Below are 115,343 nucleotides of genomic sequence, written 5' to 3'. Positions count from 1 at the left end.
CAACCGGATCAGCCGGGGGCCGGCCGGGACGTCCGCGTCCAGGTAGACGCGCACCTCGCCGGTGGCGATGTCGTCGGCCGCATTGAGCGCCGCCGGCTTGGACGGCATGGCGATCTCGGCGACGCGGACACCGAACGAGCGGGCCACCTCGGCCGTGCGGTCGGTGCACCCGTTGGCGGCGACGATGATTTCAAGATCAGTGTCCCCCGTCAATGCGGACAAAGCGGTTCCGATGCCCGCCTCCTCATTGAATGCGGGCACTATGACGCTGATTCGCACGACCCGAGCCTTCCGCCCCGGACAGGGCCGGAACAACCGGTCGAATGGACGAGGCTTTATCGCAAAGTCGACACCCGAGGCGACCATTCGTGCCCTTGTCCACTGTGGTGGCATCGGTAGCGTCCAGGAGGTGAAGGCGTCTCAGGAGAGCCCGGAAACACCTGTTGCACAAGGGAAAACTGTGAAGGTGGGGAGTGTCCAGTTTGATCCGTTGACCGAGCAAGAAGTGGTGAATCGGGTGCTGGCCGAGCTGTCGGCCGGCGCCGGCGGGCAGATCATCACGCCGAATGTGGACATTCTGCATCGAGCCATGCGCGATGCGGAGGCACGCCGCCATATCACGTCCTCGACAATTACGGTCGCCGATGGGAAACCGCTGATCTGGGCTAGCAAGATCGCCGGAAATCCGCTACCCGCACGCGTACCCGGATCTGATTTGATCTGGAGTCTGTCGGCCGCGATGGCCGGCGCCGGCCGGTCGGTGTATCTGCTCGGCGGCGAGCCCGGCACCGCGCAGCAGGCCGAGGAGGTGCTGCGCGAGCGGCACCCCGATCTCAAGCTCGCCGGGCACCTCAGCCCGCCGTTCGGCTTCGACACCCGCGCGAGCGAGTACGACGCGGTCTGCGACGAGGTCGCCGGGAGCGACCCGGATCTGGTGTTCGTCGGGTTCGGCTTCCCGAAACAGGAACGCGTCATCGCCCGGCTGCGCCCACGCCTGCCACAGACCTGGTTCATGGGCTGCGGCGCCGCGATCGGCTTCGTCGCCGGGGTGCACTCCCGGGCTCCCGGCTGGATGCAGGAACGCGGCCTGGAATGGCTGCACCGGCTGGCGCTGGAACCACGCCGCCTGATGCGGCGGTATCTGGTCGACGACGCCCCGTTCGCGATGCGCCTGCTCGCCGCCAGCGCCAGGCAGCGCCTGCGGGGTGGTGCCCGATGAGCGAGCTTGCGAGCGAATCCATGGGCTCAGTCATCAGCTCGTCGCGGCGCCGGAGCGCAGCGGAGGTGGCGCGATGAGCCGGCCGGACGTCTCCGTCGTCATCGTCTCCTACAACACCCGTGAGCTCACCCTGCGCTGCCTGGGCCAGTTGCTCGACAGTCGCACCGCCGACGTGAGCTTCGACGTCACGGTCGTCGACAACGCCTCGTCCGACGGCTCCGCCGACGCCATCGCGCAGGCTTTCAGCGAGGTACGGCTGATCCGGCTGACCGAGAACGTCGGCTGGGGCCGGGGCGTCAACCGCGGCGCGGTGGCCAGCAGCGGCGAGTATCTGCTGTTGCTCAACCCGGACACCGCCCCGGTCGGGCACCCGGTCGCCGAGCTGTTCCGGTTCGCCCGGCAGCACCCGCGGCACCGCATCTACACCGGCCGCACCCTGCACGCCGACGGCACCGACGACATGTACTGCTGCTGGGGCCTGCCCAGTCTGCGCGGCTATCTCGGCTTCGCCACCGGCCTGTCGACGCTGTTCCCGGGCAGCCGGCTCACCAACCCGGAGGGTCTGCCCGGTTACGACCGGCGCAGCGTCCGGGAGGTGCCCGCCGTCTCCGGTTGCAGCATGCTGATCGAGCGGGAGCTGTTCCACCGGCTGGAGGGCTTCGACCCGCAGTTCTTCCTGTACAGCGACGACATCGACCTGTGCGCGCGGGCGGCGGGACTCGGCGCCCGGCCGGTCGTGGTGCCGGACGCCGCGGTCATCCATGTGGGCGGGGCGTCGTCGAGCTCGGAGGGCCAGCGGATCCGGATCCTGCGGGGCAAGGCGACGTACGTACGCCGCCACTGGTCCCGTCCCCGTGCCGGGATTGCGCTCGCATTGCTCCAGGCCGGGGTGGGTCTGCGCGCGGCCGGCAAGGCCGTGCTGGGCCGGGACCGGTCGCGCGGGGTCGACTGGGCGGCGGTCTGGAGCGATCGGCACACCTGGGCTGCCGGCTGGCCGGCGGTGGAGGAGCCGCGGCCGCCGCACAGCGCCCTCGACGCAGTCCCCACATCCTGATTCGCGGGAGCGCGCAAGGCGCGCTCCCGCTTCTCAGTACGCTCCCGAGCTGCGCACGACCGCATTGACGGTACGAGCGAGGATCGCCAGATCCATTGCCAGCGACCAGTTCTCCACGTAGGTCAGGTCGAGCCGGATCGACTCCTCCCACGACAGGTCGGAGCGCCCCGACACCTGCCACAGCCCGGTCAGCCCCGGCTTGACCACCAGCCGCCGCAGCATGTCCGCCGGATAGCCGGCCACCTCGCGGGCCAGCGGCGGCCGCGGCCCGACCAGCGACATGTCGCCCTTGAGCACGTTGACCAGCTGGGGCAGCTCGTCCAGGGAGAACCGGCGCAACCACTGCCCCACCGGGGTCACCCGCGGGTCCGCCCGCATCTTGAAGAGCTCGCCGTCGGTGTCGTTGAGGTTGCGCAACTCCTGAAGGCGCGCCTCGGCGTTGACCACCATCGTGCGGAACTTGTAGAGCTTGAACGGCCGGCCGTCCTTGCCGACCCGCTCCTGCGTGAAGATCGCCGGTCCGCGGCCGCCGGGGCCGAACATCACCAGCCCCGCCACCACGGCGAGCACCGGCGCGCTCAGCATCAGCAGGATCAGCGCACCCACCCGGTCGAAGATCGCTTTCACGATGCGGGCGCTGCCCTTGAGGCGAGGGTGCTCGACGTGCAGCATCGGCAGGCCGTCGACCGGGCGGATGGTGGTGCGGTCACCGGCCACGTCGATCAGTGTGCTGGCCACGATCAGGTCGATCTCGTCGCGCTCCAGCTGCCAGGCGAGGCGCCGCAGGGCCGCGCCGTCGATCTCCGGGCAGGACAGCACGACGACGGTGTCCGCCCCGGCGCGGGTGACCGCGGACGCGATCCCGTCGAAGGTCCCGTAGACCGGTGGCAGTCCGGGTCGCAGCCGCGTGCGGTCCGGACCGGCCGGCAGGCAGGCGCCGATCACGCCGAGGCCGTGATAGCGCTCGCGGCGCAGCCGGCGGGTCATGTCGACGACGGCGCGCGCGTGCCCGACCAGGATGACGCGGTGCAACCGGTCGCCGCGGGCCCACTGCCGGTGCAGCCGCTGCCGGTACGCATACCGCGCGCCGAGGTCGGCGAGGACCGCCAGCGGCATGGCGATCAGCACATAGCCGCGGGCCAGGCGCAGGTCGAGAGCGAAGGAGACGATGGCGATGAGGGCGGTCAGCGCCAATCCGGAGCGGAACACCCGCGCGTATTCGTCGGTGCCGACGAAGAGGTGCCGTGGCTCGTACGCCCGGTTGACGGCGAGGCACGCTGTCCAGGCGATCGGGAAGAGGATCGTGAGCCACACGTAGTCCCGCATGAACGGCTCGGCGCCGGTGGAGCCGAATCGCAGGATCAGGGCGCTCACCGCGGCCAGCAGGCCGACGGCCAGGTCGATCAGATAGAGGTTCCGTGCGTACCGGCTGGTCCATCCGGCCCGGGTCTCGCCGGCCCGGGCCTGCGCCCGGAGTTGTAACGCCTGTTCGGCAAGATCGAGGGTGGCGGCCGATTCGATGGTCTGCACGTCGTTGCCCCCGTCATCGACTGCGGTCAACCTTGATCCGCTTTTACCGGTATACCGGGACATGCCAGCAGGACCGGACAAAGTGGATTGCTCCCGGAGAGTCGTCCCACGGGCCACACTGGACAGACTGTCCAACTCCGACCACTCAGCGCTACACCTTTCCGTTTGTTAGGAATGGCGATTCGGAGGATGGGGAAAGCGAAAAAGGTGCAAGCTGTCCAGATCGGACCAACCAGATTCTCGGCGTGCATCGCCGCACACCGTGGCGGAACCGCTGCCCGCCTTACTACACACGGCGACGCAGGGTCAATCGGCCGACGGGGACGATTGAATGTAATCAATCAGACTGCAGCTATCGGGTAGACGAAAGGGTGGGTCGCCCCACCCTTTCGGCAACAGATGATCTAGCTCCGCTGAGATTCAACATAGGCGCAACAATCGTCGAACCGGGGCAACAAACCGACAGCCTGGGCCTCCGCCAGGGTCGGCGCCTCGGCATCCTTGCCCGACAGCAACGGATCGCCCGCCGGCCAGTCGATCCCCAGCGCCGGGTCCAGCGGATGAACCCCGTGCTCATGCCCCGGCCGGTACCCCGACGAGCACAGATAGGCCACCGTCGCCCCCTCGGTCAGCGCGCAGAACCCGTGCCCCAGCCCCTCCGCCAGATACACCGCCCGCCGCTCCTGATCATCGAGCCGGACCGCCTCCCACGCGCCGAACGTCGGCGACCCCACCCGGATGTCCACCACCACGTCCAGCACCGCGCCGGACACGCAGGTCACATACTTGGCCTGGCCGGGCGGCACGTCGGCGAAGTGGATGCCGCGCACCACGCCCCGCGCCGAAGTGGACAGGTTGGCCTGGGCCAGGTCGAACCGGTGGCCGAGCACCTCGGCCAGAGCGTCGAACCGGAACCACTCCAGGAACGTGCCCCGCGCGTCGCCGTGCTGCACCGGCGTGACCTCGTAGGCGCCCTCGATCGTCAACGGCCTGATCTTCACCGGACACCATCCTCCTCGAGCAGCCCCACCAGATATCGGCCGTAGCCGCTCTTCAGCAACGGTTCGGCCAGTTCACGCATCTGATCGTCGGAGATGAAGCCGAGCCGCCAGGCCGCCTCCTCGACGCACCCGATCTTCAGGCCCTGCCGTTCCTCGATCACCCGGACGTACTCCGAGGCCTGCACCATCGACTGGAACGTGCCGGTGTCCAGCCACACCGTGCCCCGGTCCAGCACGGTCACGTCGAGGCGGCCCTGCCTGCGGTACTCCTCGTTGACCGCGGTGATCTCGAGCTCGCCGCGGGCGCTGGGCTCCAGCTTGTCGGCGATCTGGACCACGTCGGCGCCGTAGAAGTAGAGGCCGGGCACCACGTACCGGGACTTGGGCCGTTGCGGTTTCTCCTCGATCGAGAGCACCTTGCCGGCCGGGTCGAACTCGACCACCCCGTACCGCTCCGGGTCGGCGACCGGATAGGCGAAGATCCGCCCGCCGTCCGGCTGCGGGAAGCGGCCGGGACCGATGCCGTGGAAGATGTTGTCGCCCAGGATCAGCGCCACCGGCTCGGTGCCGATGAAGTCGGCGCCGATCCGGAACGCCTGGGCGATCCCGTCGGGTCTCGGCTGCTCGGCATAGGTGAGCGAGAGCCCGAAGCGGCTCCCGTCGCCGAGCAGTCTCGCGAAGTGCGGCTGATCCTCGGGTGTCGTGATCACCAGGATCTCGCGGATCCCGGCCGACACCAGTGTGGTCAGCGGGTAGTAGATCATCGGCTTGTCAAAGATCGGCATGAGCTGTTTCGACATGGCCATCGTGATCGGCCACAGCCGCGAGCCGGTGCCACCGGCGAGCAGAATTCCGCGCACCGGGGAACACTAAACTCAGGCCGCCACCCTCTACACTCGCCAGTCGTGCAGATTTTCGTGACCGGCGGTGCCGGTTTCATCGGATCCAGCTACGTCAGAGCGCTGCTCCAGGACGAGTACGCGGGAGCCACCGGCGCTTCCGTGACCGTTCTGGATCTGTTGTCGTATTCCGGAAATCGCTCCAACCTGCCGCTGTCGGATTCCCGACTGCGATTCGTGCAAGGCGACATTTCCGATTCTGCCCTCTTGCGGGAACTGCTGCCGGGACATGACGCCGTTGTGCATTTCGCCGCCGAATCCCATGTGGACCGGTCTATTTCCGGCGCGCTCCCGTTCGTCGCGACCAACGTCCTCGGCACCCAGGTGCTGCTCGACGCTGCGCGCGAGGCCGGCGTGGACCGGTTCCTGCACGTCTCGACCGACGAGGTGTACGGGTCGATCGCCGAAGGATCGTGGACCGAGTCGTGGCCGCTCGCGCCGAACTCGCCGTACGCCGCTTCCAAAGCCGGCTCCGACCTGCTCGCCCTGGCCGCCCACCGCACCCACGGCATGGACGTGGTGGTCACCCGCTGCTCCAACAACTACGGGCCGTACCAGTTCCCGGAGAAGGTCATCCCGCTGTTCGTCACCAACCTGCTCGACGGCAGGCCGGTGCCGCTCTACGGCGACGGCGGCAACATCCGTGACTGGCTGCACGTCAGCGACCACTGCCGCGGCATCCAGCTGGTGCTGGAGAAGGGCCGGGCCGGCGAGGTCTACCACATCGGCGGCGGCACCGAACTGAGCAACCGGGAGCTGACCGGCCGCCTCCTGGAGGCCTGCGGCGCCGGCTGGGACATGGTCCGCCCGGTCACCGACCGCAAGGGCCACGACCGCCGCTACTCGCTCGACATCACCAAGATCAGCGAGGAGCTCGGCTACACCCCACAGGTCAGCCTCGGCGAGGGCCTGGCCGCGACGGTCGCCTGGTACCGCGACAACCGCACCTGGTGGGAACCGCTCAAAACCCGGGCCGGCCTCTGATGCCCCGGCCCATGCGCTGGCTCATCACCGGCGCCGGCGGCATGCTCGGCCGCGACCTCCGGACCGCCCTGACCGAAATCGGTCACACGGATGTGGTCGCGGCCACCCGAGCCGACCTCGACGTCACCGACCCGGCCGCGATCCGCGAGGCTGTGGCCGGCGCCGACCTGGTCCTCAACGCCGCCGCCTGGACCGACGTGGACGGCGCCGAGACGAACGAGGAAGCCGCCACCGCGATCAACGGCCACGCGGTCCGGCTCCTGGCCGAAGCATGCGGTAAACGGCTGATCCACATCTCCACCGACTACGTCTTCGACGGCAACGCCACCAGCCCCTACCCCGAGGACACCCCGCACGCGCCGCTCAACGCCTACGGTCGCGGCAAAGCCGCAGGTGAACAGGCCGTCCTCGCCACCGGCGGCTACGTGGTCCGCACCGCCTGGCTCTACGGCGCCCACGGCCCCAACTTCGTCCGGACCATGCTGCGACTCGCCACCGAACGCGACACCATCGACGTCGTGGACGACCAGCAGGGCCCGCCCACCTGGTCCTATGCGCTGGCCCACCAGCTGGTCGAGCTGGGCCTGGCCGCCGACGCCGGCCGCGCCGAACCCGGCGCCTACCACGGCACCGCCGCCGGCGTCACCACCTGGTACGGCCTCGCCCGCGCAGTCTTCGCCGAAGCCGGCCACGACCCCGGCCGCGTCCGCCCCACCACCAGCGACCGCTTCCCCAGGCCCGCGAAACGCCCGCCCTACAGCGTGCTGGGCCACGCACGCTGGTCATCCACCGTCGTCACCCCACTCCCCCCCTGGCGCGCGATGCTCACCGACGCCATGCCCTCCCTGCGAACCCCATGAAGATCAACCCCCGTCCCGGTACGCCTACACCTCCCCCAACCACACCTACCCGTCCCGCCCAGCCCCGGCGACGCCCCAGCCACTCGCGCCCTCCAGCGCCCCCGCCGGGCTGATGCCCGGCTCACCCAGCGACGCCACACGACCAGGCCAGGCCCCACACCCCGCCAGCTGACCACCACCGCTGCCAAAACGACCGCGAAGCAACACTGAGCGTCAGCCAAGAGCCGCGGCTGACCACCACCGCTGCCAAAACGACCGCGAGACAACACTGAGCGTCAGCCGAGAGCCGCGGCTGACCACCACCGCTGCCAAAACGACCGCGAGACAACACTGAGCGTCAGCCGAGAGCCGCGGCTGACCGCTACCGCTGCCAAAACGACCGCGAGACAACACTGAGCGTCAGCCGAAAGCCGCGGCTGACCACCACCGCTGCCAAAACGACCGCGAAGCAACACTGGGCGTCAGCCGAGAGCCGCGGCTGACCGGCAGCGCTGCCAGGATGGCCGCGAAGCGGCGGTGGGGGTCGGCTGGACCCCGTGCTTCAGCCCGGCGGGCGCGCTGCGGCCGGGAGTAGCTGCCCGGCTCGCGCGGACTGGCGGGTGCGGCGTAGCTGCGTTCGGGGACGGGGCATGCCCGTACCTTTGACATGCACCTTGCACCGGATCTTCCTGGAGTTGACGGACCGTGACCACCGACCAGCCGGAACCGGCGCTGCCCGGCAGTGATCTGCAGATCGTCCGGCGGCAGCCGGGCGGGACGCCGGACGGCAGGCTGGCGGCGGCGCTCGGGGCCGCGCATCACAGCACGGATGTGCTGCACGAGCTGATGGCCGACCTGAACCAGTTCATGATGGTGTACAAATTCGGTCTCGCTGAGATGAACACCAAGATCACGATCCTGGCCGAGGAGCTGACTCACCGGGGGCGCGGGAATCCGATCGAGCACGTCCGGCCGCGGCTGAAGAGCACCGCGAGCCTGACCGCGAAGGCGCGGCGGCTGAATTGCCCGCTGACGTTCGACGACGTGCGGGCCCGGATCAAGGACATCGCCGGGATCCGGATCGTGTGCAGTTTCGTCTCCGACGTCTACACGGTGGCCGAAATGTTGACGCGCCAGCCGGACGTCCACCTCGTGGTGACCAAGGACTACATCGCGAAGCCGAAGCCGAACGGCTACCGGAGCCTGCACCTGATCGTGGAGATCCCGGTCTTCATGTCGGACCGGATGGTCGCCGTGCCGGTGGAGATTCAGCTACGGACCGTGGCGATGGATTTCTGGGCCAGCCTGGAGCACAAGATCTACTACAAGCACGACCCGGAGGTGCCGGCCACGCTGCGTGCCGAGCTGGTCGAGGCGGCCGAGGACGCCGCCCGCTGGGACCAGCGGATGGAACGCCTGCACCAGGAGATCCACGGCCCGCGCCGCTGACCAGCAGCGACGGCCGACCCGAATGGGCCGTCGTCCGCGGGCGCCGCTCAGCTTCCGCCTCCGCCTGCCGATCAGGGGGTGGGGACCGGGAGGGGACGAGGGTGCGAGACCGGCCCGAGGACGGGTTCACGCTGGTGGAGGTGGTGGTCGCCATCGCCCTGATCACCGTGGTGCTCACCTCGATGAGTGTGTTCTACCTGCGCAGCCTCGCCCTCGGTACGCACTGGGCCGGGCGCGAGGACGCGGTCCGGGTGGCCGCCACCGCGCTCGAGGAAGCCGCCGGCATGGGCACCGAAGTGCTCACCGGGCGTGACGAGGCCGGCGTCAACGCGCAGGAACTCGTGCCGGGCGTCGAGGAGTACCTGGAGGGCGGCCGGCAGGCGGCCGACGAGGACGCCGAGGACGGGGACGAGCCGAAACTGCCGACCGAGGGCCGGCCGGTCACGCTGAACGACGTCACCTACACCAAGCATTGGTACGTCCAGCAGTGCTGGCGGTCCGCCTCCGTCGCGAACACCTGCACCGCCGCGAACGAGAGCAAACCAGACGCGGTCGGCTTCCTGCGCGTGGTCGTGGCCGTGCAGTGGCCGGACCGGGAATGCGCCGACGGCCTCTGCGCCTACTTCATGGCCACCCTGATCAACGCCGACGAGGACCCGCTCTTCCCGCTGCCACCGACCACCTCGGTGACCACGAGCCCCACCCCGTCCCCGTCCCCGAGCCCAAGCGCGAGCCCCAGCCCGAGCACCGGCACCCCGGCCGCGATCTGGGCGAACCGGGCCACCAACGGCACCAACCCGGCCGCGCTGTGGCTGGCCTCGGCGAATCTGACCGTCACCGGCGCCGTGCACACCAACGCCGACCTGTACATCGCCGGCACCGGCATCGTGATCTCCCCCAGCGTCGAGTACGTGACCAGCCAGTACGTCAGCGGCGGCACGGTGCCGAGCACGGTGAAGGTCAGCGCGAGCCAGCCGGTCAACGCCAAGGTGGTCGCGAACTACGCGCCCGGCGCCGCCGCGGCGCTCGCTGCCGGCAGCGGCTATCACGAGGTGCCGGCGTCCTCGTGCAAGTCCGGGACCTGGACGTACGCCGGAGTCCCGGCCACCGCCACCGTGGTCTACGTGCCGTGTGCGGTAGCCGTCACCACGAACATGACCCCGCTCCTGGTCGCCACCGGCGCCATCACCGTCGCGATGTCCTCGGTGACGCTCGGCGGCGGCCTGCTGAGCAGCTCCACCGCCGACCCGGCGATCACCATCTCCGGCTCGTACGCCAAGGTCAACGGCAGCATCCAGGCGCTCAACGGCGGCGTGCAGCTGCTCGGCTCCTACGGCGTCGTCAAGTGCGGCGTCATGGGCGACACCGTGCAGGTCCGGGGCGCCGACATCACCATCACCGCGGACAGCTCATGCACGTGACCGACGAGCGCGACGACGCCGGGGTGACGCTGCTCGAGATGGTGGTCGCCATGGGCATCATGAGCGTGTTCATGTCGCTGTTCACCGCCGGCATCGTGCAGATGTACCGGACCGCGACGACGGCGGAGACCACCCAGGTCCTGCAGAGCCGGCTCAACCTGGTCTTCGAGCGCCTGGACGCGGAGATCCGGTACGCCTCCGCGATCACCGAGCCCGGCGAGCCGACCGGCCTCGGCTGGAACGTGGAGTACCTCAACGTCAACGGCGCCGAACCGGTCTGCACCCAGCTGCGCCTGCTCGACCGGAAGTTGCAGCGCCGCACCTGGGTGGCGGGCGAAACCCCGTCCGGCGGCTGGCGGGTGCTCGCCACCGAGGTCACCAACACCGAGCCGTTCGCCCGGGAGGCCAGCGACGGGCAGTGGTTCCAGCTGCGGCTGAGGATGACCGTCGCGTACGCGTCGTCCAGTCATTCCACCGAGTTCCTGTTCACCGCGATGAACTCGAACACCGGCGACGCCGACGCGTTCTGCACCGAGGGGCGGTCCCGGCCGTGAGGGTGAAGGACGAACGCGGGTCGCTGCCCCTGGCCATCCTGGTGGCCGCCGCCGGGCTGGCGATCACCGGCCTGCTCAGCACCGCCCTGCTCAGCCAGGTCAAGGACGTGCGCCGGGTCGCCGAACGTGGCCGGGCCCTCGGCGCGGCGGAAGCCGGTCTGCAGGTCGCGCTCGGCTACATCCGGGCGGCCGCGGACAGCAAGGGGAACGGGGATCCGGCCGCGCTGCCGTGCGGCACGCTGCAGGGCCCGGTCTCGGAGGCGCCGGGGAACGCGTACCGGGTGGAGGTGACGTATCTGAGCGCGAGTGGCGGACAGCTGAGCTGTCCGCCGACCCAGACCCCGGCCACCGCGCGGCTGAAGTCGTGGGACGTCACCGACGGCTCGGCCGGCGGCGCCAGTTTCGACGCCACGGTGAGCCCCCGCGTGCTGGAGGCGACTTACCGGTTCCAGACCCCGCAGGCCCAGACGCCGAAGGGACTGATCCGCAACTATCCGTCGGGCAGCCTGTGCATGGACGCCGGCGACAGGGATCCGCCGACGGCCGGCGCCGAGGTCTGGATGCGCAGGTGCGACGCGGCCCGGCCGAACCGGCAGATGTTCGCGTACGTGAAGAGCATGGCCATCGCGCACCCGAAGCCGGCGCAGTCCAGCGGCGTGGACATGTGCCTGGACGCCGTCAGGCCGGCCACCGGGAGCTCGGTCCCGGTCACCTTCCAGCCGTGCGCGGTGGCGATCGACGACACCACGACCCAGTCGCCGGCCCGGCAGCTCTGGACGCTGTCGAAGAACTTCGCCGGGTTTCTGGGCACCGACGACGCCAAGACCACCAACGGCTGGTGCATCACCCTGGAGAGCCCGGCGGCCGACGAGACCCGGCTCATTTACAAAACTTGCCCGGGTACGACCTACAACTCCAGCACCACGATGCAGCCCGAGCAGGCCGTCGGCGCGGGCGCGGCCGGCGCGAGCACCGAGCAGCTGGTGAACTACGAGCAGTTCGGCCGCTGCCTGGACGTCACCGAGGGCAACGTCAACTACGGCGCGCTGATCGTCTGGCCCTGCACGGCCGAGCCGGTGGCGGCGAACATCTCCTGGAACCAGCGGTGGACGCTGCCGGCGACGACCGGGAAGGTGACCGTCACCTACACCTCGAAGGGCGTCTCCACCCTGTACTGCCTGAAGAGCCCACGCTCGACGGCGACCGGGCAGGTCGTCACGATCACCAAGTGCAGCGGCGCGGCCACCGCCGACATCACCTGGACCCGGTACGCCGAGCACGACGACAACGACAAGTCGTACACCCTGGTCGACTCGGCGGGGTTCTGCCTGGAGTCCAGCACGACCCAGCTCTACACGCGGCTCGGCGACCGGATCGGCAAGGCGGTCGTCGGCAAGTGCGACGGCCGGGACCTGCAGAAATGGAACGGTGTGCGCCCGACCGGGGCCGGGCTGAGCGACCTGCAGGAGAAATGAGGCCGCCCCGGCGCCCCCGAGGCGCCGGGACGGCCACCGGTCGTCAGCCGTCGATGTCGAACACCGGCGGGACGGTCAGGGTACGGGCGTCGGGCGTACCGCCGAGGACGATCTGCCGCAGCGCCGAGTTGTTCTTCGTGTCCAGTTCGGCGAGCCGGTTCTCCGGGTTCGCCAGCACCTGGATCCAGTACGTGCCGTTCGGCAGGTCGGTGATCTCGAAGGACTGGCCGGGCAGCGACTGGTGGTAGGTGTCGCCGTTGCCGATGTCCAGCACCTCACGCACCGCGACCACGGTGTCGGCGCCGCACGAGGTGGACAGGTCGGTGTTCTCCGGCTGCCACTTCGCCTGCGGGATCGTGTAGTCCACCGCGTCGGTGTTGGCCAGGCAGAACGCTTCCTTGCCGCTGCGCACCGCGAGCTTCTGGTCGGCGGCGAGCAGGTTGTACTGGGCGAAGTCGGTGAAGTGCCAGTGCATGTGGCCCTCGCGGGCGTCCCACTCCATCGTCCCGGCCGCCTTCGACCCGACCTGGTTGCCCTTGGCGTCGAAGAAGTACTGGTACGCGTCCATCAGCTCGGTGCCGGTGCGGCGGAACCCGTCGACCAGCAACGGCGAGGTCCCGGCGTTCCAGACCGTGGCGGCGAAGTTGACGTACCACTTGCCGTCGATCTCCTCGAGCTCGATCCCCCAGGCCGGCAGCGACTTGAGGTCCGGCTTGGGTCCGCTCTTGGGCGCCGCCTTCAGCGTGGTGGGCCGCTTCGCCGGGGCCCGGAACTCCGGCAGGTACGACGACACCTGCCGCGCCGCGTCCCCCTCGGAAGCGTGCTCGGCATGCTCGTCGGTGGTGGGCACCGCGGCCGGCTCCTCGAGCGCGTCCGCCTTCATCGCGCGGGCCAGCCCCTCCTCGCCCTCACGCTGCTCGACCACGGTGAGCCCGATCGTCACGTCGCCCTGGTCCGCGGGAACGCCGAACAGCTCCCGGTAGCGCGGGTTGAGCGCGACCTTCGCGGAGTACTTGCCGGCCGGCAGGTCGAACTGGCCGGTCTCCTCGCTGTACGGCGGCTGGTCCGCCACCGACGTGCTCCACCCGGCCTGCACACCCCACACCGCGCCGAGCGTGAACGGGTTCTGCCCGTTGCCGCAGGACGTCGGGTACGGGTTGGTGGCCGGAGCGTCCGGCCGGGTCCGCGCCGACGACCAGGTGGTGCCGCAGAACGGCGTCGAGTATTCGGTCACCGGCGCCCCCGCCTCGTCGGTGATCGAGATCGTGACGAAGTCCTTCAGACCGTTGAAGTCGGTGACCGTGCCGGCCGGCAGCGCCACCCGCTTCTTCTTGCCCTTCTCGGTGACGATCTTCTCGGCCACGATCGGCTTGTCGTAGCCGGTCCGGCGCGCCTGGATCTCGAAGGCGTCCTTGCCCGCGATCACGTGCAGCCCCAGGTCCATCGAGAACCACACGTCGTCACCGGAGACATACCGGTACGCGGTGACGGCCTGGGTGGCGGACACGAAGGAGAGCGGTGGCGGCGTGGCGGCGGCCTGGGCCACACCGACACCGGCGGCGGTCAGCCCGAGCGTCACTGCGGCCGCGCCGGCGGCCAGCAGGCGGGTACGGCGACGATTCTTCGTCGGGTCAGTCATGAGGTCCTTCCCGTCGGGGCGGCCGTCGGTGAGGCGGCCGCCTGCCCGGCCATCCAACGTGGAGCCCTGTGAGATTCCTGTGAAGACGACTGTCGATGGCACGAACTCGGGAGGATCCCGGCCCATCCGCGTGGCCCCGGCCCGCGAATCCCTGGCACCACCGACGGGAGGACAACCGCCATGCGCCAGGTCGCCAAATACTCGGCCGTCGCCGCGCTCGGCGTCGCCCTGGTCGTCGTCACCGGGGCGCTGCTCACCCCGCGTGACGCGGACCGGGCGGCGCCCGTGCTCGCGGTGCCCGCCGATCCCATCGCCGCGGCTCAGCTCCGGCTCGAGCAGCTGCCCGGGGACTGGACGACGTGGGCCGAGCTGGGGATGGCGTACGTACAGCGGGCCCGGGTGACCGCGAACCCGGCCGACTATCCACTGGCGCAGCGTGCTCTGGAGAAGTCCCTCGAGGTTCGGCCGAAGGAGAACGCGGCGGCGCTGACCGGGCTGGGCGCGCTCGCGGCGGCGCGCCACGACTTCCCGACGGCGTTGAAACAGGGGCAGGCGGCGCTCGCGGTGGACCCGTACCGGGCGTCGGCGTTCGGCGTGGTCGCGGACGCGCTGACCGAAATCGGTCGCTATCCGGAGGCGTTCGACACGGTGCAGCGGATGGCGGATCTGCGGCCGGACACGGCGTCGTTCGCGCGGGCCTCGTACACCTGGGAACTGCGCGGCGACCTCGCCCGCGCGACGGATGCCATGCAGCGCGCCCTGACCGCCGCGGGTAGCCTGGCCGACGCCGCCTTCGCGCGCTACCACCTGGGCGAACTCGCCTACTCCGCCGGCGATCTGGACACCGCGGCGATGCACTTCACCGAGGGGTTGCGGCTCGACCCCGCCTATCCGCCGCTGCGGATCGGGCAGGCCCGGGTGCGGATCGCGCGCGGCGACACCGCGACCGGCATCAGCGAGTACCGCGCCGTGATCGCGACCGTGCCGAGTCCCGCCTACGCCGCCGAGTTCGGCGACGTGCTGACCGCGAATGGTCAGGGTACGGCCGGCAGCCGGCAGTACGCCCTCGCCCGCGCCGCCTGGACCGGATCGCCCGAGCCGGAGAGCGTGCTGTTCGCCGCCGACCAGCGCGAACCGGGCGCCGTGCAGGCGGCCCGCACGCTCTATGCCCGGCAGCCCGGGATAGCCGCCGCGGACGCTCTGGCCTGGGCGTTGCGCTCGGCAGGCAAGCCCGCCGAGGCACTTCCCAAGGCCGACGAGGCACTGCGATTGGGTACGCGCAGCGCGCTGCTCCACTACCACCGCGGCATGATCCTGTTCGACCTGGACCGGCGGGACGAGGCGCGGGCGTCACTGACCACGGCGCTGCGGCTGAACCCGCACTTCTCGGTGCGGCATGCGGCGACGGCGCGTACCACCCTGGCCGCGCTCGGCGGTGCCCAGTGAGGCTTCTTCAGCGCATCGCCGTCGCCTGCGCAGTCGTCATCGGACTGCTCATCGCCGCGAGCCCGGCCTCCGCCCACCCGCTGGGACGGTTCACCGTCAACCAGTACGCGGGCCTGCGCATCGCCGCCGAAGCGGTGCACGTGGACTACGTCGTGGACCTTGCCGAGCTGCCGGCCTTCCAGGCACGCAGCGAGCAGGTGGACACCGACGCGGACGGGGCCGTCTCGCCCGCCGAAGCCTCCCGGTACGCGGCTACGGCCTGCGCCGACGATGCCGGGCAGCTACGGGTGACCGTGGCGGGCGAGACGGTCCCCTTGACGGTGAGCCGGTCGGCGGTCACCTTCCCGCCCGGCGAAGGCGGGCTGGTCACGCTCCGGCTCGAATGCGCGCTGCTCGCCGCCGTCACCGTGCCGGACCCGGCGACCGTCACCTTCCGCAACGACGCACACCCTTCGTCGATCGGCTGGCGGGAGATCACCGCCACCGGGGACGGGTTCGCGCTGACCAGCAGTGATGTGCCGGAATCCAGTGTCAGTGGGCGGCTCAGCGCGTACCCCGAAGATCCTTTGACCTCGCCCTCGGATGTCCGCTCAGCCACCGTCGCGGTGCGGGCGTCCGCGGATGCGGTGCCCGCAGGCAGCGCCCTCGCCGCGCCGCGGCAGGCGGTCGACCGGCTGACGGCCGCGTTCACCGGCGTCGTGGAACGGCAGCGGCTGACCTTCGGCCTCGCGCTGCTCGGCATCGCCCTCGCCATGGTGCTCGGTGCGGCGCATGCCCTGGCGCCCGGCCACGGAAAGACGGTGATGGCGGCGGTCCTGGTGGGCGAGCGGGGCACGTGGCGGCAGGCCGCGGTGATCGCCGGAAGCGTCACGGTCACGCACACGGCTGGGGTGCTGGTGCTGGGGGCGACCCTGGCTACATCGGTGACCTTCGCGCCGGAGCGTCTTTACGGGGTGCTCGCGGCGGTCAGTGGGGTGCTGCTCGCGGGTGTGGGTCTCAGCCTGCTGCGCCGCGCGCTGCGCGCCCGCAAACATCCCCACCACGACCATGCGCACCACGGGGTTGCCCATGACGCCGCCGCGCCCGACCCGGATGCTGCCGCCGCTGCTGTGCATGATCACGACCTCGGCGGTGGTCGCCCTGAGACCGGCCCGGTACCAGCTGCGACAGCCCTCCCTGGCCAGGCGGCCCACCACGGGGCCGCGCCCGGGCCGGACGCGCCGGCCGCCCGACATGACCACGAGCGCAGTGACGACCGCTCCACAACAGCCACTCAGCACGGGGCCGCCCACGCTGCCGCGACGCCGGCATCGGTCGTGGCAGTCATCCACCAGAAACGCACCGCCACGCCGCCATCGGTCGCGGCAGCCGCCCACCACGAACGCACCACCGCGCCGCCATCGGTCGCGGCAGCCGCCCACCACGGCCACGGGCACAGCCATTCTCATGGGCACAGCCATCCTCATGGGCACGGCCACCAACACGGGCACAGCCACCATCATGGGCCGATCAGCCTGCGCAGCTTGCTCACGCTCGGCTTCGCCGGAGGGCTGCTGCCCAGCCCATCCGCGGTGGTGGTGCTGCTCGGCGCGGTCGCCCTGGGCCGTCCCTGGTACGGAGTCCTACTCGTCGTGACCTACGGACTGGGCATGGCCGTCGCTCTGACCAGCATCGGGCTCGCCCTCGGCCGCTGGGGCCCCGCCCTCGGACGCCGGCTCCCGCAACGGCTGACCCGCTGGCGCCCAGCCGTGCCGGTGCTCACCGCCGCGCTGATCGTGCTGGTCGGGCTGAGCCTCACCGCCCAGGCCCTGCTCGCCCAGACCTGACATCGCCATCATTACCGGCCACAGCGACGGCTCCGCTGCCCCCGCCAGCCGGCGGCCTCCACGCCGCCGGCAGAGCAGCGTTGCCCGCTCCAACGAGGGACGGCCCACGCATGCGGCCGCCGTGATCACGTGATCAACGACCAGCAGAGTGGCCCAGCTGGCACTGAGGCATGGAATACCGCAGCAATAACGTGCACCACCGCCAGCCGACACAGCCCAGCTGGCACTGAGGCATGGAATGCGGCAGCAATAACCTGCATCACCGCCAGCCGGGTCGGCTCGGCCCTCGTCCGGACAACCTGATCTTGGCGGAGTTCCGCGACTGCGCGACGGCCTGGCTGTGCGGCGCAGAGATTGTTACCGTCCAGTACGTGACGAAGGCTCTGGTTCTGGGTGGCGGCGGTGTCACCGGTATCGCGTGGGAATTGGGCGTGCTCTGCGGGCTCCAGCGGGCCGGGGTTCCGCTCGGGGACGCCGACGTGGTGATCGGGACGTCCGCCGGTTCGGTCGTGGGCACGGTGATTGCCGCGGGCATCGATCTGGAGGTCGCAGTGGCCCAGCAGGAGGTCGGCCACAACGGCGACCGCCGCGGCGAGACCCGGGACGGCGACGCAAGCCAAACCAGCGGCGCGGGCCAGAACAGCGGCGCGGGCCGGAACGGCGATGCAAGCCGGAACGGCGATGCAAGCCGGAACGGCGACGCAGGCCGGAGCAGCGGCGCTGGCCGGGACGGCGACGCAGGACGGAACGGCGGCGCGGAGGCACGGGCCGAGGGTGAGCGCCGAGGTGGGACCGGACGGCTGCTGGCGGCGCTGGCGGTGTTGACGGATCCGGCGGTGCCGGTTCGGGAGGGGCGGGTCCGGGTGGGTGAGTACGCGCTGGCGGCCACCACCCGGGACGAGGCGTCCTATGTTGCGGGAATGGCGGCGATCCTGCCGGTTCGGCAGTGGCCGAAGCGGGATCTGCGCATCACGGCGGTGGACACCGGCGACGGGCGCGATGTGGTCTTCGATGCGGCTTCGGGCGCGCCCCTCGAGCTGGCTGTCGCGGCCAGCTGTGCGGTGCCCGGCCTGATGCCGCCGATCACGATTGACGGCCGCCGCTACATGGACGGTGGGATCCGGCTCGGCGCCGGCGCCGACCTGGCTGCCGGGGCGGACCACCTGGTGGTGATCGCCCCGATGGCGTGGATCGACCGGGACCGGATCGAGACGGAGATGGCGTCGACCGGCGCGGGCAAGACCCTGCTGATCGATCCGGACGAAGCGGCGCTGGAGGCGATGGGCCAGAACTTCATGGATCCGGGTCGCCGGGCAGCCGCAGCCCGGGCCGGACTTCGCCAGGGCGCAGCCGTCGCCGACGCCGTCCGGGCTGTCTGGCCCAGCTGACGGTGAGCGTCGCATCGAACGCGAGCAAGCAGCCGTGGCGGTCAGCCACGAAAACCCAGCTGACCGCCAGCGCCCCAACCGACCCGAGCAAGCAGCACTGACGGTCAGCCACAACAACCAGCTGACCGCCAGCACCCCAACCCACCCGAGCAAGCAGCACTGACGGTCAGCCACAACAACCAGCTGACCGCCAGCACCCCAACCCACCCGAACAAGCAGCACTGACGGTCAGCCACAACAACCAGCTGACCGCCAGCACCCCAACCCACCCGAGCAAAGAGCACTGGCGGTCAGCCGCGACGGCCAGCTGACGGTGAGGGTTGCGTCCGGCGGAAGGAAGCAGCCGTGGCGGTCAGCCGCGACGGCCAGCTGACGGTGAGGGTTGCGTCCGGCGGGAGGAAGCAGCGGTGGCGGTCAGCCGCGACGGCCGGCTGACGGTGAGGGTTGCGTCCGGCGGGAGGAAGCAGCGGTGGCGGTCAGCCGGGACGGTGGAGCCGGTCAGGCGGGGTTGCGGAGGTTGTGGAGGGCTACGGCCAAGGCGACCAGGGCGGCGGCCAGCAGGACGGTGAAGGCTGGGCCGTAGCTGGCGGTGAGCTGGAAGGAGACGGCGAGCAGCAGCGGGGTGAGGAAGCCGGCGATTCCGGCCGCCGCGCTCACCACGCCGGTCACCAGGCCGACCATCAGGGGTGGGGCGGTGTGGCCGATCTGGGTGAGTACCGCGCTGCTGGAGACGCCGAGGCCGACGGCCAGGACGGGCAGGACGGCGGCCAGGAAGATCGGCAGGGGCGGGGTGAAGGCCTGCACCGCGGTGGCCACGGTCAGCGCGGTCAGGGCGATCACCAGCGGGCGGGCGGGGCCGAAGCGGTCGGCCAGCCAGCCGCCGATCGGGCGCATCGCCACGCCGACGACGACGAACGCGGCCATCACGTCACCGGCCCGGGCGGGGCTCACGTCGTACGCATTGCCGAGGTAGACCGGCAGCGCGTTGGAGCAGGTGACGAAAAGGGCGAAGCCCAGGGCGTACCAGATGATGGAACGCCGGGTGATGGGGAGCCGCAGCGCGCTGGTGAGGCGGCCCCGGGCGCCGGCCGCGGGCACTGAGTGGCGTGGGGCGTCGCGCATGGCGGTGGCGCCCAGGATGCCGAAGGCTGCCAGCGCCGCGGAGCTGACCAGGAAAGGAGCAGCCATTCCGTACGCGTCGACGAGCCGAACCGCCGTCAGTCCGCCGAGCGCGCCGCCGCACAGCCCGGTGCCGAGGGCGCCGATGGCCAGGCCGCGGCGTTCGGGGAACCAGGCGCTGACGAACGGGACGCCCGCGGCGAAGGTCGTGCCGGCCGCGCCGAGCAGCACCGCGCCGGCCAGCAGGGCGGGTGCGGAGCGGTGACCGACCGTGGCGAGCACCAGCAGGGCCGTCATGGTCAGGGCGGTGACCAGCAGATACATTCGGCGGCTGCCGCGCCGGTCGGCCAGCGAGCCGACCGGGATCCGGCCGAGGGCGCCGACCACGACCGGCAGGGCGACGACGAGGGCCTGGGTCAGCGGGCTGAGACCGAGCGAGTCGCGCAGCAGCGGGGCCAGGGGGCCGAGCAGCGCCCAGGCCCACGCGGTGAGGAAGTAGCCGAGCAGCGCGATGACCAGCATGAATCGGCGGCGGGGCAGCGCGGCGGTGGCGGGTCGTGCAGGATCGGTCAGCACGCCCGGTCAGCCTAATTGACGGCGGCGACCTCGGGGAGATACAAAATCGGTCCCAAGATCAGCCGCAGCAGGAAGCCGGCCAAGGAACGGCCGTATGGAAAGCCGTCCCCGGATCGGCCGCGAGGAGAGCGATGAGCACGCAGCCGCTGACGCTGCCGGAACCGCCTCCGCGCGCACCCGAGTTCGGCCGGGAGTCGCTGATCGTCTGCGAGAGCCTGGTCCGGATCTATCAGACCGGGTCGATCGAGGTGCAGGCCCTGCAGGGGCTCGACCTGCTGGTGGAGGACGGCGAGATGGTCGCCGTGGTGGGCGCGTCCGGGTCGGGCAAGTCGACGCTCCTGGCCATCCTGGCCGGGATCGACGCGCCCACGGCCGGGCGGGCTCGGGTCGGCGAGTGGGATCTGCTGGCGATGTCGCGTACCGATCGGGTTCGCTACCGGCGGCACACCGTCGGGTTCGTCCGGCAGCAGACCGCGAGCAACCTGGTGCCGTACCTGACTGCCGCCCAGGTGGTGGACCTGCCGATGGCGGCCGCCGGTGTAGGCCGCCGGGCCCGGCGTGCCCGCGCCGCGGAGCTCCTCGAAGCGCTCGGGGTGGCCGACTGCGCGGACCGCAGGCCCGCGCAGATGTCCGGCGGACAGCAGCAGCGGGTGGCGATCGCGGTGGCGCTGGCCAACCAGCCGCGGGTGCTGTTCGCCGACGAGCCGACCGGTGAGCTGGACACCACCACCTCCGGTCAGGTGTTCGAGGCGTTGCGGCACGTCAACCGGGAGTTCGGGGTGACCGTCGTGGTGGTCACCCACGATCCGGAGGTGAGCGGGCAGGTGGAGCGGACCGTGGCGATCCGCGACGGGCGGACCAGCAGCGAGGTGCTGCGGCGTACCGCCACCGCGGAGAACGGGGACACCCACGTGATCGCGGAGGAGTACGCGGTGATGGACCGGGCCGGCCGGGTGCAGGTGCCGCGCGAGTACCGGGAGGCGCTGGAACTCACCCGGCGGGTCCGGCTGGCGCTGGAGGCCGACCACGTGGCGATCCACCCGGACCGCTCATGACCGCGCCGATCCTGCGCGTCCGCGGCGTCAACCGCACCTTCGGTGACGTGCACGCGCTGCGGGACGTGTCGTTCGACGTCGCCGCGGGCAGCATGGTCGCCCTGGTCGGCCGGTCCGGTTCGGGCAAGACCACGCTGCTCAACGTGATCGGCGGCCTGGACCGCCCGGACACCGGCAGCGTGGAGATCGACGGCACCGACGTCACCGGCCTCGACGAGGACGGGCTGTCGATGCTGCGGCGGGAGAAGGTGTCGTACGTCTTTCAGACGTTCGGCCTGATCCCGGTGCTCTCCGCCGCGGAGAACGTCGGCGCCCCGCTGCGCCTGGCCCGGATGTCCGCCGCCGACCGCGAACGCCGGGTCGCCCTGCTGCTCGAACTGGTCGGTCTGGCCGGCCACGCCAAGCAGCGGCCCGGCGAGCTGTCCGGCGGCCAGCAGCAGCGGGTGGCGATCGCCCGCGCCCTGGCCGCGTCGCCGCGCCTGCTGATCGCCGACGAGCCGACCGGGCAGCTGGACGCGGAGACCGGCCGGTCGGTGATGGCGCTGCTGCGCGGGGTGGTCGAGTCGGAAGGCGTCACGGCCCTGGTGTCCACGCACGACCCGGTGATGATGGCCCTCGCCGACCGGGTGATCCGGATCGGTGACGGGCGAATCGACGACGAGCAGTGCTGAGGCTGCTCACCGGGCGGGCCCGGGCGCAGTGGCAGCTGCTCGCCTCGCTGCTGGCGGTGGTCACCGTGGGCGCGACCCTGCTGGGGGTCTGTACGCTGCTGGTGACGCGTACGGCGGAGCAGGCTCTGGAGGTGGCGGCGTCCCGGGCGGCGCCGGAGGATGTCGAGGTCACCGCGTACACGGTGGCGATGACCGGCGACGATGCCCGGTCGGTGGCCGACGACACCCGCGCCCTGCTCACCGATGCGCTGGCGCCGTTCCGGGCCGGCACCGCCGCGCGGGCGTCGTCGGTGATGCGGTCGCTGGGCGAGGACTCGGTGGGCTACCTGTCCGCGGTCGAGGGCCTGCAACAGCGGGCCGAACTGGTGTCCGGCCGCTGGCCCGGAGCCGCTTCCGAAGTCGCCGTGCTGGAGCCGACCGCCCGCATGCTGGGGCTCAGGCCGGGAAGCCGGGTACGCCTCGGCGAGGAACGGGCCCGCGATCCCGCTCCGGCGCTGGACGTGACGGTGGCCGCTGTCGTACGCCCGCTGCCCGGCACCGGCTGGGACCGTGACCCGCTCGCCGGCACCGGCTACGACCTGGCCTATCGCGACGGCAGCGCGATGCAGCCGTCCCGCGCGTTCGGCCCGTTCCTGCTCGACCTCGGTGAGCTGCTCGGCAGCGGCTCGGCGATCGCCCGCCTGGAGATCACCGCGCGGCCCGATCTGTCCGCCCCCGACCAGCGCGATCTGGCAGCCGTCGCCGAATCCGTTCGCGGCGCGGACCGCCGCCTGGCCCGGGTCCTCGGCGACCGGGTGCAGATCGAGCGGATCGCCTCCGCGCTGCCGGCCGAACTGTCGTCCGCCCGCGACCAGCAGCAGGTCGTCAACGGCTCGGTGCTCGCGATCGCGGTGCTCGGCATCGTGCTGACCGGCGTCGCGCTGGCGCTCGCCGGGCGGCTCACCGCGGACGTCCGGGCCGCCGAGACCGCCCTGCTGACGGCGATCGGCACCGGCCGGGGCCGGCTGGCCCTGAACGCGATCCTGGAGGCCGGTGTCCTCGCCCTGCTGGGCGCCGCGCTGGCGATTCCGGCCTCCGCTGCGCTGCACTCGGCGCTCAGTCAGCTGCCGCCGCTGGCCGGCGCCGGGCTGGCCACCACGCCCGCGATCACCGGCGGCCAGGTTCTCGCGGTCACGCTTGGCGCCCTCGCCCTGGCGGTGCTGCTGGTCGGGCTCGCGGTGCGGCCCGCCCCGGCGGCCGGCGACCGCGGACGCCGCGAGCTGCTGGCCCGTTCCGGCGCCGACCTGCTGCTGGTGGCGCTCGCTGCGGGCGGCTGGTGGCAGCTGCGGGCTCAGCCCGCCGGTTCGAGCGCGCAGGTCGACACGGTACGGGTACTCGCGCCCGCCCTGCTGCTGACCGCCGGTTCCGCCCTCGCGTTGCGACTGGTGCCGCCCGCGCTGGCCGCCGCCGACCGGCTGGCCCGCCGGACCAACGGGCTCGCCCTCTCGCTCGCCGTCGCCGAGGCCGCGCGCCGCCCGCAGGCCACCGCCGCCGCCCTGCTGATCACGCTGGCCTGCGCGGCCGGCAGCTTCGGCGTGGCGTTCGACGCGACCTGGGACCGGTCGCAGCGCGATCAGGCGGCCCTGTCGGTGGGCACCGATCTGACTCTGACCCTCGCCGCTCCCCCGGTCGCCGGGCAGGGTGCGCTGGTGAGCGCGGCGACCGGCGGCACGGTCCGGCCGGCCACCGACCGGGGTGTCTCGGTGGGTCAGTGGCTGGGCCCGGCGGGAGACGTGCCGCGGCTGGTCGCGGTGGACGCGGGCCGGGCCGGGGAGCTGGTGCGGGGGCGGTTGGCGTCCGGGCGTACCTGGGCCGGGGTGGGCACGGCGCTCGCACCGCCGTCGCGTGCCGACGGCCTTCCCGTTCCGGCCGGATACGCCTTCACGTTCTCCGGGACGGCTGACCAGGCGCTCACCGTGACGCCGCGGCTGGTGCTGGAGGATGCCACCGGCTTGCGCACCACGTGCACCGGGACGCCACTGCCGCTCGACGGACGCGCGCACCGGCTGCCGGGCTGCGCGCCGGTCGAGGGCCTGCGCCTGGTCGCGGTCTCGCTGCCGGTCACCGGCGAGGCGATCAGCCCGGATCGTACGGACAGCAGCCGGCTCGCCTTCACACTTACCGTTCCGGACGCCGGTGGACAGTCCTGGAACGCCACATCGATCGAGCCGTACGCCGGCCGGCTCGCCGACCCGGCCGTCGAACTCGCCGGCGGCAGTCTGCGGGTGACCAGCACGGTCCGGCTCGGCGGCGCGCCGGACGCCGCGCGGGAACTGGCCGTCACAGCGTTCCCCGATCCCGGCCCGGTGCCGGTCGCCGTCTCCGAACGCCTCGCCGGCGACATCGGCGCGTCGCCCGGCGACCAGCTCGACGTGGCGGTGGGCACCACCCCGCTCACCGTCGAGGTGGCCGAGCTGGTCCCGGCGGTCCCGGGCGCGCCCGGCGCGGCGGCGGTGCTCGCCGACCTGGACACCCTGTCGCGGGCCCTGATGCTCCGCGGTGACCTCGAGTTCCCGGTGGACGCCTGGTGGGCCGGGCAGCCCTCGGCGGGCGCGGCCGAGCGGGCCGCGGGACTGCACCTCGGGCCGGTCACCACCCGCGACGGGGAGATCGCCCGGCTCAGCTCCGGGCCGGTGCCGGCCGGGCTGCCGGCGGTGCTGCGGCTGCTCGTACCGGCGGCGGCCCTGCTGCTGCTCGCCGGCCTGGTCCTGCACGTGACCAGCGACCTGCGGGTTCGCGCCCTGGAGGTGGCCCGGCTGCGCGGGCTGGGCATGACCCGCCGCGAGGTACGCCGCACCCTGCTCGGCCAGCACGCCCTGATCCTGCTGCCGATGTTCGTGGCCGGCGCCGCGGTCGGCGCGATCGGCACCCGCCTGGTGGCGCCGCTGCTGGTCCGCTCCGACACGGGTGCCGAGCCGGTGCCGGCGGTGGCGCCGCTGTGGCCGTGGGCCGCCGAGACCGCCCTGCTGGGATCGCTGCTGGCCGTGTGCACGCTCGCGGTAGGCGTCGTGGTCGTCCTGCAGTCCCGCAAGGCCGACGCCGCCCACCTGCGGGTGACGTCATGAAGCGGCTGCCGGCGCTGCACTGGGCGAGCATGGCCGGCCGCGCCCGCGCCGACGCCGGCCCGTTACTGCTCTGCGCCGCCGTGGTGGCGGTGATCAGTCTGCTCGCCGGCGCCGTGCCGGGGCTGCTGCGCGACACCGCCGACCAGGCGGTGCGGGAGGCCGTCCGGGAGGCCGGAGACCGGGCCGAGGTCACCGCGAGCGCACACTGGGAGCCGGACGACGGGCCGGGCGGCCGCTACCGGATGCCACACCTCGCCGAGGACATGGACGCGCTGCGCGACCGGACCCTGAACGAGCTCGGCAGCGGGCTGCGGGCCGCACTGGAACCGCCGGTCACCACCGCGGTCAGCAGCACGCTCAGCTTCACCGACGGCAGTGTGCTGCGGACCTTCCGGATGGCGTACCTGTCGACCGGCACCGGCCCGGAGGTGGTCTGGACGGCCGGCACCGCGCCCGGGCCGACCGTGCGGCAGGGCCGCGGCGACACGCTGGTGCCCTATTTCGGGCCGCCGTGGACGGTCCAGGCCGGCATTTCGGAGAGCGCCGCGAAGGTTCTGCGGGTCAAGCCGGGCGATCGGCTCGCGCTCGCCGACAACAATCGAAACACCAAGGATGTACGCGTGAGCGGCATCTTCCGCCCCGTCGACCGCTCCGACCCCGCCTGGCGGACCATGCCCTGGCTGCTCGACCCGGCGGCCGGGGCGGACGGGATCGGCTCCACCCGGTTCGGCGGGCTGCTCTCCGCCGAGTCGCTGCCGGACGCCCGGCTCGCCCTCGGCGTCGACCAGTTCGACCGGGCCGTCCGGTTCAGCCCCGACCCGGACGTGCTGACCTGGGAGTCGGCGCAGACGATCGCCGCGACCGCGGTGACGCTGAAGGCCGAGTCCGGGGCCACCGGCGAACTCGACACCTCCACGGTGTGGAACACCCAGCTCGACGCGGTGCTGCGGGAGGTGACCGGTCAGGTGCAGGCCGCGTCCGCGCAGGCTTCGGTGCTGCTCCTCGCTGTGCTGACCGCCGCTGTGCTGGTTCTGCTCCTCGCCGCCGACCTGCTGGTGCGCCGCCGAACGCCGGCGTTGGCGCTGGCCCGGCAGCGGGGCACCGGACTCACCGCCCTGGGCGGGGAACTCCTGCTCGAATCGGTCACGGTGGCGATGGCCGGAAGTCTCGTGGGGGTGCTGTTCGCGCGTACCCTCGTGCCGGTCGTCTCCTGGATCTGGGTGGCGCCGGTGGCGCTCGCGGCCGCCCTCGCCGCGCCGGTGTTCGGCGTGCTCGCCGCGGCCCGCGCCACCCGGGACCGCCGGGTGCCCGCCAACCGGTCGGCGCGCCGCTGGATCCGGCACACCGGCCTGCTGCGCCGCGCCGCCGCCGAACTCACGGTGGTCGCGGCGGCCGTCGCGGCCTTGATCGCCCTGCGCCAGCGCGGCGTCCTGCCCGGCCTGTCCGAGCCCGGCGGTGTCCAGGCAGGCACCGGAGCAGACGGCTTCGGCCTGTCCGGCGCGGCGACCAGCGGCTTGCTGCCCGGCGGCGCCTTGTCCGGTGGCTCGTCCGGCGGCTCGTCCGGCGGCTCGTCCGGTGCCTTGTCCGGCGACGCCTTGCTTGGCGCTGCAGGGATCAGCCTTCCGGCTGCCGCCCCGACACTGGCCGTTCTCGCCGGTGTGCTGATCCTGCTGCGGCTGCTTCCGCTCGGTCTCGCCCTCGGCCTGCGGGTCGCGCTGCGTTCCAGCCGTCCCCTGGCCGTGTTCGGCGCGGCCCGGGCCGCGGCCACCGCCGGCCGGGCGCTGCCGCTGCTCGCCCTGGTCGCCGCGACCGCGCTGGCATCGTTCGCGCTGACCATGAACGCCACCGTGCAGGCCGGCCTCGCCGACGGCGCCTGGCGGACGGTCGGCGCCGACGCCCGGCTCGACGTGGCGCCGAGCGCGGAGAAGTTCACCGCGGAGGTGGCCGGCCGGCTCGCTGCTGCGCCGGGCGTCCGCCATGCCGTCGCTGCCCGGGTCACCGACGCCGAACGGATCGTCACCGACGAGACCACGGTCTCCCCGGTCCTGGTCGCCGTGGACGCCGTCGCCTTCCAGCGGCTCCTGGCCGACACCCAGCTGCCGGCCGAACCCGGACTCAGCCGGCTCGCCACCCCCTCTGCCGGCCCGATTCCGGCACTGGTCCGCTCCGCCGACGGCGCTCTGCGGCCCGGCCTCGGGCTGGACCTGCTGCGCGACGGCGCCCCGGCGGTACGGCTTCAGGCCATCGGCGCTGCCCCCGCCGTGAACAACCTGCCGGACGTGGTGATCGTCGATGCCGCAGCCCTCACCGCCGCCGGGGTTTCCGCCGCGCCGAACACCATCTGGCTGACCGGGCCGGGCGCTGCGGCCGCCGTCGCGGCGAGCGGGGTCGAGGGTGAGGGCGTCGTGCGTACCGATGTGCTGCGAACTCGGCAGGAGGCGCCGCTGGTTGCCGGGCTGCTGGCGCTCGCGTGGGCGTCGGCGGCAACATTGCTGGCGCTGGGCCTGCTGGGCCTCGCCCTGGGCGCGGCAGCCGGCGCCCCGGATCGCTGGCAGACCCTGACCCGCCTGCGCACCCTCGGCCTGCGCCCGTCGGAGGCCCGCCGGGTAGCGGCCGGCGAACTACTCCCGGCGGTCGCCGTGGCAGCGATCGGCGGCCCGCTGCTGGCGGTGCTGCTCGCCTGGCTGACCTTCGACCCGCTGACGCTGCGGTTGCTCACCGCCCAGACCAACGACCCGACCCCGGCGCCCCCGTGGTGGCAGCTCGCCCTCCTCGCGGTCACACTGCTGGCCGCGGTCGCCGTGGTCGTCCCGCTCGAATCCACTTTGCGGCGTCGCCGCCGACTGGCCGAAGTCCTCCGAGTCGGCGAATAGGACATGAGCGCAGCTCATTTTATTGATGACAATTGCTACTTCAAGCGCCCGGGGACCCGGTTCATTGTGATTGACAGAGAATGCGATTCTCCTTTCCTCCCCCGAGAGAGGACGTCCTTTCATCATGAATCGAACCGCAATCATCACTGTCGCAGCCGTCTCGGCCCTGGCGGTTGGCGGCACCGCCGCATATGCCTATTACTCCTGGACCCACAATACGAAGGTCACCATCAAGTCGGCCGAGGTGACCGAGCCCTCGGTCAAAATTTCCGGATCAGTGACCGGAATGCTTCCCGGTGACATCAGGACCCTGACAGCCCTCGTCGGCAACGACAATGACTTCCCGGTCCGGGTCACGAAGATGGCCGGCGGGACCGCCGCCACCCGCAGCGGGTGCCCGGAGTGGGCGATACGCGTGAAGGAACCATCCCGATCCGACCCGGCATTGCTGGTCCCCGCTCACTCCAGCAAGAAGATCACGGTGCGCGTCGAGATGCAGAGGTGGGCTGATCAGAAGTGCGCCGGCCAGGAGTTCGCCCTGGACTTGGTCACGTCCATCGCGCCGGCAAGTTGAGAACAGACCATGACCGTTGCCGCCTACACGTTCCTTGGTGCAATCGTCGCCATGGCTATCGGCTACCTCGTCAACCAACTTCCGCCGCTCAAGAAGAAATCCCGGAAAACGCACTGGGGGATCATCGCCGTCCTCGCCGTCCTGGGGATCAGTTCCGGCCTCGTCGTCTTCATGACTTCGAAGGCGGAGAAGGCGGACGACCCGATCGCCGCAATAATAGTTCCGGCCGGCGGAGACAAGATATCAAGAATTCTCGGTGTCGACATCGATGTGACGCGACGTCCCCCCGAGGACCATTCCTTGTGGCTTGGTTACCAGAACGAGGCAGGCGGGCCGCTGATCATCCAGGCGCAGGAGTGCGCCATCTTCCAGAAGGACGCGGACTGCGGCCCGCTGCACGTCGGCCGCGACGAGAAAGACCGGTCCGCTTTCAAACTCTTCCTTTTCGATGCCGACGAGGAGGCCACGGCGTTCCTCGAGGGAATCGGCGGCGGGATGGCAGGCGGCCCGGGCTCGAACATGGCGATCGACGCATGGCCGGACGGCACCGAGATCATCAGCATGGTTCGGAACATCACCTTGCGGTAGCAGTCCTGGCATCCGGTCAGTCGAGGGCGCGCAGGACCATGTCGACCAGGGCGTCGACGTCTGTGGTGGACATCGGCTCGCCGGTCATGCCCAGGCGGTGCAGCAGCGTGCCGACGACGACGTCGATGAAGAAGAGGACCCGGTGTTCCGGCTCGCCGAGCGCCTCCTCCAAGGCCAGCCGGTAGGGGACCTGCAGCTGGGTGGCGAGGATCCGGCGCAGGGCGGGGTCGTTGACGGCGTCGGTGAAGACTCCGGCGAAGGCGGCGCCGACGCCCGGCTCGCCGACTTTGGCGGCGGTCCAGCGGATCGCCGCGGCCAGGATCTCGGCGCGGCCGGGGCCGGTCAGCGGGGCCGGGCCGAACGCCTGGACCAGGCAGGCCGTGATCAGCGCGCCCTTCGACGGCCAGCGGCGGTAGATCGTGGTCTTCGCGACTCCGGCCGCCGCGGCGATGCGGTCGACGGTGGCCTGGGTGTAGCCCAGCTCGTGGACAGTTCGCAGCGTCGCGGCGAAGACCACGTCGTCGACACCGGAGCGGGGACGGCCGGGGGGCCGGGTGGTGGGGCTCGCCATGGCGCCGATATTACGCTACCTAAGGTATCGATACTTGAGGTAGCGTAATTGCATGAGCGAACGCCCACCTCTGGTCATCCGCCTGCTGCACACCCTGACGAAGGACCCGGACTGGCTGTCCATGCCGCCCGGGGAGCTGGCCGCCCGCAGCGCCGCGGAGAACCGCCGGCGTTCCTCGCGCCTGATCCGGGTGATCACCGGCTTCCCGGACCGCCGGGCCAGGATCGGCTGGCAGCGACTGACCGTGCCGGGCCGGGAGGCGCCGGGCCGGGAGGCGCCGGGCCGGGAGGCGCCGGGCCGGGAGGCGCCGGGCCGGGAGGCGCCGGGCCGGGAGGCGCCGGGCCGGGAGGCGGCGGTCCGGGTGTATCGGCCGGCCGGCACGCAGCCCGCCCTGCCGCTCGTGCTCCACGTGCACGGTGGAGGGTTCGTCGGCACCGCCGCGCAGAGCGACTGGATCAACAGCCACCTGGCCGCCCAACTGCCGGCCGTCGTCGTCTCGGTCGAGCACCGCCTGCTGGCCGCCGGCACGCCGATGGCTGCGGCCGTCGACGACGGCTGGGACGTGCTGCGCCACGTCGTGGAGGACGCCGCGCGGTGGCGGATCGACCCGGCCCGGATCGGTCTGTTCGGGGAGAGTGCCGGCTCGATGGTCACCGCCCTGGCCGCGATCCGGGCCCGGCGGGCCGGTCTGCGGCTGCGCGCGCAGGTGCTGGTCAATCCGTGTGTCGACGTCACCTCGACGGCGTACGACTACGCGTCGATGAAGGAGCACGCCGACGCCCCGATGCTGAGCATGTCCCAGATGGAGCTGTTCCGCCGGCTGGCCGCCCCCCGGCGGAACCGATGCTCGTGCGGTGTCGCCGCTCTACGCCGATGACCTCAGCGGCCTGCCGCCGGCGCTGGTGGTGATCCCGGCCGTGGATCCGCTCGCTGACCACGGCCGGGCCTACGCCGAGCGACTCCGGGACGCCGGCACGCCTGCGCGGATCGCCGAGTACCCCGGCGCCACCCACGCCTTCCTCAGCATCCCGGGCCTGGTTCGGCCGGCCCGGCCCGCCCGCACCGAGATCACCATCTTCCTCCGGGAGCACCTCGCGGCCTAGACCCCGTGGTGTTTCCCGGCGGTCGCGCTGGGGCCGCTACCGCGCTGGTGCTCGCGCGGTAGCGGGTAACGGTCCGGCTTCGGCGGGACGGCGTCGCGCGTACGAAGAAGGGCCTCTCAGATTGCGATGGAGATGCAGAAAGGGTGACCGGCCGGATCCAGCAGGACCCGCCACCTGTCCGGCTGGGGCTGAAAATCGGGCTTGGTCGCGCCGATCCCGATGATCGCAGCCTCGCCGGCGTCCAGATCGTCGACGCTGAACTCCAAGTGGGACTGTTTGGGCACGTCAGCGGCGGGCCAGGTCGGCGGCATATACTTGTCGACCTTGACGAAGCCCATGCCGGTGGCGCCGGGCTCGCCGAGGAAGACGAAGTCGTCGCTGCGGTAGCTGATCTCCACGCCGAGCAGCCCGCTGTAGAAGGCGGCCAGGGCGGCCGGGTCGTCGCAGTCCAGTGAGAATCCCGCGTATCGGGCGAGTGCAGTCATGGGGACAGCCTGCCGAGCCATGACTGACATCTTCTGTCAGCCATCTGTGGCAACCTCGGGAACTGTGCGAGCGAGCCGTCTGATCTCCCTGCTGCTGCTGTTGCAGAACCGCGGCCGGCTGACCGCGCAGCAGATCGCCGAGGAGCTCGAGGTGTCGGTCCGCACGGTCTACCGGGATGTCGAGGCGCTCGCCGAGTCGGGCGTGCCGGTCTACGCCGAGCTGGGCGCGGGCGGTGGCTATCAGCTGCTGGACGGCTACCGGACCAGGCTGACCGGGCTGACCCCGCAGGAGGCCGGGTCGATCTTCCTGGCCGGCGTGCCGGACGCGGCCGCCGAGCTGGGTCTCGGCGCGGTCCTGGCGACCGCCGAGCTGAAGTTGCGGGCCGCGCTGCCGGCCCGGCTGAACCGGCACGTCGGCGAGGTCCGCGACCGCTTCCATCTGGATCCGGCCGGCTGGTTCCGGGAGACCGAGACGCATCCGCACCTGTCCGCACTGGCCGCGGCGGTGTGGGAGCGGCGGCGGTGCCGGATGCGGTACCGGCGGTGGCGGGTGCCGCGCGAGGTGGACCGGGTGATCGAACCGCTCGGCATCGTGCTGAAGGCCGGGGTCTGGTATTTCGTGGCGCGGGTCGACGACGATCTGCGCACCTACCGGGTGGCGACGATCCTGGATCTGACGGTGCTGGACGAGACGTTCGAGCGGCCGGCGGACTTCGATCTGGCCCGGGCCTGGGCGCAGTGGGCCGCGGACTTCGAGCAGCGGCTGCACCGCGACGTGGCGACCGTCCGGTTGGCCCCGGCCGCGCTGGACCGGATCCCCTATCTGATGACGCGGGCGATGGCGCGCAACGTCGAGGCGTACCGGACCGAGCCCGGGCCGGACGGCTGGACCACGGTGACGCTGCCGATCGAGTCGGTGCGGCATGCGCACGCCGAGTTCCTGCGGCTCGGCGCGGACGTGGAGGTGCTGGCGCCGGCCGAGCTGCGCGATCTGATGCGGGAGAGCGCCGCCGCCATGAGCCGGCTCTACAACGACGTGGACTGAAGCTCGCGGCGGGACGTGACACCGAGCTTGGCGAAGATCTTGCGCAGGTGCCATTCGACCGTGCGGGGGCTGAGGAACAGGACCGCGCCGATCTCCGGGTTAGTACGGCCGGCGGCGGCCAGCCGGGCGATCTGAGACTCCTGGGCGGTGAGCTCCTCGCGTACGCCGAGGGTGCGTTTGCGGACGGTCTCGCCGGTGGCCAGCAACTCGCGGCCGGCGCGCTCGGCGAAACCTTCGGCGCCCATCGTGGCGAACGCGTCGTGGGCGGCCCGGAGCTGCTCGCGGGCGTCGCCGCGCCGGTTCTCCCGGCGCAGCCACTCGCCGTAGAGCAGGCGGGCGCGGGCGGTCTGCAGCGTCAGCCGGGTGCCGGCGAGCTGGTCCACCGCCTCCTGATACTTCCCGCTGTCCCCGGCGAGCGCCTCGGCCAGGGCCCGGGTTCCGCGCGCCCAGCCGGTCTCGACGCCGCGGGTGCGATCGGCGAGCAGGTCACGCGCCTCCTTCACCGCCGCGGCGTCACCCACCCGGGCGGCCGCTTCGGCGAGCTCGCCGAGCGCCCACTGCCGGACCGCGAGGTCGTCGTGGGCGGCGGCGAACCGGGCGGCCTCCAGCGCGGCCGGGTAGTTGCCGAGCCCGTTGTGCAGCACCGCCCGGCTGTAGGCGGTGACGCTGAGCAGCCAGCCGATCCCGCCGGCCTCGGCGTCGGCGGCCAGGGCGTCGATCTGGGCCAGGGCCTGATCGGCCCGGCCGCGGTGGGCGGCGAGGATGACCGCGGTGGCCGGGTGCGGTGAGGGGCCGGTGGCGTACGCCAACCCGGCCGCCTCGTCGACCAGGTCGGAGGCGTCGGCGAACCGCCCGGCGTAGAGCAGCGCGGTCGCCCGGAAGGTGAGCGCGGTCGGCAGCAGCGACAGGGTTCCGCTCTCCCGGGCCGAGGCAACGGCCTTCTCGGTACGCACAAGAAACGCTTCGTCGTCCCAGAGCTCGTGAACCACCATCCCGGAGATCCACACCAGGTCCACGTCCCCGTCCGCCGCGACCACGTCGATGGCCCGCGCGAAGTGCCCGACCGCCGCCTCGCGCCCCTCCCGCTGCCAGGCGATCAGCCCGGCCAGCAGCCGTCCCGCCGGTTCGTCGCCGGCCGGGACCGCAGCCGCCGCCGCAACCGCCCGGCGCAGGTCGTCCCCGCCGAGCCGTCCGGCGTTCATCGCCGCCCCGATCGCCGACAGGTAGGTCTCCCGCGCCGCAGCCGGGTCCAATGTCTCCAGCCGGCGGGCCGCTTCCAGCAGCGGTGGAACCGCAGCCCGCCCGGAGTGGACGGCGAACGCCACCCGGGCCCGCAGCCGTTCGATCTCGGCCTGCTGCACCGCGTCGAGCGGCCCGAGCTCGGCGGCGGCCAGCAGCTCCGGCACCTCGGCGACGGCGCCCGCGGCGAACCGTGCCCGGGCGGCCGCCAGGATCCGCGCCGACCGGGTGCCCGGGTCGAGGGTGAGTTCGGCGGCCCGTTCCAGAAACGACGCGGCCGCGGACCGGCCACCACGGGCGAGGGCCCGGCCGGCGGACCGTTCCAGCTCGGCGGCGACGTCCTCGTCCGGCCCGACCGCGGCGTGCGCGCGATGCCAGGCCCGGCGGTCCGGGTCGGTCTGCGCGTCGGTGACCCCGGCCAGCGCCCGGTGCACGGCACGCAGTTCGGCCGCGTCGGCGGAGCGCCGGGCGGCGGACCGCACCAGCGGATGCCGGAACCGGACCCGGGCCCCGACCTCGATCAGACCGGCGACCTCGGCGGGCACGGCCGCCTCCGGGCTGACGCCGAGCCGTTCCGCGGCCCGCCACAGCAGGGGCACGTCGCCGACCGGCTCCACTGCCGCGGCCAGCAGCAGCCGCCGGGAGTCGGCCGGCAGCGCCGCGATCCGCCGGACGAACCCGTCCTCGACCCGTCCGGCGACCGGTTCCGCGGTCGGCGTCCCGAACCCGAAGGCCAGTTCGGCCGGGGTCAGGTCACGCGGCAGTTCGAGCAGGGCGAGGGGGTTGCCGCGGGTCTCGGCGACGATCCGGTCCCGGACCCGGGCGTCGACCAGCCCGGGCAGAACCGAGTCGAGCAGCGCCCGGGCCTCGCCGTCCGGCAGCCCTTCGACGCGCAGTTCGGGCAGGCCGCCGAGCAGCTGGTCGTCGGCCGGGGTGCGGGCGGCGAAGACCAGCGCCACCGACTCGGAGTCCAGCCGCCGGGCCACGAACGTGAGGATCACCTCGGACATCCGGTCCAGCCACTGGGCGTCGTCGACCACGCAGACCAGCGGCTGTTCGGACGCCGACTCGGCGAGCAGCCCGAGCACCGCGAGCCCGACGATCAGCGCCTCCGGCGGCGGGCCGGCGCTGAGCCCGAACGCGGTGGCGAGGGCATCGCGCTGCGGGTCCGGCAGCCGGTCGAGGTGGCCCAGCAGCGGCGCGCAGAGCTGCTGCAACGCCGAGTACGCCAACTCGGTCTCCGGTTCCACCCCGGCCACCCGCACGACCCGGCCGGCCGGCGCGTGCTCGACCGTGTAGTCGAGCAGCGCCGTCTTACCGGTCCCCGCCTCGCCGCGCAGCACCAGCACCCGGCTGTGCCCGGCCCGGACCTCCCGCAACAGGCGATCCAGTGTTTCCCGCTCCCGGCGGCGCCCCCGCAGCTCTGACACGCCTCGGGACGTTACACCGCCCAGCTCAGCTCGCCGGCCGCCAGACGCAGCCGACGCTGCACCCCGATCTCGCGCAGGAACCGCTCGTCGTGACTGACCACCACGAAGGCGCCCTGATAGGCGGTGAGCGCGCTCTCCAGCTGACCGACGCTGACCAGGTCGAGGTTGTTGGTCGGCTCGTCGAGCAGCAGCAGTTGCGGCGCCGGCTCGGCGTAGAGGATGCACGCCAGAGTCGCCCGGAGACGCTCGCCACCGGAGAGCACGGCGACCGGCAGGTGGGCGCGGGCGCCGCGGAACAGGAAGCGGGCCAGCAGGTTCATCCGCTCGGCGTCGGGCAGGGTGGGTGCGAAGGCGGCCAGGTTCTCGGCGACCGTGCGGTCGCCGTCGAGCAGATCGAGGCGCTGGGACAGGTACGCCGTACGCCCCACCGCCCGCGTCGCCGTGCCGGACAGCGGCGCCTGCTTCCCGCTGATCAGCCGCAGCAGCGTCGACTTGCCGGCCCCGTTGGGTCCGGTCAACGCGATCCGCTCCGGTCCCCGGATGTCCAGGTCGACGCCGTCTCCGAGGAAGAGTGGCCGTCCGTCGTACCCGGCCTGCAGGCGCTCGCCGTGGAACACGGTCCGCCCGGCCGGCACGTTGGTCCCCGGCAGTTCCAGCACGATCTTGTCGTCCTGCCGGGCTGCCCGGTCCGCCTGGTCGTAGCGGGCCTGCGCGTCCCGGAGCCGGTTGGCGTGCGTCTCCCCCGCCTTGGCCGCCGACACCTGGGCGTTGCGCTGGTGGTTCCCGGCGTGCAGCCGGGACAGGCCGGCGTCGGACAGGTTGCGCGCCGCCGTCGACGCCCGCCGGGCGGACCGTTCCCGCGCCTGCTGCATCTCCCGTTTCTGCCGTTTCAGGTCCTGCTCGGCGTTGCGGACCTGTCGTTCGGCGGTCTCCCGCTCACCCGCGACAGCCTGCTCGTAGTCGCTGTAATTGCCGCCGTACCACCGGATCTCGCCGTGGTCGAGGGCGGCGATCCGGTCAATCTCGTCGAGCAGCTCCCGGTCGTGACTGACCACCAGCAGGCAGCCGGACCAGGAGCGCAGGACCGCGATCAGCCGTTCCCGGGCGTCGCGGTCCAGGTTGTTGGTGGGCTCGTCGAGCAGCAGCACGTCGGGCCGTTTGAGCAGCTGGGCGGCGAGGCCGAGGGAGACCACCTGCCCGCCGCTGAGGGTGCCGAGCCGCCGGTCCAGGGTGACCTCGCCGAGCCCGAGCCGGTCCAGCTCGGCCCGGGTACGTTCCTCGACGTCCCAGTCGTCGCCGACCGTGGTGAAGTGCTCGTCGGCGACGTCGCCGGCCTCGATGGCGTGCAGCGCCGCGAGGATCCGGTCGACGCCGAGGAGCTCGCCGACGCTGCGGTCGGCGGTGAACGGCAGATGCTGCGGCAGATAGCCGAGCACCCCGCCGAGCGTGACGCTGCCGCCGGTCGGCTTCAGCTCGCCGGCGATCAGTTTGAGCAGGGTGGACTTGCCGGCGCCGTTCGCGGCGACCAGACCGGTGCGCCCGGCGGGCACGGAGACGGACAGATCCTGGAACACCGGGGTGTCATCGGGCCAGGAAAAGGACAGATCGGTGCAGACGACGAAACCGTCGGACATGGCAGACCTCGGAGAAGGAGAGAAGTGGCGACGACGGGAACACCCGGGCTCTCACCCTGAGATGTCGTCGTCCCCTGCCATGTCAGCTCCTCGTGTGCGCGACTCCGGCAAACAATAGCGCGCTGATCGTCAGGCCAGCAGCTTCGCCAGATCCGCCGGGTACTCCAGGTGCGGGAAATGCCCGCCCGGCAGCAGGTCGATCACGACACCGGGTGACACCTCGGTGAGCCAGCTCGCGTACGCCGGGTCCGGCTCGCAGGAGCTGAGCCAGTGGTACTCGATCCCCTGGGCGGCGATGGCGGTGAGGTCGGCCCGGCGCTGCTCGGTGATCGTCTCCTCGGCGGTGTGCATGATCTCGTCCCAGTACCCGAGCAGCAGCTCGGCGCTCGGCCGGGCGGTCTGCTCGACCAGGGCACGGGCCGGTTCGGTCAGCGCCGGGATGCCCATCCCGTCGACCAGCAGGTCCCAGAACGCGCGCCAGCCGGGACCGTGCAGGGTGGGCTCGGCCTCGCGGATCATCGGGCCGAACCGGCCGGGCAGCAGCGGCTGGTCGAGGTTGAGCACGCCGCGGGCCGGATACCGCCCGGCGTAACCGGTCACGAAGATCCCGCCGATGGAGTGGCCGACCAGCACCGGAGCGGCGAGGCCGGCCGCGGTCACGGCGGCGTGCAGCGCATCCGCGACGGTCTCCACGTGGTAGTCGCGCTGCGGCCCGGACTCGCCGTGTGCCGGCAGGTCGAGGGTCAGCACCTGGCGGCCGGGATCGATCGCCTGGATCTCGCCGACCAGCGGGGCCCACTGCCGCCGGTCGAAGGTCAGACCATGCACCAGGACGAGCGGTGGCCGGTCCCCCGGTATACCGGTCAGCGTCCCCGCCAGTTCGTGAAACTGCGCCATATTCAGAAACCGTATCTCCTGCGGCGCGAAACCGCGGTTCCGTGGGTCACACCGGCCGTTCGCGACGCGTTCAGCGCCCAGGGAACCGTTCGGTGACCTCCTGCAGCAGGAACTCGTTGCCGTCCGGGTCGCGGAAGGAGGCGAACGATCCGTACGAGAGCCGGCCCGGATAGAGCCCCGGCACCCGCTTCTGCCCGCCACCGTGGTGGAACACCCCGTCCGCGTCGTGGAAGATCTCGCTGACCTCGACGCCACGGGCGATCAGGTCGTCGCGGGCCTCCTCGATGTCCCGGACGACCAGGTGCACGTTCTCCATCGAGCCGGGCGTGGCCGTACCGATCCCGGTGCCCACGATGATCGAGCATCGCGACCCCGGCGGGGTGAAGTGCACGACCCGGAAACCCGGCCCGCCCACGTAGTCCAGGTCCTCACGGAATCCGATCCGCCGGTAGAACTCCTGCGCCCGGTCCACATCGGCGACCGGCACGACGATCACCTCGAGCTGGTAGTCGACCACCGTCATACCTCCGCTCCAGTTATTCCTTGACAAGAATATTCTTCTAGAAGAATATTTGTGGCATGGACGTACTCCTGGCCGCTTTGGCCGACCCCGCCCGCCGGCGGCTGGTGACCCTGCTGGCCGAGCGGCCACGGCCGGTCGGTGTCCTCGCCGAGCTGGCCGGGGCCCGCCAGCCGCAGACCACCAAGCACCTGCAGACCCTGGAGCGTGCCGGCCTGGTCACCGCGCAGCGCACCGGCCAGCGCCGGGTCTACGCGTTGCAGCCGGGACCGCTGCGGGAGCTGGCGGCCGAGGTCAGCCGGCTCGCCGAGGCGGCCGAGCGGGCCGGGGCGGACTTCGCCCGGCACGGGCTGAGTCTCGACGCCGAGCGGCTCGCCGCGGCCGCCGACGGGTGGGCCGACGACCGCTCGTTCCGGTTCCACCGGTCCCTGACCGGGCCGGCCGACCAGGTCTGGCGCCACCTCACCGAGGCGGCGCTGCTCGCCCGCTGGTGGACGCCGGACGATCTGCGCGTCTCCCAGCTGGTCTTCGAGGCGCGGCCGGGCGGGCGGATCGTCCAGGAATATCGCGACGCCGAGGACCTCGGCGGCACCGACGTGGTCGTCGGGCGCGCGGAGGGCGCCGTCGTGGAGGTTCGCCCCGGCGAGCACCTCCGCTACCGGCTCTCCCCGCTGCTCCCGGACGGCAGCGTCGCCTTCACCGCCCACGTCGAGTTCGAACTGCGGCCCACCAGCGCCGGCACCGGCCTCGACGTCCACTACCGGATCACCGACAGCACCATCGACTCCGCCGACTTCGTCGCGGGCATCGAGCTCGGTTTCGGCCAGAGCCTCGACAAGCTCGCCGCCACCGTTTCCCAGAGGAGCCTGACATGACCCGCCGGATCGTCACCAACATGAGCCTGTCCCTCGACGGCCGCTACGCCCAGCCGGAGAACCCGGTCGACATGAGCTGGGTGATTCCCTATGCGGTGACCGACGTCGCCCGCGACCACCTGACCAACCTGTGGCAGCCGGCCACGACCGCCCTGCTCGGCCGGGTAAACGCCGAGGGCTTCCTCGGCTACTGGCCCACCGTGATCGGCGCGGAGGGCGCCGACCCGCGCGACGAGGGCTTCGCGAAATGGCTGGTCGACGCCGAGAAGGTCGTCCTGTCCTCGACGCTGGACAACGCGCCCTGGGAGCGGACGACGGTCGTCGACAAGCCGGCCGCCGAGGTGGCCGCCGACCTGCGCGCCACCGACGGCGGCGACATCGTGGTGTTCTCCAGCGCCAGCGTCATCAAGGCCCTGCTCGCCGCCGACCAGGTCGACCGGCTGGCCCTGATGGTCTTCCCGGTCTTCCTGGGCGGCGGCCCGCGCCTCTTCGACGACGGCCTGCCGCCCGGCAAGTGGTCGCTGACCAGCCAAGCCGCCGGCGAGCACGGCACCCTGTCACTGGTCTACGACCGCATTCGCTGACCGGCATCAGCTCTCGAGGCCGGCAGCCTTCGCCATGTAGGCGGCGTACCACGACGGCCACTCCTCGTCGTAGTGCCCGAGCTCCTTCTCGTGCACGCCGTGCGCCGCCGCGGCCTCCCGCAGCGCCTTCTCCACCTCGGCGACCGAGCCGTACACCACGTTGCCGACCCGGCCGGGCCGGCGCTCGGTTACCTCCTGCAGGTGGAAGACGTTGCCGTCCGGGTCACTGAAGGAGACGAACGAGCCGTACGACTGGCGGTCCGGATGTGGACCGGCCACCCGGTCGGTGGCGCCCGCGTGATGGAACACGCCACCGGCATCGTGGTACACCTCGCTCACCTCGACCCCGCGCGCCGCAAGGTGGGCGCGCGCCGCCACGATGTCATCGACAATCATGTGTACGCCCTGAGCCGAGCCCGGTTCCGCATCGGTGACCCCGGACCCGATGATGATCGAGGCAGCCGAACCGGGCGGGGTGAAGTGGACGACCCGGAAGCCGTTCGGCCCGGAGCAGTCCACGTCCTCCCGGAACCCGATCCGGTGGTAGAACTCCTTGGCCCGGTCCACGTCCGCGACCGGCAGAACCACTACCTCGATCTTGAAGTCCACCATCGTGCTCACTCCCCTGTTTCCGCGGATGCCGTCCGGCACCCACGAAGACCATCCCGCGGCACCCCCGGGCCTCGCCCCAGTGAGACACCCTGGCGAACCCCCTGGCGGCTACGCCTTCCCGGCCGCCAGGGCGCGCTCCACCGCGCCGGCAGCCGCCGGGACGCCGCCGGCGGCGGTCATCTCCTCGCGCATCCAGGTCAGCCGCTCGCGTACGTGCGGGTCGAAGGCCACCTCGCCGACGGCATTCCACAGCGAGTCCGCGGTGACCCCGTCCGGCGACAGCACCCGGCCGAGGCCGAGCCCGGCGATCCGGTCGGCGTTGGCCCGCTGCTCGGCCATCTGCGGGATCGCCACCATCGGCACCTCGAAGTGCAGGCCCTCCATCGTGCCGCCCATCCCGGCGTGCGTGACGAACGCCCGCGCGTGCCGCAGCACCGCCAGCTGCGGAACCTGCCGGTGCACCGCCACGTTGGGCGGAACCGTCCCCAGCGCCGCCGGGTCCACCCCGCCGATGGCCAGCACCACCTGCCAGGGCTGGTCCACGGCCGACCGCACCACGGTCCGGTAGAACTCGGGCCGGTCGTTGTAGGCGGTGCCGAGCGAGACCAGCACCACCGGGAGATCCCCGGACGGCTCCCAGTCGCCCTGGTAGCCGCGTTCGGCGAAGAGGGGGCCGACGAACTCGTACCGATCGGTGAAGGTGTCCCCCGCGTACTGGAAAGCCCGCGGCAGCGTCACCAGCCGGAGCGTGGCGCTGTCGCCGCGCATGAACGCCTCCATGCCACCGGCGTCCTGCTTCTTCAGGAACCGGCTCAACCGGATCGCCATCATCAGGAAACCCGGGCTCAGCGGGTTGAACGTCGTGTAGTTGCGGGCCATCGACCAGTGCTCGTTGCTGACCAGATTCGGCCAGGTCTCCACCGACGGGACCTGCCACCGGCCCGCCAGGATCCGGCCCCACCAGCCCATCGGACCGTCGTGCACGACCAGGTCGGGCCTCTCCGCGTCGCTCAGCTGCGCAAGCATGGACCTGGTCTCGGTGAAGAGCAGGTTCATCGCGCGGACGAGTTCTCTGCCGTGCATCTGCGGGGTCTCGATGTCATCACGCCCCTCCCAGGTCGAGGTGACCGGGACCACTTCGGCGCCGGTTTCGGCAACGCGTTCGGCGTACGCCGTCGTGGTTGCGTAGGTGACCCGGTGACCACGCCGCACCAACTCGGCAGCGAGCCCCAGAGTGGGATTGACGTGCCCGGCGGCAGCCGGAGCGAAAAAGGCAACGGTAGCCATGGTTGTCTATTTAACCCCGGTACGGAGGCGGTTTCCGTGGTGAGCACGGATGTGGATCCGTGGTGCCGGGCGAGAGGCTGAGGTCCACCGCCACTCGTCAAGGAGACAAGCCATGAACTCGCAGGTCAGCGTGAATCGGATCGGTGTCGAGAGCCCGCGTCGGGAACTGCGGTTGAGCCTGAACGGCGTACTCTGGGCGCTTCAGATCCTGTGGGGTTTCTTCTTTGCCGGAAGCGGCTTCGGCAAGGTGCTGCTGTATGACGCGGCGCTGTATGCGGAGGCGCCCCGGGTCGCGGCCTGGTACGCCGCGGTGCCGCGGCCGCTCATCGTGTTCATCGGGGTTTGCGAGGTGCTCGGCGGCATCGGCCTGTTCCTGCCGGCCATCACCAGGGTCAGGCCGAAGCTGGTGCCGCTCGCCGCCGCCGGCCTCGCGGTCACCATGGTCCTGGCTGCCGGCTTCCACATTGTTCGCGGTGAATGGGCGCTCGTGCCGGTCAACCTGGTCCTGGGCGGGGTCGCCACGTTCATCGCGGTGGCGCGATCGGGCCGGCGGCCCACCGCGCCGGCGCCGCTGACCACCCGGCGCGCGCTCATCTCGGCCGCGGTGCTGGCGCTGATGGTGGTCACCATGATCATTCCGACCTGGTATCGGATGACTTCCGGTCAATTCTGATCCGTACGCTCCGCGCGCGGCCGGCATGTCGAAGCTCTCGGCATGCCGGCTCTTTGCGTGCGACCTTCTTGCGTGCGAACTTCTTGCGTGCGACCTTCTTGTTTGCGTGCGACCTCCTCGCGTGCGACCTCCTCGCGTGCGACCTCCTCGCGTGCGACCTCCTCGCGTGCGACCTCCTCGCGTGCGACCTCCTCGCGTGCGACCTCCTTGCGGGCGAACCGATACGCCCCGATGACCAGCACCGCCGTCACCACGCCGACGGTGGCATCACTGAGGACGGCCGTCAGCGCCGACGCCGGCCGGTAGGCGGGAGCGAAGAAGGCCCCGGCCGCGGCGGCGATCAGGCCGGCGGACCAGCCCGCCACGACGTGACGCTGCGTCCAGCCGGCCCGCCGGGACCAGATCGACACCAGCACCACGGCGGCGATGACGGCCGCGACCCGCGCGGCGACGCCCGGCCAACCGGGGAGGAACCACAAACTCAGCTGTACGGCGAGCGCCAGCAGACCGAACAGCAGCGCATGCGGGACGTAGCCCGTTCGGAGCCGCTGCGCGCGTCGCCATCGGGGCAGCATCGCCGCGCCGGCCAGTATGAGGACCGCTGTCACCGCGAGCGCTGCCTGAGCAGGGGTGAGCATGAAGCCTTTCCGGCCGTTCTCGTCGTCCATGAAGATCATGAGGCTGCCCAGCAGGTACAGCGCCCCTATTCCCAGCAGGCCACGTCTGCGCAGCCAGGGGCGGTGCCGGCGCGCCGGTTTCAGGGTCGATTCGACCAGCATGATCGGCGCGCAGATGCTCAGCAGGACGTGGTTGCCGATGTAGGAGAAGGCCTCCTCGGCGCTGAACCCGAACGCCGGGATCAGGGTCGAGGGTGGTGGCAGGTCGGCGTACTCGGTGTCGTCGAGGAAGCCGGGATTGAACAACGCCTGATCCACAAGGCCCGCCTGAACGATGCCGAACGCCGCGGCGAGCAGCACCATCGCCGGCCACCCCGCGCCGGTGCGCCGGGCGAACTCACGGATGAGCACGGCGGCGCCGCCGTACAGCGGCCCCAGGAACAGAATCACCAGCGGGTAGTCGCTGACGGCGAACCCACCCCAGGAACATTCGGCAGCCCACGGCGCCAGCACCAGCAAAGCAACCACCGGCACCCAGCCGCGCGGCTCGGCCCCCTGCTCGGGCACCTCCGGCCCCACCCTCGACGCGCTGTCCATGGCCCAGCCCTCCCGCCTCTACCGCGCGGGCGTCGCCCCGCAAAAGCGGCGCCGAGCCCCAGTCATCTCCACAGTCGGCGCGACCCAACTCTCGCGTCTGGAGGAGGCGGTCGCTGCTGCCATCGGGCTATCACCGACCCGACCAAAGTCGATAGCCACCTCCAGCCGAGCGGCGACATCCCACTTCCCACCGACCCCCGCCTCCCTTCCCACCTCCCGCCGGCCCAGCCACATCCGGCCGGCCCTGCCACATCCGGTCGGCCCTGCCGCATCCGGTCGGCCCTGCCACATCCCGCCGGCCCTCCCACCTTCCGCCGGGGTCCCCTTCTTCCCGCCGGCCCTTCTCCCCGCTGGCGCTGCCACTTCCCGCCGGCGCTCCAGCCTGCCGGCCTCCCACCTCTCCCAAGCCTTTCCTCTTCCCGCCGGCCCTCCCATCCGCCGCCGGCCTTCCGCCTCCCGCTGCTCCCCGCTTCCCGCCAGCCCTCCCACCCTGCCGCCGGCCCCCACCTACCGCCGGTCTCCCACCTGCCGCTGGCCCTCACCTTCCGCCGGCCTCCCACCTGCCGCTGGCCCTCACCTTCCGCCGGCCTCCCACCTCCCGCCAGCCCGTCTCCCGCCAGCCCACCCACCTCCCACTTGCCGCCGGGCTCCCACCTCCGCCGGCCTTTCCCATCTCTCCCCAGCCCTTCCTCTTCCCACCGACCCTCCTACCTGCCGCCTGCCTCCCACCTCCCGCCAGCCCGCCTGCCTGCCTCCCGCCCTCCGCCAGCCCGCCTGCCTGCCTCCCGCCCTCCGCCAGCCCGCCTGCCTGCCTCCCGCCCTCCGCCAGCCCGCCTGCCTGCCTCCCGCCCTCCGCCAGCCCGCCTGCCTGCCTCCAGCCCTCCGCATGCGGGCGTCATCCGCTCGTTCTGGCGCCTGCGCACCGAGGTCGGGCCTCGGCTGCGCGTATTCACTCGTCGCACCAAATACACAGCGGACAGGGCACCCAAGCCGTGACGACAACACGGCGGCCGCGATGTCCGATCGCCACTTTCGCACCATTTCGGCGTTGCGCCGCTGGCCGCCGATTTGAGCCATTTAGAACTCTGGCTGATGCGAGATTTGGCATGATCATTTTCTTACACTTTCGACGAGCCGTGCGGGACAATTTATGCATGAGGCAGGCGTCATTGTTTAGCAGGGCAGAAATTGCTTCCATGCGTGACCGAACTGCGTCTCGGAATTACTCTGCCGCCCGTGACGAATTTCGTCGCGAGCATGAGCGGCATCGCATTTGGGGGTTGCGGCGCCGCCATGCCGAGAAGCTGCGCCGGGTCAGGCAGAGCGACTCCCCTGCGGCGACAGCGCCTGCCACCGGAAGCGTCCAGCCATGCCCGGCGGTGCCGGCTTCGCCGCCGATCCCCACCGCGCGACAAGTGACCCCGGCGCCGGAGCCGCCAACACGCGTGCGGCAGTCCCCGCCGCCGGCACCGCGGCAGCCGATCCTTGCACCGCAACCAATGCGCCTACCTCACGGCCAGCCCCTGCCGCACCGCAGTCCCCACCTGCACCAAGTCCCTCAGCGCCCGCAAAGCAGTCCCAGCCGCCTGCACTGCCGCCGTCACCGCCCACACCGCAATCCCCCCGACCTTCGCTAGTGCCGATACCTCCCGCACCGCGGTCAGGACGAACTGCACCAAGGTCAGCACCAACTGCACCACGGCCGGCGCTTCCGGCACCGCGGTCAGCGTCCGGGTGGTCGGCGTGTGCGGCGCAGTCTCTGGCGTCGGACCGGCCTCTGCGGATAGTTCTGACCTCACGATCGGCAGGTCGGAGGGAACGGCAGTCGCCGCAAGATCGGCATCTCACCGGCGGCTGTTCGTTGCGTAAACCAGCGGTCCACCATGCGGTTCCGGGGGCCGGTCTGCCTGGTCCGATCCGTCTTCGCTTGGCTTGTTCTGGGATTTTCTTGAATTCGTGTGGTCATTGCAGGGTGGTGGGCAAGGTCTTACTCGGCGATTGCAGGCACGGCAAGGTTCAGAACAATTACTGTGCGGTGGCTGAGGTGAATACCACTTTTACTGGAAGCTTTTCTCCTTACATTTCTCGCCTTCACAATAAGAGATTGCATCGATCACCCGAAACCGGACAGCGGGCACCTCCCGACCAGTGTTCGCTGCGGCGAGATTCGTTGACGCCATGCGTTCTAAGCGGCTTGACAGCGCGCTCGAGCCGGCCCGCTTACGCAGCACGCTTTGCCCGGGACGGCTCGGACCCGTGACCCCGGGACCGGCTTGGACTCGTGGCCTGGGCCAGCTCGGCCTTGTTGCCTACGGGACGGCTTGGCTTTGTGGTCAGTGTGCTTGCCCGCGAAGTCAGGTCGCGACGTCAGGCACCGTGGGTCGAGGCTGAGGAGGGGGGTGGGCTGGGCGGGTGTGTCAGCGCCAGGTGTGTTGGGGGTCGTAGCCGAGGAGGCGGCGGGCCTTGTCGATGGAGAGGAGGGTTTCGTGTTCACCCAGGGGTCTTGTCACCGGGACGTCGGGGTAGACCTCGGCTGCGAGGCTTGCTGAGGAGCGGCTCATTACTGTGTCGGCGTTGGCGATTATGAAGATTTCAGCGCCGGTGGGCTCGTAGGCGAGGGCCTTTCGGACTGCCTGGGCGCCGTCGCGGGCATCGATGTAGCCCCACAGGTTCCATTTGCGCAGATGGGGGTCGCTGTCGAAAGACGGGAACTCCGCGTAGTCGGCGGGCTCCATGACGTTGGAGAAGCGGAGGCCGATCATCTTGAGCGTGGGGTCCCAGCGGCAGAACTGTTCTGCCATGGTCTCCTCGAGGTGCTTCACCAGGGCGTATCGGGACTCGGGGCGGGCGGGGTAGTCCTCGTCCAGCGGGATGTACGGCGGTGGGGTGTCGAACGGGATGCCGAGGAGGGTTTCGCTGGAGGCCCAGACCACGTTGGTGATGCGGGCGGCTCGGGCGGCGGCGAAGACGTTGTAGGTGGCGGTGATGTTGTTCTGGAAGGTGGCGGCGTTGGCGGTCAGGCCGGGAGCGGGGATCGCGGCCAGGTGCACCACCGCGTCGATGTGGTCGTATCGGTCGTCGATGGCGGTGAGTGCCTCGATCGTCTGGCCGTAGTCCGTGAGGTCGATCCGGATGTCGGGGCGCTGCGCGGCCGCATCCAGGTTGATCACCTCGTGGCCGTGTTGCCGGAGATCGGTGACTACGGCCCGGCCCAGCTTGCCGGTGCCTCCGGTGACGGCGATCCGCATTGCGGCCTCCCGCGAAATGACAGCCCAAGGTCAGTCCCGACCGGCTATTGCCCGGCTTGAGCCGAGCGTAGTCGGCGTCCCGGCCGCGCATGGCAAATAGCAGCCGCGCCGGCGGGCAGGGAGGACGACAGCGCGTGGTCCGAGCAGCGGCAGGGCTGGGAAGAAAGGGCTGGAGGAGAGGGCTGGGAGGAGGGGCCTCGGTCAGCGCTGCGGCGGGCCGGAAGAGCAGGGCTGGGAGAGGTGTGGCCGTCAGGGCTGGCCCAGGGAGGTGCGGTCGATCGGGGCCGGGGGGACCAGATCGCCGGCCACGAAGGCGGTCACGCGGCGCATGACTTCTGGCAGGTCGGTCAGTGGGTCATGCGCAGGTAGAAAGTGTCCCGCGGGCCGCCCTGGGCGACCACGTCGAGGAAGTCCAGGCCGTCCTGGATGGGGAAGTCGATGAACGCCCAGCCGCGACCGCGGGGGCACGTAGTCGGCCATGTGCGGCAGCGTGTCCAGCCGGCTGCCGTTGCTCTCGCGGGCGTCCTGGCAGCTCGTCAAGGTCTCGACATCATTGCGCCAGAGGAAGCGGGGCCGGCATCTCGTCGATGTCGGCGTTGCGCGTGCCGACGTGGACGTTACGGGTGGGATGGACGTTGTCGCTGACCGCGGCAAGGGTAGCGGCGCGGCCCGCGGGAACGCTTGACAATATTCCGGAAACGATTCCAGACTGGGCCCAACCCATCGATCTCCATCAAATAAAGATCGAGAGATCGACCGCAGATCGAAACAAAGATCAGGGGGCGCCGGTCATGGCCGTGACGATCAAGGACGTGGCCCGGCTCGCCGGGGTGTCGCCGTCCTCGGTCTGCCGGGCGCTGACGAACCCCCACCAGGTCCGGCCGGAGACGCGGCAGCGGGTGGAGAGCGCGGCCCGCAACCTCGGCTACGCGCCGAACCGGGTGGCCCGCAGCCTGATCACCGGGCGGACCGGCAACATCGGCGTGGTTCTGCCGGATCTGGCGAACCCGTTCTTCCCCAGCGTGGTGAAGTCGATCCAGACGCAGGCCCGCCGGTTCGACTACGCCGTGTTCCTCAGCGACACCGACGAGGACCCGGCGGTGGAGGTGCCGCTGATCCGGGCGCTGGCCAAGCAGGTGGACGGGTTCCTGCTCTGCTCGCCCCGGGCCGCCGACGACGAGATCAAGGCGTTCGCCGGGCAGACGCCGATGGTGGTGCTGAATCGGCGGATCACCGGGTTCCCGTCGGTCACGGCGGACAGCGCGGACGGGATGCGCCAGGCGGTGGGGCATCTGCACGCGCTGGGGCACCGGCGTATCGCGTACGTCGCCGGCCCTCGCGCCTCCTGGTCGAACCGGGACCGGCTGCGCGGCATCAAGAGCGCCACCACCGCGTACGAGATGGAACTGGTCGAGATCGGCAACGTGGCGCCGACCGTCGAGGGCGGCACCGCCGCGGCCGACCTGGTCGTCGCCTCGCCCGCCACCGCCGTGCTCGCCTACAACGACCTGGTCGCGCTCGGCCTGCTGAACCGCCTGCAGGCCCGGGGCATCGCCGTGCCCGGCCGGATCAGCGTCGTCGGCTTCGACGACATCCTGCTCGCCGGCCTGGTCAGCCCCGGGCTGACCACGGTCGCGATCGCCAAGGAGAACATCGGCCGGGCCGGGGTGGAGTTGCTCCTCGATCTGATGGCCGACCCGCAACGGCCCACCGCCACCCGCCGGGTGCTTCCCACCCAGCTCATCGTGCGCGGCTCCACCGGCCCGCGCTGAAGGAGAAGACCATGCCGTCCAGCAGACGCCAATTCCTGACGATAGGTGCCGCCGCCCTCACATTTCCGCTGGTGAACGCCTGTAGCCCGCCCGAGACCGAGGGCCCGGCCACCGACAGCGGGCCGGTGCCGGAGAAGCCCGCCCAGCCGGTCACCCTCAACGCGCTCGACGTCGCCGGCAACCTTCAGCTCACCCAGGGCATGATCGACGACTTCGTGGCCAAGAACGGTGACGTGATCAGCAAGGTCACCTACACCAAGGCGACCGCGCCCGAGCTGGTCGGCAAGATCAAGGCGCAGCAGGACGCCGGCCGGGTCGACATCGACCTGGTGCTGACCGGTGTGGACGGTTTGGCCGCCGGCATCGACCAGGGGCTGTGGCTGCCGCTGCTGCCCACCCACGCGTCGCGGCTCACCGGCATGGGCAACTACCTGCCCGGCGCGGCGAACATGCAGAAGCTGGCCGGCGACCACGGCGTCACGGTCACCTACTACCCGTCCGGGCCGCTGATCGAGTATCTGCCGGCGCGGGTGCCCACCCCGCCGGCCAGCGCGCAGGCGCTGCTCGATTACGCGAAGGCCAACAAGGGCGCGGTCCAGTACGCCCGGCCGTCCAACTCCGGCCCCGGCCGGACGTTCCTGATGGGCCTGCCCTACCTGCTCGGCGACAGCGACCCGAAGGACCCGGTGAACGGCTGGGCCAAGACCTGGGCGTACCTCAAGGAGCTGGACGCGCAGATCACCCTCTACCCGTCCAGCACCAGCGAGACGATGAAGAACCTGGCCAACGGCTCGGCGAAGATCATCCTGTCGACGACCGGCTGGGACATCAACCCGCGGGTGCTCGGCACGGTGCCGAAGGAGGCGAAGGTCGGCACCCTGGAGGGCTTCCACTGGGTCACCGACGCGCACTACGCGGTGGTTCCGAAGGGCGTGAGCACCGACAAGCAGGCCGCCGTGCTCGGGCTGCTCGCCTGGATGCTGACCCCGGAACAGCAGGCGAAGGCGTACGACAAGGGCTACTTCTACCCCGGCCCGGCGATCAAGGACGTGCCGCTGTCGATGGCGCCGGCCGACAGTCAGCAGGCCATTCAGGAGTTCGGCCGCCCGGAGTACGAGAAGCTCATCGCGGACAACCCCCTCGAGGTGCCGCTCGACGCGAAAGCCCTGGTCGCCGCCTTCGACCGCTGGGACCGGGAGATCGGCGGCTCGAAGGTGAAGAAGTGACCCGCTTCGAGCGGCTGCGTTTGGACGGGGTGACCCGCCGGTTCGCCGGCGTCGACGCCCTGGCCGACCTGAGCCTGGAGATCCGGCGGGGCGAGTTCATCGCCCTGCTGGGTCCGTCCGGCTGCGGCAAGTCGACGGCGCTGAACTGCCTGGCCGGACTGCTTCCGCTGACCGCTGGCAGCATCTGGCGCGACGACACCCGCCTGGACACGCTTCCGCCCGAACGCCGCGGGTTCGGGATGGTGTTCCAGAACTATGCGCTTTTCCCGCACATGTCCGTACAGAAGAATGTCTCTTTCGGTCTGCAGATGCGTGGCGTGCCGCGCGCTGAAGCCCGGCGCCGCACGCAGGACGCGATCCGCCTGGTGCATCTGGAGGAGCACGCGACCAAGCTGCCCGGCCAGCTCTCCGGCGGGCAGCAGCAGCGGGTCGCGATCGCCCGCGCGGTCGTGGTCGAGCCGTCGCTGGTGCTGATGGACGAGCCGCTCTCCAACCTCGACGCCAAGCTGCGCCTGGAGATGCGCACCGAGATCCGGCGGCTGCACCAGGCACTCGGGCTGACGACGGTCTATGTCACCCATGATCAGGAGGAGGCGCTGTCGCTGTCGGATCGCCTGGTGGTGCTGCGCGAGGGCCGGGTGCAGCAGATCGGCACGCCCGAGGAGGTGCACACCCGGCCGGCCAACCGGCACGTCGCCGATTTCATGGGCTACCGCAATCTGCTGCCGGGCAGCGCCGACGGCGCTTCGATCAAGATCAAGGCCTTGGGGGTACGCGCAAACGGCACCCGAGTCGGCGACATCAGTGACGGCTCCCCGGTCGTCGCGGCGATCCGCCCCGAGGACGTGAGTCTCACCGGAGACCTGGAGGCCACCGTGGAGGTCGCCGAGTACCAGGGCCGGGAGATCGCCGCCGAGGTGCGCACCGACGACGGCCTGGTCCTGCACGTGCTCACCGGTCAGCGGCTCGCCCCCGGCGACAAGGTGAAGCTCGGTTTCCCACCGGAGCGGCTGCTGATCTTCCCGGCGGACGCGGCATGACCACGTCGACCGTCGCGCTGCGGCACCGGCTCGCCGAGCGCGGCGTGGACAGCCAGATGCTGCTGCTGGTGCCGGCCACGGTGTTCGTGGTCGCGCTGTTCATCTACCCGTTCGGGTACGGGCTGGCGGTCTCGTTGCAGCCGCGCGAGGGTGGGGTGCTCTCGGCGTACCAGAGTTTCTTCAGTGACGCCTACCAGCGCGACACCATCGCGACCACCCTGTGGATCGCGCTGCCCGCGGCGCTGCTCAACGTGCTCGCGTCGGTGCCGATCGCCTACCGGATGCGCGGCCGGTTCCGCGGCAAACGGGTGCTGACCACCGTGCTGGTCGTGCCGATCACGCTCGGGACCGTGCTCACCGCCGAAGGGCTGCTCAACTTCCTCGGCCCGGCCGGCTGGTTCAACCGGTTCCTGCTCACCACCGGGCTGAGCGATGAGCCGGTCCGGTTGACCAACAACTACTGGGGGGTGTTCTTCTCCCTGGTCATCACCGGGTTCCCGTTCGCGTTCCTGCTCGTCCTGTCGTATCTGTCGGGCATCGACCCGAGCCTGGAACGGGCCGCGGCCACCCTCGGCGCGGGATGGCGGCAGCGGTTCTTCCGGATCACCCTGCCGCTGCTCGCGCCCGGTCTGGCCACCACGTTCTGCCTGACGTTCGTGCTGGCGTTCAGCGTGTTCCCGTCGGCGATCCTGGTCGGTGACCCGTCCGGCAGCACCCGGGTCATCTCGATCGCCGCATACGAGGCGGCATACGTGCGCTACGACTACGCGGCCGCGTCGGCCGCCGCGATCATCATGGGCGTCGTCGAGCTGATCGTGATCGCGGTCGTCCTGGGGTTGCGGGGCCTCCTTTACACCGGCTCGACTGCGGGAGGTAAGGGATGAAACGCTCTATAGTCGCCAGCCCGGCCGCCTGGCTGGTCTGGGGTGCGGTGGTCATCTTCTTCATCGGGCTGGCCGGCGTCATCGGGTCGGTCGTGGTCAACTCGTTCGGGCTGCGCTGGTTCGACTCGTGGCTGCCGGAGGCGTACACCACCCAGTGGTACGGCCAGGCCTGGGACGAGTTCACCCTGCTCCCGGTCCTCACCGTCACCCTGATCGTGTGTCTGCTCGTCGCCGGCATCTCGGTGGCGGTGGGAGTGCCGGCCGCGTACGTCCTGGCCCGCCGTGCCTTCCCGGGCAGCCGGATCGTCTACCTGCTGTTCCTGCTGCCGATCCTGATGCCGCCGATCACCTACGGCATCCCGCTGGCGACGGTGCTCTACAAGTACGGGCTGGCCGGGCACCTCTCCGGCGTGGTGCTGGCCAACCTGGTGCCGTCGATCCCGTTCGTCATCCTCACCATGACCCCGTTCATCGAACAGATCGACCCGGCGATCGAACGGGCGGCGAGGATGTGCGGTGCGCGTACCCGTCATGTCTTTCTGCGGATCCTCGCGCCGCTGCTGATCCCCGGCATCCTGGCCTCCTCGATCCTGGTGGTGGTCCGCACCGTCGGCATGTTCGAGCTGACCTTCCTGACCGCCGGGCCGGACTCGCAGACCCTGGTCGTGGCGCTGTTCTACTCGATGTCGGCGGCCGGGATCCGGGCGCAGCAGTCGGTGGACGCGATGGCCGTCATCTACTGCGTGATGATGTTGGTGCTGCTGGTGGTCGCGTTGCGGTTCGTCAATCCGACGCAGCTGGTGGCCCGGGTCAAGGAGGATCCGGTCGAATGAGGATCACCGAAGCGCGGGTGATCGTGACGTGCCCGGGGCGCAACTTCGTCACCCTGAAGATCGTCACGGATGAGGGCGTGACCGGGGTGGGGGACGCGACGCTCAACAGCCGTGAGCTGGCCGTCGCCGCGTATCTGACCGAGCATGTGGTGCCGCTGCTGATCGGGCGGGATCCGGCACGGATCGAGGACACCTGGCAGTACCTGTATCGGGGGGCTTACTGGCGGCGGGGGCCGGTGACGATGTCCGCCATCGCAGCTGTGGACACTGCTCTCTGGGACATCAAGGGCAAGGTTGCCGGACTGCCCGTCTACCAGCTCCTTGGTGGGCGATCACGTTCCGGCGTGACTGTCTACGGGCACGCCAACGCCTCGTCCATCGAGTCCGTTTTAGCCGAAATATCGTCTTATGTTGACCGCGGCTATCAGGCAATCCGGGTGCAGACGGGCATCCCGGGGCTGGAGTCGACCTACGGCGTCTCTGCCGGGGCGCACTACGAACCGGCCGATGCCGCCCTGCCGACCGAGAACGTCTGGTCCACGGCACACTATCTCGACCACGTTCCGCGGGTTTTCGCTCGGGTCCGGGAGGAATTCGGGCCGACGCTGCGGCTCCTGCACGACGTTCACCACCGGTTGACCCCTATCGAAGCAGCCCGGCTCGGGCGATCCCTCGAACCCTATGCGCTGACCTGGATCGAGGACCCGGTGCCGGCCGAGCTGCAGGAGGGATTCCGGCTGATCCGGCAGCACACCACGACCCCGCTTGCCGTGGGCGAGGTCTTCAACACCATCTGGGACTGCCAGGAGCTGATCACCTCCCAGTTGATCGACTACATCCGTACGACGGTCGTGCACGCCGGAGGCATCACCCACCTGCGGCGCATCTTCGACCTGGCCGCGCTGTACCACGTACGTAGCGGCTCGCACGGCGCGACCGACCTCTCCCCCGTCTGCATGGCCGCGGCTCTGCACGTCGATCTGGCCATCCCGAACTTCGGCCTGCAGGAGTACATGCGGCACACTCCGGCGACCGACGAGGTGTTCCCGCATTCCTACTGGTTCGAGGACGGCTACCTGCACCCCGGCGAGGAACCGGGCTTGGGCGTCGACATCGACGAGGAACAGGCCGCCCGGCATCCCTACCGGCCTGCGTCCCTGCCGGTCAACCGCCTCCAGGACGGTACGATGCACAACTGGTGACCGGTCAGGAACTGGCCGCAAAGGCCGCCATGCTGGTGTCTCCACACGCCAAGCGGAGGTCCTGATGCGAATCCCCGGCGGCAAGTCCACGGTCACCCCGTACATCGCGGCCAAGGGCGCCGAGCGCTTCCTCGAGTTCGTCGAGACCGTGTTCGCCACCGGCAAGGCCATGCGGGTGCACAACGAAGACGGCACCATCGGCCACGCGGAGATCCGCGTCGGCGAGTCGGTGCTCATGGTCTTCGACTCCCGGCCGGAGTGGCCGGACACCCCGGCCTTCCTCAGTGTCTACGTGGACGACGCCGACAAAATGGTGGCCCGAGCCCTCGACGCGGGCGCCACGCTGGTGACCGAGGTGCGCACCTCCGGCATCGTCGGCGACCGCGGCGGCCGCATCAAGGACCCGGTCGGCAACATCTGGTGGATCCAGACCCACCTCGAGGACGTCGACGAGGACACCATGCGGCAGCGTTTCACCGACCCGGCCGAGCTGGCGACCATGCGCTACGCCCAGCAGTCCTTCGACGCCGAGATGCGCCGCCGCCGGTGAGCCTGCCGGGTCGAGGTCCGCTTACCGGTCCCGCTCCTTCGGGGTACGCGCCACGCCGCCCCGCCGAATCGTGCCCGTTCCCGTCTCTCCGCGCGAGCCGGCAGCGGGGGCACGGCAGCCGGCGCGGGCGCCGGGCTCACCCAGCTGGTCACGCTTGAACGACAGCCGCTCGGCGGGTGATCAGCTGAAACGACGCACAGAGGGTTGCCTTCGGCCTGACCGGCTACCTGAGCCCGGCGCTTGCGCCGAGAGCCGCAACCACATGCCTGGAGCAGTGGCACGGCAGACCGGGCACGACTCCGGCATGACGGCGTAGGCCGACCCCGAGAAACCGGACCGAAAGCACATCAGCTGGTGGCAGCGCCAACGCGCGGCTGAGGCTGCTATTTCGGCCGGTTCGATCGCGCACCGCCACCAGCGCTTCCTGCCGGACGGTAACGCTGCACCAGCGCACGGCCGACCGTTCTCGCTGCTCCGCACGAGGTGGCTGCCAGGACGCGGCAGCCGGCGCGACCACGGGCTCATCCTGCTGGTCACGCTCGAACCGCAGCCACCGACCACCGGCCGGCATCCGGCCGGTCGGCGGCAGACAGCGCGGACGCGCGGCCGAAGCCGCTTTTCGAGCCTGTTCGATCACTGGGCCGCACACCAGTGCTGCCTGCTTGGCGGTGGAACAGCGCTGCCGCAGGGCCCGGTGATCGACCAGGTCGGAAATGCCGCCTCAGCCGCCCGCTGGCGACGTCACCCGCTCCAGCGCCGGTTCTGGCTTTCCGGCTGGGGCGTGGGAAGCGGCTTGCACGGGCGGAGGCAGAGCTCGGAGCCGGCCGGGGCAGCCCTCGGAGCCGGCCGGGACAGCGCTCAGAGCCGGCCGGGACAGCGCTCAGAGCCGGCCGGGACAGCGCTCAGAGCCGGCCGGGGCAGCGCTCGGAGCCGGCCGGGGCAGCGCTCGGAGCCGGCCGGGAGGCGGCGGGGTGAGCGAGACGATCAGGGTGAGCCCGGCGGTCGCGTCGGGGCCGGGACGCGAGGCCTGGATCGCGTGGCACGGCGGGACGGACACGGCTTCGGCGGGACGGCGTAGCCCGTACCCCGAAAAAGCCGGAACCGGAAAGCAGACCCTGACCCGGGAAGGTCTTCAGTCGGCGGCGGGGACCAGCATCGGGGTGCCGGCGACCGGGTCGGGGACGACGACGCAGGTCAAGCCGAAGACCTTCTCGACCAGCTCGGCCGTGATGACCTCGCTGGGTGGGCCCTCGGCGACGATCGCGCCATCGGCCATGGCGATGATGTGGTCGCAGAAGCGGCAGGCCAGGTTGAGGTCGTGCAGTACGACCACGACCGTCTTGCCGGACTCGGCGTTCAGTTTGCGCAGCAGCCGCAGCAGGTCGACCTGGTGTGCGATGTCGAGGAACGTGGTCGGCTCGTCGAGCAGCAGCAGATCGGTCTCCTGGGCCAGCGCCATCGCCACCCACACCCGCTGCCGCTGACCGCCGGACAGCTGCCGGATCGGGCGGTCCACCAGGTCGGCGGTGCCGGTGGCGTCCAGCGCCCGGGACACCGCGTCGTGGTCGCGCTCGTTCCAGCGGCGGAACCAGCCCTGATGCGGGTAGCGGCCGCGGGAGACCAGGTCGGCGACGGTGATCCCGTCGGGGGCGACGGGGCTCTGCGGCAGCAGGCCGAGCACCTTCGCGACGTCGAGGGTGCTCATCTCGGCGATCGAGGCGCCGTCCAGGTAGACCGAGCCTTCGCGCGGGGTGAGCAGCCGGGCCAGTCCGCGCAGCAGGGTGGACTTGCCGCAGGCGTTGGCGCCGACGATCGCGGTGACCTTGCCGTCGAGGACGGTGAGGTCGAGGCCCGCAACGATGGGTTTCTCGTCGTATCCGAGGGTGAGGCCCTCGGCCCGCAGTCGGGTCATCCGCCCGCTCCTTGCCGGTTCGTGGTGGCGAGCAGCCACAGCAGATAGGGGGCGCCGACCGCACCGGTGACCACGCCGGTGGGCAGCGGGGTGGGCAGCAGGTGGACGGCGACGAGGTCGGCGGTGAGCAGCAGGGCCGCGCCGGCCAGCGCGGCTGCCAGGATGCCGCCGCCGGCCGGGCCGAGCAGCCGGTTCGCGATCGGGCCGGCGACCAGGGCGACGAAGATGATCGGGCCGGCCACCGCGACGGCCAGGGCGACCAGGACGACCGCGACGGAGAGCAGGCCGGCTCGGGCGAGCTCGGTACGCGTACCCAGGGCCCGGGCCGTGTCATCGCCCAGCTCGAGCGCCCGCAGTTGCCGTTGCAGCAGCACCGCGAGGGGCAGCAGGACGATCAGCGCGACCGACAGGAGCCGCAGTTCGTCGCCGCTGGCCTGGCCGACCGAGCCGGTCAGCCAGTGCATCGCCTGCCGGGCCTCGAACAGCTGGGCGCGGGTCAGCACGTACCCGGTCAGGCCTTCGAAGAACACGGCGACGCCGATGCCGATCAGGATGAACCGGTAGCCGCTGACCCCGTCGCGCCAGGCGAGCACATACATGAGCAGGGCGGCGAGCAGCGCGCCGCCGAGGGCCAGCCCGCTGACGACGAGCCCGCCGGCCTGCAGCAGCACGATCCCGAACACCGCGGCGAGGCTCGCGCCGGCGGTGATGCCGACGAAGTCCGGTGAGGCCAGCGGGTTGCGCAGCAGCTGCTGGAAGATCGTTCCGGAGGCGCCGAGGGCGAGGCCGACGGTGAGCGCGGAGATGGCGGTCGGCAGGCGAAGGCCGCGGACCACGAAGTCGACGCTCGGGTCGTCGCGCAGATGCAGCACCGAAGCGATCACCTCGATCGCGGTGAGCCGGAAACTGCCGACCATCATCGTGAGCACGAACAGGGCGGCCGCGACGCAGGCCAGGGCGACGGTCACGCTCAGCGCGCGGGTGGTGCGGCGGCGCCGGGTGGTGCGCAGGAGAACCGCGGTGGTCATCTCATGCCTCCGACAGCCGGCCGTAGCGGACGATGCCGACGAATACCGGCGCGCCCAGCAGGCCGAGGACCACGCCGACCTGCAGTTCGTCCGGTACGGCGACGACCCGGCCGACCACGTCGGCGAGCAGCAGGATGATCGGGGAGAGCAGCATGGAGTACGGCAGGATCCACCGGTAGTCCGGACCGCACAGCAGCCGGGCGAGGTGCGGCACGACCAGCCCGACGAAGATGATCGGCCCGCAGGCCGCGGTGGCGCCGCCGGCGAGCAGCGCGACCACGCCGAAGGCGGCGAGGCGGGTACGGCCGACGTTCTGCCCGAGGCCGCGGGCGACGTCCTCGCCGAGGGCCAGCCCGTTGAGGCTGCGGCCGAAGGCGAGCGACGCGATCAGCCCGGCGATCAGGAACGGCGCCACCCCCATCAGGATCGGCGCGTACCGGCCGGCGAGCGAGCCGACCTGCCAGAACCGCAGCTCGTTGAGGGCGTCGACGTTGGTCATCACGATGCCGGTGGTCAGCGAGCCGAAGCCGGCGGTGACGGCGGCGCCGGCCAGCGCGAGCTTCACCGGGGTGGCGCCCTCGCGGCCGAGGGAGGCGATGGCGTACACCAGCACCAGGGCGGCGATCGCCCCGGCGAAGGCGAACCAGATGTACACGTTGACGCCACGCAGGCCGAGCACGGTGATGGCGGTGACCACGAAGACGGCCGCGCCCGAGTTGATGCCCATGATCCCGGCGTCGGCGAGGGGGTTGCGGGTCACGCCTTGCAGGATGGCGCCGGCTACGCCGAGCGCAGCTCCGACCAAAATGCCGAGCAGCGTACGCGGGACGCGCATCTCCAGGGTGATGATGCTGCCGATCGACCCGTCGGCGTCCATGCTGCCCAGGGCGCGCAGCACCTCGGTGAAACCGATCGACCGCGAGCCCTGGGTGATGCTGAGGAAGGCGACGAGTGCGAGGACCGCACCGAGAACGACGAGCCCCGGCCCGAGGGCCACGGCTCGCCGTTGTGCCAGTAGGTTCACTAGGAGCCGATGTTCTCGTCCGCGGCCTGCACCGCGGTGGTGAGCTTGTCCAGCTCGGTGGCGAAGTCACCGTACGTGTGCAGCCAGAACGCCGGCCACGCCACCACAGCACCCTTCTCGGCCGCCTTGATCTTGAACCAGGTGGGCTGCTTCTTGCCCCACTCGGCGTTGGCGGTCTCGGTGTAGCTGCGGCCGTCCCACAGGATCAGGTCGGGCTGGTACTTGTCGGCGTTCTCCCAGCTGAGGTTCTCCCAGTACGGGAAGCCCTTGTCCGGAGCGTCCGGGTTGATCACCTTGAGGCCGAAGCTCTGGAAGTCGAGCAGCTCCGGCGCGTACACCGGGTTGGCGAAGTAGACCTTGTCGTCGGCCGGGGACATCGCGCCGACGGTCAGGCCGGGCTTGGCGGCGACCGCCGCCTTGAACTTGGTGACCGACTCCTCGAAGCGCTTCTTGTTCGCTCGGCGATCTGCGGGTCGTCCACCTTGGCGCCGAGGCTCTGTGCGAGATCCTCGTACCCCTCGGCCAGCTGCAGGATCGACTTGCCCTGGGTCGCGCCGACCACCGGGGCGAGCTCGGCGAGCTTCTTGCTCTTCTCGTCGACGCCCTCCTCGAGGCCGCTGTGCGCCTTCTCCGCGGGCCACCAGTCGGCGACGATCAGGTCCGGCCGCAGCGCCGCGGCCTTCTCCACGTCGATCTTGCCCCACTCCTCGCCGAGGATCTCGATCCCGGTGAGGTCCAGGCTCTTCAGGTTGGGGTCGGTCTTGACCGACTCGTCGGCGTAGATACCGACCGGCTTGATGCCGAAGGACATCAGCGCTGCCGCCTCACCGGCGTGCGCGATGATCCGGCTCGGTGTCTTGTCCGCCTTGACCACCTCGCCGGACCCGTCGGTGAACGACCAGGGCCCGGCCGCGGCGGCGGCGGTTTCGTCGGGGGAATCGGTGGAGCCGCAACCGGCGAGCACGACGCTCAACGCCGTGACAGCCAGAACCGTACGCCAGGCGCGCATGTATGGGTCCGTTCGAATTTAGGGTGCGCTTAGTTAGGCCAGGCTAACCATAGGCATCCCGGTTTGACCAGACGCGACCAGCCCCGCGGTCAGATCGGTGGCCGGGCGACCAGCCTTGCGAACACGCACTGGCGATGATCGTCTGTTCTCGATGGTCGGCAGGCGTGCAGTGCCGGCACTCGCCGCGCCGGCGCAGGTAGTAGGCGATCGTGGCGGCGCCGAGTCCCGCGCCCCACGCCAGCCAGAACAGGCTGGGAACCCAGAGAGCCCAGCTGGTGCGGGTCTCGGGGGTCCACACCGTCATCAGCCCGGCCGGGATGATGGTGACGGCGACGATCGACGCCGGGACGACGGCGAGCGCTGCGGGCACCGGCCTTCCCCGCTTCCACCAGATCCAGCGGGGGTAGACCTCGCCCCACCGGCTGACCAGGCCGTGCGTGAGCACACCGCCCACGATGGACGCGATGGCGCAGCCCAGTCCCACCTCGAGCATGCCGGGCGTGTCCTGCATCATCCGCAGGAATTCCGGGCTGATGCCGAGAGGATGGCCTAGATACCAGGAGAGCCGGGTGACCTCGTACGGCAGGGGCGCCAGCACGGCGACCGCGACCGCCACGCGACCCCACCGCAGCAGGGTCTCCCGGGACAGGCCCGTGCCGCCGCCGCCCGTGCCACCGCTGCCCATGCTGTGCCGGCGGCCGCAGTGCCGGCAGGCGCCCCGCATCCGCCGTTGGTAGACGAGAGTGGTCGCCGCCCACAGCAGACCCCCGGCGAACACGATGATCAGGTTGACGCGGTGCCAGTAGAGGATGTCGCCGATGCCGTCCTGCGGGCCCGGCACGCCGGTGAAGGCGAACACCAGCAGCAATGGTGCGAACGCCACCAGCGCGATCATGGTGTAGTCCGGGATGATCAGGGTCAGCACGGCCGCCATGACCCAGCCGAAGCCGATCAACGCAGCCGATCCGCGACCGCGGGCCCACCCCCTAGCCATCGCTAGTGCGACGACCGCGCCGAGCAGCCCGACCGCCGCCATGATCGGGGCAACGACCTCAACGCGGCTGCCTTCGAGCAGCGACCCTGACGCGCGATCCTCGTGCACCCGGGCGAACGGGAAGCCGTCACCGCCGGCCGCCCAGTACCACCCGAGTAGGCCGTAGAGCAGTGACCATGCGGCCGCCGCATACCCCGCCCAGGTCGGCCAACGCACCATCCACCTGACCATGGCCCTGCCTCCGTCCCGGTTGCTCGACGTGACCGAGCATCGCCGTCCGACTGCACAGCCGGATCCCGCCGCCGAGCCATCCGCCTCCCTCCCCCGAGGGAGTAAGGCCGCCCAGCAGCGTCATTCCGCGCAAGTCCGTCCGCTCGCCAGGCAGCATCAACCGGCCCGCCGCCGCTACCCACGCTCCGGCTGGCTCAGGTCGTTTCCGTCCACCGAAACAGCCCTGAAAGCCAGCCAGCCAAACCCGGCTGGCGCTCAGGGTCGCTTCCCGCCCACCGAAACAGCCGTGACAGCCAGCCAGGCATCTCCGGCTGACTGCCAGCGCGGGTGACGGCTGGGGTGGGCGTGGGGTTCGCGCGGCGCTGCGGCTGCAAGACCCGGGGGTGGCCCACGATCGCGGGCAGCGTTCTAGCGAGACGGGCCGGGAGTGTGGCCCGGGGCCACCGACGCCTGGACGACCAGGGAGGCGGCGCCGATGCTGGCGGCGTCGCGGGGCTGGGCGGATAGCTCGACCAGGACCGGGTGGCGCTGCCGGGAGTGGGCGGCGCGTTCCAGGTGGGCGCGCACCCGCCGGGCGTAGATGGAGCCGGCGAGGGCGGCGCCGGGGCCGGTGAGCACGATGCGGCCCAGGTCGAGGAGGTTGACCATCGAGGTGACCGCGACGGCCAGGTGGCCGGCGGCGCGGTCGAGCAGCTCGAATGCGGCGGTGTCGCCGTTGACCGCGGCCCGGGCCACCGCGTCGTACGCGCTGGAAACGGTGGCGCCGGCATCCATGGGGACCTGAGCGTCGGCGACGACGGCGGCCATCGAGGCGTAGCGTTCGACGCAGCCGCGGTTGCCGCATGGGCAGGGCCGGCCGTCGTAGTCGATGGACATGTGGCCGAGTTCGCCGGCGTCGAAGCTGGCGCCGCGGAACAGGGCGCCGCCGAAGACGAAGCCGGCGCCGATGCCGGTGCCCAGGTAGACGCAGCCGAAGGCCTGCTCACGGGAGACCCGCCGGCTCCAGAACTCGCCGAGTGCGGCGGCGGCCGCGTCGTTCTCCACCATCACCGGCAGGCCGATCCGCTCGGCCAGTTCGGTCCGCAGCGCGTGCAGTTCGCCCGGCGTTTCGGGACCACCCGGGTACGGCGTGGGCGCGACGATCGCCAGCCCTTCGATCCGGCCGCGGGGCAGGTCGAGGCCGGCGGTGAAGTCGTCGAACTGCCCGGCGAGCCGGTCCACCGGCTGGCGCGGCACCACCTCGCGGCCGACCACGCCGCCGGTCAGGTCGACGGCCACGCAGGTCACGGTGTCCGGGCCGAGGTGGAAGCCGATGCCGAACCGGTTGGCCGGCTTGATCGCGATCAGCTTGCGCGGTTTGCCGCGGATCGAGTCGGCCGAGCCGATCTCGTGGATGATGCCGTCGGCGATCAGGTCGCGGACGATGTTGGAGATCGACGGCTGGGTGAGCCCGGTCAGGTCGGCGAGCTCGACCCGGCTGATCGCCGCGGCGGAGCGGATGACGTCGACGATGAGTGCCCGGCTGCCGGGTCCGGCGGCGGGCGTTTCGCGACGTGCCATCGAGGTAGTGTCTCCGGGTCTCGTAATGGACAAGCGACACCCTACCTGGAGGAACAGGTGACTCAGGCGCCCCGGCGGGTCGGGTTGGTGCTGGCGCGGGCTGCGCAGGTGCTCGGCGAGGAGCCGTATTACCACGAGTTCCTGGAGGGCCTGGAACGCGTGCTCACGCCGTCGGGAGTCTCGGTGCTCGTGCAGGTGGTCACCGACCGGGAGGCGGAGACCGCGACCTACGAGCGGTGGGCGGCGCAGCAGCGGGTGGACGGGGTGATCCTGGTGGACCTGGGCCCGGACGACGACCGGGTCGCGCTGGTGGAGAGCCTCGGGCTGACGGCGGTGGTGATCGGCGATCCGTCGACCGCGCAGGGCCTGCCGACGGTGTGGACCGACGATGCCGGTTTCGCTCGGGAGGCGGTCGGTTTCCTGGCCGGGCTCGGGCACCGGGTGATCGGCCACGTGACCGGTCCGCCCGGGTTCGCGCACACCCAACTGCGGCGCGGCGGTCTGCAGGCGGAGGCCGCCGAGCGCGGCATGACGCCGCTGATGGCCGAGGGCGATTATTCGTACGAGGGAGGCCGCGCCGCCGCCCTCGCACTGCTCGACCGTAAGCCGCAGCGGCCGACCGCGATCGTCTTCGACAACGACGTGATGGCGCTCGGTGGCCTGGCCGCGGCCGCCGAGTGCGGGCTGCGCGTTCCGGCCGACGTGTCGATGGTGGCCTGGGACGATTCGCCGCAGTGCCAGCTCGCGGTGCCCGCTCTGTCGGCGATGAGCCACGACGTGGAGCGCATCGGCGAGCTGGCCGCGCAGGCGCTGTTGGCCGCCCTGGCCGGCGAACCGGCGGCGGTCTACGAGGCGCCCTCGGCGCACATCGTGGCGCGCGCCAGCACCTGATCTCACAGCACCTCCCCGGCCTCGATTCCACACGCTCTCGGACTACATAAATTATTAATTTAAACTTGACGTCATCGCAACAGGGGCACCATGCTGGGCCCTCAACGGGCGGCCCCGCATCCGCTCGGATCGATTCAGTGACGAACGGATGATCGACATGGCAGATAGAAGGACGTTCCTCGGCTTCGGCGCGGCGGCCGTGCTGGTCCTGGCGACCGGCTGCACCGGCGGCGCGACCGAGGAGGCGCCGACCGGCGACTTCGCCGGTGACGTCAAGGGCAACATCACGGTCCTGACCAACCGGACCGACCTGGCCACCACCGCCCTGCCGGAGTACGCCAAGAAGTTCGAGGCCAAATACCCCGGCACCAAGGTCTCCTTCGAGGCGGTGACGAACTACGAGGGCGACGTCACCACCCAGCTCAGCTCCGGCGAGTACGGCGACGTGCTGCTCATCCCGAACACGGTGGCGGTCGACCAGCTCGGCCAGTTCTTCGAGCCGCTCGGCACCGTCGACGAGCTCAAGACGAAGTACCGGTTCGTCGACGAGAAGGCGTACGACGGCAAGGTCTACGGCCTGTCGCTGGGCGGCGTCGCGAACGGCTTCGTGGTCAACAAGCGGGTCTGGGAGCAGGCCGGGATCACCGCACCGCCGAAGACGACCGAGGAGTTCCTCGCCGGGCTCAAGGCGATCGACACGAAGACCGAGGCGATCCCGTTCTACACGAACTACAAGGACGGCTGGCCGCTGAGCTTCTTCAACAGCCAGCGGGCGATCCTCGGCGACCCGAACGCCAACGAGAGGTTCCCGACCGATGCGAACCCGTGGCAGCCCGGGAAGATCCAGCACATCACCGACGGCCTGCTCTTCGACATCGTGCACAACAAGCTCAGCGAGCCGGACCCGCTCACCACGAACTGGGAGGGCTCCAAGCCGATGATGGGCACCGGCAAGGTGGCCACCATGCTGCTCGGCTCGTGGGCGGTGCCGCAGATGAAGGACGCCGCGAAGGCCGCGAACGCCAACCCGGACGACATCGTGTTCTGGCCGTTCCCGTACCAGACCGGCGGCAAGTTCCACGCCCGGATCGAGGGCGACTACAAGGCCGCGGTCAGCAAGACCAGCGAGAACAAGGCCACCGCCAAGGCCTGGCTGGAGTGGTTCGTCAACGAGTCCGGCTTCGCCGCCGACCAGCAGGCCATCCCGTCCGCGGTCGGCCAGGAGCTGCCCGCCGTGCTCAAGGACTTCGAGGCCACCGGCGTCGAGCTGATGGAGCTGCCGGCCGCCACCACGAACAGCGGCAAGGAGGACGAGATCATCAAGGCGTCCGAGATCGACCTGGCCGGCAACATCTACCGGCAGAAGCTGGTCGACATCGCCCGCGGCGCCGCCAAGGGCGACAAGGAGTCCTACTTCGCCGAGCTGAACAAGCGGTGGAGCGCCGCACAGTCGCAGGTCATGCAGTGACCACCACCATGCAGCGACGGCCGGCGGCGGTGCAGCCGGCGCCGGCCCGGCCGGCCGCCCGGCGCAGGCGATGGCTGCCCTGGCTGTACCTGGCGCCGGCGCTCGGCCTGCTGATCACCTTCACCTACGTCCCGGTCGGCAACATGGTGTTCTACAGCTTCCACAGCTGGGACGGCCTGGACGTCACGATGGACCCGGTCGGGCTGGACAACTACGTGCGGGTCTTCACCGACGAGCGGTACTGGCGGGTCTTCCTGATCAGCCTCTACTACTTCGTCGCGTCGTTCGCCCAGATCGCGATCGCCCTGTACTTCGCGGTGATCCTGTCGTTCAACACCCGGTTCCGGAACCTGTTCAAAGGCATCCTGTTCTTCCCGTACCTGCTCAACGGGGTCGCGGTCGGGTTCGTCTTCCTCTACCTGTTCCAGCCGGACGGCACCCTCGACACGGTGTTGCGCTGGATCGGGCTGGGCGATCAGACCCGGTACTGGCTCGGCGACCCGGACATCGCCAACATCTCCCTGGCCGGCACCTCGGTGTGGCGGTTCACCGGGCTCAGCTTCGTGCTGTTCCTCGGCGCCATCCAGTCCATCCCGGGCGAGATCTACGAGGCCGCCGAGATCGACGGGGCGAGCCGGTGGGACCAGGTGTGGCACATCATCGTCCCCGGCATCCGCCGGATCATCAGCCTCTCCTTCATCCTGGCGATCTCCGGCAGCCTGTCGGTCTTCGAGATCCCGTTCATCATGACCGGCGGCGCGAACGGCACCCGCACCTTCGTGGTGCAGGCGTACGAGACCGCGTTCCAGTTCCGGCAGATCGGCCTGGCGTCGGCGATGGCCGTCGTGCTGCTGCTGATCGTGCTGCTGGTGACCTGGATCCAGCGCCGCCTCGTCCCCGACGAGGAGGTCAGCCTCTCGTGAAGAGCGCCGCCAAGTACGCGTCCCTGATCGTCGCCTCGATCGTCGTGCTGCTGCCGCTGACCGTGGTGTTCTTCGCGGCCTTCAAGACCCGCTCGGAATACAGCACCACCGGGCCGCTCACCCCGCCGCGGAACTGGTTCAACTTCGACAACTTCGTCACCGCCTTCACCGAGGGCCGGATGCTGCTCGGCTTCTGGAACACCACGGTGATCCTGGCGATCTCGCTGACCGGCACGATCCTGGTCGGCACCCTGGCGGCGTACGCCGTGAGCCGTTTCGACTTCCCGTTCAAGCGCCTGGTCCTCGGCCTGTTCCTGGTCGCGGCCCTGGTCCCCGGCGTCACCACCCAGGTAGCCACCTACCAGATCGTCAAGTCGATGGGCCTGGTCAACACCCCGGGCTCGGCGATCGTGCTGTTCCTCGGCACCGACATCATCTCGATCTACATCTTCATCCAGTTCATGCAGTCGATCCCGCCCAGCCTCGACCAGGCCGCGATGATCGACGGCGCGACCCGGTTCACCGTCTACCGGCGGATCATCCTGCCGTTGATGAAACCGGCGATCGCGACCGTGGCGATCATCAAGGGCATCGCAATCTACAACGAGTTCTACATCCCCTTCCTCTACCTGCGCTCACCCGATCTGAGCGTGATCTCGACAGCGCTGTTCCGCTTCAAGGGTCCGTACGGCGCGCAGTGGGAGACGATCGCCGCCTGCACCATGATCGTCATCCTCCCGACCGTCGTGATCTTCCTGTTGCTGCAGCGCTTCATCTACAACGGCATCACCGCGGGAGCGACGAAATGACCCATGTGGAAGATCTGTCCGGCTCCTGGGAGCTGCACGGCGACGGTGTCGCCGCCCCCGCCACGGTGCCCGGCTGTGTGCACACCGATCTGCTCGCCGCCGGTCGCATCCCGGACCCGTTCCAGGACGACAACGAACTCGCGGTGGCGTGGGTGGGCCGGCAGGACTGGAGCTACGGCCGCGAGATCAGCTGGGACGGCCCGCACCACGAGCGTGTCGATCTGGTCTTCGAAGGACTGGACACGGTGGCCCGCGTCGAGTTGGGCGGCGAGGTGATCGGCGAGACCCGCAACATGCACCGGACCTACCGGTTCGACGTGACCGACCGGATTGCCGGCCGCACCCCGCTCAAGGTCCACTTCACCTCGGCGTACACCGAAGCCGAACGGGTGAAGGCGCTGGTCGGGCCGCGGCCCAACGCGTACCCGGAGCCGTTTCAGTTCATCCGGAAGATGGCGTGCAGCTTCGGGTGGGACTGGGGACCGACACTGGTGACGGCCGGCATCTGGCGACCGGTGCGCCTGGAGGGCTGGAGCACCGCCCGGCTCGACGTTGTGCGCCCGCTCTGCACGTACGCCGAAAACGCCGGAAGGCTGGACCTGACCGTCGAGATCGAGCGCACCCGGGACCGCGCGCTGAAAGCGCAGGTCCGGTTGGACGGCCGCGAGATCGCCGTGCTGGATCTCGCGACGGACCAGACCGCGGTTCGCGCCGAGCTCGCCGTGCCCGGCGTGACCCCGTGGTCGCCGCGCGGCTACGGCGACCCGGCGCTGTACGAGCTGACCGTGGTGCTGCTCGACGGCGACCGGGAGCTGGACCGCTGGGAGCGGCGGACCGGTTTCCGCAGCGTGCACATCGACCGCACCCCGGACGAGGCCGGCACCCGCTTCGTCATCCATGTGAACGGCGAGCCGGTCCTGGTCAAGGGCGTCAACTGGATCCCGGACGACATCTTCCCGTCCCGGATGACCCGGGAACGCTACGAGCGGCGGCTGCGGGAGGCCGCCGACGCCGGGATCAACCTTATCCGGGTGTGGGGCGGCGGCATCTACGAGGATCGCGCCTTCTACGAGGTCTGCGACGAGCTCGGTCTGCTGGTGTGGCAGGACTTCCTGTTCGCGTGCGCGTGCTACCCGGAGGAGGAGCCGCTGTACTCGGAGGTGGTCGCCGAGGCCCGGGACAACGTGACCCGGCTGTCGCCGCACCCGAGCCTGATCACCTGGAACGGCAACAACGAGAACCTGTGGCTGCGCGGCGCGCACGGCTGGGCCGACGATCCCGGTGGCGACCTCAGCTGGGGCGAGGGGTTCTATTTGACGACCCTGCCGGAGATCGTGGCGGAGCTCGACCCGACCCGGCCCTATCAGGCGGGCAGCCCCTGGTCGGGGTCGTGGGAGCACGAGCCGAACGATCCGGACCACCAGACGTTTCACTCGTGGGAGGTGTGGAACCGGCAGGACTACCTGCACTATCGCGACTCGAAGCCGCGGTTCGTCGCCGAGTTCGGCTGGCAGGCGCCGCCGGCGTGGCGCACGCTGCGTGACGCGATCAGCGACGAGCCGATGCTGCCGGACTCGCCCGGCGTGCTGCACCACCAGAAGGCCGAGGACGGCAACGGCAAGCTGGCCCGCGGGCTCGCGCCGCACTTCCCCGAGCCGTCCACCACCGAGGCCTGGCACTATCTGACCCAGCTCAACCAGGTGCGCGCGGTGCGTACCGGGGTGGAGCACTGGCGCTCGCACTGGCCGCACACCGCCGGCACCATCGTCTGGCAGCTCAACGACCTCTGGCCGGTCACGTCCTGGGCTGCGATCGACGGCGCCGGGCGGCACAAGCCGCTCTATTTCGCACTGCGGGAGATGTACGCGGACCGCGCGCTGACCATTCAACCGCGCGACGGCGGCCTGGTGGTGGCCGTGCTCAACGACCACTCTTCGCCGTGGACCGGAGCCCTGCGGGTCGAGCGGCGTGACACCGCGGGCGTCGTGAAGTACTCGATCATCGAACGGGTCGAGGTCGCGCCCCGCTCGGTCCAGCACATCCTGGTGCCGGACGGCGACCTGGTCGTGGCCCGCCTCGACGACCAGCAGGCCTTCTGGTTCGCCACCGATCACTCCATTGATGACCCCGGCCTGACCGTCTCCGCCGACCAGGTGGAAGGCGGCCTGGACGTCACCGTGCACGCCGCCGGAGTGGCCCGCGACGTGCTCCTGCAGCCCGACCGCATCCACCCGGAGGCGGTCGTCGACCAGGGCTTCTTCACGCTGCTGCCGGGCGAGTCGACGGTCCTGCACGTGCGAGCCCCGATCGAGCTGGACCCCGGCTCGGTCAAGGACCCCTGGGTGCTGACCGACCTGGCGTCGGTCCTGCGGGACGGAGCCGGGAAATGATCCGCAGACTGATCGGCGGCGCGCTGGCCGCGCTCCTGCTGACCACGATGGCCGGCACCCCTGCCTCCGCAACCGGCTCGTCCCGGTTCGTCACCCGGGACGGCAGCGCGCTGAAGCTGGACGGCAAGCCGTTCCGGTTCGCCGGGACCAACATCTACTGGCTCGGCCTCGACGAGAACGTCGGCGGCATCGACTATCCCACCCGGTTCCGGATCCGCGACGCCCTCGACACCGCGCGGGCCATGGGCCTGACCGTGGTCCGCTCGCACATGCTGGCGTCGTCCGGGCATCCGTTGACGATCCTGCCGTCCACCACCGGGCCGCTCAACGAGGAAGCGTTCCGGACCGTCGACTATGCCATCGCGTATGCCGGGAAGCTGGGCATCAAACTGGTCCTGCCCCTCACTGACAACTGGGCGTACTACCACGGCGGGCACGCCGACTTCACCAAGCCGTACGGGCTGCCGGACGAGGCGTTCTATACCGATCCGCGGGTCATCGCCGATTACCAGCGCTACGTCCGGGCCGTCATGAAGCGGGTCAACCCGCTCACCGGCAAGCGTTACACCGACGACCCGACGATCATGGCGTGGGAACTCGGCAACGAGCTCGAAGGCATGACGCCTGAGTGGATCGACACGAACGCGTCGTTGTTCAAGTCGTGGGCGCCGCGGCAGCTGATCGCCGCGGGCCGGCGCTTCGACATCGACCCGGACACCCTCGGGGCCTCCGCGGTCGACATCGTGGACGTGCACTACTACCCGCCGACCGCGGCCAAGGTCGCCGCGGACGCTGCCACGGTCGCGGCAGCCGGCAAGGTGTACATCGCCGGCGAGTACGCGTCGACTGCGGCCGGCGCCGAGCTGCTCGACCCGCTCGTGCCGAACAAGCAGGTCAACGGCATGATGTCGTGGTCGCTGTTCGGGCACGCCGACGACCACGGGTTCGTGCAGCACGACGACGGGTTCACCTTCCACTACCCCGGCGACGATCCGCGGATGACCGCGGCGGTGCAGGCCCAGGTCGGGTACGCCCGCGCCCTCGGCGCCAAGCCGCAGCAGGCCTCGACTCCACCGCTGATCACCGGGGTCGCCAAGCGGGCCGGTCTCAACGTCGTGCAGTGGCGGGGTGCCGCCGGGGCAACCGGCTACCGGGTCCAGAAAGCGCGCACCCCACTCGGGCCGTGGACCGCCGCGCACACCGGCCTGCTCACCGGCAACCAGACCCCGTGGACCGACTCCGCGACCCGCGGCGACACCTGGTATCGCGTCGTCACCGCGGACGGCCGCAAGTCGCTGCCTCGCCCCACCCACGGCGCGACCGACTCGGCGCCCGTGACCGGACCACCGGCCGCGCCGGCCCTGACGTCCCCGCCCGCGGACGGGCCGTGGACGTTCACCTGGAGCGCCGCCGCCGGAGCCGGCCTCTACGACCTGACCGTTTCCCGCAACGCCGACCTCAGCGACCCGATTCTCACCGCCACCGGCCTCATCGGCACGAGCCACACCCCCGTCACCGCCCTGGAACCGGGCACCACCTACCACTGGCGGGTCACCGCCATCAACGGCAAGGGCAGCACGCCGTCGGCGGTCGCCGCCTTCACCACCCGGGCCCTGCCCACCGAGCCGGTCGTCCTCGACGACTTCGAGAGCTACCCCGGCTCCCCCGAACTGACCGCCGCGTACGTCCGCAACCCGGGCGGCGGAGCGGTCACGCTGACCCTGGTCCCCGGCCAGGCTCAGGGTCAGTCGATGCAGCTGGACGCCGACCCGAGCGGGCCGGGCTACGCCGGGGTCACCCGCACCTTCCCGGCGAAGGACCTGTGGGGCCAGAAGGGCCTGCGGCTCAACCTGCAACGGCCGTCCGGCACGACGACGGTCAGCATCCAGTTCGTGGCCGGCGGCGCCTACTGGGAGCACACCCTCCCGAATGACGCCTCCGGCACGGTCACCATCCCCTTTGACGCGTTCCGGCAGCCGCCGTGGGCTCCGTCCGGCCCACTCGATCTGCGTGCGGTCACCCAGCTCTCCTTCTACACCGGGGGCTCGGAACCCGCCCGGCTCGTCGTGGACGACGTCATCGCGTACCCCTAGAAGGAGGTATTCGTGAAGATCCCCCGTCCCCCGCTGGTCATCGGGGCGGCACTGGCGCTCGGCGCCGCCGCGATGATCCAGTTCGCTCCCTCCGCATCCGCCTTCCCCGCGACGAACAAGACGACCGTGCTGAACTATCTGCGGTCGATCAGCGGCACGTCGATCGTGTCGGGGCAGCACAACAAGGAACCGGCCGGCGCTCCCGGCGCGTACACCGCCCAGGTCAACGCGGTCACCGGGCAGTGGCCCGGCCTGTGGGGCGGCGAGATGATGTTCCGCGCCACCGACCAGGCCAACCGGCAGCGGGTCGTCGACCAGGCCAAGCAGGAATGGGCCAACGGCTCGCTGGTCGCCCTGACCTGGCACGCCTGCACCCCGACCGGGCCGGCCACTTGCGAGTTCGACGGCGGCGTCAAGACCCGGATCACCGACGCCCAGTTCCAGCAGATCGTCACCGGCGGCACCGCGCTGAACACCACGTGGCGCAGCCGGATGGCGGCGGTCGTGCCCTACCTGCGGCAGCTGCGTGACGCCGGGATCCCGGTGCTGTGGCGGCCTTTCCACGAGATGAACGAGACCTGGAACTGGTGGGGCGGCCGGCCCGGCGCCAACGGCGGCGCCAAGATCTACCAGCAGATGAAGGACTACTTCGACAGCCAGGGTTTGACCAACCTGATCTGGGTGTGGAACGTCCAGGACAACCCGTCCGGCGGCTGGTCGTCGTACTACCCGGGCGCGAACTACGCCGACGTCGTATCCCTCGACGTCTGGTACAAGAACCACCCGTCGTCCGGTGACTACCAGCAGATGCAGTCGATCGCGGCCGGCAAGCCGATCGCGATCGCCGAGATGGGCAAGGTGCCGAACGCCTCGCTGCTCACGTCGCAGCCGCGGTGGGCGTACTTCATGGTGTGGTCCGAGCAACTGCGCGGCAGCAACAGCAACGCCGAGATCCAGGCGGCGTACTTCCACCCGCGCGTGCTCAACCAGGGCGAAGTGCGGTTCTGACCGGAGCCGGGGTGTCTCAGCTCTCCTCCTGCACGAGGATCTGCGGCACCCCGGCCTCGCACGTCAGGTCCACGTCGACCCGGACGTCGTTGTCCTCGACCGAGCGGAACTCGCCCTCGTCGTCGTCCTGCTCGTGCACCGCGAAACCCTGCGCGGGGGACATCGACAGGATGCGCTCGCAGTCGGCGACCACGGTTCCGCCGCGAGTCGGGAACGAGCGGCTCGTCGGGTTCCCGGAGGACGAGACCGATGGGGACGGCGAGGCCGAGGGGGAGGTGGGCGCCGGGCCGATGGCTTCCAGTTCCCGCTCGACCTGCTCCTGGCTGACCGGCGCGCCGCCCTGCCGGGTGGTCAGGTCCGCGCCGACCAGGCCGATCCCCACCACCCCGACCAGCACGGCGAGGACCGCGGCGAACAGCCAGCCCGCGGCGAGCAACAGGAAACGTCGGTCGAAGAGTCGCACACCCCCACTATGGGCGCGGCGACGCTAAGGGGAGCACCCGGCACGGATAAGGGAAGGTTAAGAACCCACTGATCAGGCCCTCCGGGCGGATACCGTGCAGCCGTGGCGCGACTGCTGTTGATCGAGGACGACCCGGCGATCCGGAACACCCTGCTGCGGGCTCTGCGCGAACGCGGGCACGCGGTGGCCGCGGCCGGCGCGGCGATGGAGGGCCTGCAGACCGCTCTCGCCGAACGCCCCGACCTGATCGTCCTGGACCTGGGCCTGCCCGACCTGGACGGTCGCGAGCTGTTGCGGATGCTGCGCGCGGTCAGCCGAGTGCCGGTGATCGTGGCGACCGCCCGCGACGAGGAGACCGAGATGGTCCGGCTGCTCGACGCCGGCGCCGACGACTACGTGGTGAAACCGTTCACCGCCGCTCAACTCGACGCCCGGATCCGCGCGGTGCTGCGCCGCGGCGCCGACACCGAGACCACGGCGGACCTCACGATCGGCGGGCTGCGCATCGACGCCGCGGCCCGCACGGTCACGCTGGACGGCGCCGAGGTCGAGCTGAGCCCCCGCGAGTTCGACCTGCTGCACCACCTGGCCCAGCGCGCCGGGCAGGTGGTGACGAAACGGGAACTGCTCAGCGAGGTGTGGCAGGTCCCGTACGGCGGCGCCGACAAGACCGTCGACGTGCACCTGTCCTGGCTGCGCCGCAAACTCGGCGAGACCGCGCAGGAGCCGCGCTACCTGCACACCGTCCGAGGTGTCGGGGTCCGGCTGAGCGAGCCGGCGTGAGACAGCGACTGACACTGCTGGTCGGCGGCACCACCCTGCTCGTGCTGCTGGCGTTCCTGATCCCGATGGCGGTGCTGGTCCGGCAGGTCGCCGCGGACCGGGCGCTGAGCCGCGCCGACGACGTCGTGCAGACCATCGTGCCGCTCGTCGGGTCCGGCGACGTGACTGTGCTGCGGCTGACGGTGACGGCTCAACCCGTACCGGTGACGGTCTTCCTCCCCGATGGAACCGTGCTCGGCGCGCCCGCCGCGCCCACCCCCGCGGTCCGCCTGGCCGCCGCCCGCGGCCAGGCGCTCACCGTGGTCACCGACGGTGGTCAGGAGCTGGCGGTGCCGGTGATCGGCGCGAACGGCACCACGGTCGTGCGCACGCTGGTCACCGACGCCGAGATCAACCGCGGGGTGAGCCGTGCCTGGCTCACCCTGGCCGCGCTCGGGCTGGCGCTGGTCCTGCTCGGCCTGTTCGTCGCCGACCGCCTGGCGCGCGCCATCACGAAGCCGATCACCGAGCTGTCCGAGGTCTCACACCGCCTCGCCGGCGCCGACCTGGCCGCCCGCGCCGCGCCCGCCGGGCCGCCTGAGCTGCGCGAAGTGGCCGGCGCCCTGAACCATCTGGCCGGCCGCATCCAGGAACTGCTGGCCGCCGAACGCGAACAGATCGCCGACCTCTCGCACCGGCTGCGCACCCCGCTGACCGCGCTGCGCCTGGAAGCGGAATCGCTGCGCGATCCGGACGAATCGGCCCGGGTGGCCGCGGCCGCCGACCAGCTGGCCCGCGCGGTCACCGCGGTCATCCAGCAGGCTCGCCGCCGGGATACGACGACGCCGGCGGTCCCGGCCGGATGCGACGCGGCGGCCGTGGTCCGGGACCGGGTGGCGTTCTGGGCGGTCCTCGCCGAGGACACCGGCCGCGAGATCCACCGCAGCGTCCCGGATGCTCCGCTGCCGGTCGCGGTCGCTGCCGACGACCTCGCGGCCGCGCTGGACGCTCTGCTCGGCAACGTCTTCGCCCATACTCCGGACGGCACGGCGCTTTCGGTCACGCTCGCCGCGCTTCCCGGCGACGCCGCCCGGCCCGGTGCCGTCCTGCCCGGCGCCGCCCTGCCCGGCGCCGCCCGGCCCGGCGCCGTCCTGCCTGGCGCTGCTCTGCCCGGCGCCGCCCTGCCCGGCGCCGTCCTCACTGTCGCTGATGAGGGGCCCGGATTTCCGGCCTCGGCAGCTCGCCGCGGCGCCTCCGGCGGCGACTCGACCGGCCTCGGCCTCGACATCGCCCGCAAGGTCGCTTCCGCTTTCGAGATCAGCGCGGGCCCGTCCGGCGGTGCGGTGGTCCGGCTTGAACTGCCTTCCCAGTACGCGTGACGAAAAGTCCCCGCTCTCCCACGGCGGCCTGAGTGCCACTCGAGGCCCCGACGCCGGCGTCCGGGCTTACCTATCGGTTAGACTACTAACCGAACGGTAAGTACCACCTCGGCGAGAGGAGCTTCCGTGAAGACGAACCATCCCCGCCTGATGATCGCCGGCGGCGTGATCACCGCACTCCTGCTGTTCCTCGCAGGCTTCCTCACCCGTGGCAGCGCTCCGGTCGGCCACTTCACCTCCGCGCAGGGTCGTGACCACTTCGTCTCCGCGTACGAGAAAGCCATGACCGACCTGCCACAACCCGCGGCCACACTGGACGTCCGCACCACCTACGGCCTGGTGCGGGTCTACCGGTTCACCGGCGCGGCGCCGGACGCGGCGCCGCTGATGCTGCTGCCCGGATGGGCAGCGTCCGCACCGATGTGGGCCGACAACCTGCCGTCGCTGCTGCGGCTGCGCACCGTCTACACCGTCGACCTGCTCGGCGAGCCGGGCGCCAGCATCCAGGAACGGCCCATCGAGAACCACCGCGAGCAGGCCGACTGGCTGCACCAACTGCTGCAGCAGCTGCCCGAGAAGGAGTTCCACCTGGTCGGCATGTCCTTCGGCGGCTGGACCGCGACCAACCTGGTCGTGCACCGCCCCGAGAAGGTCGCCGGGCTGATCCTGATCGACCCGGCCGTCACCTTCGCCGACCTGCCCCTCGAGCTGATCGTCCGGTCGCTGCCGGCGTCGGTGCGATGGCTGCCGAAGAGCTGGCGCGACAGTTTCAACAGCTGGACCGCGGGCGGCGCGCCGGTCGAGGACACGCCGCTCGCCGATCTCGTCGAGTCCGGGATGCGCAACTACGCGATCAAGCGCCCGGCCCCGGCCCGGTTCGAGACGGACCAGCTTCGCGCCATCGACGTGCCGGTGCTGGTCATCCTCGCCGGCGACTCCGTCATGCACGACTCGCGGGAGGCCGAGCGAACCGCGTCGTCGGCGCTGCGGCACCGTACGGTACTGACATACGACGGCGCCTCACACGCCGTCAACGGCGAACAGCCCGACCGGATCGCGGCCGACGTGGCCGCTTTCCTGACGCCGCCCTGACCTAGCCGCTTTCCTGACGTCACCCTGACCCGGCCGTCTTCCTGACGCCAACCTTATTCGCGGGAGCAGCATGCCGAGCACGTCGCGCGCCACCCGGGACGGGCGGCCGCTCACCTTCACCGAGCAGGCCCGCCGTGCCCAGTTCGTCGGGCTGACCATCAAGGTGATCGCCGAACACGGGTACGCGGGCTGCTCCCTGCAGCGCATCGCCGACGCGGCCGGGGTCACCAAGGCTGCGGTGCTCTACCACTTCGCGTCGAAGGCGGCCCTGGTCCGGGCCGCCTATCAGGAGGTGATCTCGCAGCTCACCGCGCATGTCGGTGCGCTGGTCGAGCAGGCTGCGGGGCCGGCGGAGGCGGTCGAGGCGTACATCCGCGGTCTCATCGGCCACCTTGCCGCGCACCCGGACCATGTGCGGGTCATCGTGGAGGCGCTCGACGACGACCACGACACTGCGATCCCGGACCGGCCCGGTTCGCCTTCGCGCTGGCGGGCCTTGGCTGCGCTGATCGACGCGGCCAAGGAGACCCGGGCTTATCGCCGTGACGTCGACTCCCGGGTCCTCGCCATCATGATCGGCGGCGCGATCGACGCTCTGATCGCTGAATCACGGCAGGATTCGGCCTTCGACGCGGCTGCGGCGGCGGGTGCGCTGGTCGATGTGGTGCGGCGCAGCGCTGGGAGCTCATAGGTGAGGGCGCCGGGCTTTCGCCCGGCGCCCCTGGTCTCCGCTGCTTCTACTCAGCCGCCGTCGTCATTCAGCCGCCGCCTTTATCAGTCGCCGTCTTTATTCAGTCGTCGTCACCGTGCCGGTCGCCGCCCTTGTCGTCGTCATCGTCGTCGTCCCGGCCGCCGTGCCGGTCGCCGCCGTTGTCGTCGTCATCGTCGCTGCCGCCGTGCCGGTCCCCGCCGTTGTCGTCGCTGCCGCTGCGGTCGTCGCTGTCATCGCTGCCGCTGCGGTCGTCGCCGCCGCGCCGGTCGTCGCTGTCGTCGTCGCGCTTGTGCCGCAGCACCTCGCCGGTCGTCACGTCCACGTCGATGTCGTGCTCGACGCTGCCGTTCTGGACCTCCACGTCCCAGACCTGGCGCCCATGCTCGGTGTCGCGCTCGACCTTCACCGCCCGCCCGCCGCCGGCCGCGTGCACCGCGATCGCCTTGGCGTCGTTCGCGCTGATCCTCGTGTTCCCGCTGGCGGCGCTGCTGCTGGCGCTGCTACTCGCGCTGGCCGACGCCGAACTGCTCGCCCGGCTCGACGGCTCACTCGACGGCCCGTTCGACGGCTCGCCCGACGGCTCGGCACTTGCCGACTCCGACGGCTCCGGCGAAACCGTCGCTGTCACCTCGCCCGACACCGACGGGCTCGGCTCGTCCGCCGCCGCCAGCGCCGCCCCCGCGAGGCCCAGCACGGTCAGGGCGCCGGTCGCCACCACCACTCCGGTACGCGTCCTCTTGTTCATCTCCGACCTCCCTCTCGATCTGACCTGCTCACGATCGCCGGAGATCAGCTATCGGCACGCTGCGGTAACGCTAAGACCCGGCTAAGACGTCGGTCTCACTGTGCCGCGCCACCCCGACCTGCTGGCCGATTTGCGGATATTGCACCGGCGCGGGCGGGGTGAGCGTCGCAACCTGGCGCCGGCGGGCCAGCCAGAGGATCACCGCGGCGTAGCCGAGCAGCACCGGCACGTCCACGACCGCCATCTGCCACGGCATGTCCGCCGCCGTCTCGTCCACCGCGAGCTCGCCGTAGGCCGCCGCCATCACACAGCTGACCAGGTTGTTCATCACGTGCAGGGCGATCGCTGCCTCGAGCCCGCCGGTGCGCACGGTCAGATAGCCGGTCACCACGCCGAACAGCAGCAGGTCCGCGAAGCCCCACGGCGTACCCCATCCGTGCAGCGCCGCGAAGACCAGCGCCTGCACCGCGATCGGCGGCCACGGCGAGCGGAACCACACCCCGAGGCCCTGCAGCAGCCAGCCGCGGGTCAGGTACTCCTCGGCCGCCGCCTGCCACGGCACCACGAGCAGCAGCACCAGCATCGACACCGCGAACGGTCCCCAGCCGGCCAGTTCCGCACCCAGCCCGAGGTCCTCCCCGGTGGCCGCGGTCAGGCCGAGACCGCCGCCGATGAAGATCAGGATCGCCGCGAACGCCACCGGAAAGCAGATCAGCAGCCACCGCCAGCGCAGCCGCCCGGTCACCGACGACAGGGTTCCGGCCGGCCGGCGCTGGATCCAGCGGGTCGCGAGCAGCGCCACCGGCAGCAGTACGGCGATGCTCGCGAACGCCATGGCCAGGTCGGGCAGCGCGCCGAAGCTGGGTATCCCGTCGACTTCCGGCCGGCCGGCGATCAGGGCGGCCAGCGCGACGGCCATGAAGATGCCCATCGTCAGCACGACCGCGACGACGGCGATGAACAGTGTTCCGACGACCGGCCGCCACCAGCGGTGTGCGGCGGTCCGGGCGATCCGGTGGTACGGGGTGAGCGGCGGCGGCGGAATCAGCATGCATGGAAGTGTGTCGCTTGCCGGGCTACCGGCGGATCTGGCCACGGCTGGATTCCGACCCCCACCCTGAGGTATAGATCCGCCCTGTCCCAGGGTGGTCCGGCGCCCGGCTAGGCTGTCGGCATCATGGCTCGCTGGAGGATCTGGCTGCTGCCCGTACTGCTCGCGGCGGCCCAATTCGCGCTCTGGCCGGGCCTGCCGCTGACCCGCGGTGACACCCCCGATCCGGTACGCCTGACCGCCATCACCGCCGTCACCCTGCTGATCACCGCCGCCCTCGGCTTCCGCGACCGCCGCCCGGTCGCCGTCCTCGTGACCGTCACCGCGGCCCTCACGCTCGGCGGCTGGATCGCCCCCGAGCAGGTGTTCGTGGTGCCGGCCGACACGCTCCTGGTGATGTCCCTGGCCGACCTGATCGCCCTGTTCAGCGTCTCGGTGCGGTGCTCACGCCGGGTGACCGCACTGGCCGTCGCCGGCCTCACCCTCTGGCTGACCGCCGACACCGCCATCGACGGCGGCGACCCGTGGGACGTGCCGGCCGGCGCCGTGACTTACGTCGTGGTCGCCGCCGCCGGCCGCCTGCGCCACCGCTGGGTCGCCGACCGCTCCGCCGCCGCCGACCGCCTGGCCGAGGCCGAGCAGACCCGCCGCAACGCCGCCGACGCCGAACGACGGCGTCTGGCCCGCGAGCTGCACGACGTCACCGCCCACCACTTGACGTCGATCGTGGTGAACGCCTCAGCCGCCCAATTCCTCGGCGACCAGCGCCCGGACCTGCGCGCTGAGGCCCTCACCTTCGCCGCCCGCACCGGCCGCGAAGCCCTGACCGACCTGCGCCGCCTGGTAGCCGTCCTGCCGGCCGCCACCGGCCCGACAACCCCGGACGCACCCACCCCGAGCCTGGCCGACCTCGCCGACGACTTCCGCCAGCTCGGCCAGACGGTCCTCCTCGAGGCTCCGCCCAACCTGCCGCCGGCCGTGGCCGAGGTCGTGCACAGCATCGCCCGCGAGGCCCTCACCAACACCCTCCGCTACGCGCCCGGCGCGACCGTCCGGGTGCGCCTGTCGCCCGGTCCGGAAGGCACCGAACTGCTGGTCGAGGACGACGGCCGGCTCGTCGACACAACCGGATCGGCAGCCGACCTCGGCGGTGGCCGCGGTCTCGCCGGAATGCGGGAACGAGCCGAAGCCCTCGGCGGAACGCTGCACGCCGGACCAGGCGACGACGGCGGCTGGCGGGTCCATGCGACGCTGCCCGCGGCAACGTCCGTACCCCGCGATCCCGGCCGCCTCCAGCGATGGCTGCGCAGCCATGTGGTGCTGGATGTGGCCCTGGTCGCGCTGACGCTGCTGCTCCCGCTCTCCAGCGTGGCCGCCTTCGCCGACGAAACCGCGGCAGTCGTGGGTACCGCGGACACCGCGCCGCAGCGAGCCGCCATCGCCTTGGTCCTACTGGCCGTCGTCGCCCACGCAGCCCCACTCCTGTGGCGTCGCCGCTACCCCTGGACCGCATTCACCGCCGTCATGCTGACCACCTGGCTGGGCCCGTTGTTGCCGGCCACCGAGGTGGTCCCGGCAGGAAGCAGCTGGGTCTTCATATTCAGCGCCGGCGCCGACCTGGTCGCCGTCTACACCGTCGCCGCCCGCGCCGAACGCCCCGGCCTGACCTGGATCGCCCCGCTCGCCACTTTGGTCACCGTTCCGCTCGCGCTGACCGTACTGATCATGCTCGAACCACCGGCCGACACCGATCCCGCCGCCGGCGGGCCGATCATGGTCGCGACCCTGCTGGCCTTCTTCTCGATCTTCATCGGGGTGCTCCTGGCCCTGCCGGTGTTCGGCTGCTGGCTGGCCGGCCGCGCCGCCCGCACCCGCCGGCAGCGCCGCATCGACCGCGAGGAGGGCGCGGTCCTGACCACGGCCGCCCAGGCCGAACTCCGTGCCCGCGACGAACGCGCCCGGGTAGCAGCCGGCCTGCACACCGCCGTCCTCGCGCACGCCGCCCGCGTGCCCCAGGCCGCCGACCAGGCCGATCTGGCCGGCGTGCTGTCCGCCAGCCGGGAAGCCCTGTCCGCCATGCGGTCCCTACTGGACAACCTGGGCCCGGCGAAGACCGCAGATCAACAGCCGACCGAGCCCACCGCAGCCCGAGCGCCGACCGCGCCCACCGCACGCCGAGCTCCGGCCGAGCCCACCGCAGGCCGGGCGCCGACCGAGCCCACCCTGCCCGAGCCCGTCCCGCCCGGATCCGCAGGAAACGACCAGGAGGTGCCGTCATCGCAACCCGGGTGATCGTCGTCGACGACCAGCTGATGATCCGGGCCGGCCTCTGCGCCATCATCGGCTCGCAGGAGGACATGGAAGTGGTCGGCGAGGCCGGTGACGGCGCAGCCGCTCTCGACCTGGCCGCCCGGCTCCGGCCGGACGTGGTGCTGATGGACGTACGCATGCCGGGCATGGACGGTCTCACCGCGACCGCCCAGCTGACCGCCGGCGAGAACCCGCCTCGCGTGCTGGTGCTCACCACGTTCCACCAGGACGCCTACGTCTTCCAGGCGCTGCGCGCCGGCGCCTCCGGTTTCCTGCTGAAGGACTCCGACCCGGCCGAACTGGTGGCCGCGATCCGCGTGATCGCCGCCGGCGAGGCGATGCTCAGCCCCGCCGTGACCCGCCACCTGATCGACGCCTTCGCCACCGGAACGGTCACCTCGGCCCGCCCCGACGACCCCCGCCTGACCCGGCTCACCCCACGCGAACGCGACGTGCTCACCCACCTGGCCACCGGCCTGTCCAACGCCGAGATCGGCACGGCTCTGGGCATCGCCGCCGGAACGGTGAAAGCGCACGTCAACGCGCTGCTACCGAAGCTGGGCGCGCGCGACCGGGTACAGGCGACGATCGTCGCTTACGACCTCGGCCTGGCCCGCCCCCGCTGACCCCCGGCTCAGTCGTCGTCGCCCTCGTCATCCCCGTCGTCGTCATCGCCGTCGCCACCGCCCGGGCAACCGGTGAGCGCGAGCAGCACGCCCGCCGCCCCCGCCAGCCCGACCGTCCGGCCGAAGAAGAGCCGCCGGCTCATCCCCCGCGCTTCGTCCTCTGAGGTGGTGCGCACTTCCTCCATCAGGGCATTCTCGCAGCCGCGGCTCACCCTGGCCATCCGGCAAACAACCCGGAGGGGTACGAAAACCGCTCCGCGCGGCCCCGGCCCCTGGTCCAGGCCGTTGCGCGACCGCCGGGCTGAAGCACGGGGTTGCGCTCACGGCATCGGGGGCTCCTGCTTTCAGTCGCTCACGGCATCGCCACGACGATCTTCCCAGCCACCCGGCCGCGGTCGATCCGGTCCATCGCCTCCACCGCCGCCGCCAGCGGAAACACCTCGTCCACGACTGGCCTGACCTGCCCTTTCTCCACCATCGTGGCCAGCTCGACCAGATCCTCCCGGCTGGGCCGCGCGACCACCGTCCGCATCCGGCGCCCGGAGACCGCCCCGATGACGCTCGCCGCGAGAATGCGCCGCGCCGGACCCAGCCATCGCCCACCGGTCCCCACCGACAGGGCCAGCGTCCCACCCCGGACCAGCGCGTCCCGCAGCACCGGAAGCGGATAGTTGCCGGCCAGGTCGAGCACCGCGTCATACCCCGTCCCCGGCCCGCCGCCCTTCTCGTAGTCGACCACCTGCTCCGCCCCGATCGACGACATCAGCTCCGCGTTGCGCCCGGCGCAGACCGCCGTCACCCGAGCCCCCAGAGCAGCCGCGATCTGTACGGCAAACGTGCCCACCCCACCCGAAGCGCCGGTGACGAGAACCCGTTGACCCGGCTGCACGCGGAGCGCGTCGCGTACCTCCTGAAGTGCCGTAGTCCCTGCCAGCGGAAGCGCCGCCGCCTCGCTGAACGCCATCCCGGCCGGCTTCGGCGCCGCCAGGCGCTCGGGAACGCGGGCGAACTCAGCAATCGCCCCGGTGCTCTCGGCCATCACCTCGTCGCCGACTCGCAGCCCATCCACGCCGGGCCCCACCTGCTCGACCCGCCCAGCGAGCGCCCGCCCCACGACAAACCCTCGCCGCGGCCGCCGCATCCCGCCCGCTCCGGCCCGGATCGCGAACGGCTCACCACGCAACATCAGCCGGTCCGCAGCGTTGAGGCCGGCCGCCTGCACCCGGACGAGCACCTCACCCGCACCGGGCGCAGGCGTCGCGACCTCCTGGAACTCCAGCCGGCCTGGCGACCCGTACCCGGTCTGGACGAGCGCCTTCATGACCACCATCTCCCTGCTTACATTGTAAGCTTACGTCGTAAGCAAGAGTGCGGTACGGTTGCCGAGAACGCAACCCCCGGTTTTCGGAGACCACTCGATGACAGCCACACGCTCGCCGCTGAGCAGGGAACGCGTACTGAATGCCGCCCTGTCCCTGGCCGACGAAGGCGGCACCGACGCGCTGACCATGCGCCGCCTGGGCCAGGAGCTGGGCGTCGAAGCCATGTCGCTGTACCGGCACGTCGCCAACAAGGACGCCGTGCTCGCCGGCATAGTCGACCTGGTCATCGCCGAGATCACCCTGCCGCCGGCGACCGAGGGCTGGAAGCCCGCCATGCGCGCCCGAGGCGTGGCCGCCCACGAGGCCTTGCTGCGCCACCCATGGGCCCCGGCTCTGCTGATGTCACGCACCAACACCGGCCCAGCGATGCTGCGCTACATCGACTTCACCCTGGGCGTGCTGCGTTCGGCGGGCTTCTCCTGGCAGCTGGCGGACTACGCGTGGAACACGATGGACAGCTACATCTACGGCTTCACGCTGCGCAAACTGAACTTCCCGATAGCCCCCGCCGACTACGCCGACGTGGCCTCCGCCCACGTGCACATGCTGCCCACCGACCAGTTCCCCTACATGGCGGAGATGACCCGCTACGTGATGGCCGGCAACCACCCCGGCGACCCGGACCTGACCTTCGGCCTGGACCTGATCCTCGACGGCTTGGAGCGCTTGGCAGCCTGACCCGCAATATCACGCCGCGACAAAGCCTGATCCCGGCACCCTGGCTGACTCCCCGCCGGACAGGTTGTTAAGTTCTTCGCCAGCAGGTCCGGGTGGCGGAATGGCAGACGCGCTAGCTTGAGGTGCTAGTGCCCTTAACGGGCGTGGGGGTTCAAGTCCCCCTTCGGACACAGATCAACGACACGAGTCGCCGGGATTGCGGCCTCGGTGTTATGTGAGCAGGCGACGGCGGTAGCCCTCGGCCACCGCTGAGGCTCGGTCGCGGACGCCGAGTTTGTCGTAGATGTGTTGCAGGTGGGTCTTGATGCTCGCTTCGCCGATGAACAATGCTGCGGCGGCCTCTCGATTCGAGCTGCCGTTCGCGACCAATTGCAGCACCTGCTTCTCGCGATCGGTGAGCGTGCCGGCGCCGGGCCTTCGAATCTGCCCCATGAGGTGCTGCGTCACCGACGGCGCGAGCACCGACTCTCCGCGCGCGGCGGCACGGACGGCTCGCGCCAGTTCGTCGGGCAGGGCATCCTTCAGGAGGTAGCCGATCGCACCCGCCTCGATCGCCGGCAGCACGTCGCTCTCGCTGTCGAAGGTGGTCAGGATCAGCACCCGCGCGTTCGGGACCCGCTCGCGCAGGGCCGCGGTCGCGGCTACGCCGTCCATCCGGGGCATCCGGAGGTCCATCAGCACGACGTCCGCCGCCAGCAGTTCCGCACGTTCGATGCCCTCGGCGCCGTCCCCGGCCTCACCGACCACGACGATGTCCTCGGCGTCCGCAAAGGTGTCGCGAAGACCGCCCCGCACGATCGGATGGTCGTCGACGATTACCAGTCGGATCATCGGCCGGTCTCCCCCACTGCTCTCGTGCCCCCGGGGGCGATCGCCGGAACGCGTGCGCTGACGGATGTCCCTTCACCCGGTGCGCTCTGCACCTCCACGTGACCGCCGACTCCTCTGATGCGCTGGCGCATGCTCGTCAGGCCGAAGCCGGTGCCGGCCCCTTCCGCGAACCCGCGTCCATCGTCCCGCACGTCCAACAGCACCTCGGGACCCGTGTACGACAGCGTGACACCGACGCGCGAGGCGTCCGCGTGCTTCGCGACGTTGGTCAGCGACTCCTGCGCGACCCGGAAGAGCGACACCTCGATCGCCGGGCTCAGCGGCTCCCGGGTGCCGGTGACCTCGATCTGCGCGCTGATCCCCTGGTCCTGCGACCATCGCTCGGTCAACGTGCGCAGCGCGTCGGGGAGGTGTGCTCGCCCGAGTTCCTGAGGGACGAGTGCCTGCACGGATCGTCTGGCCTCGGTCAGACTGCTGCGCGCAAGCCGGAGTGCCCGCGCGACGTGCTCTTCCGTCTCGCCCCGCAGACTCGCGGAACGCTCCGCTGCCTGGAGCTGTGTGATGATGCCGGCGAGGCCCTGGGCCAGCGTGTCGTGGATTTCGCCGGCCAGCCGCTGCCGCTCGTCCTGCGCCCCGGATTCGCGGGCCTGGGCGACCAGTTGCGCATGGAGCCCGGCGTTCTCGTGCAGTGCCGCCTCGAGTCGCTCGACGAGTTCCTCCCGTTTGCGCTCCTCGGGTTCGCTGCGCGCCGTCAGCAGGATGCCCACCCCGATCGCCGCGGTCTGCACGGCGGCGATCAGGATGAACTCCGCGAGCACGTCCGGGGCCGGGTCGGCCCACACGTCCATCGCCGAGCCGTTGAGAGCAACCGAGGTGGCCAGGACTGCGAGCACACCCAACGGCCACGGCCTGAGCAGGTACGCGTGGAAGAAGCCCGCAATGGTGAACACGACGAAGATGTCGGAGTACGTCATGAGGGTGACGCACAGCGCCAGCAGCCCGACGAAGAAGACGCCCGCCGACACCGGCCGGAGCGTCCTCCTCTTGATGGGAAGCGTGTGACCGAGCAGCACCCACAGCACCGCGACCGCGACGAGCCCGAGGACGGTCGCGCCCTCGGGCCAGAAGCGTTCGCCGGAGGCCGGAAGAACCAACGAGAAATAGATTGCCGTCGATATCGTCAGCAGTAGCCACGGTGTGATCAACTGCAGAAGGTCCCAGACCCGCAGCTGCTCCTCTTTCCAGGCCAACCGGGAGCGATTCGCAGTCTCCGCGTCTGCCGCGACGACGGATCCGTGCGCCCCGAGGCTCGGGCGCTCACCGGCCCCGGCATCCCGCATCATCGACATCTACTCCCAGCGGAAGAGCTTAGCGGCGATCGCGCTCGCGATCACTGCGATACCCGCCATCACGGCGATCTGCAGCCAGAAGGGCTGCCCACCCGCGGTGGCGGTGATCTCGCCCGCTTCGGCGGACCACGCCGCGGTGAGTGCCTGCAGCCCCGGCGGCAGGAATTCGCCGGCCTCGCGCAGCACGTCGGGCATGAGGACACGGGGCAGGAAGGCTCCGCCGAAGAACATCAGCGCGACGAACAGGAAGGTGCCGACCTGGTTCGCGGCACTGCTCGTGCGCGCCACGGCCGCGGAGATCATGCCGATCCCGAGCAGCGCCGCATAGCCCACGATGAAGGCGACGGCGAACTCCAGGGGCCGCTCGATCGGCGCGATGCCCAGCACCGCCCACGCGAGGAAGATCAGGAGTGCCGCGGAGACGACCACGGAGGCGAACGCGACGATCATCTGCGCGAGCAGGACACTCCGCGGATGCACGGGAGTGGTCGACAGCCTGCGCAGGACGCCGCGCTCACGATACGTCGCGATCACCGCCGGAACGTGCTGCACGGCGATCATCACCATGCCGAACACCAGTGCGGTCGGCGCCCAGATGTCGATGGCCCGCAGTCCGCCGGTGTCGGGCGACGACTCTCTGAGCGCCGGGATGGCTCCCAGCCCGAGCAGGAGTCCCGCCGGGAACAGCACACCGAACATGACGGTGGCAGAGTCCCGAAGGAAGAGTTTCGTCTCGATCTTGACCATCTTCCGGAGAGCATGCATCAGTCAGTCCTGCTCTCGGAGGTTTCCGGGGATTGCGGGACGCGTCGCGTCAAGGCCACGAACGCGTCGTCGAGGTTGCGCCGGCCGGCGCGGAGACCCTCCGCCACGACCTGCATCGCGCTCGACTGCGCGATCAGCCCTGCGGGCGTGTCCACTGCGGCAACCCGGCCACCGTCGATGACGGCGATCCGGTCGCAGAGGCGCTCCGCTTCATCCATGAAGTGCGTGACGAGGAGAATCGTGACGCCCGTGTCACGGACCCGCTTGATGAGGCCCCAGGTGTCGCGCCGCGCCTGCGGGTCCAGTCCGGTCGTGAGCTCGTCCAGAATCGCGACCTTCGGACCGCCGACCAGAGTGAGCGCGATCGAGAGCCGCTGCTTCTGCCCACCCGAGAGAGCCTTGTACCGCGTGTTGCGCTTCTCGGTGAGACCGAGGAGTTCCATGAGCTCGCGCCAGTCGGCGGGGTTCCGGTAGAAGGAGCTGTAGAGCTCGAGGGCTTCGGCGACCCTGATCGCGTCCGGGAGACTGCTCTCCTGCAGTTGCACGCCGAGTCGCTCGCGTACCTCCGCCCGGTCCTTGATCGGGTCGAGTCCCAGCACAGAGATCGAGCCCGAGTCGGGTGTTCGCAGGCCGGCGATGCACTCGACGGTTGTCGTCTTGCCGGCGCCGTTGGACCCGATGATGCCGAAGACCTCGCCCTCATCAACGGTGAAAGAGACGTCGTCGACGGCAATGTGCTGCCCGTAGCGCTTGTGCAGATTCCGTACTTCCAATGCGGTCACACGGCGAAGTTACGGGCGCACCCCACCCGGCCAGATCGACCGCAGCAGCTGAGCCGGGGTTGATTCGCGCCTCCACCATTCGGTGGAGCGCGGCGGGATGGATTCCGTGCCGGCCGGACATCGAGGGCGCTATGGAACCACACGGAATGGCCGGGCGCTGCCCCGGAATTCCTGGGTTTGTCGCTATCCGGCCGCCCACCTGCGCGGCATCGAGGATGAGTGATGCGTCATAGCGGGGCGATCTTGTCGGTCATCGATGGGTCGGGCTAGCTTGGCCGGGCGTCCGCTGGGGTCGGACCAGGGGCCAATCACTGTTTACTCACGGGGGACAACTCCATGCCTAGAAATCCCTATGGGATCGTCGGCCGGCGGATCCTGGCTGCCGGCGTCGTCACGGCGACGATCTTTGCGGCGGCGCCCGCTGCCGCTGTCGCCGCGCCTACGGTGCTGCCGGTTTCGGCGGCAGCTGCAGCCGATCCGTACGACCAGAAGCTCGCTGTGCTGGCCAAGTTCGGCCTCAGCGACCGGTTCCAGCTGCTCGAGCTCGACGACCGCAGCTTCGTCATCGAGGTGTGGCGGATCCTCAAGGACAACGCCGACCACGCGGAAGTGGTTGTCGCCGCTGAGCTGGCCTTCACCACGGGCGCCGAGGCGTCCACCGAGTTCATCGTCACGGGGGTCTACGCCGCCTACGACCGGGACGTCGCGCGGGAGCAGACTGAGGCCGAGGCCAAGCGGAAGAGCGACGAGGCCCGCGCCACGGCTGCGGCGGCGATCGGGATCGTCGCCGGGGAGGAGTTGCTCAGCGGGGACGACGCCAACTTCGCCCGGCTGATCTGGAACCACGTCGAGAACGACAAGGACTGGCCGAAGGTCAAGGCTGCCGCCGACGCCGCGTGGAAGGGCACCGACGCGCAGCGGACCGAGTTCATCGCGACCGGCCTCGCCGCCGCCGCCAAGCAGGACACCGACGACCGCATCATCGCGGACGCGGAACGGACCGAGGCGGAGAAGGCCGCCGCGCTCGCCAGGGCCGCGAAGCAGTTCGCCGCCAACCGGATCGGGCTGCCGGTCACCGAGGAACTGCTCGCCCTGCCGTACCGCGACCTCGTCGTGACCGTCCTGAACCACGCGGTCGACGGCACGCACGTGGACCGGGCCGCCTTCACCGCCGTGAGCAGCCTCGACGAGGCGGTGTGGAAGGCGTTCGTCAACACCGGCATCCACGAGGCCAAGGACCGCGACATCGCGGACGAGATCGCGGCGCGGCGGGCCGAGGAGCGCCGCCTCGTCCAGGAGATCCTCGCCCGTGCCGAGAAGGCCGGCGGGATCAACATGGCGAAGGCCGCGCGCGATGCGCTCGCCGGGACCCCCGACGACATCTCCACGTTCCTCCACGAGGGCCAGTACGACGTCGGCGCGGACCTGCCGGTCAAGAAGGGCGACGCCGAGCACGGCAGCGTCCGCTGGGCGGACTTCGACGGCGACGGCCGCGACGACTTCATCCACGTCGAGGACAGCGGAGCGGTGTACGTCTACATCAACCGCAAGACCGGCGGCTTCAAGGCCCTGGGCAAGGTGCACAACGGCAGCACCCCGGACCGCAACCGGGTCCGTTTCGCCGACTGGGACGGCGACAAGAAGGCCGACTACCTCTTCTTCGACGTCGAGGGCAACATGTACGCCACCCTCAACCGCGGTGGTCTCAACGCCGGCGGCTGGGTGTACCGGGGCAGGTTCGGCAAGGCCGCCACCCTCGATCACAGCCGGTCCCGGTTCGCCGACTTCGACGGCGACGGCAAGGACGACTACATGTTCCTCGACGTGGAGGGCGGCATCTACGCCTGGCTGAACCGGGGCGGCGAGGGCGCCGGCGGCTGGGTGAACCGTGGGCTGGTCCACAAGGGCGCCACCAAGGACACCACCCGGTCCCGGTTCGCTGACTTCGACGGCGACGGCAAGGCGGACTACATCTTCTTCGACGTCGAAGGCGCCTCCTACGCCGCCATCAACAAGGGCGGCGACGGTGCGGGCGGCTGGCAGTCCCGTGGACAGATCCACAAGGGCTCGACCAAGGACACCACCCGGGCCCGGTTCGCCGACCTCGACGGCGACAAGAAGGTCGACTACGTGTTCTACGACGTCACCGGCAACGTCTACGGCGCGCTCAACCGTGGCGGCGAAGGCGCCGGCGGCTGGGCGGCATTCCCCCGCGACTACTGAGTCTCCCCCGCACACAGCAACGGGCTGTGCCGGCATCTCGCCGGCACAGCCCGTTGTCTGTCAGGTGGTGAGCCTCAGAGGGTGCGCCCCACCGTCAGGTTCCGGCAGTGGGGCTGGATCACCGCGAGCGCCCGCTCGGAGAGGACCAGACCGAAGCCCTGCTCGAGGGAGAAGTCGGCCGACGCGTCCGTACCGACGATGAGCTGGACCAGCTCGGGCACGGGCACACCCTCCTCCGCGGCCGGCGACTGTTCGTCGAACGTCGCGCGCGCCGCGCCGGTGGTGTAGCCGGTCAGCCCTGCACCGGCCATCACCGCGACCAGCTCGGGGCTGGCGACCAGCTCCGGCGGACGGCCGGCCAGCGAGTCGGGCACCCAGGACAACTCGACGGTCAGCACGCCGTCCTGCTCGTCGGACAGGTCCCAGGCGGGGTCCGGATCGATCTCGTACCGGCGAGGCCCGCCGTCAGGCTTGTCGCTGCTCATCGCCCGAACCTACCTCTCACCTGATCCTCGGTTCGAACCACTGGCCCAGCATGTCGTCGACCTTGGTCGCGTGGTCGAGCACCTGCTGCTTGGTGGCATTCGGGTTCGCTTTGTAGAAGGCGTTCCAGGACAGCCGGATGGCGCTGAGGTGGATGTTGCTGTTGATCGCGCCCTTCGGGATACCGCGCAGGTTCTCCACGGAATGCAGTTCGTCCGCGGTGAACATGCCCGGGTACTTCTTCACGATCCCCTGCTCGATCGCATGGTGGACCACCACCTTGCCGCGAAGCTTGTCGAATTCAGTGTTCTGCGAGAAGAAGTTCTCCTTGTAGTCGTGGCTACCGTTTGCGTTTCCGACGACCGCCGGCTTGCGGGTCGGAATCGTGCCAGTCGTCGGGAAGACCGGGCCGCAGGGAATCGGGGTGACGTTGTGGACGAGCACAGCCATGCCGCCCGGCACCACGTAGTACGTGTGCAGGTTGGCGACCGACAGGTTGTGGACCGTCGCCCACCGGCGGCGCTCCCGGACAGCCTCGACCTCGACGCGTTCGCCGGACGCGTTCAGCAACTCGAGACCCGCGATGATGTCGCCCGCCTCGACCCACTCGCCCAGGTTCGGCGCCCAGAACGGGTGGTTGTCGGTGGCGGTGATGGTCGCGGTCCGGTCGCCTGCGGCGCCGTCCGTGTCGACCCTCAGATCAACGAGGACCTTCCTACTGGTACGGGTGAACGTCTCCAGAACCCGCTCCGGCCTGGTCACACCGGTCACCGGATCGGTGGCGACGACCAGGTCGCCGACGCGTATGTCCTCGATCGGCTTACTGGCACCGCCGGCGAGCAGCACCGGCGTACCGGGAACGAAGCTGTTGGTCCGCGGCAGGTTGAGCACCGGGCAGCCGTTGCGGTTCCGGACGGACGCGATCAGCTCCTCGACCTTGCGGCGAGCGGCCTTGACGCCGTCGAGGAAGCGCAGCAGCTTCGGCGCCAGCTTGGCCAGCTTCGCCGAGGCGCCGAGGATCTTCCCGATCGGGAGCATCCCGACGAGCGTCCACAGGCAGGCCTCGACATTGCCCTCCATCACGCACTTCTTGATGTCGCCGAGACCGGACAGCTCCTCGAACAGCTCCCAGGCGTTCTCCTGGAGGAACTCCATCAGGCCCTTGCCGGCCTCCTCCTTCGCCGCCAGGTACGCCGCCCGCTCCTCCTCGGTCAGCGACTCGAGCAGCGCCTGCTCGGCCTCGCCCTCGGGCAGCCCGCCGGTGTCGGCGATGCCGTTGGCGAGCGCCTCGGCGGCCCGCCTGCGGTCGGCTTCCTCGGCGCGCGCGGCGGCCTGCTGTGCCTCGGCGGCGAGTTGCACCGCACTGTCGGCTGCGATCTTGGCCGAATCCGCGTACTCCTGCGCGCTGTCGGCTGCCCGCTGCGCCGCCGCAGCGTCGGCCTCCGCCCGGCTCGCCGCACCCCGTGCCGCGGCCGCGTCGTTCTCGGCAGCCGTCGCCGCTGATGCCGCGGCATTGGCCGCGGACTGCGCCGCCTGGGCGGCCTGCCCGGCGATCCGGGCGTCGTTGGCAGCCGCGTTCGCGGCCGCGCGGGCCGCAGCCGCGTCGGCACGGGCCTGCGCATCCGCACGCCTGGCGCTGGCCGCGGCGGTACGGGCGGCTGCCCCATCGGCGGCAGCCTGCGCCGCCGCCTTCTTCGCCTCAGCAGCGGACGCAGCCGCGTCGGCTGCCGAGCGGGCCGCCTGAGCGGCTGCGGTGTACGCCGGCTTGACCTGCTCGTTCGCCGTGTCCGCCGCCTCCTGCGCACGCTGCGCCGCGACCAGCGCCTCGGCAGCCCGCTGGGACGCCGCGGCCGCCTGCTCCGCGCCGATGGACGCGGCCTGCTCGGCGACCAACTGGACGAAGTCAGCGTCGATGTCGCTTCCGGTGAACGGCGAGACCATGCCGATCGCGGTGTCGGCCGGCGCGGCGATACCCGCCGAGGACGCCCGTGCCGCGGCTGCGGCGGTGACCGCGATGTCCGCCTGGGTCGCTGCGGCGACCGCCTCGGTCGTTGCCGCCTCAGCCTCCTGCTTGGTGCGGTCGGCGGCCCACAACGCCTTGACCGCCTCATCGGCTGCCTGCTCCGCCAGGCTCACCGCCGCCTGCGCTGCGCGGGCGGCCTTGACCTCCTGCGCGGTGGCTTCCGCCGCCTTGGCGTCCGCCCGCAACCGGGCCGCGTGGGTCTGCCGGGCGCCGGCCTCCGCCTTGTCGGCCGCGGCGTCCGCGGCGGCTGCTGCCGCCTCGGCGGCTTCGGCGGCCGCGAACGCGTTCTCGGCAGCCTGCTGGGCCCGGTTGGCCGCGGCGCGCGCGTTGGCCGCGGCGCCGGTCGCCCCGTTGGCCGCCGATCGGGCCGATCGCGCGGCGGAACCGGCCGTACCGGCCTCCACGTCGGCCTGGTCGGCCTGCCGCTGCGCCTCCTGCCGCTCGGCCTCGGTAGCAGCGCTGGCCGCGCCCGCCCGCAGGGCAGCCGCCCTGGCCTTCGCGCTCTGTTCCGCGCGCTCCGCCGCGTAGGCCTCGTCACGAGCGACGCGAGCCCGGCCCTCCTGGTCCCAGGCGCGTCCCGCGGCGGCCCCGGCGGCCTGATCCGCTGCGTCAGCACGGCGCCGTGCCGCATTCGCGACGGCCGCCTGTGCCTCCGCGGCGGCCCGTTGCGACCGGGCCACCGCGGCCTGCTGCTGGGCGATGCCGTTCTGCCGCTCCGCCTCGGCACGTTCGGCCTCGGCGATCTGCCGCTGCCGCTTCGCCTCCGCGGCCTGCGACTCGGCGATCTCGCGCTGCGCCCGGGTGCGTTCCGCCGCGGCCCACGCCGCCCTCTCGGCGGCCTGGGCCTGCTCGCGGGCCTTGGCGGTACGGGCGGCCGCGGTCTTGGCGGCGGTGGCCTGCTTGGCAGCCGCGGCGGCCAGCTTCGCCGCCGACTTCGCGTGTTCCTCGGCGTGCTGACGCCACTTGATGGCCTGCTGCGCGTGGGCCTCGGCCTGTGCCTGCGCGCCCTGCGCGTTGTTGGTCGCGACGGTGGCGTCGGTGGCGTGCGCGGCGGTCTGGGCGGCGCCGGCCGCCGCGGCGGCGGCCTGGCTCATGCCCTGGGAGATGTCGGCCCACTCGACGCCGTACTCCAGGCCCGTTTCCACGATGTCGCCGGCCGCCGTCGTCGCCACCTGAGCGGAGCGCTCCGCCTCGGTAGCGGCCGTCTGCGCGTACCCCAGCTGTCGTTTGGTCTCGGCATTTGCTGCCGCGAGCTCCGTCGACTTCGACGCCGCCGTGCCCGAACCGGCCAGCACCCGCGTCGCGTGCCGGGCGGCGTTCGCCGCCGCGGCCATCGCATTGGACGCCTGCTGCAACGCCCTCACGCTCTCGCCGTGCGCGGCCAGCAGCCGGGTACGCGCCGCGTTGGCCTTCGCCGACTTCTGCGCCAGATCCGTCAGTTCCTCGGCGGCTTTATTGCGGGCTTCGAGGTCCTTCAGGTACTGCTCGCGCTCGGCCGCGTCCGCCTTGGCCGCCTCCAGATAACCGGTCGCCAGGAACGCGTTGATCGCCGCGTCGTCACCGTTCGCCGCCGCCTGCGCGGCCCGTTTCACATGGGTCTCGGCCGGCGCCGTCGCGGCGATCAGCTCGACCCGCTTGCGCAGGGTCGCGGCGCGCTCGGCGGCGTCCGCGGCCACCTTGGCGTCGCGGTCACGGGTGATGTCAGCGCCGTAGGCCAGGAACGCCGCCCGGTCACTGTCGGTGCCGGCGAGAACCCGCTCCACCTCGGCGTTGAAATACGGCCCGCCGGTGCCCTTCAGCGCCTGGATCTTCGCCAGGTTGTCGGCAGCCTCCTGCTTCTTGCGGGCCGCGACCTGCTTGTCCAGCGCCGGCTTGTCGACCGTCGCGAACTTCTGGATGGTCGCCGAGTCTCCGGTGGTCAGTGCGGCCAGCGCCGCGTCGCGGACCTCCGGCTCGGGGGTCAGCGCCGCGATGTCGGCGACGGCCTTGCGCCACCGCTCCGCCATCAGGTCCACACCGGTCGTGCCGTTCCACGACTCGGTCACCAGCGGCGGAATCTGGATGGTCGGGGCGGTGCTCTCGCTCGCCGCCGGTGCCGGCGCCAGCGCCAGGGCCGGCGGCGCGTGCAGCAAGGTGCCGAGCAGCACGGCGGCCAGCGAAGCCGTCACCGTGGGGCGTATCCACATGAGTTTCACAACCAGGCAGTCCTGTTCGGAGGAGGGAGAGCGCGCTTCGCCCGCCCCTGTCCGGGAGCGCGACGAGTCGACTGGACGTCAGTTGGTGGGATGCTCGGTGGTGCGGATCCAGCCCGGAAGGCTTGACAGCGTGCCGCTGTTCCTCATCGAACGAACCCCCCGTTGCCATGCGCGAACCGCGGCGGGCCCTGACGTGCGCGCGCCCGACGCGATGAACGGAGATAGAAGCACATCGACCTACTCGGCCGCGGCCCCGTCACGCGCGCCAAAGGACCCGGTAGCCGCTCCCGCCAGGGAAAACATTGATTCAGAGTGATTTGTCATAGCGGCGGCGCCGGGTTACCCGGAAGACGGGCCAACCGATCTCGGTACGCCAGGCGGCCGGGTCCGGCGTGTCGCGGGGGCCGACCACGTAGTGCTCGCGGACCGGGCCGGCCACGGCGAGCGCGTTGTCGACCACCCAGGTGCCGAGTTCGCCGTAGGTGACGTCGATGTCGTCGTGCTCTCCGGCGTGCGTCGTGACGGCCAGTTCGACGGCCGGCAGGGTCACCGGGTGTACCCGGCCCCGGTGCGGTGGTTCCAGCGTCGGGCGGTAGACGAGGACGTGGCCGTGGCCGTTTTCGAACAGCACGTTGTCGTACAGGCCGCCGGGAACGCCGGTCGGTTCGCCGAGCAGGGCGTCCAGCTCGGCCATCGCGCCGGCGTACCAGGCGACGACGTAGTCGTGGTCGACGTCGTCCTCGATCGCGGCGACCGTGGTGGCCGGGACGGCACGCAACTCGACGTCGAGCGGTGTCGGCTCCGGCTGCAGCAGCCGGCGCAGCGACGCGACGGCGGCGCGGGTACGGTCCAGCTCCGATTCGAGGCGTCGCAGGTGGTTCGCGACGAGGGTGCCCCGCGTGCCGGGGTCCGGGGAGCGCAGGATGCGCTGCACGTCCGGCAGCGGGACGTCGAGCTCGCGCAGGCGGTGGATGATCTGAGCGACCGGGATCTGGTCCGCGCTGTAGTAGCGGTAGCCGGTCGCGTCGTCCACGGTCGCGGGTTGGAGCAGGCCTGCTTCGTGGTAGCGGCGCAGCGTACGCACGCTCAGATGCGTCAGTCGGGAGAACTCGCCGATCGCCAGCATGCCTGACAGTGTGCACCCTCTCCCCGCGGGAGAGTTTTCGGTTTGACCCGTCCTGCAGGCGAGGCCGCACCGTTGAGTCATGACCACACCGACCAGCATCGAACCCGCTCAGCTGCCCGCCACGATCCGCGACTACCTCGCGGCGCACGCCGCCGGCGATGCCGAGGCCGCCCTGCGCGCCTTCGCCCCGACCGCCGAGGTTGCTGATCAGGGCCAGACCTTCCGTGGGACCGGCGAGATCCTCGGTTTTCTGCGTGAGGCCGGCGCGGAGTTCAGCTACACGACCGAACTGATCGGCGCGCAGCGCATCGACGACGCGCGCTGGGTGGCGACCAACCGCCTGGAGGGCGACTTTCCGGGCGGGGTCGCCGAGCTGAACTACCGCTTCACGCTCGACGGCGATCTGATCACCGAGCTGGTCATCGCTCCCTGACCGGCGGTCCGCCGGTGGTCCCGCCCACCAGCGTCAGTGCGCCTCACGGACATCGAGGCCGGGCAGGATCCCGGATGTCACCAACGCCGTCGATGGCTGCGCTTGAAGCCGAGGCCGGCCGGTGGGGACGTTGCGCCGGAGGGGCTAGGGACGGTGGTTCATCACGCGGGCCACGCCGCGGGCCGGGTGCGGGGTCGTCGGGTACTGGTTCGGGCTGCCGAAGCCGTCGAAGTCCGGCGCGGGGCGGCCGTCGACGTCCGCCTCGGCCGGGTCGACGCCGGCGGCCAGGGCGCGTTTGCGGGCCAGCAGCCGGCGGACCACCAGGAAGATGACGAAGGCGACGCCGAGCGCCAGCACGACCTTCGACACCGGGCCGAGGTAGCCCTCGACACGCTCCCAGTTGTCGGCGAGCAGCCAGCCCGCGCCGATCAGGGCGCCGTTCCAGATGCCGCTGCCGATGGCGGTGAACAGGACGAACCGGCTCAGCGGCATCCGGGCGACGCCCGCCGGCAGCGAGATCAGGCTGCGGACGATCGGGACGCAGCGGGCGCCCAGCACCAGCCAGGAGCCGTACTTGTTGAAGAGCGCGTAACCCCGCTCGACGTCCGCCCGGGTGGCCAGCACGAACCAGCGCTTGCCGGCCAGCGCATGCAGGCGGTCGTAGCCGAGCAGGGCGCCGACGTAGTAGAGGACGAGCGCGCCGGCCAGGGCGCCGAGGGTGGCGGTGGTCCAGACGGCGAAGACGTTCAGGTCGCCGTCGCGCGCCCGGAAGCCGGCCAGCGGCAGGATCAGTTCCGAGGGGATCGGCGGGATGACGGTCTCGAGGAAGAGCAGCAGGCCGACGCCGATCGCGCCGAGCGCGTCGACGAGCCGGAAGACCCAGTCACTGATCAAGTCGGTGATGCCACCCACGCAGAAATCGTCTCCTCGTGCGGACCGGTGCCTGTCGCAGGCGACTCCACCGCAGAAGATACGGGCGGAAGCTACATACTTCCTGAGAGCGGGAACGATCACTTCCGGCCACGCGTTACCTCCCGTATGCGCCTTTCGATCTTGGATCTCGCACCGCTCGCCCCCGGCGAGAGCGTTGCGCAGGCCTTCGCGAACTCCGTCGCCCTCGCTCAGACGGCCGAACGGCACGGCTACGAGCGGGTCTGGTATGCCGAGCATCACAACATGGCCCGGATCGCCTCGAGCGCGACGAGCCTGCTGGTCGGGCATGTCGCCGGCCACACCTCGACGATCCGCCTCGGCGCGGGCGGCATCATGCTGCCCAACCACTCGCCGCTGGTGATCGCTGAGCAGTTCGGCACGCTGGCCTCGCTCTACCCGGACCGCATCGACCTGGGGCTCGGCCGGGCGCCCGGCAGCGACCAGGCCACCATGCGGGCGATGCGCCGCAACCCGATGTCAGCGGACTCCTTCCCCCAGGACGTCCTGGAACTGCAGGGCTATCTCAGCGGTGAGTCACGGATCGAGGGGGTGCAGGCCACACCCGGCGCCGGTACGAACGTCCCGCTCTTCATCCTCGGCTCGTCGATGTTCGGCGCCCGGCTCGCCGCGCAGTACGGGCTGCCGTACGCGTTCGCCTCGCACTTCTCCCCCGGCCTGCTGCACGAGGCCGTCACGTTCTACCGCCGGGAGTTCACCCCGTCGGCGCAGCTCGCGTCGCCGTACGTCATAGCGGGTGTGAATGTGGTGGCCGCCGCCTCGTCGGAGGCCGCACGGGACCGGTTCGAGACGACCCGCCGCATCCTGGTGCGCGGCCTCGTCACGCGCACCCCCGGCGCGCCGGACTACTCCGACGCCGAGATCGACGCGTTCCTGAGGACACCGAACGGCCGCCAGCTCGCCTCGATGCTGACGTACACCGCGGTCGGCACTCCCGACGAAGTCGGCTCCTACCTCAGCAATTTCGCCCAAGAAGCTCAGGCCGACGAGCTGATCGTCGCTCACCAGTCGACGCGGATCGAGGACCGGCTCGAGTCGGTGGAACTGACCGCCAAGTCCGTCTCCGGCTGAGAGCGGCCGAACAGGGCGGCCAGGCTCGCGTCCGAGGCGGCCAGCGCGGCCCGGTCGAAGGTGCTGCCGGCGGCGACCAGCTCGGCGGCCCCGGTACGGTCGAGCAGCTCGGCGAGCCGGCGCTCCACCTGGGCCGGCGTGCCGGTGATCGCCGCCGCGGCGGTCTGTTCGAGGTGCTGCTGCTCGCGCGGTGTGCGGGCGGCGGACCGGGCGGTGGCCACCGGTTCCAGGGGCGGGAACTCCCCGGTGGTCCGGCTCCGGGCCATCGCCCACGCCTCGGGCAGGATCAGGTCGGCGGCCTCGTCCGCGGTGTCGGCGATCAGCACGTCGAGGCTGATCGCCACCCGCGGCTCCGGCTGCTGAGGGGACGGCCGGAAACCGCGCCGGTAGCCGGCCAGCGCCTCCAGCCCGGGCGCCGGGTCGCCGCCGACGCCCAGCAGGGGCCCGCCGACGATCACCGGCAGCCCGAGCCCGGCCGCGATCTGCAGTCCGCTGCCGGTGGCCAGCACGTACAGCGGCACCGGCCCGTCCGGCTGCGGGTGCACGGTGACCTCCGCCGTGCCGCTGAAATACGCGCGCAGTTCGGTGAGGTCGGCGGCGAAGTCACTGTCGCTCTGCCGCAGCGCCCGGCGTACCGGGGCGGTGAAGCCGGGCGAGCGACCCAGTCCCAGATCCACCCGTCCCGGGGCGAAGGCGGACAGCGTGGCGAACTGCTCGGCGACCACCAGCGGCTGATGGTGCGGCAGCATCACACCGGCTGAGCCCAACCGGATGCCCGTCGTCGCCCCGGCAACCGCGGTGAGCAGCACAGCCGGGGCGGCGCCCGCTATCCCAGGCACACCGTGATGCTCGGCGACCCAGATCCGGTCGTACCCCAGCTGTTCTGCCTGTGTTGCCCGCGCAACCGTCCCTCTGAGCGCCTCCGTCTCGGTTTCCCCGGCGCGGATGCGGGACCGGTCCAGCAGCGAGAGCTGAAACTCGGCGTTGATCACATCAGGGGACAGCGTCATCGGTGGAGGGCTTGTTCCCCGGGGTCTCTAGGCTGAGGTGATGAAGGTCTTGTCCATCCAGTCAGTGGTCGCCCACGGCCACGTCGGGAACTCCGCGGCCGTGTTCCCCCTGCAGCGCATCGGGGTCGAGGTCGTCCCGATCCCCACGGTGAACTTCTCCAACCACACCGGCTACGGCGCCTGGCGGGGCCCGCTGCTGCCGCCGTCGGATGTGGCCGAGATCCTCCTCGGTGTCGAGGAGCGTGGGGTGTTCCCGCAGGTCGACGCCGTGCTCTCCGGCTATCAGGGCGGGGCGGGCATCGCCGACGTCATCATCGACGCCGTACGCCGGGTGAAGGCTGCGAACCCCTCGGCGGTGTACGCGTGTGACCCCGTCATGGGCAACGCCAAGTCCGGCTGCTTCGTCGCCCCCGAGATCCCCGTCCTGCTGCGGGACCGGGTCGTGCCGGTGGCCGACATCATCACGCCGAACCAGTTCGAGCTGGGCTTCCTGACCGGCACCGAGCCGGCGAGCATCGAGTCGACCCTCGAGTCGGCCGACCTCGCCCGGGCCATGGGTCCGTCGACCGTGCTGGTCACGAGCGTCGAGCGCCCCGACCGGGAGGAGGGCGTGATCGAGATGCTCGTGGTGGACCGCGCCGGCGCGTGGCTCGTGACCACCCCGCACCTGCCGTTCAAGGCGAACGGGTCCGGTGACGTCACGGCGGCCCTATTCACGGCCCACTACGTGAAGACCGGGGACGCGGCGCTGTCGCTGGAGCGCACCGCCTCCAGCATCTTCGACCTGATCGAGACCACCTACCGGTCCGGCGAGCGCGAGCTGCGGCTGGTGCAGGCCCAGGAGTTCTACGCCTCGCCGCGCATGCAGTTCAGCGCCAAGCAGGTGCGCTGAGCATGGTTTCGGCGCCCCACGACGATCTCGGTCTGGGGACCTGGCGGCGGGACCCGGGCACGGTCGTCCGGCGGGCCGTGTCGGTGCCGGCGGAGGATCCCGCGCCGCTGGCGATCGTCGCGGAGTCGGAGGTGCCCGGGGCCGCGACGGACTGGTTGCCGCATTCGCACCCGATGCACGAGCTGGTGTGGGTGCGCGGCGGGACGCTGACCTCCCGGATCGGGAACCGGATCTTCACCGTGCCGGCCGGGTTCGGCCTGTGGCTGCCCGCCGGCGTGGTGCACGGGGGCCGGCTGACCGCGGGCGCCGAACTGCACGACGCCTTCTTCGCACCCGACCGCACGCCCGTCGAGTTCGCGGGACCGACGTCGATCACGATGACGTCCCTGCTGGAGTCGCTGCTGTTGCGCCTGGCTCGCAGGGACCTCGATGCCGGGGCGAGGGCCCGGACCGAGGCGGTCGTCTTCGACGTGCTCGATCCGTCGGAGCGGCAGTTCGCGCTGGAGCTGCCCGGGGACCCGCGGATCGACATGATCGCCGAGGCGCTGCTCGCGGATCCCGCCGACGATCGCGGTCTGGAGGAGTGGGCAGAACAGCTGCGGGTGAGTGAGAGAACGATCACGCGGGCCTTCCGGGAGGCGACCGGGCTGTCCTTCGCGCAGTGGCGGCAGATGCTGCGCGTACACGAGGCGCTGGCGTTGCTGTCGGCGGGCGCGGACGTTCGGAGCGTGTCGGAACGGCTCGGCTATGCGCAGCCGAGCACGTTCATCGCCGCGTTCCGGCGCGTGATGAAGGTGACACCTGGTGCGCTCGATGTCCGAAATCCCGTATCGGATGTCCGGAGTACCGGATTGCTGACAACCAGTTGATCATCTAGCCTCCGTTAGGCAAGGCAAACCTTACTAACGGAGCTCCCGATGTCCCTACGCGGCGAACAGCTCGTGCTTCGCTACGCGAGGACGGCAGTGGTGCACGGCGTCTCCGTGGAACTGGCGCCGGGCCGGGTGACGGCGCTGATCGGGCCGAACGGCAGCGGGAAGTCCACCCTGCTGCGCGCCCTCGCCCGGCTGCATCGCGCCGACGGCGGCGAGGTGATCCTCGGCGAGCGCGCGGTGTCGCTGCTCAGCGCGCGGCAGTTCGCCCGCGAGGTCACGCTGTTCTCGCAGTCGCGCCAGGCCCCGCACGGGCTGACGGTGCGCGAGGTCGTCTCCTTCGGGCGGCACCCGCACCGGCGCCGCTTCGCCGGGCCGTCCGCGGCGGACCGCGACGCCGTCGACCGGGCGATGCGGGTCACCGGCGTGACGGACATGGCCGAGCGGCCGGTCGGCGAGCTCTCCGGCGGCGAGATGCAGCGCGTCTGGCTCGCCGCCTGCCTGGCACAGGAGACCGGCGTCGTGCTGCTCGACGAGCCGACGAACCATCTGGACCTGCGCTACCAGATCGAGACGCTCGACCTGGTCCGTGATCTCGCCGACGAGCACGGCGTGGCCGTCGGCATCGTGCTGCACGACCTGGACCATGCCGCGCGGGTGGCGGACACGCTGGTACTCCTGCACGCCGGGCGCATCCACGCCGCGGGCGACCCCCTCGGAGTGCTCACCGCCGAGCACCTCAGCGAGGTCTACGACCTGCGCGTCGAGGTCGAGGTCGACCCGCGTACCGGCCGGCTGCGCATCGACCCCGTCGGGCGGCATCCCGCCCGCGTCCACCCTGGAGAAAAGATCCCATGATCCTGTTCAAACGCCTCGCGACGCTCGCCGCGGTCGCCGTGACGGTCACCGCGTGCGGCACCACGAAGGTCGACGAACCCGCAGCCGGCGGCACGTCCGCTCCGGCCTCGCAGACCTGCGCCGACGACACCACCACGACCTCGGCCGGCCCGGTCTCGATGACCGACGGCGTCGGCCGCAAGGTGGAACTCGCCAAGCCGGCTCAGCGGGTCGCGGTGCTCGAATGGCAGCAGACCGAGGACCTGCTCACGCTGTGCCTCACCCCGGTCGCGGTCGCCGACCCGAAGGGTTACGGCACCTACGTCAAGGCGGAGACGCTGCCCGCGAACGTCGTCGACGCTGGTCAGCGCGGTGAGCCCGACCTCGACGCGCTCTACGCGACGAACCCCGATCTGATCATCGTGGAGGCGTTCAAGGCCGACGACGAGCTGATCACCAAGCTCGAGAAGCGGGGCGTCCCCGTGCTGGCGACGGTCGGCGCCGACGCGTCCGGTCAGATCGAGAACATGAAAAAGGTCTTCAGGATGATCGGTACGGCCACCGGCCGCACCGAACGCGCCGACCTCGTCCTGCGCCAGTTCGACGAGCACCTCGCCGCCGCCAAGGAGAAGGTGGCGGCCGCGAACGTGACGGCGAAGGACTTCCTGTTCTTCGACGGCTGGATCGAGGGCGGCAACGTCGTCATCCGCCCCTACGGCAAGGGCGCCCTCTTCACCGAACTCGGCGAGCAGCTCGGCATGACCACGGCCTGGACCGACAAGATCAATGCGGCGTACGGCAGTGGCGGCGTCGACCCCGCGTACGGTCTCGCGCAGACGGACATCGAGGGCCTCACCGCCGTCGGCAGCGCGACCCTGTTCTACTCCGACGACGAGACGCCGGACAGCTACGTCAAGGAGCTGCGCAAGAGCCCGATCTGGACGGCGCTCCCGGCCGTGAAGGAGGGACGCGCCTACTCCTTCCCCGCGGGCGTCTGGGGCGCCGGCGGCCCGCTCTCCAACGAGCAGGCGATCGACGCCTACGTGAAGATCCTGACCAAGGGGTGAGCGACACCCGAGTGGGACTCGGGCGCGGCGCGAGCGGGACGGCCGTCCTGGCCGTTCTGCTCGGCGCGGTCGTCCTGGTCGGCCTGTGGCACATCACCCAGGGCACGTCCGGCGTCGGGTTCGCCGACCTGCTGCGTCACCTTCTCGGCGCGCGGGAGGACGTTGGCGGCGTACCGATCTCCGATGTGCTGACCGGCTCGCGTCTGCCGCGCATGCTCGCCGGCATCGCTGTCGGCGTCGCGCTCGGCGCGGCCGGGGCGCTTCTGCAGTCGGTCACCCGCAACGCCCTCGCCGCTCCGGACACCCTCGCCGTCACCGCCGGGTCCTATTTCGCGCTGTGCGTGGTCGCGGCGTTCGGCATCGCGGTGCCGCTGTGGGCGTCGGGTGCGGTGGCGTTCGGCGGCGGGCTGCTGGCGGCGGCGCTCGTGCTCGGCCTGGTCGGCACCGCGTCCGGCATCGGCTCGACGCGGCTGATCCTGGCCGGCTCGGCCGTCGCGATGGCCCTGGACGCCGGAACCGCGATGCTGCTGATCCTGTTCAAGGAGAACACCACCGGCCTGTACGCCTGGGGCAGCGGCTCCCTCGCCCAGCTGAACCTCGACGCGGCCACGCGCGCCGCCCCGGTCATCGTCGTCGTGCTCGGAGCGGCCCTGCTCCTGTCCCGGCGGCTCGATGTGCTGGGGCTCGGTGACGACACGGCCGCCTCGCTCGGCGTACCGATCCGCTCGACCCGGATCGTCGCGGTCCTCTGCGCCGTCCTGCTGGCCGGCCTGTCGGTGACGCTCGCCGGACCCATCGCCTTCGTCGGGCTGGCCGCGCCGGTCGCCGTACGCCTGATCGCCGACCGCATCGGCGTGCTCAGCCGGCACGCCTTCCTGATCCCGGCCGCCGGCCTGGTCGGTGCCCTTCTCGTGCTGCTGGCGGACGCCGTGCTCCGGGCCGTCCTCGGCGCCCAGGCGGCTGCCTCGATCCCCACCGGCATCCCGACCTCGCTGCTCGGCGCCGTGGTGATCGTGGTACTCGCGCTGCGGCTGCGCGACGCCGGCGCGGCACGCGAGGCGCCCCGGGCACACGTAGCCGTACGCTCGTACCGCCGCTTCCTGACCGTGATGATCGTCGCGGCCGTGCTGCTCGCCGCGGCGGCGCTGGCCGGCCTGCTGGCCGGCAGCCTGTGGCTGCGCACCGGCGACATCGTGCTCTGGCTGCAGGGCAGCGCGCCGGATCTGATCGGCCGGGCGCTCGACGACCGGGCCCCGCGGGTCGCTGCGGCCGTCGTCGCCGGCGCCGCGCTCGCCCTGGCGGGAACCGTCGTGCAGGGCACAGTTCGCAATCCTCTCGCGGAGCCGGGCGTCCTCGGCATCACCGCCAGCGCCGGCCTCGGCGCGGTGATCGTGGTGACCTCGGGCGGGTCCGGCGGGCGCACCGCGCTCATCGTCACGGCCGTCGCCATGGGCCTCGCCACCTTCGCGTTCATCGCGCTGCTGGCCTGGCGCGGCGGGCTCCTGCCCGACCGTTTCCTCCTGATCGGCATCGGCTGCGGGTACGCACTCACCGCCATCAGCACGTTCCTGCTGCTGCGCGCCGACCCGTGGGACACGCCGCGCATCCTCACCTGGCTCTCCGGCACGACCTACGGCCGGTCCTTCGCCGACGTGCTGCCGGTCGCCGTCGTGCTGCTCGTCGCCACTCCCGCGGTGCTGGGCATGCGCCGCCAGCTCGACCTGCTGGCGATCGACGAGGACACCCCGCGGATCTTCGGCGTCCGCCGGGAAGGCGCACGCTTCACCCTGCTGACGATCGCGGCGCTCGCGGCGGCGGTCAGCGTGATCGCGGTCGGCGTGGTCGGCTTCGTCGGCCTGGTCGCTCCGCATCTCGCCCGCGGCCTCGTCGGCGTCCGGCACGGCCGTATCGTCCCGGTCGCCATGCTGCTCGGGGGCCTACTCGTGTGCGTGGCCGACGCGCTCGGCCGTACCGTCATCGCCCCCTCGCAGATCCCCGCCGGGCTGATGATGGCCCTGATCGGGGCGCCCTACTTCATCTGGCTGCTGTCACGAAGTCCCGCACGAGCGCACTGATCAGTTCCGGACGCTCGGCGATCAGGTTGTGCGTAGTCCCCGGCACGATGCACAGCTGCGCGCCGGGGATCGACGCGGCGATCAGAAGGCTGTGATCCGGCCGGATCGTGTCGCGGTCGGCCGCCATCACCAGCACGGGCGCCGCGATCCGGGCCAGGTCCGCCGGGTCGATGCGCGGCTCACTCGTCCAGAGACGAAAGAGCTTTCCGAGTACGACCTCCGCGTGCCCCGGCCCGTCCGGCGACAGCCGCTCGTAGTGCATCCGCTCGACATCCGGCTTCTCTTCCGGCGGTTCCGCGGGCGTACTGAGAATGGTGCCGGGCGAATTCGTGAATGCCGACGGGTCAAGGTTCGCGCTGATCGCGGTCAGCGAACGCACCCGCTCCGGGTGGTCGAGCGCGAGCAGGAGCCCGATGATCGCGCCGTCGCTGTAGCCGACGATGTGCGCCGATCCGATCCCGACAGCATCGAGACAGGCCAGCGTGTCGGCGACGCCTCGCTGGTAGTCGTACTCCCCGTCGATGTCGGCCGAGCGTCCGTGGCCGGGCCGCTCGAAAGCGAACACCCGGTGATCCGGCACGAGCGCGTCAGACTGCGCCCGCAACGACTCCAGCGAGCAGAAGCCGCCGTGCAGCAGGAGGACGGGCTCCCCTTCTCCGGCGATCTCCGAATACAGGTCCACCCCGCCGATCCGGAGGTACGCCATTCCGCTGAGCCTAGCCGGGACCGTTCTGCGAGAGCTGATCGGGCCGCGCAGGCGAGCCCTGAGGGTCTCACTGTTCGACGGGCCTGGATGGTAGAAGTACGAGGTGCTGCTTACGGACGTCGATCAGTGAAGCCCGGGATGGGGTCCGTCGAGGAGGGCCATGCCGGCCACCTCTCGACGCTGCTGGAGTTTGTGGAACGGCAGGATCTGGACCGGCGGGAGACCTATCACGTCTGGGAGGCGGACCTTCCGCCGGCGGAGCGGGACGCGTTCGCCGGGCTCAAGGACTCGGCGGCGATCCAGGAGAGCATTCTGGAGGCGTTCCCCGGCTGCACGGTCCTCAGCGTGGACGACATGAACGAGGTCTACGTCTCGAACATGGGCGCCAAAGGGTCCGACAACGCCTTTCTGCAGCATCACATCGACGGGCCGTTCGGCTTTCTGCCGTTCATGACGCTTCTGCGGTGCCTGATCGTGGTTCGGGGGAACGAGCGGGTCGCGACGATTTTCCTGGCGCAGAAGCAGTCGAGCACGCTGCGCACGGGGCAGTACTGCTGGTTCGACTACAACCGGGACATCCACTACATCACCAAGAGCGGGGATCAGGACGAGCTGCTGGAGGACAGCCGCATCTGTCTCAAGGTGCATTACGCGGTCGTCCCGCGGTGGCTCTCGCCGTTCCACAAGCTTTTCGCGGGGTGGAACGAGACTTACAACCGGCGGGCGCGGCAGCTCTTCGTCGCCAGCAAGAACCCACAGTCGGCGGTCGGCAAGTTCCTCGGCGGCGTCGTGAACGTGGGCACGTTCCTCTATCCGCTCTTCCTCCGGTATGTCGGGGTGCTGAACCTGCTCATCGTTCTGCTGTTCTGGCAGGTGAGCGCGGGGCATCCGACCGAGCGGGTCTATCTGTTCAGTTTCGTCCACTACTTTCTCTACTTCTTCGCCTACACGTTCCGCGCGGTCGAGCCCGGCAGGTTCGCCCGTGATGCGACGTTCTTTCAGCTGATCGCGCTCGGCACGCTGTTCCTGGAATACGGACGGGCCGGTTTCGATCTGCTGTCGCTCGTGGTCGCCGTGCTCGGGTTCGGGCTGTCCGGGCTCGCGTTCCTCCGGGTCGGCTCGGATCGCACGTATTTCGGCGTGGAACTCGGTGTCGTCCCGCCGGGCCGGGTCACGCGCTTCCCGTACGGTGTCATTCCGCATCCGATGATCGCCGGCAAGCTGATCGGTTTCGCCGGGCTGGCGCTGCATGCCCCGTTCCGCGCGGCCTGGTGGCCGCTCCTGGCCGGCCATGTGGCTTTTTATCTGCTTGTCCTGTGCCAGGAAATGACGAACCGGCATCTGGGGAACAGCTACCGGTTCGAGGAGACGTTCCGGGATTTCGCCCGATTCCATCAACGTACGGGCAACGTGATCGCCCACCTCGTCACCACAGGTCTCGGCCTGCTCGGTGTCTTCGGCCTGGTCGGCGCCTTCGTTCCGGCTCCTGCGGTGGCGGTGTCGTTCGCGGCGGCGATCTACGCGCTTTTCTGCGCGTACACGGCGCCCGATCACACCGCGCTGATGTCGATTCTTTACACCGGCGTCGTGCTCGCGGCCTATCTCGCCCTGCCGGTGCCGAGCTGGCCCGTTTCCCTGGGGCTGCTCGTCTTCGCCACGGTGGCCCAGGAGCTGTCGCACATCGTTTATCGCGAGCGGACCTACATGAGCTCCTACCAGCGGGAGCGCGGGGCCTGGGCGCAGTTCGTGCTGCACAGCGTGCTGCTCGTGCCGCTGCTGTGCCGGGCGGCGTTCTTCCGGGCCGCGCTCACCGAGAAGGCAGCCGCGTGATCGCGTACCGGATCTCCATCGGCCGTTCGAACGGGATCGCGTGACCAGTTTCGGTCAGGATCGTCAATCGGGCGGCGGGCAGGCATTCCGCCAGCACGCGTGAGTTGCGCGGCGACAGCACCCGGTCCGCGGCGCCGGCCAGCACCTCGGCCGGCACGCGTACGCCCGGCAGCCGCCGATCCGTCCGATGGAACGACATGGCGACCGCTTGCAGGAGCGAGTTGAACCGCGAGTAGGGCTCGCCGCGCTGAATCCGCCGGAGCGGCGCCAGCAGGCTGTGCGCGTTGCGTCCGTCGTGGACCAGCAGGCGGTCGCACCTCGCCCACACGCGGACATCTTTCGAGAGCGCGGCCGCGACGGTCAACGGCAGTGAGCGTACGAACTCCGGCGACACGACATCCCCGCGGGCCGAGCTGGCCGACAGCACGAGCCCGCCGACCCGGTGCGGGTGCCGGAGGGCGAGATGCTGCGCGACCATGCCGCCCATCGACTCCCCCACCACGACCGCCGGAACGTCCCCGGCGGCGTCGCACAGCACCGCGGCCACGTCGTCCGCCAGCGTGGCGAGGGTGTAGGGCCGCCACGAGCGCGCCGACTCCCCCGTGCCGCGGTGGTCGACGAGCACCACGCGGAACGGGAGAGGTCCGACGCGTTCGAGCCAGGGGATCCAGCTGCTCCCGGACCTGCCGTACCCGGCCAGCAGCACGAGCGGGACGCCGTCGCCGGAGACCTGATACGACAGCCGCACCCCGGAGCGGTCCACCCACCGGCGGGACAGCGTGATCATGCCGGGAACCGCGCGACGACGTAGTAGCGGAGCGGACCGTGCTCGACGTGGCCGGCGCCGTGTCGACGCAGCAGCTCGTCCGGGATCGCCTGGACGTGGAACGCGGAGAGAAACCTGCGCATGGGCGGGAAGACCGAGAAATCGGCGAAGTCGACGACCCACAGTTCGCCACCGGGCGCCAGGTGCCGCCGCGCGTTGTCGATGGCCCGGCCCTTGTCCGTGAACATCGACAGGGCGTACGACATGAGAATGCGCTCGGGCGGCGTACCGAGAATGGCTTTGATGTCGGTGTCCTCGGCGAAGCCGGGGCTGATGCGCGCCCAGCCGCAGCGGCGCGTGGCGTGCGCACGCATGATCTCGCTGGCCTCCAGCCCGCCGAACGTGGCATCCGGCCGGCGGCGATGCAGGCGGGCGAGGTTGCGCCCGGTGCCCGGACCGACCTCGACGAGCGTCGTCCACTCGCTCGCGAGCAGGCGGTCGAGCACGCCGTCGCGGCCGAACAGGTAGTACTTGCGCGACACGTCGTAGACGCGATGCGTGAGCCGGTAGTAGCGGTCGAGGAATGCCCGGTGGGAGGCCTGCGCGTCGGATGTCATGCGCCGCTGACGACCCGGTAGACGTTGACGCGCCCGTAGAGCCGGGTCCGTTCCTGTTCACTCGCCCGGCTGGACGTGGGTTCGGCGCGTTCGAACAGGCCGGAGAGGCCGACCCGGTCGACGACGCAGTCGTCCTCCACGCTGCGGGTCAGGACGACCGCGCCGGGCCCGCCGACCCGGGCGATCCGGCGGAGCAGCTGGCGCTGCGCGTCGGCCGGCAGCCAGTCCAGCAGGTCGCAGAGGGAGAAGTGCGACCACTGCCCCGGCGTCGCGGCGGCGAGCATCCGTTGCAGGGACTCGCGGTGGAAGTCGACCTCGGTCGGCGCGGCCAGCGACCGCTGATGGTTCTCCGGGCGCAGATAGGGCGGGACCGCGGCGGGGTGGTCGTGGTTGAACTCGCCGGTCAGGCCCACCCAGACGAACCAGTTCGTCGCCAGGTCCGTCTGGGCCAGCCGGGCGAAGTGCGCGGTGACGACGTCCGCCATGGTGGCCGCCCGGTTCGCGCGGAGGTTGCGCTGCCGCTGCTCGAAGTTGACGCCGATGCCGAGCAGGAACAGCGGGGTGTTCACCAGCGTGCGCACCGGCCACGGGATCGGCGGCAGGTGCGCGAGGCGATCGGCGGGTGGGAGCCGTTGCAGGGTGCGCAGGAACTCCGCGCCGACGCCGAGCTGTCGCCGGAGCTGTCGTTGGAAGGCGCCGGCCAGGCCCTCGGCGTACAGGTTGGTGCGGAAACGGCGGTGGTTCGTGTGCCAGTAGCGCCCGATCCAGGCCGGCAGGTCGCTCGTCAACGGCTGGAGCGTACGTTCCGGATCCTCGTGCCGGCCCCGGCCGAGCAGCTGGTAGAACTCGGCGTAGGACGTCAGCCGCCGGGCCGCGGCGACCTTGAGGGCGGCCAGCGCCAGGTGGTGGGGGTTGGTGTCGATGGCGTCGATGCGCGCCGGGTGGGCGGCCAGCAGGCCGGCCACACCGCAGCCGGCGCCGCTCACCGCCAGCACCCGGGACCGGGAGTCGAGGTCCAGGACGTGGTTGTCGACCTCCGAGTCCTCGTAGAGCAGCGAGAAGGTGAAGACGTGCTGGAAGGTCGCGGCGAAGGCGCGGTCAGCGACCGTCCCGGACCAGGTCGCTGAGCTCGTCGGAGAACCGGGCCATCCACTCATCGATCTCCGCTCCCGACCACTGCAGGTGGCGAGGTGAGTAGTACCAGTCGATGCGCGCGGCTCCGCCGACGATCGCGCATTCGACGTAGAGCGGCGGCTGCTTCACCCCGGCCTCGGGATCCCACATGTCGCCGAGCGGCGCCTCCCGCAGCGAGAACAGGCCGCTGCGGCTCCGCGTCGGCAGCTCACCCTGGAAGTTGAACCAGAGGGTCGGCGCCGGCGCATCGAGCACGCTCGGATCTTCGTGCAGATACGTGAGCGCGTCAAACGAGAGACCTGCAGAGGGTACGCGAGTGAGGCGCTCGGCCACCGCGGTCACCGTCTCCGTCGGGCTCTGGCCGGAGCTGTCCTCGAAGGCGAGCGGGAACGTGCAGTGCAGGTAGCCGACCGTCCGCGAGAGGTCGAGGCCGTGCACCGCGGGTTGTCTGCCCGAACTGGACAGCTGGACCGCGAGACGGCCGCAGGCCCACTGGCGCTGCGCGGTGCGCACCAGCGCGGCGAGCAGCGTCGTCGCGATCGGCGAGCGGCGGCCGTCCGCGCGCACGTTCCGCAGCGCACGCGTCTCGTCCGGGCCCAGGACCTGGTGGGCGCTCGCCAGGTCCTGCATCTTGACGCCCGGGTACGCAGCCGGTGGGGCCGAGTCGAGCTGCTCTCGCCAGAAGTCCCGATCAGCGATCGCCGCCCCGCGCGCGAAGTCGTGCTGCCAGCGGGTGAAGTCCTCGAAGCGCGCCGCCGTCCGGGGCAGCTCGTCCAGCCGGCACAGGCGGTCCAGCTCATCGACCAGGATGCCCATCGTGACGCCGTCCATGACGAGGTGGTTGACGGTGATGAAGAGCTGCTGCGCCGAGCCGGTCTGCACCAGGAGCAGGCGCAGCACCGGGCCTTTCTCCAGGTCGAGGCGGCGATGCTGCTCGTCGAACAGGGGCGGGAGCTCGCCGGGGCCGCTCACCGTGACCGACTCGACGGCGAAGCTGCCCTCGACGTCGCCGTAGCGCTGGGTGAAGCGGCCGTCGTCGCGGCGGAACCGCAGGCGCAGCGCCTCGTGGTGGGCAACCAGCGTGGACACGGCCCGGTGCAGGCGCTCCCCGGTGAGCGGGCGGTGCACGTCGAGAAGGACCGCGCGGTTCCACCAGTTCCACTGGCCGAGGCGCAGGGCGTGCACCTGGGCGGAGCTGAGCGGGACGTCGCCCGTGGAGAGTTCGCTCGTCGCCGGGCCCGGCGCGGCGAGTGCAAGCGTGGCCGCCATCTCCCGCACGGTGGAGCCGTCTGCCGGCGCCACGCGCGCCCCGGTCTGATCCGCGATGCGTTTGGCCAGATCCATCACCCCGAGCGAGTCGAGGCCGAGATCGCGCAGCGGCACGTCCACCGGCACGTCGTTCGGATCGGTCAGCTGCAGCATGGCCGCGACCTCGGTCCGCAGCAGCCACCGCACGTAGTCCGACTCACCGGAGAACTCGGCGGTCTTCCCCGAGGGTGCGGAGGAGCGCAGCGAGCCGTCCGCCCACTGCTGCCGGCACGCGCTGCGCTGCAGTTTGCCGCTGGTCGTCTTCGGCAGGCTGTCCGGCTTCAGGAGCAGGACCTCATGGCACTGCACACCGCAGTGCGCGGCCACCGCGGCCCGGATCGCGGACGCCGCCCGATCGAACGGGACGGGCTCCTTGAGCCGCTTGCGCACCTCGGCGGCCACCACGACCCGCTCGACCCCGTCGACCTGCACCCCGAATGCGACCGCGTTGCCCGGCCGCAGGATCGGATCGGCCGCCACCACCGCCGCTTCCAGATCCTGCGGGTGGATGTTCCGGCCGCCGACGATGATCAGGTCCTTGAGCCGGCCGCAGAGGAACACCTCGCCGTCGTCGCCGATCACCCCGAGGTCGCCGGTGCGCAGGAACCGCCGTTCGTCGCCGGTGGCCAGGTGCCCGACGTACTCCCCGTCGGGCCGCCCCCAGTAGCCGCTCGCCACGCTGGGGCTGGATATCCAGAGCTCGCCGACGGTGTTGGGCGGACGCGGCTGCCGGGTGTCCGGGTCGACGGCGAGCGCCGACACGCCGAGCTCGGCATCGGGCACGCCGCTGCCGACGAGCGTCACCTCGGGCGCCTGCGGCCCCGGCGGGACGATCACGCCGTCCCGGTCCAGCACGGCCCGATCGCCGCGGAGCAGCGTCGGCCGGCTGCCGATCTGACCGCTGACGAACAGTACGGCCTCCGCCATGCCGTAGACGTTGCAGAGCGACGCCGGATCGAAGCCCATCGGCGTGAGCGCGGCTTCGAGGCGGTCCATCGTCGCGGCGAGCATCGGCTCACCGCCCTGCAGCGTGGCGCGCAGCGACGAGAGGTCGAACTTGTCGCCGTCGCCGAGACCGCGCAGCACGTACTCGTAGCCGAAGTTCGGCCCGGCGATGTGCGTGCCGCGATAACGGTCGATCGCCTCCAGCCAGAGCCGGGGCGCGGCGAGGAAGGTCATCGGGGAGAAGGAGACGCAGCGGGCCCCGGTGTACATCGCGTTGAGGATCCCGCCGGCCAGCCCCATGTCGTGGAACAGCGGCACCCAGCCGACCAGCACCGATTCGCTGTCGACACGGGTGTTGCGTGCGATCAGCTCGAGGTTGTGCGCGAGGTTGCGGTGGCGGACGACGACGCCCTTGGGCGCCGACGTCGAGCCGGAGGTGTACTGCAGATACACGACGTCGTCCGGGCCGAACTCGTCCGCCGCACTCGCCAGCGAGGCCGCGGCCTCTTGCGGCTCGGCACGCTTGACGCGGTTCGAGAGCAGCCAGGTGAGCCTGGGCCAGCCCGAGCGGCCGCGCAGCCGGCCCGGCACGCCCGCCAGCGTGGTGAGCGCACGGTACTTCGCATGCGTGAGCGCGACGCGCGCGCCGCAGTCCTCGACGACATGCCGGAGCTTCGGCAGCTCCCGATCGAGGTGCCTCGGGTCCGGGCTCGCCACCGGGACCGCGATGGCGCCGGCCAGCATGCACCCGACGAAACCGGTCACGAATTCCAGGCCGTCCGGAGGAAAGATCAAGAGAACACGATCACCGGGTACGACCCCCGCCGCGCGAAGGAGATCAGCGGCCCCCGCGCCACGCCGCACGATCTCCTCGTAATCGGCCGAGTCCACTTCCTTCCCGTGCCGGTCGAGGAAGGTGTAAAGGGGCGCCCGAGGAGCTGCGCCGAGGCGCTCGGCCATTCTGGCGAGGAGGCTCGCGGTCATCCGTGACTCCGAGGGGTGGTTTGGCGGCGGGAGCGAAGCCCAAGCTTCGCCCCCGCCGCGATCGTCAGTCCACCGGGGGGTTCGGTCGCGGTTGGACCGGAAGGCCCCGGTGTTCGACCGATCCGTCGATCAGGCCGACCACCAACGACAGCATGGTGCCGTCATGCTCCCACCAGTCGAGGTTCCTGGAGAACACCACGGACGGCCATCGGTCCGGATCGGGGCCGCTCATCCGCCAGAAGAACATGTCACCTTCGCTGGAGCCTCCCCAGGGAAACAATCCGCCGGCCTCGGGATGGAACGTGTAACCCTCCGTCATGTCGTCGTCGGCCATGCCACGAAACAGCTCGAGATGCTCGGCCGTCGCCGCGACATAGCCCTGTTCATCCCCCGGGACCGGCCCGAGAATCGTCAGGAAACCATCGATCAGCAGGTGCCGGTAGTGACTGCGGTATTCACGGTAGTCCGCCGGGAAAGTGATCCCGAAATGGTTCTGCACGAACTCCCAGTCGATCGGCAGCACGGTTTCCGAACGTTGTGCGAGGAACGCCGGAGCCACCCGTTCCAGGTCATTCAGCGTGGCGGTCAGCACGTCCTCAGTCCTCCACTCCGCACGACGTGAACCTCTCGTTCTTGTTCTCGATGAAGAGACTGAAGACCTTACCGCTCTGCTCGGTCGATGCGGACATGTGGATTCCGGTGGGTTTCTTGTCCCCCGGGTTGTACCGCACCGTGCCGGTGTAGGTGAGCACCTCACCCCTCCGGAGCACCCGCACCATGGCATATTCGCATCGCAGCATTCCACTGGTATTCATCAACCGGTAACCGGTGAACAGATTCTCCGATATCGCTGCTCCGTTGAGCCGGTCGGCGATGATGTGCGTCTTGTTGTACTCCGGGAATCCGTCGGCGGCCACCGGGATCGGATCCGGAAAACCGTCGACCGGCACCGATTCGATGGAGAGTCGCTTCGCGTTGGCCGGCTTGACGTCGGCGGGGCAGATGACAGCGGTCGCCCCGACCGCAAGGTTGTTCTTCAACGACTCGTACTTGTAGCGCTTGTCCCGCGACTTCTTGCAGATGCAGGGCAGGCTGTCGTTGTGTACCAGCACCGAGGTGCCGGCCACCACGACGTAGAAGGTGTGGATGTCGGCGACGGTGAGGTTGTGGACGCGAGCCATGGCGTCACGCTGCCGGATCGCGGTGATCCGCACGTTCCGGCCGTCGCGGTCCCGCAGCAACTGGCCGGCGGCGAGGTCCTCGGCCTCGAACCATTCGGACACAGCCGGGATCCAGAAGGGATGGTTGTGGGTGGCGGTGATGGTGGCGGTCCGGTCCCCGCGCTCACCGTCGGTGTCGACGGTGATGTCGACAAGCCTCTTCTTCCCGGCGCCGGTGATGGTGTCGGTGACCGGCTTGGCGACGGTGACACCGGTGACCGGGTCGGTGGCGAGCACACTGTCGCCGATGCTCAGCTCCTCAATGGCACGAGTGCCGCCGTCCGCGAGCAGAACTCGGGTGCCGGGCAGGAAGCTGTTGGCCTTGGCGCTCGCGTCGCACGGCTCCTCGTCGTCGTCCTTGAGCTTCTTGCGGCGCTTGGCGAGCTCCAGGAGCGCCTCCCGCCGCTTCTTCGCATCCTTGACCTTGTCGAGGAACTTGAGCAGCTTGGGGATCAACTTGACGATCTTGTAACCGGCGCGGACGGCCTTGATGGCGCCGAGCATGCCGGCCAGGCTCCACAGGCACGCCTCGATGTTGCCGTCGCGGATGCAGGACACGATGTCCCCCACGCCGGACAACTCCCAGAACAGGTCCGCGGCCTCGGCCTTGATGAAGTCGAGGACGCTCATCCCGGCTTCCTGCTCCGCCAGGCGCAGCTGCTCGATCTCCTCCGGAGTCAGATACTTCAGCAGCTCCGGGTCCGCCGGGTCGAGCGGGAGCTCGGCGGCGGCGTCCGCGACGGCATTCGCCTGGCGTTGCCGCTCGGCCTCCTCGGCCTGGTCGGCCGCTTTCTGCGCGTCGATGGCAGCCTGCAGCGCGTTCTTCGCGGCGTCGGCCGCACCGTCGGCATGGTTCTGCGCGCTGTCAGCCGCCTTCCGCGCTCCAGCGGCGTCAGCCTCCGCCTTGTCAGCGGCCTGCCGGGCCGCGCGGGCGTCGGCTTCGGCGTCGTCGGCCGCCTTGTCTGCCTGGTCGGCCTCGTTCTGCGCCTGCTGGGCGCTGCGCCCGGCGATCGCCGCGTCGCTGGCGGCCTCGTTGGCGGACTGCCGGGCCGCGCCGGCATCGGCCCGGGCCTGCGCGTCGGCCTTCGCCGCGTTGGCCGCGGCGGCACGGGCAGCCGCCGCGTCGGCAGCCGCCTGGGCAGCGGACTGCCGGGCCTCGGCCGCGGACACCGCGGCGTCGGCGGCCGAACGGGCCGCGGCAGCCGCCGCCGTGTAGGCCGGTTTGACCTGCTCCGCGGCGGTGGCCGCAGCCGCGGCCGCACGTTCCGCCGCGGTGATCGCCTCGGTGGCACGGGCGCGGGCAGCGGCGGCCTGCTCGGCGCCGATGGTCAGGGCCTGCTCGGCGACCAGGCGGACGAAGTCGGCGTCGATGTCGGCGCCGGTGAACGGGCTGACCATGCCGATCGCGGTGTTGGCGGGCTCGGCGATGCCGGCCGCCGAGGTGGCTGCCGCCTGCGAGGCCGCGACCGCGGTCTCCGCCTGTGCGCTCGCGGCCACGGCCTCGGTGGTCGCCGCCTCCGATTCGGCCTTGGTCCGGTCGGCGGCCCACAGCGAGCGCACCGCCTCCTCGGCGGCCTGTCCGGCCAGGGTCTGCGCCGCGTTGGCGGCGGCAGCGGCCTTGGACTGCTGTGCGGTGGCCTCCGCCGCCTTGGCGTCGGCACGGACCCGGGCGGCATGCGTGGCACGGGCACTGGCCTCGGCCTTGTCCGCCGCCGCGTCCGCAGCGGCGGCCGCGGCCCGGGCCTTCTCGGCGGCAGCCCAGGCCCGGTCGGCGGCCTGCTGTGACTGGGTGGCGGCGGCGCGGGCGTTGGCGGCCGCACCGGTGGCGGTGTTCGCCGCCGACCGGGCCGCCCGGGCAGCGGTGCCCGCGGCGGCAGCCTCGCGCTCGGCCGCGTCGGCCTCCCGCTGCGCTTCCTGCTTGTCCGCCTCGGTCTCCGCGGAGGCCGCGGCAGCACGCAGCGCCGCCGCCTTCGCCTTGGCCGTCTGCTCGGCCCGCTCGGCGGCCATGGCCTCGTCGCGGGCCTTGCGGGCGGCTTCCTCGTTCTGCCACGCCCGGTTCTCGGCCACCGCGGCCGCGTCGTCGGCGCTCTCCGCCTTGCT

96 protein-coding genes, 1 tRNA gene and 1 pseudogene (2 of these 98 running past the window's edge) are annotated in these 115,343 nt (G+C 71.0%); 54 read left to right on the top strand and 44 right to left on the bottom strand.

Annotation, left to right across the window (positions count from 1 at the left end):
• On the bottom strand, nucleotides 1-222 hold the start of the coding sequence (locus OHA21_RS52075) for a glycosyltransferase (RefSeq protein ID WP_328468554.1). 627 nt of this gene lie to the left of the window's left edge; 222 of the gene's 849 nt are visible here — the first part of the coding sequence; it begins with the start codon at nucleotides 220-222; the stop codon falls past the left edge of the window.
• A gap of 40 nt (nucleotides 223-262) precedes the next feature.
• Here OHA21_RS52075 and OHA21_RS52070 point away from each other — a divergent pair, with 40 nt between their 5' ends.
• Both OHA21_RS52070 and OHA21_RS52065 read left to right on the top strand, forming a co-directional pair.
• On the top strand, nucleotides 263-1,219 hold the full coding sequence (locus OHA21_RS52070) for a WecB/TagA/CpsF family glycosyltransferase (RefSeq protein WP_328468552.1): 957 nt from the start codon (nucleotides 263-265) through the stop codon (nucleotides 1,217-1,219).
• Between the two features lie 73 nt (nucleotides 1,220-1,292).
• Complete coding sequence (locus tag OHA21_RS52065; protein WP_328468550.1) at nucleotides 1,293-2,273, top strand: glycosyltransferase family 2 protein; 981 nt, start codon at nucleotides 1,293-1,295, stop codon at nucleotides 2,271-2,273.
• Between the two features lie 33 nt (nucleotides 2,274-2,306).
• Here OHA21_RS52065 and OHA21_RS52060 read toward each other — a convergent pair whose 3' ends face one another.
• From OHA21_RS52060 to rfbA, 3 genes are all read right to left on the bottom strand, one after another.
• On the bottom strand, nucleotides 2,307-3,803 hold the full coding sequence (locus OHA21_RS52060) for a sugar transferase (protein ID WP_442875227.1): 1,497 nt from the start codon (nucleotides 3,801-3,803) through the stop codon (nucleotides 2,307-2,309).
• 404 nt (nucleotides 3,804-4,207) lie between these two features.
• The gene (locus tag OHA21_RS52055) at nucleotides 4,208-4,804 is read right to left on the bottom strand and encodes a dTDP-4-dehydrorhamnose 3,5-epimerase family protein (protein ID WP_328468547.1); all 597 of its coding nucleotides are present in this window, start codon (nucleotides 4,802-4,804) and stop codon (nucleotides 4,208-4,210) included.
• Nucleotides 4,801-5,664, bottom strand: coding sequence for a glucose-1-phosphate thymidylyltransferase RfbA (gene rfbA / locus OHA21_RS52050; protein ID WP_328468545.1), 864 nt, complete (start codon nucleotides 5,662-5,664; stop codon nucleotides 4,801-4,803). Before rfbA ends, OHA21_RS52055 begins: the two co-directional genes overlap by 4 nt.
• Before the next feature lie 45 nt (nucleotides 5,665-5,709).
• Between rfbA and rfbB the strand changes: the two genes are divergently transcribed.
• From rfbB to OHA21_RS52020, 6 genes are all read left to right on the top strand, one after another.
• The gene (rfbB, locus tag OHA21_RS52045; RefSeq protein WP_328468543.1) at nucleotides 5,710-6,687 is read left to right on the top strand and encodes a dTDP-glucose 4,6-dehydratase; all 978 of its coding nucleotides are present in this window, start codon (nucleotides 5,710-5,712) and stop codon (nucleotides 6,685-6,687) included.
• Nucleotides 6,688-6,698: 11 nt separating this feature from the next.
• Entirely contained in the window at nucleotides 6,699-7,547 is an 849-nt protein-coding gene (gene rfbD, locus OHA21_RS52040) for a dTDP-4-dehydrorhamnose reductase (protein ID WP_328468541.1), read from the top strand.
• 684 nt (nucleotides 7,548-8,231) lie between these two features.
• The gene (locus OHA21_RS52035; protein WP_328468539.1) at nucleotides 8,232-8,975 is read left to right on the top strand and encodes a GTP pyrophosphokinase; all 744 of its coding nucleotides are present in this window, start codon (nucleotides 8,232-8,234) and stop codon (nucleotides 8,973-8,975) included.
• Between the two features lie 101 nt (nucleotides 8,976-9,076).
• Complete coding sequence (locus tag OHA21_RS52030; RefSeq protein ID WP_328468537.1) at nucleotides 9,077-10,396, top strand: type IV pilus modification PilV family protein; 1,320 nt, start codon at nucleotides 9,077-9,079, stop codon at nucleotides 10,394-10,396.
• Nucleotides 10,387-10,950, top strand: coding sequence for a PulJ/GspJ family protein (locus OHA21_RS52025; protein WP_328468535.1), 564 nt, complete (start codon nucleotides 10,387-10,389; stop codon nucleotides 10,948-10,950). Before OHA21_RS52030 ends, OHA21_RS52025 begins: the two co-directional genes overlap by 10 nt.
• A complete protein-coding gene (locus tag OHA21_RS52020; RefSeq protein WP_328468533.1) occupies nucleotides 10,947-12,425 on the top strand; it encodes an RICIN domain-containing protein in 1,479 nt (492 codons plus the stop codon). The genes OHA21_RS52025 and OHA21_RS52020 overlap by 4 nt, the downstream gene beginning before the upstream one ends.
• Before the next feature lie 43 nt (nucleotides 12,426-12,468).
• Here the strand turns inward: OHA21_RS52020 and OHA21_RS52015 are convergent, their stop codons facing one another.
• Nucleotides 12,469-14,064: a lysyl oxidase family protein gene (locus OHA21_RS52015; protein ID WP_328468531.1), complete on the bottom strand. Its 1,596-nt coding sequence runs from the start codon at nucleotides 14,062-14,064 to the stop codon at nucleotides 12,469-12,471.
• A gap of 180 nt (nucleotides 14,065-14,244) precedes the next feature.
• On the opposite strand from OHA21_RS52015, the gene OHA21_RS52010 reads away from it, so the two are divergent.
• The 3 genes from OHA21_RS52010 to OHA21_RS52000 all read left to right on the top strand — a co-directional run bounded on the left by OHA21_RS52010 (nucleotide 14,245) and on the right by OHA21_RS52000 (nucleotide 18,724).
• Nucleotides 14,245-15,510: a tetratricopeptide repeat protein gene (locus tag OHA21_RS52010; RefSeq protein WP_328468529.1), complete on the top strand. Its 1,266-nt coding sequence runs from the start codon at nucleotides 14,245-14,247 to the stop codon at nucleotides 15,508-15,510.
• Nucleotides 15,507-17,336 (top strand): urease accessory protein UreH domain-containing protein, encoded by a 1,830-nt coding sequence (locus OHA21_RS52005; protein ID WP_328468527.1) that lies wholly within the window; start codon nucleotides 15,507-15,509, stop codon nucleotides 17,334-17,336. Before OHA21_RS52010 ends, OHA21_RS52005 begins: the two co-directional genes overlap by 4 nt.
• A gap of 371 nt (nucleotides 17,337-17,707) precedes the next feature.
• Nucleotides 17,708-18,724, top strand: a complete 1,017-nt coding sequence (locus OHA21_RS52000; protein ID WP_328468525.1) for a patatin-like phospholipase family protein — start codon at nucleotides 17,708-17,710, stop codon at nucleotides 18,722-18,724.
• A gap of 498 nt (nucleotides 18,725-19,222) precedes the next feature.
• On the opposite strand, the gene OHA21_RS51995 is transcribed toward OHA21_RS52000, so the two are convergent.
• Nucleotides 19,223-20,419, bottom strand: a complete 1,197-nt coding sequence (locus OHA21_RS51995; protein WP_328468523.1) for an MFS transporter — start codon at nucleotides 20,417-20,419, stop codon at nucleotides 19,223-19,225.
• 131 nt (nucleotides 20,420-20,550) lie between these two features.
• On the opposite strand from OHA21_RS51995, the gene OHA21_RS51990 reads away from it, so the two are divergent.
• The 6 genes from OHA21_RS51990 (at nucleotide 20,551) to OHA21_RS51965 (ending at nucleotide 29,284) form a co-directional block, all read left to right on the top strand.
• Nucleotides 20,551-21,474: an ABC transporter ATP-binding protein gene (locus OHA21_RS51990; protein WP_328468521.1), complete on the top strand. Its 924-nt coding sequence runs from the start codon at nucleotides 20,551-20,553 to the stop codon at nucleotides 21,472-21,474.
• Entirely contained in the window at nucleotides 21,471-22,145 is a 675-nt protein-coding gene (locus tag OHA21_RS51985) for an ABC transporter ATP-binding protein (protein ID WP_328468519.1), read from the top strand. Before OHA21_RS51990 ends, OHA21_RS51985 begins: the two co-directional genes overlap by 4 nt.
• Nucleotides 22,139-25,249: an ABC transporter permease gene (locus OHA21_RS51980; protein WP_328468517.1), complete on the top strand. Its 3,111-nt coding sequence runs from the start codon at nucleotides 22,139-22,141 to the stop codon at nucleotides 25,247-25,249. The genes OHA21_RS51985 and OHA21_RS51980 overlap by 7 nt, the downstream gene beginning before the upstream one ends.
• Nucleotides 25,246-28,122, top strand: a complete 2,877-nt coding sequence (locus OHA21_RS51975; RefSeq protein WP_328468515.1) for an ABC transporter permease — start codon at nucleotides 25,246-25,248, stop codon at nucleotides 28,120-28,122. The genes OHA21_RS51980 and OHA21_RS51975 overlap by 4 nt, the downstream gene beginning before the upstream one ends.
• A 70-nt stretch (nucleotides 28,123-28,192) precedes the next feature.
• A complete protein-coding gene (locus OHA21_RS51970; protein ID WP_328468513.1) occupies nucleotides 28,193-28,696 on the top strand; it encodes a hypothetical protein in 504 nt (167 codons plus the stop codon).
• 9 nt (nucleotides 28,697-28,705) lie between these two features.
• Nucleotides 28,706-29,284 (top strand): hypothetical protein, encoded by a 579-nt coding sequence (locus OHA21_RS51965; RefSeq protein WP_328468511.1) that lies wholly within the window; start codon nucleotides 28,706-28,708, stop codon nucleotides 29,282-29,284.
• A gap of 16 nt (nucleotides 29,285-29,300) precedes the next feature.
• On the opposite strand, the gene OHA21_RS51960 is transcribed toward OHA21_RS51965, so the two are convergent.
• Nucleotides 29,301-29,855: a TetR/AcrR family transcriptional regulator gene (locus OHA21_RS51960; RefSeq protein WP_328468509.1), complete on the bottom strand. Its 555-nt coding sequence runs from the start codon at nucleotides 29,853-29,855 to the stop codon at nucleotides 29,301-29,303.
• Nucleotides 29,856-29,907: 52 nt separating this feature from the next.
• Here OHA21_RS51960 and OHA21_RS51955 point away from each other — a divergent pair.
• Nucleotides 29,908-30,958: pseudogene (locus OHA21_RS51955) on the top strand (alpha/beta hydrolase).
• Between the two features lie 116 nt (nucleotides 30,959-31,074).
• Here the strand turns inward: OHA21_RS51955 and OHA21_RS51945 are convergent.
• Entirely contained in the window at nucleotides 31,075-31,443 is a 369-nt protein-coding gene (locus OHA21_RS51945) for a VOC family protein (RefSeq protein ID WP_328468503.1), read from the bottom strand.
• Nucleotides 31,444-31,507: 64 nt separating this feature from the next.
• Here OHA21_RS51945 and OHA21_RS51940 point away from each other — a divergent pair, with 64 nt between their 5' ends.
• Nucleotides 31,508-32,488, top strand: a complete 981-nt coding sequence (locus tag OHA21_RS51940; RefSeq protein ID WP_328468501.1) for a helix-turn-helix transcriptional regulator — start codon at nucleotides 31,508-31,510, stop codon at nucleotides 32,486-32,488.
• On the opposite strand, the gene OHA21_RS51935 is transcribed toward OHA21_RS51940, so the two are convergent.
• The 4 genes from OHA21_RS51935 to OHA21_RS51920 all read right to left on the bottom strand — a co-directional run bounded on the left by OHA21_RS51935 (nucleotide 32,470) and on the right by OHA21_RS51920 (nucleotide 38,211).
• Nucleotides 32,470-35,157 carry a helix-turn-helix transcriptional regulator gene (locus OHA21_RS51935; RefSeq protein ID WP_328468499.1) on the bottom strand — a complete coding sequence of 896 codons (2,688 nt, stop codon included), beginning with the start codon at nucleotides 35,155-35,157 and terminating at the stop codon, nucleotides 32,470-32,472. The two genes, OHA21_RS51940 and OHA21_RS51935, sit on opposite strands and share 19 nt — an antisense overlap.
• An 11-nt stretch (nucleotides 35,158-35,168) precedes the next feature.
• On the bottom strand, nucleotides 35,169-36,791 hold the full coding sequence (gene abc-f / locus OHA21_RS51930) for a ribosomal protection-like ABC-F family protein (protein WP_328468497.1): 1,623 nt from the start codon (nucleotides 36,789-36,791) through the stop codon (nucleotides 35,169-35,171).
• Nucleotides 36,792-36,920: 129 nt separating this feature from the next.
• Complete coding sequence (locus OHA21_RS51925; RefSeq protein ID WP_328468495.1) at nucleotides 36,921-37,688, bottom strand: alpha/beta fold hydrolase; 768 nt, start codon at nucleotides 37,686-37,688, stop codon at nucleotides 36,921-36,923.
• 70 nt (nucleotides 37,689-37,758) lie between these two features.
• Nucleotides 37,759-38,211 (bottom strand): VOC family protein, encoded by a 453-nt coding sequence (locus tag OHA21_RS51920; RefSeq protein ID WP_328468493.1) that lies wholly within the window; start codon nucleotides 38,209-38,211, stop codon nucleotides 37,759-37,761.
• A gap of 56 nt (nucleotides 38,212-38,267) precedes the next feature.
• Here OHA21_RS51920 and OHA21_RS51915 point away from each other — a divergent pair, with 56 nt between their 5' ends.
• Entirely contained in the window at nucleotides 38,268-39,083 is an 816-nt protein-coding gene (locus OHA21_RS51915; protein ID WP_328468491.1) for a metalloregulator ArsR/SmtB family transcription factor, read from the top strand.
• Nucleotides 39,080-39,667, top strand: a complete 588-nt coding sequence (locus OHA21_RS51910) for a dihydrofolate reductase family protein (protein ID WP_328468489.1) — start codon at nucleotides 39,080-39,082, stop codon at nucleotides 39,665-39,667. The genes OHA21_RS51915 and OHA21_RS51910 overlap by 4 nt, the downstream gene beginning before the upstream one ends.
• A 6-nt stretch (nucleotides 39,668-39,673) precedes the next feature.
• On the opposite strand, the gene OHA21_RS51905 is transcribed toward OHA21_RS51910, so the two are convergent.
• Nucleotides 39,674-40,279 carry a VOC family protein gene (locus tag OHA21_RS51905; protein WP_328468487.1) on the bottom strand — a complete coding sequence of 202 codons (606 nt, stop codon included), beginning with the start codon at nucleotides 40,277-40,279 and terminating at the stop codon, nucleotides 39,674-39,676.
• Nucleotides 40,280-40,387: 108 nt separating this feature from the next.
• Nucleotides 40,388-41,566: a macrolide family glycosyltransferase gene (locus OHA21_RS51900; RefSeq protein WP_328468485.1), complete on the bottom strand. Its 1,179-nt coding sequence runs from the start codon at nucleotides 41,564-41,566 to the stop codon at nucleotides 40,388-40,390.
• Between the two features lie 112 nt (nucleotides 41,567-41,678).
• On the opposite strand from OHA21_RS51900, the gene OHA21_RS51895 reads away from it, so the two are divergent.
• Nucleotides 41,679-42,239 carry a DoxX family protein gene (locus OHA21_RS51895; RefSeq protein WP_328468483.1) on the top strand — a complete coding sequence of 187 codons (561 nt, stop codon included), beginning with the start codon at nucleotides 41,679-41,681 and terminating at the stop codon, nucleotides 42,237-42,239.
• Here the strand turns inward: OHA21_RS51895 and OHA21_RS51890 are convergent.
• Both OHA21_RS51890 and OHA21_RS51885 read right to left on the bottom strand, forming a co-directional pair.
• A complete protein-coding gene (locus OHA21_RS51890; RefSeq protein ID WP_328468481.1) occupies nucleotides 42,230-43,423 on the bottom strand; it encodes a hypothetical protein in 1,194 nt (397 codons plus the stop codon). The genes OHA21_RS51895 and OHA21_RS51890 overlap by 10 nt on opposite strands.
• Before the next feature lie 2,447 nt (nucleotides 43,424-45,870).
• Nucleotides 45,871-46,701 (bottom strand): NAD-dependent epimerase/dehydratase family protein, encoded by an 831-nt coding sequence (locus OHA21_RS51885; RefSeq protein ID WP_328468479.1) that lies wholly within the window; start codon nucleotides 46,699-46,701, stop codon nucleotides 45,871-45,873.
• Between the two features lie 791 nt (nucleotides 46,702-47,492).
• Here OHA21_RS51885 and OHA21_RS51880 point away from each other — a divergent pair.
• The 7 genes from OHA21_RS51880 to OHA21_RS51850 all read left to right on the top strand — a co-directional run bounded on the left by OHA21_RS51880 (nucleotide 47,493) and on the right by OHA21_RS51850 (nucleotide 54,208).
• Nucleotides 47,493-48,473, top strand: a complete 981-nt coding sequence (locus OHA21_RS51880) for a LacI family DNA-binding transcriptional regulator (RefSeq protein ID WP_328468477.1) — start codon at nucleotides 47,493-47,495, stop codon at nucleotides 48,471-48,473.
• 71 nt (nucleotides 48,474-48,544) lie between these two features.
• Nucleotides 48,545-49,699 (top strand): ABC transporter substrate-binding protein, encoded by a 1,155-nt coding sequence (locus OHA21_RS51875; RefSeq protein ID WP_328468475.1) that lies wholly within the window; start codon nucleotides 48,545-48,547, stop codon nucleotides 49,697-49,699.
• Nucleotides 49,696-50,739 (top strand): ABC transporter ATP-binding protein, encoded by a 1,044-nt coding sequence (locus OHA21_RS51870; RefSeq protein ID WP_328468473.1) that lies wholly within the window; start codon nucleotides 49,696-49,698, stop codon nucleotides 50,737-50,739. The genes OHA21_RS51875 and OHA21_RS51870 overlap by 4 nt, the downstream gene beginning before the upstream one ends.
• Nucleotides 50,736-51,623, top strand: coding sequence for an ABC transporter permease (locus OHA21_RS51865; RefSeq protein ID WP_328468471.1), 888 nt, complete (start codon nucleotides 50,736-50,738; stop codon nucleotides 51,621-51,623). The genes OHA21_RS51870 and OHA21_RS51865 overlap by 4 nt, the downstream gene beginning before the upstream one ends.
• A complete protein-coding gene (locus OHA21_RS51860) occupies nucleotides 51,620-52,456 on the top strand; it encodes an ABC transporter permease (RefSeq protein WP_328468469.1) in 837 nt (278 codons plus the stop codon). The genes OHA21_RS51865 and OHA21_RS51860 overlap by 4 nt, the downstream gene beginning before the upstream one ends.
• Complete coding sequence (gene manD, locus OHA21_RS51855) at nucleotides 52,453-53,658, top strand: D-mannonate dehydratase ManD (protein ID WP_328468467.1); 1,206 nt, start codon at nucleotides 52,453-52,455, stop codon at nucleotides 53,656-53,658. Before OHA21_RS51860 ends, manD begins: the two co-directional genes overlap by 4 nt.
• Before the next feature lie 64 nt (nucleotides 53,659-53,722).
• Nucleotides 53,723-54,208, top strand: coding sequence for a VOC family protein (locus tag OHA21_RS51850; RefSeq protein ID WP_328468465.1), 486 nt, complete (start codon nucleotides 53,723-53,725; stop codon nucleotides 54,206-54,208).
• A gap of 1,132 nt (nucleotides 54,209-55,340) precedes the next feature.
• Here OHA21_RS51850 and OHA21_RS51845 read toward each other — a convergent pair.
• The 7 genes from OHA21_RS51845 to OHA21_RS51815 all read right to left on the bottom strand — a co-directional run bounded on the left by OHA21_RS51845 (nucleotide 55,341) and on the right by OHA21_RS51815 (nucleotide 61,966).
• Complete coding sequence (locus OHA21_RS51845; RefSeq protein ID WP_328468463.1) at nucleotides 55,341-56,120, bottom strand: ABC transporter ATP-binding protein; 780 nt, start codon at nucleotides 56,118-56,120, stop codon at nucleotides 55,341-55,343.
• Nucleotides 56,117-57,148 carry a FecCD family ABC transporter permease gene (locus tag OHA21_RS51840; RefSeq protein ID WP_328468461.1) on the bottom strand — a complete coding sequence of 344 codons (1,032 nt, stop codon included), beginning with the start codon at nucleotides 57,146-57,148 and terminating at the stop codon, nucleotides 56,117-56,119. The genes OHA21_RS51845 and OHA21_RS51840 overlap by 4 nt, the downstream gene beginning before the upstream one ends.
• Before the next feature lies 1 nt (nucleotide 57,149).
• Nucleotides 57,150-58,145, bottom strand: a complete 996-nt coding sequence (locus tag OHA21_RS51835) for a FecCD family ABC transporter permease (protein WP_328468459.1) — start codon at nucleotides 58,143-58,145, stop codon at nucleotides 57,150-57,152.
• A 26-nt stretch (nucleotides 58,146-58,171) separates the two neighbouring features.
• Entirely contained in the window at nucleotides 58,172-58,564 is a 393-nt protein-coding gene (locus OHA21_RS51830; protein ID WP_328479071.1) for an ABC transporter substrate-binding protein, read from the bottom strand.
• Complete coding sequence (locus tag OHA21_RS51825; RefSeq protein ID WP_328468457.1) at nucleotides 58,561-59,181, bottom strand: ABC transporter substrate-binding protein; 621 nt, start codon at nucleotides 59,179-59,181, stop codon at nucleotides 58,561-58,563. Before OHA21_RS51825 ends, OHA21_RS51830 begins: the two co-directional genes overlap by 4 nt.
• A 43-nt stretch (nucleotides 59,182-59,224) precedes the next feature.
• Nucleotides 59,225-60,394: an NYN domain-containing protein gene (locus tag OHA21_RS51820; protein WP_328468455.1), complete on the bottom strand. Its 1,170-nt coding sequence runs from the start codon at nucleotides 60,392-60,394 to the stop codon at nucleotides 59,225-59,227.
• A 420-nt stretch (nucleotides 60,395-60,814) separates the two neighbouring features.
• On the bottom strand, nucleotides 60,815-61,966 hold the full coding sequence (locus OHA21_RS51815) for an ROK family transcriptional regulator (protein WP_328468453.1): 1,152 nt from the start codon (nucleotides 61,964-61,966) through the stop codon (nucleotides 60,815-60,817).
• Between the two features lie 57 nt (nucleotides 61,967-62,023).
• On the opposite strand from OHA21_RS51815, the gene OHA21_RS51810 reads away from it, so the two are divergent.
• The 7 genes from OHA21_RS51810 (at nucleotide 62,024) to OHA21_RS51780 (ending at nucleotide 71,548) form a co-directional block, all read left to right on the top strand.
• Entirely contained in the window at nucleotides 62,024-62,857 is an 834-nt protein-coding gene (locus OHA21_RS51810; protein WP_328468451.1) for a LacI family DNA-binding transcriptional regulator, read from the top strand.
• 157 nt (nucleotides 62,858-63,014) lie between these two features.
• Nucleotides 63,015-64,325: an ABC transporter substrate-binding protein gene (locus tag OHA21_RS51805; RefSeq protein ID WP_328468449.1), complete on the top strand. Its 1,311-nt coding sequence runs from the start codon at nucleotides 63,015-63,017 to the stop codon at nucleotides 64,323-64,325.
• On the top strand, nucleotides 64,322-65,248 hold the full coding sequence (locus OHA21_RS51800; protein ID WP_328468447.1) for a carbohydrate ABC transporter permease: 927 nt from the start codon (nucleotides 64,322-64,324) through the stop codon (nucleotides 65,246-65,248). The genes OHA21_RS51805 and OHA21_RS51800 overlap by 4 nt, the downstream gene beginning before the upstream one ends.
• Nucleotides 65,245-66,057, top strand: a complete 813-nt coding sequence (locus OHA21_RS51795; RefSeq protein WP_328468445.1) for a carbohydrate ABC transporter permease — start codon at nucleotides 65,245-65,247, stop codon at nucleotides 66,055-66,057. Before OHA21_RS51800 ends, OHA21_RS51795 begins: the two co-directional genes overlap by 4 nt.
• Nucleotides 66,054-68,447, top strand: a complete 2,394-nt coding sequence (locus OHA21_RS51790; RefSeq protein WP_328468444.1) for a glycoside hydrolase family 2 protein — start codon at nucleotides 66,054-66,056, stop codon at nucleotides 68,445-68,447. The genes OHA21_RS51795 and OHA21_RS51790 overlap by 4 nt, the downstream gene beginning before the upstream one ends.
• Nucleotides 68,444-70,540, top strand: coding sequence for a cellulase family glycosylhydrolase (locus OHA21_RS51785; protein ID WP_328468442.1), 2,097 nt, complete (start codon nucleotides 68,444-68,446; stop codon nucleotides 70,538-70,540). Before OHA21_RS51790 ends, OHA21_RS51785 begins: the two co-directional genes overlap by 4 nt.
• 12 nt (nucleotides 70,541-70,552) lie before the next feature.
• Nucleotides 70,553-71,548 carry a glycoside hydrolase family 26 protein gene (locus tag OHA21_RS51780; RefSeq protein ID WP_328468440.1) on the top strand — a complete coding sequence of 332 codons (996 nt, stop codon included), beginning with the start codon at nucleotides 70,553-70,555 and terminating at the stop codon, nucleotides 71,546-71,548.
• Between the two features lie 16 nt (nucleotides 71,549-71,564).
• On the opposite strand, the gene OHA21_RS51775 is transcribed toward OHA21_RS51780, so the two are convergent.
• Complete coding sequence (locus tag OHA21_RS51775) at nucleotides 71,565-72,011, bottom strand: hypothetical protein (RefSeq protein WP_328468438.1); 447 nt, start codon at nucleotides 72,009-72,011, stop codon at nucleotides 71,565-71,567.
• Between the two features lie 102 nt (nucleotides 72,012-72,113).
• Here OHA21_RS51775 and OHA21_RS51770 point away from each other — a divergent pair, with 102 nt between their 5' ends.
• The 4 genes from OHA21_RS51770 to OHA21_RS51755 all read left to right on the top strand — a co-directional run bounded on the left by OHA21_RS51770 (nucleotide 72,114) and on the right by OHA21_RS51755 (nucleotide 75,935).
• Entirely contained in the window at nucleotides 72,114-72,794 is a 681-nt protein-coding gene (locus OHA21_RS51770) for a response regulator transcription factor (protein WP_328468436.1), read from the top strand.
• Nucleotides 72,791-74,152, top strand: a complete 1,362-nt coding sequence (locus OHA21_RS51765; protein ID WP_328468434.1) for a sensor histidine kinase — start codon at nucleotides 72,791-72,793, stop codon at nucleotides 74,150-74,152. The genes OHA21_RS51770 and OHA21_RS51765 overlap by 4 nt, the downstream gene beginning before the upstream one ends.
• Before the next feature lie 126 nt (nucleotides 74,153-74,278).
• Nucleotides 74,279-75,244 (top strand): alpha/beta fold hydrolase, encoded by a 966-nt coding sequence (locus tag OHA21_RS51760; RefSeq protein WP_328468432.1) that lies wholly within the window; start codon nucleotides 74,279-74,281, stop codon nucleotides 75,242-75,244.
• A gap of 70 nt (nucleotides 75,245-75,314) precedes the next feature.
• Nucleotides 75,315-75,935, top strand: coding sequence for a TetR/AcrR family transcriptional regulator (locus OHA21_RS51755; protein ID WP_328468430.1), 621 nt, complete (start codon nucleotides 75,315-75,317; stop codon nucleotides 75,933-75,935).
• Between the two features lie 100 nt (nucleotides 75,936-76,035).
• On the opposite strand, the gene OHA21_RS51750 is transcribed toward OHA21_RS51755, so the two are convergent.
• Nucleotides 76,036-76,389 carry a PepSY domain-containing protein gene (locus tag OHA21_RS51750; RefSeq protein WP_328468428.1) on the bottom strand — a complete coding sequence of 118 codons (354 nt, stop codon included), beginning with the start codon at nucleotides 76,387-76,389 and terminating at the stop codon, nucleotides 76,036-76,038.
• 10 nt (nucleotides 76,390-76,399) lie between these two features.
• Between OHA21_RS51750 and OHA21_RS51745 the strand changes: the two genes are divergently transcribed.
• Complete coding sequence (locus OHA21_RS51745; RefSeq protein ID WP_328468426.1) at nucleotides 76,400-76,786, top strand: hypothetical protein; 387 nt, start codon at nucleotides 76,400-76,402, stop codon at nucleotides 76,784-76,786.
• On the opposite strand, the gene OHA21_RS51740 is transcribed toward OHA21_RS51745, so the two are convergent.
• Entirely contained in the window at nucleotides 76,772-77,752 is a 981-nt protein-coding gene (locus OHA21_RS51740; protein ID WP_328468424.1) for a CPBP family intramembrane glutamic endopeptidase, read from the bottom strand. The genes OHA21_RS51745 and OHA21_RS51740 overlap by 15 nt on opposite strands.
• 126 nt (nucleotides 77,753-77,878) lie before the next feature.
• On the opposite strand from OHA21_RS51740, the gene OHA21_RS51735 reads away from it, so the two are divergent.
• Nucleotides 77,879-80,044: a histidine kinase gene (locus OHA21_RS51735; RefSeq protein ID WP_328468422.1), complete on the top strand. Its 2,166-nt coding sequence runs from the start codon at nucleotides 77,879-77,881 to the stop codon at nucleotides 80,042-80,044.
• Nucleotides 80,045-80,064: 20 nt separating this feature from the next.
• Nucleotides 80,065-80,688, top strand: a complete 624-nt coding sequence (locus tag OHA21_RS51730) for a response regulator transcription factor (protein ID WP_328479069.1) — start codon at nucleotides 80,065-80,067, stop codon at nucleotides 80,686-80,688.
• 8 nt (nucleotides 80,689-80,696) lie between these two features.
• Here the strand turns inward: OHA21_RS51730 and OHA21_RS51725 are convergent, their stop codons facing one another.
• On the bottom strand, nucleotides 80,697-80,873 hold the full coding sequence (locus OHA21_RS51725) for a hypothetical protein (RefSeq protein ID WP_328468420.1): 177 nt from the start codon (nucleotides 80,871-80,873) through the stop codon (nucleotides 80,697-80,699).
• Nucleotides 80,874-81,040: 167 nt separating this feature from the next.
• Entirely contained in the window at nucleotides 81,041-82,009 is a 969-nt protein-coding gene (locus OHA21_RS51720) for an NAD(P)-dependent alcohol dehydrogenase (protein WP_328468418.1), read from the bottom strand.
• 97 nt (nucleotides 82,010-82,106) lie between these two features.
• On the opposite strand from OHA21_RS51720, the gene OHA21_RS51715 reads away from it, so the two are divergent.
• Both OHA21_RS51715 and OHA21_RS51710 read left to right on the top strand, forming a co-directional pair.
• Nucleotides 82,107-82,748, top strand: coding sequence for a TetR/AcrR family transcriptional regulator C-terminal domain-containing protein (locus OHA21_RS51715; RefSeq protein ID WP_328468416.1), 642 nt, complete (start codon nucleotides 82,107-82,109; stop codon nucleotides 82,746-82,748).
• An 86-nt stretch (nucleotides 82,749-82,834) separates the two neighbouring features.
• Nucleotides 82,835-82,918: transfer RNA gene (locus OHA21_RS51710), tRNA-Leu, on the top strand.
• 40 nt (nucleotides 82,919-82,958) lie between these two features.
• On the opposite strand, the gene OHA21_RS51705 is transcribed toward OHA21_RS51710, so the two are convergent.
• From OHA21_RS51705 to OHA21_RS51690, 4 genes are read right to left on the bottom strand one after another with little or no spacing between them, the layout of a single operon-like run.
• A complete protein-coding gene (locus OHA21_RS51705; RefSeq protein WP_328468414.1) occupies nucleotides 82,959-83,579 on the bottom strand; it encodes a response regulator transcription factor in 621 nt (206 codons plus the stop codon).
• Nucleotides 83,576-84,928: a sensor histidine kinase gene (locus tag OHA21_RS51700; RefSeq protein ID WP_328468412.1), complete on the bottom strand. Its 1,353-nt coding sequence runs from the start codon at nucleotides 84,926-84,928 to the stop codon at nucleotides 83,576-83,578. The genes OHA21_RS51705 and OHA21_RS51700 overlap by 4 nt, the downstream gene beginning before the upstream one ends.
• Nucleotides 84,929-85,675 carry an ABC transporter permease gene (locus OHA21_RS51695; RefSeq protein ID WP_328468410.1) on the bottom strand — a complete coding sequence of 249 codons (747 nt, stop codon included), beginning with the start codon at nucleotides 85,673-85,675 and terminating at the stop codon, nucleotides 84,929-84,931.
• 17 nt (nucleotides 85,676-85,692) lie between these two features.
• Nucleotides 85,693-86,475, bottom strand: coding sequence for an ABC transporter ATP-binding protein (locus OHA21_RS51690; protein ID WP_328468408.1), 783 nt, complete (start codon nucleotides 86,473-86,475; stop codon nucleotides 85,693-85,695).
• Nucleotides 86,476-86,811: 336 nt separating this feature from the next.
• Between OHA21_RS51690 and OHA21_RS51685 the strand changes: the two genes are divergently transcribed.
• Nucleotides 86,812-88,698, top strand: coding sequence for an FG-GAP-like repeat-containing protein (locus tag OHA21_RS51685; protein WP_328468406.1), 1,887 nt, complete (start codon nucleotides 86,812-86,814; stop codon nucleotides 88,696-88,698).
• A 74-nt stretch (nucleotides 88,699-88,772) separates the two neighbouring features.
• Here OHA21_RS51685 and OHA21_RS51680 read toward each other — a convergent pair whose 3' ends face one another.
• The 3 genes from OHA21_RS51680 to OHA21_RS51670 all read right to left on the bottom strand — a co-directional run bounded on the left by OHA21_RS51680 (nucleotide 88,773) and on the right by OHA21_RS51670 (nucleotide 94,525).
• Nucleotides 88,773-89,183 (bottom strand): hypothetical protein, encoded by a 411-nt coding sequence (locus OHA21_RS51680; protein ID WP_328468404.1) that lies wholly within the window; start codon nucleotides 89,181-89,183, stop codon nucleotides 88,773-88,775.
• A gap of 16 nt (nucleotides 89,184-89,199) precedes the next feature.
• Nucleotides 89,200-93,372: a polymorphic toxin-type HINT domain-containing protein gene (locus tag OHA21_RS51675; RefSeq protein ID WP_328468402.1), complete on the bottom strand. Its 4,173-nt coding sequence runs from the start codon at nucleotides 93,370-93,372 to the stop codon at nucleotides 89,200-89,202.
• A 334-nt stretch (nucleotides 93,373-93,706) separates the two neighbouring features.
• Nucleotides 93,707-94,525, bottom strand: a complete 819-nt coding sequence (locus OHA21_RS51670) for a MerR family transcriptional regulator (RefSeq protein WP_328468400.1) — start codon at nucleotides 94,523-94,525, stop codon at nucleotides 93,707-93,709.
• Nucleotides 94,526-94,604: 79 nt separating this feature from the next.
• On the opposite strand from OHA21_RS51670, the gene OHA21_RS51665 reads away from it, so the two are divergent.
• Complete coding sequence (locus tag OHA21_RS51665) at nucleotides 94,605-94,958, top strand: nuclear transport factor 2 family protein (protein ID WP_328468398.1); 354 nt, start codon at nucleotides 94,605-94,607, stop codon at nucleotides 94,956-94,958.
• Nucleotides 94,959-95,102: 144 nt separating this feature from the next.
• Here OHA21_RS51665 and OHA21_RS51660 read toward each other — a convergent pair whose 3' ends face one another.
• Complete coding sequence (locus OHA21_RS51660; protein WP_328468396.1) at nucleotides 95,103-95,870, bottom strand: DedA family protein; 768 nt, start codon at nucleotides 95,868-95,870, stop codon at nucleotides 95,103-95,105.
• 126 nt (nucleotides 95,871-95,996) lie between these two features.
• Between OHA21_RS51660 and OHA21_RS51655 the strand changes: the two genes are divergently transcribed.
• Nucleotides 95,997-96,980 carry an LLM class flavin-dependent oxidoreductase gene (locus OHA21_RS51655; protein WP_328468394.1) on the top strand — a complete coding sequence of 328 codons (984 nt, stop codon included), beginning with the start codon at nucleotides 95,997-95,999 and terminating at the stop codon, nucleotides 96,978-96,980.
• Here the strand turns inward: OHA21_RS51655 and OHA21_RS51650 are convergent.
• The gene (locus OHA21_RS51650; protein ID WP_328468392.1) at nucleotides 96,911-97,990 is read right to left on the bottom strand and encodes an MsnO8 family LLM class oxidoreductase; all 1,080 of its coding nucleotides are present in this window, start codon (nucleotides 97,988-97,990) and stop codon (nucleotides 96,911-96,913) included. The two genes, OHA21_RS51655 and OHA21_RS51650, sit on opposite strands and share 70 nt — an antisense overlap.
• A 40-nt stretch (nucleotides 97,991-98,030) precedes the next feature.
• Here OHA21_RS51650 and pdxY point away from each other — a divergent pair, with 40 nt between their 5' ends.
• Genes pdxY through OHA21_RS51625 form a run of 5 tightly spaced genes read left to right on the top strand, consistent with a single transcriptional unit; the run spans nucleotide 98,031 to nucleotide 103,733 of the window.
• Nucleotides 98,031-98,882: a pyridoxal kinase PdxY gene (gene pdxY, locus OHA21_RS51645; RefSeq protein WP_328468390.1), complete on the top strand. Its 852-nt coding sequence runs from the start codon at nucleotides 98,031-98,033 to the stop codon at nucleotides 98,880-98,882.
• A 2-nt stretch (nucleotides 98,883-98,884) separates the two neighbouring features.
• Entirely contained in the window at nucleotides 98,885-99,751 is an 867-nt protein-coding gene (locus tag OHA21_RS51640; protein WP_328468388.1) for a helix-turn-helix domain-containing protein, read from the top strand.
• Between the two features lie 48 nt (nucleotides 99,752-99,799).
• Nucleotides 99,800-100,612 carry an ABC transporter ATP-binding protein gene (locus OHA21_RS51635; RefSeq protein WP_328468386.1) on the top strand — a complete coding sequence of 271 codons (813 nt, stop codon included), beginning with the start codon at nucleotides 99,800-99,802 and terminating at the stop codon, nucleotides 100,610-100,612.
• Nucleotides 100,609-101,658: an ABC transporter substrate-binding protein gene (locus tag OHA21_RS51630; protein WP_328468384.1), complete on the top strand. Its 1,050-nt coding sequence runs from the start codon at nucleotides 100,609-100,611 to the stop codon at nucleotides 101,656-101,658. Before OHA21_RS51635 ends, OHA21_RS51630 begins: the two co-directional genes overlap by 4 nt.
• Complete coding sequence (locus OHA21_RS51625; RefSeq protein WP_328468382.1) at nucleotides 101,655-103,733, top strand: iron ABC transporter permease; 2,079 nt, start codon at nucleotides 101,655-101,657, stop codon at nucleotides 103,731-103,733. The genes OHA21_RS51630 and OHA21_RS51625 overlap by 4 nt, the downstream gene beginning before the upstream one ends.
• Here the strand turns inward: OHA21_RS51625 and OHA21_RS51620 are convergent.
• Nucleotides 103,693-104,370 carry an alpha/beta fold hydrolase gene (locus OHA21_RS51620; RefSeq protein ID WP_328479067.1) on the bottom strand — a complete coding sequence of 226 codons (678 nt, stop codon included), beginning with the start codon at nucleotides 104,368-104,370 and terminating at the stop codon, nucleotides 103,693-103,695. The two genes, OHA21_RS51625 and OHA21_RS51620, sit on opposite strands and share 41 nt — an antisense overlap.
• Between OHA21_RS51620 and OHA21_RS51615 the strand changes: the two genes are divergently transcribed.
• Nucleotides 104,272-106,269 (top strand): methyltransferase, encoded by a 1,998-nt coding sequence (locus tag OHA21_RS51615; RefSeq protein ID WP_328468380.1) that lies wholly within the window; start codon nucleotides 104,272-104,274, stop codon nucleotides 106,267-106,269. The two genes, OHA21_RS51620 and OHA21_RS51615, sit on opposite strands and share 99 nt — an antisense overlap.
• Here the strand turns inward: OHA21_RS51615 and OHA21_RS51610 are convergent.
• The 6 genes from OHA21_RS51610 to OHA21_RS51585 form a co-directional block, all read right to left on the bottom strand.
• Complete coding sequence (locus OHA21_RS51610) at nucleotides 106,247-107,056, bottom strand: alpha/beta fold hydrolase (protein ID WP_328468378.1); 810 nt, start codon at nucleotides 107,054-107,056, stop codon at nucleotides 106,247-106,249. The genes OHA21_RS51615 and OHA21_RS51610 overlap by 23 nt on opposite strands.
• Nucleotides 107,053-107,652, bottom strand: coding sequence for a class I SAM-dependent methyltransferase (locus OHA21_RS51605; protein ID WP_328468377.1), 600 nt, complete (start codon nucleotides 107,650-107,652; stop codon nucleotides 107,053-107,055). The genes OHA21_RS51610 and OHA21_RS51605 overlap by 4 nt, the downstream gene beginning before the upstream one ends.
• On the bottom strand, nucleotides 107,649-108,809 hold the full coding sequence (locus OHA21_RS51600) for a DUF3419 family protein (protein WP_328468375.1): 1,161 nt from the start codon (nucleotides 108,807-108,809) through the stop codon (nucleotides 107,649-107,651). The genes OHA21_RS51605 and OHA21_RS51600 overlap by 4 nt, the downstream gene beginning before the upstream one ends.
• Nucleotides 108,751-112,023, bottom strand: coding sequence for an AMP-binding protein (locus tag OHA21_RS51595; protein ID WP_328468373.1), 3,273 nt, complete (start codon nucleotides 112,021-112,023; stop codon nucleotides 108,751-108,753). The genes OHA21_RS51600 and OHA21_RS51595 overlap by 59 nt, the downstream gene beginning before the upstream one ends.
• Before the next feature lie 64 nt (nucleotides 112,024-112,087).
• Complete coding sequence (locus OHA21_RS51590) at nucleotides 112,088-112,615, bottom strand: hypothetical protein (RefSeq protein WP_328468371.1); 528 nt, start codon at nucleotides 112,613-112,615, stop codon at nucleotides 112,088-112,090.
• A 4-nt stretch (nucleotides 112,616-112,619) separates the two neighbouring features.
• Nucleotides 112,620-115,343: the 3' portion of a polymorphic toxin-type HINT domain-containing protein gene (locus OHA21_RS51585; RefSeq protein WP_328468369.1), read on the bottom strand. It continues 1,593 nt past the right edge of the window; 2,724 of the gene's 4,317 nt are visible here — the last part of the coding sequence; its start codon lies off the right edge, out of view; it ends in the stop codon at nucleotides 112,620-112,622.

Source organism: Actinoplanes sp. NBC_00393 (genome assembly GCF_036053395.1).
In the GTDB taxonomy this organism is placed as follows: domain Bacteria; phylum Actinomycetota; class Actinomycetes; order Mycobacteriales; family Micromonosporaceae; genus Actinoplanes.
This window is presented reverse-complemented; position numbering and strand designations above follow the sequence as displayed.

Excerpts from the sequence above, each read along its gene's own strand:
- OHA21_RS52070 (WP_328468552.1), top strand. The coding sequence starts at position 263 with ATGACGCTGATTCGCACGACCCGAGCCTTCCGCCCCGGACAGGGCCGG.
- OHA21_RS52065 (WP_328468550.1), top strand. The coding sequence starts at position 1,293 with ATGAGCCGGCCGGACGTCTCCGTCGTCATCGTCTCCTACAACACCCGT.
- rfbD (WP_328468541.1), top strand. The coding sequence starts at position 6,699 with ATGCGCTGGCTCATCACCGGCGCCGGCGGCATGCTCGGCCGCGACCTC.
- OHA21_RS52025 (WP_328468535.1), top strand. The coding sequence starts at position 10,387 with ATGCACGTGACCGACGAGCGCGACGACGCCGGGGTGACGCTGCTCGAG.
- OHA21_RS52015 (WP_328468531.1), bottom strand. The coding sequence starts at position 14,064 with ATGACTGACCCGACGAAGAATCGTCGCCGTACCCGCCTGCTGGCCGCC.
- OHA21_RS52010 (WP_328468529.1), top strand. The coding sequence starts at position 14,245 with ATGCGCCAGGTCGCCAAATACTCGGCCGTCGCCGCGCTCGGCGTCGCC.
- OHA21_RS51990 (WP_328468521.1), top strand. The coding sequence starts at position 20,551 with ATGAGCACGCAGCCGCTGACGCTGCCGGAACCGCCTCCGCGCGCACCC.
- OHA21_RS51985 (WP_328468519.1), top strand. The coding sequence starts at position 21,471 with ATGACCGCGCCGATCCTGCGCGTCCGCGGCGTCAACCGCACCTTCGGT.
- OHA21_RS51975 (WP_328468515.1), top strand. The coding sequence starts at position 25,246 with ATGAAGCGGCTGCCGGCGCTGCACTGGGCGAGCATGGCCGGCCGCGCC.
- OHA21_RS51965 (WP_328468511.1), top strand. The coding sequence starts at position 28,706 with ATGACCGTTGCCGCCTACACGTTCCTTGGTGCAATCGTCGCCATGGCT.
- OHA21_RS51960 (WP_328468509.1), bottom strand. The coding sequence starts at position 29,855 with ATGGCGAGCCCCACCACCCGGCCCCCCGGCCGTCCCCGCTCCGGTGTC.
- OHA21_RS51945 (WP_328468503.1), bottom strand. The coding sequence starts at position 31,443 with ATGACTGCACTCGCCCGATACGCGGGATTCTCACTGGACTGCGACGAC.
- abc-f (WP_328468497.1), bottom strand. The coding sequence starts at position 36,791 with ATGTCCGACGGTTTCGTCGTCTGCACCGATCTGTCCTTTTCCTGGCCC.
- OHA21_RS51925 (WP_328468495.1), bottom strand. The coding sequence starts at position 37,688 with ATGGCGCAGTTTCACGAACTGGCGGGGACGCTGACCGGTATACCGGGG.
- OHA21_RS51920 (WP_328468493.1), bottom strand. The coding sequence starts at position 38,211 with ATGACGGTGGTCGACTACCAGCTCGAGGTGATCGTCGTGCCGGTCGCC.
- OHA21_RS51915 (WP_328468491.1), top strand. The coding sequence starts at position 38,268 with ATGGACGTACTCCTGGCCGCTTTGGCCGACCCCGCCCGCCGGCGGCTG.
- OHA21_RS51910 (WP_328468489.1), top strand. The coding sequence starts at position 39,080 with ATGACCCGCCGGATCGTCACCAACATGAGCCTGTCCCTCGACGGCCGC.
- OHA21_RS51905 (WP_328468487.1), bottom strand. The coding sequence starts at position 40,279 with ATGGTGGACTTCAAGATCGAGGTAGTGGTTCTGCCGGTCGCGGACGTG.
- OHA21_RS51900 (WP_328468485.1), bottom strand. The coding sequence starts at position 41,566 with ATGGCTACCGTTGCCTTTTTCGCTCCGGCTGCCGCCGGGCACGTCAAT.
- OHA21_RS51895 (WP_328468483.1), top strand. The coding sequence starts at position 41,679 with ATGAACTCGCAGGTCAGCGTGAATCGGATCGGTGTCGAGAGCCCGCGT.
- OHA21_RS51885 (WP_328468479.1), bottom strand. The coding sequence starts at position 46,701 with ATGCGGATCGCCGTCACCGGAGGCACCGGCAAGCTGGGCCGGGCCGTA.
- OHA21_RS51880 (WP_328468477.1), top strand. The coding sequence starts at position 47,493 with ATGGCCGTGACGATCAAGGACGTGGCCCGGCTCGCCGGGGTGTCGCCG.
- OHA21_RS51865 (WP_328468471.1), top strand. The coding sequence starts at position 50,736 with ATGACCACGTCGACCGTCGCGCTGCGGCACCGGCTCGCCGAGCGCGGC.
- OHA21_RS51860 (WP_328468469.1), top strand. The coding sequence starts at position 51,620 with ATGAAACGCTCTATAGTCGCCAGCCCGGCCGCCTGGCTGGTCTGGGGT.
- manD (WP_328468467.1), top strand. The coding sequence starts at position 52,453 with ATGAGGATCACCGAAGCGCGGGTGATCGTGACGTGCCCGGGGCGCAAC.
- OHA21_RS51850 (WP_328468465.1), top strand. The coding sequence starts at position 53,723 with ATGCGAATCCCCGGCGGCAAGTCCACGGTCACCCCGTACATCGCGGCC.
- OHA21_RS51845 (WP_328468463.1), bottom strand. The coding sequence starts at position 56,120 with ATGACCCGACTGCGGGCCGAGGGCCTCACCCTCGGATACGACGAGAAA.
- OHA21_RS51840 (WP_328468461.1), bottom strand. The coding sequence starts at position 57,148 with ATGACCACCGCGGTTCTCCTGCGCACCACCCGGCGCCGCCGCACCACC.
- OHA21_RS51825 (WP_328468457.1), bottom strand. The coding sequence starts at position 59,181 with ATGCGCGCCTGGCGTACGGTTCTGGCTGTCACGGCGTTGAGCGTCGTG.
- OHA21_RS51820 (WP_328468455.1), bottom strand. The coding sequence starts at position 60,394 with ATGGTGCGTTGGCCGACCTGGGCGGGGTATGCGGCGGCCGCATGGTCA.
- OHA21_RS51815 (WP_328468453.1), bottom strand. The coding sequence starts at position 61,966 with ATGGCACGTCGCGAAACGCCCGCCGCCGGACCCGGCAGCCGGGCACTC.
- OHA21_RS51805 (WP_328468449.1), top strand. The coding sequence starts at position 63,015 with ATGGCAGATAGAAGGACGTTCCTCGGCTTCGGCGCGGCGGCCGTGCTG.
- OHA21_RS51790 (WP_328468444.1), top strand. The coding sequence starts at position 66,054 with ATGACCCATGTGGAAGATCTGTCCGGCTCCTGGGAGCTGCACGGCGAC.
- OHA21_RS51785 (WP_328468442.1), top strand. The coding sequence starts at position 68,444 with ATGATCCGCAGACTGATCGGCGGCGCGCTGGCCGCGCTCCTGCTGACC.
- OHA21_RS51755 (WP_328468430.1), top strand. The coding sequence starts at position 75,315 with ATGCCGAGCACGTCGCGCGCCACCCGGGACGGGCGGCCGCTCACCTTC.
- OHA21_RS51740 (WP_328468424.1), bottom strand. The coding sequence starts at position 77,752 with ATGCTGATTCCGCCGCCGCCGCTCACCCCGTACCACCGGATCGCCCGG.
- OHA21_RS51735 (WP_328468422.1), top strand. The coding sequence starts at position 77,879 with ATGGCTCGCTGGAGGATCTGGCTGCTGCCCGTACTGCTCGCGGCGGCC.
- OHA21_RS51730 (WP_328479069.1), top strand. The coding sequence starts at position 80,065 with ATGATCCGGGCCGGCCTCTGCGCCATCATCGGCTCGCAGGAGGACATG.
- OHA21_RS51725 (WP_328468420.1), bottom strand. The coding sequence starts at position 80,873 with ATGGAGGAAGTGCGCACCACCTCAGAGGACGAAGCGCGGGGGATGAGC.
- OHA21_RS51720 (WP_328468418.1), bottom strand. The coding sequence starts at position 82,009 with ATGAAGGCGCTCGTCCAGACCGGGTACGGGTCGCCAGGCCGGCTGGAG.
- OHA21_RS51715 (WP_328468416.1), top strand. The coding sequence starts at position 82,107 with ATGACAGCCACACGCTCGCCGCTGAGCAGGGAACGCGTACTGAATGCC.
- OHA21_RS51705 (WP_328468414.1), bottom strand. The coding sequence starts at position 83,579 with ATGATCCGACTGGTAATCGTCGACGACCATCCGATCGTGCGGGGCGGT.
- OHA21_RS51700 (WP_328468412.1), bottom strand. The coding sequence starts at position 84,928 with ATGTCGATGATGCGGGATGCCGGGGCCGGTGAGCGCCCGAGCCTCGGG.
- OHA21_RS51695 (WP_328468410.1), bottom strand. The coding sequence starts at position 85,675 with ATGGTCAAGATCGAGACGAAACTCTTCCTTCGGGACTCTGCCACCGTC.
- OHA21_RS51685 (WP_328468406.1), top strand. The coding sequence starts at position 86,812 with ATGCCTAGAAATCCCTATGGGATCGTCGGCCGGCGGATCCTGGCTGCC.
- OHA21_RS51680 (WP_328468404.1), bottom strand. The coding sequence starts at position 89,183 with ATGAGCAGCGACAAGCCTGACGGCGGGCCTCGCCGGTACGAGATCGAT.
- OHA21_RS51670 (WP_328468400.1), bottom strand. The coding sequence starts at position 94,525 with ATGCTGGCGATCGGCGAGTTCTCCCGACTGACGCATCTGAGCGTGCGT.
- OHA21_RS51665 (WP_328468398.1), top strand. The coding sequence starts at position 94,605 with ATGACCACACCGACCAGCATCGAACCCGCTCAGCTGCCCGCCACGATC.
- OHA21_RS51655 (WP_328468394.1), top strand. The coding sequence starts at position 95,997 with ATGCGCCTTTCGATCTTGGATCTCGCACCGCTCGCCCCCGGCGAGAGC.
- OHA21_RS51650 (WP_328468392.1), bottom strand. The coding sequence starts at position 97,990 with ATGACGCTGTCCCCTGATGTGATCAACGCCGAGTTTCAGCTCTCGCTG.
- pdxY (WP_328468390.1), top strand. The coding sequence starts at position 98,031 with ATGAAGGTCTTGTCCATCCAGTCAGTGGTCGCCCACGGCCACGTCGGG.
- OHA21_RS51640 (WP_328468388.1), top strand. The coding sequence starts at position 98,885 with ATGGTTTCGGCGCCCCACGACGATCTCGGTCTGGGGACCTGGCGGCGG.
- OHA21_RS51635 (WP_328468386.1), top strand. The coding sequence starts at position 99,800 with ATGTCCCTACGCGGCGAACAGCTCGTGCTTCGCTACGCGAGGACGGCA.
- OHA21_RS51630 (WP_328468384.1), top strand. The coding sequence starts at position 100,609 with ATGATCCTGTTCAAACGCCTCGCGACGCTCGCCGCGGTCGCCGTGACG.
- OHA21_RS51610 (WP_328468378.1), bottom strand. The coding sequence starts at position 107,056 with ATGATCACGCTGTCCCGCCGGTGGGTGGACCGCTCCGGGGTGCGGCTG.
- OHA21_RS51605 (WP_328468377.1), bottom strand. The coding sequence starts at position 107,652 with ATGACATCCGACGCGCAGGCCTCCCACCGGGCATTCCTCGACCGCTAC.
- OHA21_RS51600 (WP_328468375.1), bottom strand. The coding sequence starts at position 108,809 with ATGAGTGGATGGCCCGGTTCTCCGACGAGCTCAGCGACCTGGTCCGGG.
- OHA21_RS51595 (WP_328468373.1), bottom strand. The coding sequence starts at position 112,023 with ATGACCGCGAGCCTCCTCGCCAGAATGGCCGAGCGCCTCGGCGCAGCT.